At 71.7% G+C, this 115,343-nt stretch carries 90 protein-coding genes and 2 pseudogenes (1 of these 92 running past the window's edge); 39 read left to right on the forward strand and 53 right to left on the reverse strand.

The features are described 5' to 3' along the window. Positions 1–164: 164 nt before the first annotated feature. The 4 genes from ABZZ20_RS20945 to ABZZ20_RS20960 all read right to left on the reverse strand — a co-directional run bounded on the left by ABZZ20_RS20945 (position 165) and on the right by ABZZ20_RS20960 (position 6,431). The gene (locus tag ABZZ20_RS20945; RefSeq protein ID WP_356871618.1) at positions 165–1,046 is read right to left on the reverse strand and encodes a pirin family protein; all 882 of its coding nucleotides are present in this window, start codon (positions 1,044–1,046) and stop codon (positions 165–167) included. 103 nt (positions 1,047–1,149) lie between these two features. Then, positions 1,150–1,806, reverse strand: coding sequence for a hypothetical protein (locus ABZZ20_RS20950; protein WP_356871620.1), 657 nt, complete (start codon positions 1,804–1,806; stop codon positions 1,150–1,152). 152 nt (positions 1,807–1,958) lie between these two features. Further along, a complete protein-coding gene (locus ABZZ20_RS20955; protein WP_356871622.1) occupies positions 1,959–4,019 on the reverse strand; it encodes an RICIN domain-containing protein in 2,061 nt (686 codons plus the stop codon). A 540-nt stretch (positions 4,020–4,559) separates the two neighbouring features. Then, positions 4,560–6,431, reverse strand: coding sequence for a galactose oxidase-like domain-containing protein (locus ABZZ20_RS20960; protein WP_356871623.1), 1,872 nt, complete (start codon positions 6,429–6,431; stop codon positions 4,560–4,562). Positions 6,432–6,652: 221 nt separating this feature from the next. Here ABZZ20_RS20960 and ABZZ20_RS20965 point away from each other — a divergent pair, with 221 nt between their 5' ends. Then, positions 6,653–7,306, forward strand: coding sequence for a DUF4360 domain-containing protein (locus tag ABZZ20_RS20965; RefSeq protein ID WP_356871868.1), 654 nt, complete (start codon positions 6,653–6,655; stop codon positions 7,304–7,306). Between the two features lie 48 nt (positions 7,307–7,354). Here the strand turns inward: ABZZ20_RS20965 and ABZZ20_RS20970 are convergent, their stop codons facing one another. Next, complete coding sequence (locus ABZZ20_RS20970) at positions 7,355–8,305, reverse strand: AraC family transcriptional regulator (RefSeq protein ID WP_356871625.1); 951 nt, start codon at positions 8,303–8,305, stop codon at positions 7,355–7,357. Positions 8,306–8,406: 101 nt separating this feature from the next. On the opposite strand from ABZZ20_RS20970, the gene ABZZ20_RS20975 reads away from it, so the two are divergent. Next, the gene (locus ABZZ20_RS20975; RefSeq protein WP_356871627.1) at positions 8,407–9,363 is read left to right on the forward strand and encodes an MBL fold metallo-hydrolase; all 957 of its coding nucleotides are present in this window, start codon (positions 8,407–8,409) and stop codon (positions 9,361–9,363) included. Between the two features lie 435 nt (positions 9,364–9,798). On the opposite strand, the gene ABZZ20_RS20980 is transcribed toward ABZZ20_RS20975, so the two are convergent. Together ABZZ20_RS20980 and ABZZ20_RS20985 are read right to left on the reverse strand one after the other, a co-directional pair. Further along, on the reverse strand, positions 9,799–10,674 hold the full coding sequence (locus ABZZ20_RS20980) for a potassium channel family protein (RefSeq protein WP_356871629.1): 876 nt from the start codon (positions 10,672–10,674) through the stop codon (positions 9,799–9,801). Positions 10,675–10,955: 281 nt separating this feature from the next. Continuing rightward, positions 10,956–12,044 carry a helix-turn-helix domain-containing protein gene (locus ABZZ20_RS20985; protein ID WP_356871631.1) on the reverse strand — a complete coding sequence of 363 codons (1,089 nt, stop codon included), beginning with the start codon at positions 12,042–12,044 and terminating at the stop codon, positions 10,956–10,958. A 442-nt stretch (positions 12,045–12,486) separates the two neighbouring features. On the opposite strand from ABZZ20_RS20985, the gene ABZZ20_RS20990 reads away from it, so the two are divergent. The 4 genes from ABZZ20_RS20990 (at position 12,487) to ABZZ20_RS21005 (ending at position 19,676) form a co-directional block, all read left to right on the forward strand. Then, positions 12,487–14,712, forward strand: a complete 2,226-nt coding sequence (locus ABZZ20_RS20990; protein ID WP_356871633.1) for a PQQ-binding-like beta-propeller repeat protein — start codon at positions 12,487–12,489, stop codon at positions 14,710–14,712. 9 nt (positions 14,713–14,721) lie between these two features. After that, entirely contained in the window at positions 14,722–17,253 is a 2,532-nt protein-coding gene (locus tag ABZZ20_RS20995) for a serine/threonine-protein kinase (RefSeq protein ID WP_356871870.1), read from the forward strand. Positions 17,254–17,647: 394 nt separating this feature from the next. Beyond that, positions 17,648–18,310, forward strand: a complete 663-nt coding sequence (locus ABZZ20_RS21000) for a lysophospholipid acyltransferase family protein (protein WP_356871635.1) — start codon at positions 17,648–17,650, stop codon at positions 18,308–18,310. Positions 18,311–18,497: 187 nt separating this feature from the next. Then, positions 18,498–19,676 (forward strand): PP2C family protein-serine/threonine phosphatase, encoded by a 1,179-nt coding sequence (locus ABZZ20_RS21005; protein ID WP_356871637.1) that lies wholly within the window; start codon positions 18,498–18,500, stop codon positions 19,674–19,676. 60 nt (positions 19,677–19,736) lie between these two features. On the opposite strand, the pseudogene ABZZ20_RS21010 reads toward ABZZ20_RS21005, so the two are convergent. The 3 genes and pseudogenes from ABZZ20_RS21010 to ABZZ20_RS21020 form a co-directional block, all read right to left on the reverse strand. Continuing rightward, positions 19,737–19,916: pseudogene (locus ABZZ20_RS21010) on the reverse strand (metal-sensing transcriptional repressor); the annotation flags it as partial. Next, positions 19,915–20,499, reverse strand: a complete 585-nt coding sequence (locus ABZZ20_RS21015) for a rhodanese-like domain-containing protein (protein WP_356871639.1) — start codon at positions 20,497–20,499, stop codon at positions 19,915–19,917. The gene ABZZ20_RS21015 and the pseudogene ABZZ20_RS21010, both read right to left, overlap by 2 nt. Before the next feature lie 111 nt (positions 20,500–20,610). Then, positions 20,611–21,999 carry a rhodanese-like domain-containing protein gene (locus ABZZ20_RS21020; protein WP_356871641.1) on the reverse strand — a complete coding sequence of 463 codons (1,389 nt, stop codon included), beginning with the start codon at positions 21,997–21,999 and terminating at the stop codon, positions 20,611–20,613. A gap of 486 nt (positions 22,000–22,485) precedes the next feature. Here ABZZ20_RS21020 and ABZZ20_RS21025 point away from each other — a divergent pair, with 486 nt between their 5' ends. Beyond that, positions 22,486–24,957, forward strand: a complete 2,472-nt coding sequence (locus ABZZ20_RS21025) for a SpoIIE family protein phosphatase (RefSeq protein WP_356871643.1) — start codon at positions 22,486–22,488, stop codon at positions 24,955–24,957. Between the two features lie 60 nt (positions 24,958–25,017). Here ABZZ20_RS21025 and ABZZ20_RS21030 read toward each other — a convergent pair whose 3' ends face one another. The 3 genes from ABZZ20_RS21030 to ABZZ20_RS21040 all read right to left on the reverse strand — a co-directional run bounded on the left by ABZZ20_RS21030 (position 25,018) and on the right by ABZZ20_RS21040 (position 26,408). Further along, on the reverse strand, positions 25,018–25,482 hold the full coding sequence (locus ABZZ20_RS21030) for an ATP-binding protein (protein WP_356871645.1): 465 nt from the start codon (positions 25,480–25,482) through the stop codon (positions 25,018–25,020). A gap of 12 nt (positions 25,483–25,494) precedes the next feature. Beyond that, entirely contained in the window at positions 25,495–25,902 is a 408-nt protein-coding gene (locus ABZZ20_RS21035; RefSeq protein ID WP_356871647.1) for an STAS domain-containing protein, read from the reverse strand. Between the two features lie 152 nt (positions 25,903–26,054). Continuing rightward, positions 26,055–26,408, reverse strand: a complete 354-nt coding sequence (locus tag ABZZ20_RS21040; protein ID WP_356871649.1) for a PRC-barrel domain-containing protein — start codon at positions 26,406–26,408, stop codon at positions 26,055–26,057. A gap of 179 nt (positions 26,409–26,587) precedes the next feature. On the opposite strand from ABZZ20_RS21040, the gene ABZZ20_RS21045 reads away from it, so the two are divergent. The 4 genes from ABZZ20_RS21045 (at position 26,588) to ABZZ20_RS21060 (ending at position 30,165) form a co-directional block, all read left to right on the forward strand. Further along, a complete protein-coding gene (locus tag ABZZ20_RS21045; protein ID WP_356871651.1) occupies positions 26,588–26,836 on the forward strand; it encodes a hypothetical protein in 249 nt (82 codons plus the stop codon). Between the two features lie 149 nt (positions 26,837–26,985). Then, positions 26,986–27,171: a hypothetical protein gene (locus tag ABZZ20_RS21050; RefSeq protein WP_356871653.1), complete on the forward strand. Its 186-nt coding sequence runs from the start codon at positions 26,986–26,988 to the stop codon at positions 27,169–27,171. An 816-nt stretch (positions 27,172–27,987) separates the two neighbouring features. Continuing rightward, entirely contained in the window at positions 27,988–29,082 is a 1,095-nt protein-coding gene (locus tag ABZZ20_RS21055) for a hypothetical protein (protein WP_356871655.1), read from the forward strand. A 351-nt stretch (positions 29,083–29,433) separates the two neighbouring features. Next, positions 29,434–30,165: a CBS domain-containing protein gene (locus ABZZ20_RS21060; RefSeq protein ID WP_356871657.1), complete on the forward strand. Its 732-nt coding sequence runs from the start codon at positions 29,434–29,436 to the stop codon at positions 30,163–30,165. A 281-nt stretch (positions 30,166–30,446) separates the two neighbouring features. On the opposite strand, the gene ABZZ20_RS21065 is transcribed toward ABZZ20_RS21060, so the two are convergent. Both ABZZ20_RS21065 and ABZZ20_RS21070 read right to left on the reverse strand, forming a co-directional pair. Next, the gene (locus ABZZ20_RS21065) at positions 30,447–31,394 is read right to left on the reverse strand and encodes a universal stress protein (RefSeq protein WP_356871659.1); all 948 of its coding nucleotides are present in this window, start codon (positions 31,392–31,394) and stop codon (positions 30,447–30,449) included. 143 nt (positions 31,395–31,537) lie between these two features. Then, positions 31,538–32,344 carry an HPF/RaiA family ribosome-associated protein gene (locus ABZZ20_RS21070; RefSeq protein WP_356871661.1) on the reverse strand — a complete coding sequence of 269 codons (807 nt, stop codon included), beginning with the start codon at positions 32,342–32,344 and terminating at the stop codon, positions 31,538–31,540. A gap of 450 nt (positions 32,345–32,794) precedes the next feature. Between ABZZ20_RS21070 and gap (ABZZ20_RS21075) the strand changes: the two genes are divergently transcribed. From gap (ABZZ20_RS21075) to ABZZ20_RS21085, 3 genes and pseudogenes are all read left to right on the forward strand, one after another. Continuing rightward, positions 32,795–33,823, forward strand: coding sequence for a type I glyceraldehyde-3-phosphate dehydrogenase (gap, locus tag ABZZ20_RS21075; protein ID WP_356871663.1), 1,029 nt, complete (start codon positions 32,795–32,797; stop codon positions 33,821–33,823). A 205-nt stretch (positions 33,824–34,028) separates the two neighbouring features. Next, a pseudogene (locus ABZZ20_RS21080) lies at positions 34,029–34,499 on the forward strand (hypothetical protein); the annotation flags it as partial. A gap of 94 nt (positions 34,500–34,593) precedes the next feature. Next, on the forward strand, positions 34,594–35,295 hold the full coding sequence (locus tag ABZZ20_RS21085) for a vitamin K epoxide reductase family protein (RefSeq protein WP_356871665.1): 702 nt from the start codon (positions 34,594–34,596) through the stop codon (positions 35,293–35,295). Between the two features lie 31 nt (positions 35,296–35,326). On the opposite strand, the gene ABZZ20_RS21090 is transcribed toward ABZZ20_RS21085, so the two are convergent. Then, a complete protein-coding gene (locus tag ABZZ20_RS21090; RefSeq protein ID WP_356871872.1) occupies positions 35,327–36,286 on the reverse strand; it encodes an acyl-ACP desaturase in 960 nt (319 codons plus the stop codon). Between the two features lie 299 nt (positions 36,287–36,585). On the opposite strand from ABZZ20_RS21090, the gene ABZZ20_RS21095 reads away from it, so the two are divergent. The 4 genes from ABZZ20_RS21095 (at position 36,586) to ABZZ20_RS21110 (ending at position 40,495) form a co-directional block, all read left to right on the forward strand. Then, entirely contained in the window at positions 36,586–36,864 is a 279-nt protein-coding gene (locus tag ABZZ20_RS21095; protein WP_356871667.1) for a hypothetical protein, read from the forward strand. A gap of 54 nt (positions 36,865–36,918) precedes the next feature. Further along, positions 36,919–38,229, forward strand: coding sequence for a globin domain-containing protein (locus ABZZ20_RS21100; RefSeq protein ID WP_356871669.1), 1,311 nt, complete (start codon positions 36,919–36,921; stop codon positions 38,227–38,229). A gap of 23 nt (positions 38,230–38,252) precedes the next feature. Continuing rightward, the gene (gene hemG / locus ABZZ20_RS21105; RefSeq protein WP_356871671.1) at positions 38,253–39,671 is read left to right on the forward strand and encodes a protoporphyrinogen oxidase; all 1,419 of its coding nucleotides are present in this window, start codon (positions 38,253–38,255) and stop codon (positions 39,669–39,671) included. Positions 39,672–39,778: 107 nt separating this feature from the next. Continuing rightward, positions 39,779–40,495: a response regulator transcription factor gene (locus ABZZ20_RS21110; protein WP_356871673.1), complete on the forward strand. Its 717-nt coding sequence runs from the start codon at positions 39,779–39,781 to the stop codon at positions 40,493–40,495. Between the two features lie 25 nt (positions 40,496–40,520). Here ABZZ20_RS21110 and ABZZ20_RS21115 read toward each other — a convergent pair whose 3' ends face one another. Then, a complete protein-coding gene (locus ABZZ20_RS21115) occupies positions 40,521–42,143 on the reverse strand; it encodes a GAF domain-containing sensor histidine kinase (RefSeq protein ID WP_356871874.1) in 1,623 nt (540 codons plus the stop codon). 454 nt (positions 42,144–42,597) lie between these two features. On the opposite strand from ABZZ20_RS21115, the gene ctaD reads away from it, so the two are divergent. Continuing rightward, the gene (gene ctaD, locus ABZZ20_RS21120; protein WP_356871675.1) at positions 42,598–44,190 is read left to right on the forward strand and encodes a cytochrome c oxidase subunit I; all 1,593 of its coding nucleotides are present in this window, start codon (positions 42,598–42,600) and stop codon (positions 44,188–44,190) included. 13 nt (positions 44,191–44,203) lie between these two features. After that, positions 44,204–44,728: a hypothetical protein gene (locus ABZZ20_RS21125; RefSeq protein WP_356871677.1), complete on the forward strand. Its 525-nt coding sequence runs from the start codon at positions 44,204–44,206 to the stop codon at positions 44,726–44,728. Positions 44,729–44,875: 147 nt separating this feature from the next. Here ABZZ20_RS21125 and ABZZ20_RS21130 read toward each other — a convergent pair whose 3' ends face one another. Beyond that, positions 44,876–45,235 carry a metalloregulator ArsR/SmtB family transcription factor gene (locus ABZZ20_RS21130; protein WP_356871679.1) on the reverse strand — a complete coding sequence of 120 codons (360 nt, stop codon included), beginning with the start codon at positions 45,233–45,235 and terminating at the stop codon, positions 44,876–44,878. Between the two features lie 129 nt (positions 45,236–45,364). On the opposite strand from ABZZ20_RS21130, the gene ABZZ20_RS21135 reads away from it, so the two are divergent. Further along, the gene (locus tag ABZZ20_RS21135; protein ID WP_356871681.1) at positions 45,365–46,717 is read left to right on the forward strand and encodes an MFS transporter; all 1,353 of its coding nucleotides are present in this window, start codon (positions 45,365–45,367) and stop codon (positions 46,715–46,717) included. Between the two features lie 85 nt (positions 46,718–46,802). Here ABZZ20_RS21135 and rox read toward each other — a convergent pair whose 3' ends face one another. Next, entirely contained in the window at positions 46,803–48,230 is a 1,428-nt protein-coding gene (gene rox / locus ABZZ20_RS21140; RefSeq protein WP_356871683.1) for a rifampin monooxygenase, read from the reverse strand. Positions 48,231–48,490: 260 nt separating this feature from the next. On the opposite strand from rox, the gene ABZZ20_RS21145 reads away from it, so the two are divergent. Continuing rightward, on the forward strand, positions 48,491–49,447 hold the full coding sequence (locus ABZZ20_RS21145) for a helix-turn-helix domain-containing protein (RefSeq protein ID WP_356871685.1): 957 nt from the start codon (positions 48,491–48,493) through the stop codon (positions 49,445–49,447). A 118-nt stretch (positions 49,448–49,565) separates the two neighbouring features. Beyond that, a complete protein-coding gene (gene gap, locus ABZZ20_RS21150; protein WP_356871687.1) occupies positions 49,566–50,564 on the forward strand; it encodes a type I glyceraldehyde-3-phosphate dehydrogenase in 999 nt (332 codons plus the stop codon). 106 nt (positions 50,565–50,670) lie between these two features. Here the strand turns inward: gap (ABZZ20_RS21150) and ABZZ20_RS21155 are convergent, their stop codons facing one another. Next, positions 50,671–51,255, reverse strand: a complete 585-nt coding sequence (locus tag ABZZ20_RS21155; protein WP_356871689.1) for a TetR/AcrR family transcriptional regulator — start codon at positions 51,253–51,255, stop codon at positions 50,671–50,673. 120 nt (positions 51,256–51,375) lie between these two features. Here ABZZ20_RS21155 and ABZZ20_RS21160 point away from each other — a divergent pair, with 120 nt between their 5' ends. Further along, entirely contained in the window at positions 51,376–52,221 is an 846-nt protein-coding gene (locus ABZZ20_RS21160) for a class I SAM-dependent methyltransferase (protein ID WP_356871691.1), read from the forward strand. A 116-nt stretch (positions 52,222–52,337) separates the two neighbouring features. Here ABZZ20_RS21160 and ABZZ20_RS21165 read toward each other — a convergent pair whose 3' ends face one another. From ABZZ20_RS21165 to galT, 6 genes are all read right to left on the reverse strand, one after another. Next, positions 52,338–53,375: an ABC transporter permease gene (locus tag ABZZ20_RS21165; protein ID WP_356871693.1), complete on the reverse strand. Its 1,038-nt coding sequence runs from the start codon at positions 53,373–53,375 to the stop codon at positions 52,338–52,340. Beyond that, positions 53,372–54,976 carry a sugar ABC transporter ATP-binding protein gene (locus ABZZ20_RS21170; protein WP_356871695.1) on the reverse strand — a complete coding sequence of 535 codons (1,605 nt, stop codon included), beginning with the start codon at positions 54,974–54,976 and terminating at the stop codon, positions 53,372–53,374. The genes ABZZ20_RS21165 and ABZZ20_RS21170 overlap by 4 nt, the downstream gene beginning before the upstream one ends. A gap of 143 nt (positions 54,977–55,119) precedes the next feature. Next, positions 55,120–56,160 (reverse strand): substrate-binding domain-containing protein, encoded by a 1,041-nt coding sequence (locus tag ABZZ20_RS21175; protein WP_356871697.1) that lies wholly within the window; start codon positions 56,158–56,160, stop codon positions 55,120–55,122. A gap of 284 nt (positions 56,161–56,444) precedes the next feature. Beyond that, positions 56,445–57,254 carry a DeoR/GlpR family DNA-binding transcription regulator gene (locus tag ABZZ20_RS21180; protein WP_356871699.1) on the reverse strand — a complete coding sequence of 270 codons (810 nt, stop codon included), beginning with the start codon at positions 57,252–57,254 and terminating at the stop codon, positions 56,445–56,447. Between the two features lie 133 nt (positions 57,255–57,387). Beyond that, positions 57,388–58,521: a galactokinase gene (gene galK, locus ABZZ20_RS21185; RefSeq protein WP_356871701.1), complete on the reverse strand. Its 1,134-nt coding sequence runs from the start codon at positions 58,519–58,521 to the stop codon at positions 57,388–57,390. Between the two features lie 52 nt (positions 58,522–58,573). Further along, complete coding sequence (galT, locus tag ABZZ20_RS21190; protein WP_356871703.1) at positions 58,574–59,629, reverse strand: galactose-1-phosphate uridylyltransferase; 1,056 nt, start codon at positions 59,627–59,629, stop codon at positions 58,574–58,576. A 954-nt stretch (positions 59,630–60,583) separates the two neighbouring features. Between galT and ABZZ20_RS21195 the strand changes: the two genes are divergently transcribed. Further along, on the forward strand, positions 60,584–61,351 hold the full coding sequence (locus tag ABZZ20_RS21195; protein ID WP_356871705.1) for an NPP1 family protein: 768 nt from the start codon (positions 60,584–60,586) through the stop codon (positions 61,349–61,351). 39 nt (positions 61,352–61,390) lie between these two features. Here the strand turns inward: ABZZ20_RS21195 and ABZZ20_RS21200 are convergent, their stop codons facing one another. Then, positions 61,391–62,161, reverse strand: a complete 771-nt coding sequence (locus ABZZ20_RS21200) for a DeoR/GlpR family DNA-binding transcription regulator (RefSeq protein ID WP_356871707.1) — start codon at positions 62,159–62,161, stop codon at positions 61,391–61,393. Between the two features lie 169 nt (positions 62,162–62,330). Between ABZZ20_RS21200 and ABZZ20_RS21205 the strand changes: the two genes are divergently transcribed. Continuing rightward, complete coding sequence (locus tag ABZZ20_RS21205; RefSeq protein WP_356871709.1) at positions 62,331–63,563, forward strand: MFS transporter; 1,233 nt, start codon at positions 62,331–62,333, stop codon at positions 63,561–63,563. A gap of 12 nt (positions 63,564–63,575) precedes the next feature. Next, complete coding sequence (locus tag ABZZ20_RS21210) at positions 63,576–64,178, forward strand: HAD family phosphatase (RefSeq protein ID WP_356871711.1); 603 nt, start codon at positions 63,576–63,578, stop codon at positions 64,176–64,178. Positions 64,179–64,255: 77 nt separating this feature from the next. Here the strand turns inward: ABZZ20_RS21210 and ABZZ20_RS21215 are convergent, their stop codons facing one another. The 3 genes from ABZZ20_RS21215 to ABZZ20_RS21225 are packed head-to-tail and all read right to left on the reverse strand — an operon-like array spanning position 64,256 to position 67,844. After that, positions 64,256–66,559: an FtsX-like permease family protein gene (locus ABZZ20_RS21215; RefSeq protein WP_356871713.1), complete on the reverse strand. Its 2,304-nt coding sequence runs from the start codon at positions 66,557–66,559 to the stop codon at positions 64,256–64,258. A gap of 5 nt (positions 66,560–66,564) precedes the next feature. Beyond that, on the reverse strand, positions 66,565–67,323 hold the full coding sequence (locus ABZZ20_RS21220; RefSeq protein WP_356871715.1) for an ABC transporter ATP-binding protein: 759 nt from the start codon (positions 67,321–67,323) through the stop codon (positions 66,565–66,567). Next, positions 67,320–67,844, reverse strand: a complete 525-nt coding sequence (locus ABZZ20_RS21225) for a PadR family transcriptional regulator (protein ID WP_356871717.1) — start codon at positions 67,842–67,844, stop codon at positions 67,320–67,322. Before ABZZ20_RS21225 ends, ABZZ20_RS21220 begins: the two co-directional genes overlap by 4 nt. A 130-nt stretch (positions 67,845–67,974) precedes the next feature. Between ABZZ20_RS21225 and ABZZ20_RS21230 the strand changes: the two genes are divergently transcribed. The 7 genes from ABZZ20_RS21230 (at position 67,975) to ABZZ20_RS21260 (ending at position 77,521) form a co-directional block, all read left to right on the forward strand. Further along, complete coding sequence (locus ABZZ20_RS21230; RefSeq protein WP_356871719.1) at positions 67,975–69,246, forward strand: ABC transporter substrate-binding protein; 1,272 nt, start codon at positions 67,975–67,977, stop codon at positions 69,244–69,246. A gap of 248 nt (positions 69,247–69,494) precedes the next feature. Further along, the gene (locus ABZZ20_RS21235) at positions 69,495–71,168 is read left to right on the forward strand and encodes a glycoside hydrolase family 13 protein (protein ID WP_356871721.1); all 1,674 of its coding nucleotides are present in this window, start codon (positions 69,495–69,497) and stop codon (positions 71,166–71,168) included. 40 nt (positions 71,169–71,208) lie between these two features. Continuing rightward, positions 71,209–72,549, forward strand: coding sequence for an ABC transporter substrate-binding protein (locus ABZZ20_RS21240; RefSeq protein ID WP_356871723.1), 1,341 nt, complete (start codon positions 71,209–71,211; stop codon positions 72,547–72,549). 14 nt (positions 72,550–72,563) lie between these two features. After that, positions 72,564–73,916: an ABC transporter permease subunit gene (locus tag ABZZ20_RS21245; protein ID WP_356871725.1), complete on the forward strand. Its 1,353-nt coding sequence runs from the start codon at positions 72,564–72,566 to the stop codon at positions 73,914–73,916. After that, positions 73,913–74,824, forward strand: coding sequence for a carbohydrate ABC transporter permease (locus ABZZ20_RS21250; RefSeq protein ID WP_356871727.1), 912 nt, complete (start codon positions 73,913–73,915; stop codon positions 74,822–74,824). The genes ABZZ20_RS21245 and ABZZ20_RS21250 overlap by 4 nt, the downstream gene beginning before the upstream one ends. Before the next feature lie 116 nt (positions 74,825–74,940). After that, positions 74,941–75,882 carry an NAD-dependent epimerase/dehydratase family protein gene (locus ABZZ20_RS21255; protein ID WP_356871729.1) on the forward strand — a complete coding sequence of 314 codons (942 nt, stop codon included), beginning with the start codon at positions 74,941–74,943 and terminating at the stop codon, positions 75,880–75,882. 310 nt (positions 75,883–76,192) lie between these two features. Further along, positions 76,193–77,521, forward strand: coding sequence for a hypothetical protein (locus ABZZ20_RS21260; protein WP_356871731.1), 1,329 nt, complete (start codon positions 76,193–76,195; stop codon positions 77,519–77,521). A 91-nt stretch (positions 77,522–77,612) separates the two neighbouring features. Here the strand turns inward: ABZZ20_RS21260 and ABZZ20_RS21265 are convergent, their stop codons facing one another. Further along, positions 77,613–79,481, reverse strand: a complete 1,869-nt coding sequence (locus ABZZ20_RS21265; protein WP_356871733.1) for a transglycosylase domain-containing protein — start codon at positions 79,479–79,481, stop codon at positions 77,613–77,615. Positions 79,482–80,431: 950 nt separating this feature from the next. Here ABZZ20_RS21265 and ABZZ20_RS21270 point away from each other — a divergent pair. Next, complete coding sequence (locus tag ABZZ20_RS21270) at positions 80,432–81,568, forward strand: amidase domain-containing protein (RefSeq protein WP_356871735.1); 1,137 nt, start codon at positions 80,432–80,434, stop codon at positions 81,566–81,568. Between the two features lie 196 nt (positions 81,569–81,764). Here ABZZ20_RS21270 and ABZZ20_RS21275 read toward each other — a convergent pair whose 3' ends face one another. Beyond that, entirely contained in the window at positions 81,765–83,123 is a 1,359-nt protein-coding gene (locus ABZZ20_RS21275) for a phosphoribosyltransferase (protein ID WP_356871737.1), read from the reverse strand. Positions 83,124–83,315: 192 nt separating this feature from the next. Here ABZZ20_RS21275 and ABZZ20_RS21280 point away from each other — a divergent pair, with 192 nt between their 5' ends. Next, positions 83,316–83,867, forward strand: coding sequence for a CBS domain-containing protein (locus tag ABZZ20_RS21280; RefSeq protein WP_356871739.1), 552 nt, complete (start codon positions 83,316–83,318; stop codon positions 83,865–83,867). A gap of 252 nt (positions 83,868–84,119) precedes the next feature. Here the strand turns inward: ABZZ20_RS21280 and ABZZ20_RS21285 are convergent, their stop codons facing one another. The 20 genes from ABZZ20_RS21285 to ABZZ20_RS21380 all read right to left on the reverse strand — a co-directional run bounded on the left by ABZZ20_RS21285 (position 84,120) and on the right by ABZZ20_RS21380 (position 108,688). After that, positions 84,120–84,371 carry an acyl carrier protein gene (locus tag ABZZ20_RS21285; protein ID WP_356871741.1) on the reverse strand — a complete coding sequence of 84 codons (252 nt, stop codon included), beginning with the start codon at positions 84,369–84,371 and terminating at the stop codon, positions 84,120–84,122. Continuing rightward, complete coding sequence (locus ABZZ20_RS21290) at positions 84,368–85,738, reverse strand: dihydrolipoamide acetyltransferase family protein (protein WP_356871743.1); 1,371 nt, start codon at positions 85,736–85,738, stop codon at positions 84,368–84,370. The genes ABZZ20_RS21285 and ABZZ20_RS21290 overlap by 4 nt, the downstream gene beginning before the upstream one ends. A gap of 1 nt (position 85,739) precedes the next feature. Further along, positions 85,740–86,744, reverse strand: coding sequence for an alpha-ketoacid dehydrogenase subunit beta (locus tag ABZZ20_RS21295; protein WP_356871745.1), 1,005 nt, complete (start codon positions 86,742–86,744; stop codon positions 85,740–85,742). Continuing rightward, positions 86,741–87,820 carry a pyruvate dehydrogenase (acetyl-transferring) E1 component subunit alpha gene (pdhA, locus tag ABZZ20_RS21300; RefSeq protein ID WP_356871747.1) on the reverse strand — a complete coding sequence of 360 codons (1,080 nt, stop codon included), beginning with the start codon at positions 87,818–87,820 and terminating at the stop codon, positions 86,741–86,743. Before pdhA ends, ABZZ20_RS21295 begins: the two co-directional genes overlap by 4 nt. Positions 87,821–87,845: 25 nt before the next feature. Next, positions 87,846–89,636 carry an acetate--CoA ligase gene (acsA, locus tag ABZZ20_RS21305; protein WP_356871749.1) on the reverse strand — a complete coding sequence of 597 codons (1,791 nt, stop codon included), beginning with the start codon at positions 89,634–89,636 and terminating at the stop codon, positions 87,846–87,848. A gap of 304 nt (positions 89,637–89,940) precedes the next feature. After that, positions 89,941–90,615 carry a hypothetical protein gene (locus tag ABZZ20_RS21310; RefSeq protein ID WP_356871751.1) on the reverse strand — a complete coding sequence of 225 codons (675 nt, stop codon included), beginning with the start codon at positions 90,613–90,615 and terminating at the stop codon, positions 89,941–89,943. Between the two features lie 160 nt (positions 90,616–90,775). Next, positions 90,776–93,325 (reverse strand): hypothetical protein, encoded by a 2,550-nt coding sequence (locus ABZZ20_RS21315; RefSeq protein ID WP_356871753.1) that lies wholly within the window; start codon positions 93,323–93,325, stop codon positions 90,776–90,778. Between the two features lie 145 nt (positions 93,326–93,470). Next, positions 93,471–94,607, reverse strand: a complete 1,137-nt coding sequence (locus ABZZ20_RS21320) for a substrate-binding domain-containing protein (RefSeq protein ID WP_356871755.1) — start codon at positions 94,605–94,607, stop codon at positions 93,471–93,473. Positions 94,608–94,641: 34 nt separating this feature from the next. Next, positions 94,642–95,703, reverse strand: a complete 1,062-nt coding sequence (locus ABZZ20_RS21325) for an ABC transporter permease (protein ID WP_356871757.1) — start codon at positions 95,701–95,703, stop codon at positions 94,642–94,644. Next, positions 95,700–97,250 carry a sugar ABC transporter ATP-binding protein gene (locus ABZZ20_RS21330; protein WP_356871759.1) on the reverse strand — a complete coding sequence of 517 codons (1,551 nt, stop codon included), beginning with the start codon at positions 97,248–97,250 and terminating at the stop codon, positions 95,700–95,702. The genes ABZZ20_RS21325 and ABZZ20_RS21330 overlap by 4 nt, the downstream gene beginning before the upstream one ends. 127 nt (positions 97,251–97,377) lie before the next feature. After that, positions 97,378–100,224 carry a SpoIIE family protein phosphatase gene (locus ABZZ20_RS21335; RefSeq protein WP_356871761.1) on the reverse strand — a complete coding sequence of 949 codons (2,847 nt, stop codon included), beginning with the start codon at positions 100,222–100,224 and terminating at the stop codon, positions 97,378–97,380. 136 nt (positions 100,225–100,360) lie between these two features. Beyond that, positions 100,361–101,332 carry a cyclase family protein gene (locus ABZZ20_RS21340; RefSeq protein WP_356871876.1) on the reverse strand — a complete coding sequence of 324 codons (972 nt, stop codon included), beginning with the start codon at positions 101,330–101,332 and terminating at the stop codon, positions 100,361–100,363. A 49-nt stretch (positions 101,333–101,381) separates the two neighbouring features. Then, positions 101,382–102,620, reverse strand: coding sequence for a SpoIIE family protein phosphatase (locus tag ABZZ20_RS21345; RefSeq protein ID WP_356871763.1), 1,239 nt, complete (start codon positions 102,618–102,620; stop codon positions 101,382–101,384). A gap of 130 nt (positions 102,621–102,750) precedes the next feature. Next, complete coding sequence (locus tag ABZZ20_RS21350) at positions 102,751–103,047, reverse strand: hypothetical protein (protein WP_356871765.1); 297 nt, start codon at positions 103,045–103,047, stop codon at positions 102,751–102,753. Positions 103,048–103,222: 175 nt separating this feature from the next. After that, on the reverse strand, positions 103,223–103,669 hold the full coding sequence (locus ABZZ20_RS21355; RefSeq protein ID WP_356871767.1) for a CBS domain-containing protein: 447 nt from the start codon (positions 103,667–103,669) through the stop codon (positions 103,223–103,225). Between the two features lie 314 nt (positions 103,670–103,983). Next, entirely contained in the window at positions 103,984–104,637 is a 654-nt protein-coding gene (locus tag ABZZ20_RS21360) for a CBS domain-containing protein (protein ID WP_356871769.1), read from the reverse strand. Positions 104,638–104,687: 50 nt separating this feature from the next. Continuing rightward, positions 104,688–106,115: an MBL fold metallo-hydrolase gene (locus tag ABZZ20_RS21365; RefSeq protein WP_356871770.1), complete on the reverse strand. Its 1,428-nt coding sequence runs from the start codon at positions 106,113–106,115 to the stop codon at positions 104,688–104,690. 203 nt (positions 106,116–106,318) lie between these two features. After that, a complete protein-coding gene (locus ABZZ20_RS21370) occupies positions 106,319–106,978 on the reverse strand; it encodes a CBS domain-containing protein (protein ID WP_356871772.1) in 660 nt (219 codons plus the stop codon). An 86-nt stretch (positions 106,979–107,064) separates the two neighbouring features. After that, on the reverse strand, positions 107,065–107,667 hold the full coding sequence (locus tag ABZZ20_RS21375) for a CBS domain-containing protein (protein WP_356871774.1): 603 nt from the start codon (positions 107,665–107,667) through the stop codon (positions 107,065–107,067). 154 nt (positions 107,668–107,821) lie between these two features. Continuing rightward, positions 107,822–108,688 (reverse strand): universal stress protein, encoded by an 867-nt coding sequence (locus ABZZ20_RS21380; RefSeq protein WP_356871776.1) that lies wholly within the window; start codon positions 108,686–108,688, stop codon positions 107,822–107,824. A gap of 393 nt (positions 108,689–109,081) precedes the next feature. Here ABZZ20_RS21380 and ABZZ20_RS21385 point away from each other — a divergent pair, with 393 nt between their 5' ends. Genes ABZZ20_RS21385 through ABZZ20_RS21395 form a run of 3 tightly spaced genes read left to right on the forward strand, consistent with a single transcriptional unit; the run spans position 109,082 to position 113,438 of the window. Beyond that, complete coding sequence (locus tag ABZZ20_RS21385; protein ID WP_356871778.1) at positions 109,082–109,984, forward strand: universal stress protein; 903 nt, start codon at positions 109,082–109,084, stop codon at positions 109,982–109,984. After that, positions 109,981–110,844 carry a universal stress protein gene (locus ABZZ20_RS21390; protein ID WP_356871780.1) on the forward strand — a complete coding sequence of 288 codons (864 nt, stop codon included), beginning with the start codon at positions 109,981–109,983 and terminating at the stop codon, positions 110,842–110,844. Before ABZZ20_RS21385 ends, ABZZ20_RS21390 begins: the two co-directional genes overlap by 4 nt. Beyond that, complete coding sequence (locus tag ABZZ20_RS21395; protein ID WP_356871782.1) at positions 110,841–113,438, forward strand: cation-translocating P-type ATPase; 2,598 nt, start codon at positions 110,841–110,843, stop codon at positions 113,436–113,438. Before ABZZ20_RS21390 ends, ABZZ20_RS21395 begins: the two co-directional genes overlap by 4 nt. A gap of 190 nt (positions 113,439–113,628) precedes the next feature. Here the strand turns inward: ABZZ20_RS21395 and ABZZ20_RS21400 are convergent, their stop codons facing one another. Beyond that, positions 113,629–115,343: the 3' portion of a serine/threonine-protein kinase gene (locus ABZZ20_RS21400; RefSeq protein ID WP_356871784.1), read on the reverse strand. It continues 79 nt past the right edge of the window; the window shows 1,715 of its 1,794 coding nt (coding positions 80–1,794); its start codon lies off the right edge, out of view — the gene reads right to left on this strand; the stop codon is at positions 113,629–113,631.

Consider the following 115,343-nt stretch of genomic DNA (forward strand, 5'->3'; position numbering starts at 1 on the left):
CCGGGGCCGGTCCAGGTACCGCCCCGGAAATCCCGGTGCGCCGGCCGACCCCGAAGCAGCCGGCCCGGGGCCGGGCCGGGCACGGCCAGCAGGGACCGGTCACGGCCCGCTCCGGGGAGCTCCGGCCGCGACGGGAGCCGAGATCGACGGTCCCGGCTCAGGCCTCAGATGCTGATGTGCCCCATCAGCCCGCGCTGGTAGTCCAGCTGCGCCTGACGGATCTCGGCGGCCGTGTTCATGACGAACGGGCCGCTGCGGGCTACGGGCTCGCCGATCGGCTCGCCGGCCAGGACCAGGACCTCGGCGGCTCCCTCGGGAGCCTGCACCGTGAACCGCTCCGCGTCCCGCCCCAGGATCGCGAGGTGGCCGTCGGGGAGCTGGGCGTCCGGGGTGGCGGCGGTGCCGGACAGGACGTACAGCATGGCGTTGTGCCCGGTGGGGACGGTGAACTCCGCGCGACCGCCGGCCACGAGGCGGGCGTGCACGACGAGCACCGGGGTGTGGGTGTCGAACGGGCCGCTCACACCGTGGGTGGTGCCCGCGATCACGGTGAGTTCGGCGCCGCCGTCCTCGGTCGCCACCGTGGGGATGTCGCCCGGGGCGGAGCCGTACTGGACGCGCGGCGGCGTCGCCTTCAGCCGGGCCGGAAGGTTCACCCAGATCTGGAGCAGGTGCTGCGGGCCGCCGTCGGCGAGCAGTCCGGGGGTGGGGCGGGCGAGGTGGACGAGCCCCGACCCGGCGGTGAGCCACTGGACCTCGCCGGGGTTCATGACGCGCTCGTGCCCCTCGGAGTCGATGTCCTCCATCGCACCCTCGATGACGTACTGGATGGTCTCGAAGCCGCGGTGGGGGTGCGGCGGTGCACCCTTGGCCTCGCCCGGGCCGAGCTCGTGCGGGCCGACCTGGTCGACCATCAGGAAGGGGTCGACCAGGGGCAGTTCCGGCTGCGGGAAGGGGCGGCGGACCGGGAAGCCCTCGCCCTCGAAGGTGTGGAAGGGGCGGACGACGCGGATGGTGGAGCGCACGGCGGTGGTGGTGATGTCCATGCACCGAATGAACGGCACGGCGAATTCCACTGTCAACGCGGACCCGTTTGGTTGTCAGGTCGTACCGAAGGGTTCGGCCACCCGTGTGCCGCCCCGGATTCCGTCAGCGCCTGCGGGCCCGGGCGCGGCGCAGCAGTACGCCGGCGGCGGCGCCGGCCAGGGCGATCACGGCCACTCCCGCAGTGGTCCACCAGACGGTGCTGTCCTCGCCCTCGCCGGCCGGGGACGCGGACGGGCTACCCGCGGGCGACGGGACCTGGGACGCGGCCTGCGACGGGGTCTGCGAGGGTGCGGGGGCCGATGCGACGGGCGACACCGGCGGGACGGTCGGGGCAGGTGCGCCGGACGCTGCGGCGGACGGCACCGGGTCGACCACCGGTACGGCGATCTCCTTCTCCCCGTGCCCGAGGGAGGGGAATCCCACGTCGACGGTGACCTTCCAGGAGCCCGGCGGAAGGACCTCGGCCGTGCTCCAGCCGGTGCGCGTGCGGGCGTCGCGGACCAGCCGCCAGGGACCCATGGAGCGGGAACCGTCGGGGCTGGTCGCGTTCACCGTCGCGGCGACCGCCTCTTCGATGGCGTCCCCGTCGTTCTCCCAGGTGATGTCGGTGGTGACATGGCCTTCCCGCTGTCCGGTGACCACGACCTTGACGGTGTCGCCGTGGGCGTGGGCGGCAGTGGGCGCGGCCAGTGCCTGAGCGAGGAACAGGAACAGGAAGCCGAGTCCGGTGAGGGCCGGGAAAGCGTGTCGTGTACGCATCGTTGGGGTGCTCCTGGTGCGGTGGGATGCGATGAGCTGCGGCTGGCTGCGGGAGCTGCCGTGTGGGGAATGAGGGACGTCGGTGGACGGCCGCGCGGGGCGGCCGTCCACCGACGGGGGGTCAGCCGGCAGGAGGCCTGCCGGGGGGAGGGTCAGCCGACCTTCTGGACCGTCCACACCTGGGACGCGCGGCCGTCCGCGCGCTGGAGGTCGAGCAGCCAGTCCCCGTAGTACGGGCGGTTGCTCACGGACAGGGCGAAGCCGCCGCTCGGGTCCGTGACCGTCACGCTGCCACCGCGGGAGGACAGCTTCCACTTCTGCGTGGCGCCGTTCCCGCACGGCTGCTGCGCGATCCACATGCCCGCGGCCGGGGCGCCGCCCGTCTGCAGGCACTTGCCGGAGACCGCGGACTTGATGCGGACGAGACCGCCACCCGCGTCGTCGAAGAGCCACTGCTGCTGGGCGTAGCCGTTGGCCCGCGCTCCGACGAGCACCGTGCCGTCTGCGCTGCGGCCGCCCCACAGCTCGGCGGCCATGCCCGTGCTGCCGTTGCCGAGCGTGTAGCGGGTGCCGGGGGTGGTGGTGCCGCCGCCCGCACCGGTCGTACGGAAGGAGGTGGCCTTGCCGGGTCCGGTGTCACGGCCGGAGCCGTCGCGGACCGAGACGGCGACCTTGTACTCCGTACCGGGCTGGAGGTTGTAGATCCGCAGGGCCTGGGACTGGACCCAGGTCAGGTGCTTGCCGTTCAGCAGGACCTGGTACCAGGCGGCACCGTCGACCTTCGGCCAGCTCACCACGACGGAGTTCGACTGGATCTGGGCCGCCGTCACCTTCGGGCCGCCGGTGGGGGACTTGGTCGGCGTCGGGGTGGGCTTCTGGGTGGGCGTCGGCGTGGGCTTGGGGTTCGGGTCGGGGTTCGTACCGCCGCCGCCGTTGGCCTTCATCAGGAACTGGTTGTCGGCGATGTTCCAGTGCGTGGCGAGGTAGCTACCCGGCTTCGGACTGGTGTGGAAGTAGTCGTCGTGGTTGCAGTCCAGGATGTTCTCGGCGGCCTGGTTGGTGCACACGTTGCGCATCTGCGGGTAGTACGGGGTGTCCGAGTAGCACATGACGTCCCACTCGTCCGTGCAGTGGGCGCCGCGGCTGGTGTTGGGGGCGCTGTTGTTGACCGCGCCGAGGTTGTGGCCGAGTTCGTGCGCCGCGGTGTGGCCGCCCCAGCAGCCGGAGTCCGTACGGCCGTAGGAGGGGCCGAAGTTGCTCTGGTTGTTCTGGCCGGGCCGCTCGTCGCCCGCGAAGGTGCCGATGCCGCAGTAGACCTGGGTGTCCGAGAAGATCATGTACTTGCGGTCGCGGCGGTCGAGGCCCTTGCCGGCGAGCGCGTTGTTGGTCGCGCTGAACTCGGAGAGCGCGGACGCCGGAAGCTCGATGTTGAGCACGGTCGGCGTGCAGTCCGCGGCCGTCACGTAGCGGATGTGGCGGATGCCGCCGGTCTCCTGGGCGCTCGTCGAGTAGATGAGGTCGGCGTCGGCCGCCCACTTGCGGAACGAGGCGAGGTACTCGGAGTAGCGGTCGCGGTCGGGGCCGTGGACGTACACGACCTGGACGCGGTTGCCGGTGCTGCCGTCACCGTCGCACTGCACGGTCTGGCCGGCCGGACCGGCCGCGACGGCCTGGCTGCCGCCGGAGGCGGCGGGCGCCGGCGCCGCGGAGGGGGCGGCCTTGGCGGACTGGGCGTCGGCGGCGGGCGCGTCCTGGGCACGGCCGCCCGCTTCTGCGGCCTCGGGCTTCGCCGGATCGGCTGCCGGAGCCTTGGTCTTGACGACGGGTGCGACATCGGCCTTGATGTCGACGTCCTTGGGCGGGGCGTCGGGGCCGTGGGTGCAGAGTCCGGCCTCCGTACGGTAGACGCCTACGCAACGGTCGCCCTTCGGCGCGGCCTTGAGTCCGTCGAAGACCATGCCCTTGGCGGTCTCGTTGGCGGGCTCGCCCACGATGGGCGCCGGCTCCGCGTCGCGGGCCGGTGCGGCAGCCGGTACGAGGGTGTCCGCGGCCGCGTCGGCCTGTGCGGTCGTCCCCGCTTGCGCGTCGTCGCCGAGCCCGGAGTAGGCGAGGCCAGCCGCGAGCACGGCCCCCGTGGCCATGGCGGCGGTGAGGAGTATCAACCGGCGGGGCTTGCGCCGGTGTTCACGCTGCTTCCTGCGATGTCTAGTCATGCGCACCTCAAATCCTTGGTCGGAGGAGTGGGTTCGCGGAAGCCTGCCAGACCGGCGCGGTGGAGAATTCGGACAAACGGGAATGGGCCCCGAGATATCAGGCTGTTACCTTCTGCTTTGATTTGATGAACAGTCAACTCGCTTTGCATGAAGGCCAGTTACGCGCGTAGGGCGCTAATGGTCCAGGCCTTGCCGTCGATGTCGTTATCAAATCGAGATATAGAGTGGAGGCCTATTGACGGCAATTCAGTCAGGGATTCACCTAATTACTACCTGCCGAATTGCTCTCGTCACGAGCGGTGAGGAATCCTCTCCTCCGCCTGAGGATGACGCCCTGCGGGATCAGGGAGAGGCCGCGGGACCGCTGCAGGGGGGTGTGTTTTCCAGAAGAACGTCGTACCCGACGGGAGGCCCCGTCACCGGCAACAGCGCACTGCCGTCGGCGGTCAGACGGTCGAAGGGGGCGCCCCGGCCGCTCCGTTCCGTCCACCGCTGTAGCGGGCTCGAATGGCGCGAGTGGCGAAGTGGGGGACCGGCGCGTCAGCGGGGGGCGCCGAGCTTGACCCATGCGGCCGTGCTCGGTACCCCTCTCCCGTCGAGCAGGAACAGCATGTAGTACCCGGGTGGGGCGTCAGCGGCACTCGGCGGCGTCCGGAGCCCGATCGCGGTGCCGCGCACACCCGTGATCGACAGGTCGAGATGACGCTGGCTGGTGTTCACGGCATGGGTGACGGTGGTCGGCGCCAGGAGGACGGCCCGGGTGATCTCGCCCGCCGTGGAACTGTGCACCTCGAAGGCCGCTCCGTAGCGCAGTTCGCCGCGCGGGGCCCGGTCGAGGGTCGGCCGGTGGCCGCCCCGGTGCAGGTACGCGGGCTCGTAGAGCTCGATGCTGCCGTCCGTCGCGTCCCGGATGTCGGGGTCGTTGGCGATCTGCTGGAGCTCATCGCCGGTGACCATCATCCGGCCGTCCGGCAGCACCAGTGCGTTGGAGTGGTAGCCGCGGGGCAGCCGCTGGGCCGGGCCGAGCTTCCAATGGCCGTGGGCGTCGCGCAGCTCGATCTGCCGGTACGTCAGGTCGGCCTGCGGATTGAACGGCCCGTGCCCGTAGTCCCGGGTGTCCAGGGCGCCGTTGACCGTCAGCAGACTGCCGTCCGGCAGGATCAGCGTGTCGTCCTGGGTGCGGCCGAACGCCCGTGGCTCTTCGGTGGTCCACCGGCCGCCGGACAGTCGGTAGGTGTTCGGGTCGTGCGGGTCGCCGCCGAGCACCAGCACGGAGTCGGGGCCGCGGAGGCCGGCCGGCAGCGGGACGGCCGAGCCGTAGCCCCGGAAGTCGGCCGGGCGCCTGGGCAGGTCGGTACGGGTCTCCTTGACCGGGTCGAACACCCACTGCTGGTCGGCGTCCCGGCCCAGGCCGTAGACCATCCCGTCCCGCAGTGAGAACAGGTGCGGATAGTCGTTGCGGAACGGCGCGTTCACCCGCAGCCGCTCCGAGGGCAGGCCGACCGGGATGTCGTACGGCCGCCAGGGCACGGGATGCCGCAGCGCGGGGAAACGCTCCACGACCGGGGTGGGCGTACCCGTACCCCGCTCGGACTGACCGGACATGATGATCTGCCGACCGTCCGCCCCGGTCACCACCGTGGGGTACCAGCGGCCGACGGACATGTCCTGGTTGCGGAACCAGGTCTCGGTCCAGGGGTCGAAGACGAAGGACAGCTTGGCGCCGCTGCCGCCCTTGCCGCCGGTGTTGCCGCCGAACACCCCGACCATTCCGTTGGGCAGGAAGGCGTGCCCCGCACAGAAGAAGGGGGCCGGGCGCGGGGCGTAGGTGCCGTCCGGCATCAGTACGGTCGGGGGCTCCACCTTCTTGAAGGCCCGCGGTCCGGTGCCCTTGGCCGGATCCCACAGGAACGCGCGACCCGCGTTCGTCCGCCCGATCCTGTCGGTGGGCCCGGTCTCCTTGGTGGGATTGACCTCCACGCGCTCGAAGGAGAAGAGCAGCACCCTGCCGGTGGGCAGCAGGGCGGTGTGGACGCCGAAGTCGGGGGACGGGAAGAACTCCGTGAACCGGCCGAACTGCGCTGCGGCGAATCCGGCGTTGACCTGTCGCTGGGATGCGGTGAGGGAGGCCAGGCCGGCAGTGCGCTTCGACTGCGGGTAGTCCTTGGGGCCGGTGAGGGCGAGCCGCCGCTGTGCGTGCGCGCGGGCGTGCTCCTCGCCGAGTACGGCGACCTCGTCGGGGTTCGCCTCGACCGGGTGGGCGCCGCCGTCCGCGCGGTGGTGTCCGGCCGGGACCTCGTGCCCCGGGGCGGCCGAGGCGGGCGGGGCCGGGGTGGTCAGGGAACCCAGTGCGGTGGCCACGGCCACGCATGCGGACAGCACGGCGGACCGTCGTACGAGCGGACCGGCCATGAGCCCTCCTCCTTGAACCTGCGCCCCATGGTAGAAGAAATGCCGCAAATGCCGCGGAATAACGCGGCTGGAGAGGGAGGATGCGGGGTCGCTTGGGCCGTTCGGCGGTCCGGTCGCCAATGGTGAATCGATTCTTCGGTGAATCGAACCGCCCGGTCGAGTGAGGCGGCGCACCCCGTGACGACCGGCCGCCACCCCCGGCGGCTATCCATGACGACGTGATCAAGTCACTTCGCACCACACTGACCGCCGTCGCCGTGACCGGAAGCCTCGTCACGCTCTCCCCTTCGGCCGGGGCCGCGGCCACGGCCGCCGCGCCGCTCGAGAGGGTGACCGTCGACGTCGCCACGGTCAACGGCTCGGGCTGCCGCCCCGGCAGCGCCACCGTCGCCGTCGCTCCCGACAACTCGGCCTTCACCGTCACCTACAGCGAGTACCTCGCCGCGGCCGGCGGGGACAGCACCGCCACCGAAGGCCGCAAGAACTGCCTCCTCTCCCTCCTCGTGCACGTCCCACAGGGCTTCACCTACGCGGTGTCGCACGTCGACTACCGGGGCTACGGAAAACTGGAGGAAGGAGCGATCGGCACCCAGAAGGCCAGCTACTACTTCCAGGGCATGAGCCAGACGGCCAACCGCACCCACCTGTTCCACGGTGCGCTCGACGACAACTGGCAGGTCACCGACACCACCGGCATCGAGGCCCTGGTCTACGCACCCTGCGGGGAACAGCGCAACTTCAACATCAACACAGAACTGCGCGCAGACGTCGGAACCTCCGACAAGACGAAGACCAGCTACATGACCGTCGACTCCACGGACGGCAGCATCAACACCGTGTACCACTTCGCCTGGAAGAAGTGCCCGACCCGCTGAGCCGGCCCCGTCGATCCGTGAGCGGCGGTGGCGATGCGCCTTCGCCGTTCACGGGCGCCGGGCCGCCTCGGGGGCGGCGGCCACCCCGGCTCGATAGCGGCCCGGGGTGGTCCCGAACTCCCTGCTGAAGGCGTGCGACAGGGCGTAGGGCGTGCCGTACCCGACCCGGCGCGCGATAGTGGCCAGGGAGTCCGGGGTGTCGCGGAGCAAGGTGGCGGCGTAGGTCAGCCGCCACCAGGTGAGGTAGGCCATCGGGGGGCGGCCGACGAGGGCGGTGAACCGGCGCGCCAAAGTGGGGCGGGAGACGCCCGCTTCGGCCGCCAGCCGGTCATTGGTCCACGGCGCGGCCGGGTCCGAGTGCAGCGCACGCAGCGCGGCGGCCGCCACCGGGTCGCCGAGCACGGCCGACCAGGCTCCGCCCGCGCCCTCGGCCATCCAGGAGCGGATCATGTAGAGGAGCAGGAGGTCGAGCAGGCTGGGCACCGCCATGCAGGAGCCCGGCCGCTGTTCGCTCAGCTCGCCCCCCAACAGAGCGATGGCCGAACGGAGTTCGAGGTGCGAGCCGACGCGGTTCGGCAGGTGGACCACCTTCGGCAGCTCCAGCATGAGCGGGTGGGCGCGACTGCGGTCGAGCCGGTACTTGCCGCACAGCATCTCCACGCTGCCGGAGGCGGCCGTGGACCCGCCCGCCGCCCTCTCCGACCGGACGCCGTCGGGCAACAACTCGAAGGGCACCGCCCGCGCCAGGGCCGCCGCGTCGGCGGGGGAGTCGGCGATCACGTGCCCCGTGCCGTGCGGCAGGAGCACCGCATCGCCGGCGGCGAGCGAGACCGGATCGCCGCCGTCGGGCAGCAGCCAGCAGGTGCCCTCCAACACCACGTGGAAACCCGCTCCGTCGTACGGGGCGAAGCGCGCACACCACCTTCCGCTCGCCCTGACCCGGTTGGAGGAAGGCTGCCCGATCCGTACCGCCGCTACGGCGTCGCTCACCACATCCATCGGGTCAGGGTATCCCTCGGCTTCAGAGGTGAGACGGCTGCGTATTCAGCTGAGCCGAGCAGACATTGAGAGGCTCACCAGGCCTCCCTAGAGTCGAGGGCATGAAGACCGAGAAAAGGCAGGGCATCGTGCTGGGTGAGGTCGAAGTCACCCGGGTCATCGAGTGGCGGGGGCCGTTCGTGCCCGCGCGAGACCTCGTGCCGGGGGTCGCGGCCGAGGTGTGGAAGGACAATGAGGACTGGCTGTCACCGGACCACTGGGAGCCCGATGCCGACTTGGCGGTCGTCGCACTGCAGACCTGGGTGCTGCGCAGTGCGGGCAAGACGATCCTGGTCGACACCGGCGTGGGCAACGGGCGGGAGCGTCCCGGATCACCGCAGTTCCACCACCGGCAGGGCGATTTCCTCGGCGTGCTGGCACGGGCCGGCATCCGGCCGGAGGACGTCGACATCGTCGTCAACACCCACCTCCACGGCGACCACGTCGGGTGGAACACCGTTGCGTCGGACGAGGGTTGGAGGCCCGCCTTCCCCCGTGCCCAATACCTCGTCCCGGCCGCGGACGAACACCACTTCGGGCCGGGCAACGCCTACGGCAACGGCCTTCGGGAGGACGACCGGCTGATCTACGAGGACAGCATCGCGCCCGTCCTCCGCGCCGGGCAGATGGTGCTCTGGGACGGCGCCCACCGCATCGACGAGCACCTCACCCTTGAATCCGCGCCCGGCCACACACCCGGGTCCTGCGTGCTGCGGCTCGCCTCCGGCAGCGACCGGGCGGTCTTCGTCGGCGATCTGCTGCACAGCCCGGTACAGATCCTGGCCCCCTCCTGCAACAGCTGCTTCTGCCTGGATCCGGAGCAAGCCGTCCGCAGCCGCCGCCGGATCCTCGAACGGGCCGCAGACGAGAAGGAGCTGGTCGTACCCGCCCACTTCGGCGGTGCCGGCGCGATGGAAGTCCAGCGCAAGGGACAGGGGTTCGCCCTCGGACGATGGGCGGCCCACGGCGACACGCCTACGGCGACACCGCCTGAGGCGACACCGCCTGAGGGGGCGTGACGCCGGGCCGGGACCCCGCCACGCGCCCCGAGGAACCCGAGGTCGGGCAGAGGCCCGCCCCGTGGCCGGTGTGGCCGAGGGCGTGCAGGGCCTCGACGCAGCGCAATGCCTCGGCGTACGCGCCGGGGAGATCCTCCGGCCCGGCGGCGGGCCCGGCGGAACCCGCGGTGACGGGGGTGCCGAGGACCTGGCCGAGCTCGGCGGCGAGGGACCGGGCGAGCGGGCCCGGAGGGTGTGGCTGCCGGTGTCGCGGACCCGGCCGGGCACCTCCGGAGCCAGCAGGTCCGCGACCGGCTCGCCGCGGACCCGGTCCTCCGCACAGGTGATGGACCGGCGCAGCAGCAGGAGCGCCGTCACCAGGCCAGCCCGCTCGAACAACCGCCGTTCGCTCGGCGTTCCGCAGGGGGTGCCGGTCCCCGCCGGGGGCGATTCCCGTCAGGGGCCCGCGTGGCGTCCGTGGTCGTGTGCGAAGGCCTCGAACACCCGCCGTGGCGTGCCCCGGGTGTGGAGGAAGCGTTGGTCGAGGATGACGGCGAGGTCCTCCAGCGCGGCGCGGAGCACGGCGGCCGAGAGCCGGACGTCCGGATGGCGGGCTCCTGCCGCCTGGTCGGCCAGGTTGTCGGCGTACGTGAGGTGGCGGGCCAGGGACGTGCGGTCGTCTCCGTCGTAGAAGTAGTACGACTCGGCGTACTGCATGAAGTCGACCGAGATCACGGAGATGCCGTCCGCGAGGCCGTCGAGGACGGCCGCTCCGGCGTCCGTGTCGATCTGTTCCGTCGTGGGGTGCGTGCGAGACAGGTGCGAGAGTCGCAGTGCCATGGCGCGGCGCCGGGCCAGTGCCGGGTAGATGCCGAGCGTCCACGACACCGTCGCGGTCAGGAGGACGAAGCCGACGAGGGCCTCCATCGGGGCGAGCACCCGCAGCCAGCCTTCGGTGGGCGCGATGTCGCCGAGGCCGAGTGTGGAGACGTGGACCAGGGAGACGTAGAGCGCGTCGATGAATCCCGCATGATCGGCAGGCCGTAGTTCGGCGGTGTACGTGAACGCTTCGGGCATGTGCGGCCAGTAGATCAGCGCCCAGCCCACCACCACGGTCAGCGCCCAGACGCCGACCACGGCCACCATGGCGAGGGGACCTGCCAGCCCGGAGGCTCGGCGTCGAGCCGTCAGCGAGCCTGACAGCTGCCAGAAGCACGACATGATCATCCGGCTCAGCCCCCCGTGACGCGTGGGGTGCCACAGCGTGTGGAAGACGTCCCTCAGAACGAAGAGCACCAGGACGGAGCCCACGGCGTTGATCAACCAGCTCACTCGGTCTTTCCCTTCCCTGGCACACGCTGCCTTCGGCGTTTCCCGCGGGGGCGGCTCCTCCGGGACCCCGTTCGGTGATCGAAAACGACGGGCGGAAGCTCCGGGCGTTCCTGCCCACGAGGTCGAGGACGGGCGTGGCTGTTCGCTCAGCGCCCGCACACTAGCCCAGGGACGGGCGCCGATCACCGATGTCGGCAGGAGCGGAAGGCCTGTGGCGGTGTTCGCGGACCGCGCGGCCGATGGCGAAAAGCGGGCTCCATGGCCGTGTGGTGGGGCGCGCTTCACGCCTCGGTTCCGGGCCAGCCCAGCAGGCGGGCCCCGATCACTGCCGTTTGCAGCGTGTAGCGGTTGACCGGGTCGGCCGGGTCGGAGCCGGTAAGGCCGTGGATCCGCTCCAGCCGGTAGGTCAGCGCCCGCACGCTCAGCGACAGCCGACGCGCGGCCTCGGTCGCCACGCAGCCGCTGTCGAAGTACGCCGTGAGGGTGTCGATGAAGGACTGGGCACCTCCACGCCCTTTGCGGAGCGGGCCCAGCACACTTTCCACCAGATCGGCCATCGCCTGTCGGTCCCGCGTCAGGACGGGATAGACCAACAGGTCCGCGGCGTGCAACACCGGCCCGTCCAGGCCCATCCGCTGCGCCAGATCAAGTGCGTTGAGCGCCTCCTCGTACGAGTGCACCACTCCGCCGGCGCCGGGGTGTGAGCGGCCTATGGCCACCCTGCCCCCGTCGGTGGCCGCGTACGCCTGCTTCGCGAAGAACGCCAGGACGTCCGGCTGGTCCCCGGGGGCCACACAGATCAGGCGCCCGTCCTTCGTGGTCAGCAGGATCTGCCGACCCGCGAACCGGGCCAGAACCGCCGCCTCGATCCCGCGCGCCACCGGGTAGCCGTCCCCGTACGGCTCCGGGCCACTGGCCACGGCCACCGCATGGGCCTGGGACAACCGCAGCCCGAACCGCTCTGCCCGCTCCGCCAGCCGGCCCAGATCACTGCGCCCGTAGAGCAGGTCGTCGATGAACTCTCGCCGCGCGGCCTCCTCCTGACGGACTGCCTGGTGCTGAGCACGCTCGTACCCCTCCACGAAGGCATCCACCGCCTGCTCGACCGCCGCCAGGAGGGAACCCGCGGCCTTCGCCGGCGCTGTCGCGAGGACGCTCTGCGACGCGGCCAGATGCTCCCGGATCATCCCGCGCAGGCCGAGTCCGGCCTCGGCCGCCTGTTCTCCCCCGGCACGGCGGGCATCGAGTTCGGCGCGGGTCAGCCGGCGTCCCGTGGCGCAGGCCTCGCCCAAACTTTCGGCGTACCCCGCCAGATGGTTCTCCGGCGCTTCCCGGTCCGTCACGCACTTCCCCCGATCTTGACGCGCCATGGATGTGTTCTTGACGCGGAGATCAGGGTGACACGAGCGGTGAAGGGCGCCGCCACCGGCAACGTGAACGCGGCCGCGATCCCCGTTGGCTGCCTCAGGGAGCGGCCGTGGCCGGGTACTCCCGGATCGAGGAACCCGGCCGTGTCAGCATCGCCGTATCCCTCGATGGGCCGCCGGCGATCGAGGTGGAGGGCGGGCAAGAACATGGTCATCGGCCCCCTCAACGTAGTGGATCGGCAGGCCCGGGACCTGTGGACGGTGGGGTGGTCGCCCGTCCGGGTCGGTCGATGTCCCGCGCCCGGCCCGGACCCGTGGCCCCCGGAGTAGCATCATGCCGCCTCGGTCAGGTGCCATGACCGGATGAGCCAAGTCCCGCCCCTTCATGGGACGTTGTTCTTGGCTATTGCCCTGGCCCGTGGGGTCCGGGGGGAGGGGGAGACGGATGCAGGAGCTCCGTGACGGGGACGCCCGGCAGGTCGGGCCCTTCGTACTCGTTGGACGACTCGGATCCGGAGGCATGGGAGCGGTGTACCTCGGACGGTCCGCGGGTGGTCGTACGGTCGCCGTGAAGGTCGTACGACCGGACCTGGCCGAAGATCCGGCGTTCCGGGAGCGGTTTCGGCACGAGGTCACGGCGGCCCGCAGGGTGTCGGGGGCCTTCACCGCTCCGGTCGTGGACGCCGACCCGGACGCCGACGTGCCCTGGATGGCAACGGCGTTCGTGGTCGGAGTGTCGCTCCACCAGGCGGTCACCCGCCGCGGCCCGTTACCCGAGGACTCCCTGTGGACGCTGACCGCCGGGCTGGCCGAGGCCCTGACCGAGGTGCACGGTGCCGGCCTGATCCACCGTGACCTGAAACCGGCCAACGTGATGCTCGCCCTGGACGGGCCGCACGTCATCGACTTCGGGATCTCCCGTGCAGCCGACGGAACGGCCCTCACCGCCACCGGCGCGGCCATCGGATCGGCCCCGTACATGTCCCCCGAGCAGGCGTTGGGCCGCCCCCTCACCCCCGCGAGCGACCTGTTCTCACTGGCCTCGACGGTCGTGTTCGCCGCCAGCGGCCAGAACCTGTTCGGCGAGGGCGCACCCGCCGCCGTGATGTTCCGCATCGTGCACACCCCGCCCGATCTCGGTGCCGTCCCGGCCGGCCTGCGCCCGCTGCTCCAGGCCTGCCTGGAGCAGGATCCCGCCGCCAGGCCGACCCCGCACCAGGTGGTCGAGTACGTCGAACGGGCCGACCGCCCCGCCCCGTCGGGCGGCTGGCTCCCGGACCCGGTCGCGGCCGATGTGGTCGCCGTAAGGGCGGTACTGACGGCACTGCCCGCACCGTCGCCGACCCGGCGGCTCCTTCCCCGGGCCCCGGACCACCAGCCCCGCTCCGGCCCGAGCCGCCGCAAGCTGATCCTCGGCCTGACCGCCGGGGCGCTCGGCGCGGCCGGCGCGGTGGGCGCCGCACTCACCCTCGGCGACGGCACGGCCGGCGACACCAGCGGCCAGGGCAAGTCCGGGGGCGGGGCCGCCAAGGGGGCGGTCGCCGTCGACCGGCCATCGGCGGACAGCGCCCCGGAGGCTCTGCTGGCCTGGAAGGTGAACCTGCCCGCCACCTGCCCCGACGTACTCTCGATCGGTGGCCTGGTGGTGTGCGTCAGCCTCGAACAGATCCAGGGGATCGACGACAAGGGCCAGACGAAGTGGACACTGAACGGTCCCCAGAATGGACTGACCTTCGCCATGGCGCCCATGCCGAGGACCGTCGTCATGGCCGACGGCGACACCCTGTACACCGTCGGGCAGTCGTTCGGCGGCCCCGCCGGCCCCGGCGGGACGGGGGGAGCGGCCCTCGCCGCGATCTCCCTGACCGACGGGACGTTCCGCTGGAAGACCTCCCTCGACCGGGCCGGCACCCTCGGCACGTACAAGATCTGCGGTATCTCGGGCGGCCGGGCGTCGGTCATCACCGTGGGCGATTCCCGCACCGCCGGCTTCGGCGTGTGGAACATCGACCTGGCCTCGCACCGGACCGCGTGGTTCCAGCAGGCGGACACCACGGTCGTCTTCTCGGCGGTGCCGCGCACCGGAGACCGTACGGTGATCTCCGACCTTAGCCGTATCAAGGCGTTCGACGGCCGGGGCGAGGTCGTCTGGACGCAAGACGTGGCCACCGGCGCGATGACCGCGGCCGGACGCTACCTCGTGGTCGCCGACTCCGGTTCCACCATGGCCGCGTTCGACCAGACGACAGGGGCCAAGGCGTGGACGGTGCCCGGCGCCGTTCCTTCGTCCCAGCGGGGCGAGGGCCTTGCGACCGACCGGGACGGCACCGCGCTGTACGCGCTGCTGAAGGATCGGGACGGCGGGGCCTCGCTGGCTGCAGTGGACCCCGCCACCGGCAAGCCGACCTGGCGCGCCCCGCTCCCGCCCGAACCCAAGGACACCGCTGACACCGGCGCCCGCCTCCTGCACGCCGACGGGAACGTCTACCGGATGGGCCCCGACAGCGTGATCTGGGCGTTCGACGCCTCGAACGGCAAGCCCCGCTGGAAGTTCACCGGCATGAAGGGCAGGAACCCGGCGGAGCTGGCCTGGACCGCCGGCGACGGCCGGGTCTGCATCTCCGACACCGGCGCCAGTACGGTTGCCGCCCTCCACGCGAACGGAGCCTGAGCGATGGTCATGGAGCCGCTGGATCCGTCCGATCCGGCTCGGATCGGCCCGTACACCCTGTCGGGGCGGCTGGGCACGGGCGGCATGGGCTCCGTCTACCTCGGCAGGTCGGCGGGCGGGCGGACGGTCGCGGTCAAGCTCGTACGGGCGGACCTGGCGGACGACCCCGCCTTCCGGGCGCGGTTCCGGGGCGAAGTGGAGGCGGCGCGGGCGGTGGCGGGAGCGTTCACCGCACCTGTCGTCGGCGCGGATCCAGACGCTCCGGTGCCATGGATGGCGACGGCTTTCGTACCGGGGATCTCGCTGCACCGGGCCGTGACCGAGGGAGGCCCGCTGCCGGGCGAGGCATTGCGTGCGCTGACGGCGGGAATCGCGGAGGCGCTGGTCAACATCCACGCAGCGGGGCTGATGCACCGTGACCTGACCCCGGGAAATGTGCTGTTGGCGCTGGACGGGCCGCACGTCATCGACTTCGGCATCGCCCGGGCGGCGGAGGGTACGGCGCTCACGGCTGCCGGGACGATCGTCGGCACGCCGGCGTACATGTCACCGGAGCAGGCGCAGGGGCTGCCGCTGACCCCGGCGAGCGACGTCTTTTCGCTGGGCGCGACGCTGGCCTTCGCGGCGAGCGGCGAGGCGGTGTTCGGCGTCGGTTCTCCCGGACGGGGGAGGGGCGAGGACCAGGAGCGGGACCGGGACCGTGGACAGGAGATCCTGCACAGGGTCGTCCACGCCGAGCCGGACCTGTCCGCCGTACCGGAGGACCTGCGCCTGCTGGTCGCGGCCTGCCTGTCCAAGTCCCCGGCGGACCGTCCAACACCCCGCCAGGTCGTCACCTTCGTCGAACGGGGAGCCGCGCCGCACAGGGCGGGGGCCTGGCTCCCGCCCCGCCTGATCACGGCGATCGAAGAGGCCGCCGCAGTCATGGGCGGCCCGACCACCCCGGCGGCCGAGGCGGATCCGGCGGCCGGCGCGGTTCTGGACGCCGGCGCCGTCGTCGGGGCGCGGGACGGCCGTACGTCCGTCGAACCCGACCTCCCGACGGCCTACGCCCGGTCCGGCCCGCGTCCGGGGCCGAAGCAGACGGACGCGGCAGCCATGGCGTACGCCGACGCCCGGGGCCCGGGGTCCACCCCGGGCAGCACGGCTGAGACGGAGGCATACGCCGCCCGGCCGGCCACCCCGCCCCTCGGCCCCCACGGGGCACCCCACGACACCCCGCCCGCCCCCGACCGGAGCCGCCGCACGGTGTTGCTCTGGGCCGCCGGCGGGGCCGTGGCATTGGGTGCAGGAGGGGCGGTCACCGCATGGCTGGTACGGGACCGGGGCGCGCCCGGGACACCCGGCCCGGACCTCACCGACCGCTCGCGCCTGCTCGACACCGCCACGGTCGCGACTTCCCGCTGGACGGCCCCGGTCACCGCCCCGCTGCTCCAGGTGGTCGGCGGAGCCGCCGGCGAGACCGTCGTGGCCGTCGGCACCAACAACCTCTGGGCCTTCGACCGGACCGGCCGTCCCCGATGGGGCCCGCTGGCCAGCAACTCGAACCGTTCCACGTTCGGCATCGGCGGGGCCTGCGTCGTCGTCGGAGACGGCACCCTGTTCGCCATCGACCAGGCCGGCATCGCCAGCCGAGGCGTGAAGGCCGTCGACTTGGCGACCGGAACGGTCGCCTGGACCACCACCAAGCCGCAGACCCAGATCGCGATGGCCTGGGCGCCCGGCACGTTGGGCGGCCTGGTCTACGTCACCGGTCTGTTCTACGCCCGCGGCGGCACGAACCCGCTCGACCCCACCTCGTTCTCCGCGAAGTCCTTCGTCTGGGCCGTCGAACCGGCGTCCGGCCGCATCCGCTGGGAGCAGACCTTCGACGACCCCTCCGTGGGCCAGGCACAGCTGATGGTCCCGTCCACCGGCAACCGGGTGATCCGCGCGACGGTCAACCCGGACCGCAGCGCCCCCAAACTCTCGGGTCTGGACGTCGAGAACGGCGGCAAGGCCGTGTGGGAGCAGCCCGCTCCCGGCGGCGGCAACGCGGTTACCTCCACCGCCAGCGTGCGCGTCACCTGGGCGGACGGCCCGCACTGCTCGGCCGGTGGTCTCCTGCTCTACCTCAACGACCGGCTCTATGCGATCGATCCCGCCAACGGCCAGGTCGTCTGGCGCACCCCCGACCCCCGGCCCGTCCAGGCCGTCGTAGCGAGCGCGGACGGCGCGACGGTCTACGCCGCCCAGTTGGGCGGCCAGAACCTGCTCTACGTCTACGCCCTCGAAGCCAGGACCGGTACGACGCGCTGGGCCGGCTCGCTGACGCTGCCCGCGTTCGGCACGACCGCGCTCCAGTGCGCCGACGGGCAGGTCTACGTCTGGTCGAAGGGCCAGGTGTGGGCCCTGTCGGAGAAGGACGGAGCGGCCCGCTGGACGTACCACTTCGGTGACAGCGGAGACCTCCTGGCACCGGCAGCCTTCTGGGCGGGCGGCGGCCAGGTCTACGGCCCGGGCGAGGGCGGCCTGGTGGCCGTCCCGGCTGCCGGCACGTAGCCACCGGCCGGGTTCCCACAGCGGGTTCGGGATCTGGCAGGCGCCCTGCGGGGCCGCGTAACCAGGGTAGGAGCCGTCGTCGTCCCACCGGCGCGACCCGGCGGTCGGACGCAACACGGGCGAGCTCGTCCGCACTGCCCGGCCGTGAGGATACGACGGCCAGGACGATCCGGGTGTTCAATGCGGAAAGGGGGTGTCAGGGGCGGGTCCTGCACTGCCGGAGTGCCCGCACCCCACGACGGTGCGCTGATACCGAGCGCTGCCACCGCGGAGCGTTCGGTTCACCGAACAGGTGCCGGAACGGGTGGCACCTGAGCACGGCTACTCAGGCGCCCGGGCGACCGCCGGACCAGAATCAAAGATCCGAACTCGGCCGGATCCGAAGGACCTGCACATGCTCAGTCGTACCGCCACCACCCTCGTGCCGGCCTTCGGCAGGCTGACGGTCACGGCCGACCCCGGCGCGCACTTCGCTCCGGGCAGCGTCATCGTCGCGAACCACACCTCCCTGGCCGATCCGGCGGTGGTGCTGGCCGCCCTCCACCGCCTGGGAGTGCGACCGGCGGTGATGGCAACCGCCGGTCTGTGGCGGATACCGGTCCTGGGTCGTGCGCTGGACCGCGGGGGGCACATCGCCGTGCACCGCGGTACCGAGCGTGCGTCTGCTGCTCTGGATGACGCCGCGGCGGCTCTTGAGGACGGCCGCCTCGTCCTCATCTACGGCGAAGGCCGCCTCCCGCACCGGAAGGATGCCTCGGAAGCGGCTCCCGGACCGTTCCGTAGCGGCTTGGCCCGGCTCGTGCGCGCAACCGGTGCCCCTGTCATTCCGCTCGGGCAGGCAGGGGCCCGGCACCTCGTCTCGGGGTCCCGTTCCAAGCATGTCGCGGGACTACTCACCGCACCGTTGCGCCGTCCCCGGCTGCACGTCCATGTGGGCGCCCGCAGGCATCTGGCCGACGACCTGACGGTGGCGACGGCGCAGGCCCGTCGAGCGGTCACGCGCGCCTGGGAGACGGCGGCCGGGTGTCTGGACGCACCGGTCGGCCAGCAGGCATGACGCCGTACACAGCGCTGCCCCTCGCCAGGGCTGCACTTCGGCGTGGCAGAAACCGGGCGGCGCCGCGGGCCGGCCGGCATCTGCGCAGGTGGGCGTAGCCGTAGCCGTTGTCCGTGGGGAGCTCGCGCGGAGCGGTTGCGGTGAACCGGAGTGGCGGCCATGGGTGCGGGGGAGGCAGGCTGTATTCATGAGAGCGCCCTTGCGCTCGCCCCCGGGACCGGGAGCCGGCGGCCACCACCAGGTCCTTTTCGCCCTCGCGGAGTGCGTGCCCTTCGCGATCGCCCTCTTGGTGCTCCTCATCGAGCTCACACCCGCGCACTTCATCTACACCGGCCCCCTGCTGGTTGCGACACCCGCTCTGGCAGCGGTGACGATGGGGCCCAAGGGCACGCTCGCAGCGGCGGGGGTGGCCGTCGGGGTCAGCGTGACCACCGCCACCTACAACAGCGCCTGGGGCACCCAGCAGGTGTACACGAACTTCCTCGCCCTGTTCCTGGTGGCGATGGCGAGCTTCATGACCAGCCGCGCCGCGCGCACGCGCCAGGAGAACGAGCTCAACCAGATTCGCCGGATCGCCGCAGCCGCCCAGGAGGTCCTGCTGCGGCCGGTGCCGGACCGGCTGGGGCCCGTACGAGCGGCCAGCATGTACCTGGCGGCCGAGACGGGCGCGCAGATCGGGGGCGATCTGTACGACGCGGTCCAGACCCGGTACGGGGTCCGGATGATCGTCGGGGACGTCCGGGGCAAGGGACTGCCCGCCGTACGGGCCGCCGCAGTCGTGCTGGGCGCGTTCCGGGAGGCCGTGCACTACGAGGACGATCTGGTGGAGGTGATCAACCACTGCGGAGCGGCGCTGCGGCGGGACGCCGTCGTCGCGAACGCAGGAACGGGTGCGGGCGTGACCGGCGGTGACGACGACCTTCTGGAGGGATTCGTCACCGCGCTCGTGGTCCAGGTCCCCGACAGCCCTCACGTCGAGGTGGTCAATCGGGGCCATCCGCCGCCGCTGCTGCTGCGCAACGGCACCGTCCGGTTCTTGACGCCCACCGTCCCCCTGCCGCCGCTCGGCCTGGAGGAATTCGTCAGCGGTCCTCCCGGGCAGGCGGACCGCTATCCGTTCGCACCGGGGGACCGGCTGTTGTTGTGCACCGACGGCGTCATCGAGGCCCGCGACCGGGACAACGTCTTCTTCGATCTGCCCGAGGCCATGGTGACCATGCGCGACCACAGCCGGCAGGCGTTCCTGGAGGGCATGCGCCAGGCATTGCTCCGCCACACGCAGAGCCGCCTGGCGGACGACGTGGCGATCATCCTCGTCGACCGGTGCGAAGACGGGGGGCACCGCTCGGCCGACGGGCCGACGTAAGGTTCGTGGCGCGGCAGGAATCCGGCGTCGGACCGGTGCCGGCACGAGGCCGCTCGCGCGTCAGGCGAGGGTGAGGAAGAGCCTCTCCAGTTCCTGTTCGCTCATGGGCGGGGCGCCTACCTCGCTTTCGGCGAGGCACTGGCGCATTCCGCTGGCGACGATCTTGAAGCCGGCCCGGTCCAGAGCCCGGGAGACGGCGGCGAGCTGGGTGACGACGTCCGTACGACGGCGATCGTGATCACGTGTGGTCCCGCAGGGAGGCGATGACGGTGCGGATGTCGCTGCGGGGGCCGCGGTTGTAGGGGAGCTTGGACAGCAGCACGCCCATGGTGCAGGTGTTGCTGAGCGCCGAGTACGTCAGGCCCGCGCCGACGGCGGTTCCGATCAGGTGGAGGCCCGGAACCAGGAGCGCCGCCAGTCCAGTGACCAGGACGATCGCGCCGGCTACGAGGCGGACCTGGCGTTCCATGTCCCAGCGGGCCTCGCCGTGGTTGACGGGCGCCCCGGCCGCTTCCCACGCCATCATGCCGCCGTCCAGGACGCGCAGGTTCGGCAGGCCGGCCTCGGCGAGTGCCTGCTCGGCCTGGGTGGCGCGGGCGCCGGAGCGGCATACGAGGACGACGTCCTCGTCCAGGTGGTTGAGCAGTTCGACGCGGTGTTCGCGGAGGGTGGCCAGGGGGACGTTGTAGGCGCCGGGGATGTGGAGGGTGCGGAACTCGCCCGGGGTGCGCACGTCCAGCAGACGCGGGCCGTTTCCGTGCTTGATCAGTTCCTGGAGGGCGGAAGGAGTGAGGCCGGCGGTGCGGGAGGAGTTGGTGGTCATGGAATCTCCGTAGGGTTCAAGATACGGGGTGGGGTATGAGTGGCCTGGTCGAGCCCCGGCGGCCGCGCGGGTGCGGGCTCTGACGGCCGCCGGTTTCGGATCTCTGGTGGGTCAGGCGGCAACCGGCGCGTGCAGCAGCGCCCAGGCAGCGTATCCGCCGAGGACGTCGGAGACGTCGGCGAAGCCGTGTTGGCGCAGGAGGCTGGCGGCGATGGAGGACCGGTGGCCGCCCGCGCAGTGCAGGACCAGGGGCCGGTCGGTGGGGATCTCGTCGAGGCGGCGGGGCAGCTCACCGAGGGAGATGTGCAGTGCGCCCTCGATGAACCCGTTCGTGCCGCGTTCGCCACAGTTGCGCACGTCGATGACGACCGGCGGCTGTTCGCCGTCCAGAGCGGTGCGCAGCTGCGCGGCGGTCAGGCGGCTGGCCGGGGTGACCTCGTCGGCCATGGCGGTCAGGGCGTCCTCGGGGCTGCGGAGGTAGCCGGCCACCCGGTCGAAGCCGATCCGGGCGAGCCGCGTGACGACCTCCTCCTCGCGGTTTTCCGGCGCGATCACGAGCAGCTCCTTCTGGGGGCTGAGCACCGTGCCCGCCTGTTCGGCGAACCGGCCGTCGGCCGGGACATTGACGGCTCCGCGCAGGTGCCCGGTGCCGAACTCCTGGGGGCCGCGGGCGTCGACCACCACTGCACCGTCCGCGCGCAGCGCCGTGAACTCCTCTGCGGACAGCGGGCGCGGGGCGGCTGCCGGGTCGTACAGGTCGTGGTCTTTGCGGTTGAGGTCGGCGTCGTAGGCGAAGTAGCCCGGTGCTGCCGCCTGGCCGGCGGTGACCAGGGCGACGAACTCGGCCTCGCTCATGGGTGCGCAGGCGTAGTTGGTGGCGCGCTGCTCCCCGATGGTGGACTGCTTCTCGGTGGACAGGTTCTTGCCGCAGGCCGAGCCGGCGCCGTGGGCGGGGAAGACCCGGACCTCGTTGGGAAGGCCCATCAGCTTGTTCTGCACGCTGTCGTACAGCAGGGAGCCCAGCTCCTCGGCGGTCACGCCGATCGAGGCCAGGAGGTCAGGACGGCCGACATCGCCGATGAACAGGGCGTCACCGGTCAGCACGCCGTGCGGGACGGTGTCGTCGGCATGTGCGTGGACGAGGACGCTGATCGACTCCGGGGTGTGGCCCGGCGTCTCCATGATCTGGAGGGTGACGTCACCGAGACTGATGCGTTCGCCCTCGGCGAGCTTGCGGATGGGGTATTCCGTCTCCGCGCGTCGGCCGTAGCCGATCCAGGCTCCGGTGCGTGCTGCCATCTCCAGATGTCCGGCGAGGAAATCGGCGTGGAAGTGGGTGTTGATGACACCGACGACGGTGAACCCGTGGGCCTCGGCGTCCGCGAGGTATTCGGATACGTCTCGGCGGGGGTCGACGACGACGGCCTGTCCGGTGGTCTCGTCGGCGATCATGTACGACGCCTGGGAGAGGCAGTCGAGGTAGTACTGGGCGAAGAACACGAAGAGCCTCCGTCATGAGTCACGGTTCTATACCCATGGGGGTATAGAAGTGGGTAAGGGGAGCTCGCTCCGGGTGTGGCCGGGGCGGGTGGTGCGGGTGGGGCGGATGGGTTGGTGCGGGTGGGGCGTCGGGCGGGTCCGGGGGGTCGGTCCCGTGGTCGTCGGGACGACGCGTGCGGGACCGTCCCGGGGGTACCTCGGGCGACAGATTGCGCGTGCGCCCTGATGGCGGTGAGCCGGTCGGCGGCCTCCTGGGGGTGGTCGAACATCTCCGTGCCCACCTTGTGGGCCGTGCGCCCCTCACCTTTGATACCCCCAGGGGTATTACTCCATCGAAGGTAAGAGACCGTTGCTCCGCTGTCAAATACCCCTATGGGTATCCATGCGTACCGGATGCCCGCGGGGGGTCATCGCCCCGAGCGTCCGAGCCGCGAGGCGGGGCCGCGCGTGGGCGCACGTGGCGGGCGGGCGTGCCATGCTCAAGGGATGAAGGGCGATGCCGCGCCTGCGGGTGACGGCGCCGCACCCGAGGTGCTGGCGCTCGCCAAGGTGGTGGCCAGACTGCGATCGGAAGTCGCGGACCTGGAAGGCGTTGCCGCGACCACGGCCGTCGTCGAGCGGGCCAAGGGCGTACTGATGGCCCAGGCGGGCGTCTCCGCCGACGCGGCGTACGAGATGCTCCTCGACCGAGCCGGCGAGTGGGGCCACACCCTCCTGGAGGAGTGCTGGGTCACTCTGGGGCGAGTAAGCTCGCGCCCGCCGCCCGGGACCGCCCAGCTCTCGCCACCCGGCCCTGCGTCCACCGGTGGGCCTGCCGAGCCGGCCGACGCGGCTTTCCGCCCTCGCCACACCGGTCGCCACGCCGGTCGCCGCGACGGCGACGCCGCACGGCGTGGTCTCCTCGCCCGTCTCGCCGCCGGCCTGGCGACGGCCCACGGCGGCGACGACATCGCGGAGCTGCTCCGGGCCGTGCTCGGCGGGGCGGCCGGTGTGGATGCGGTGATGATCTACACCCTGACCTCCGCCGGAAGCCTGGAGCTGACGGGCCGCGCCGGCATCGACGAGACCCTGGCCGAGCAATGGCGCCACATCCCCCCGCTCAGCGGCGTCGCCGCCCACGAGGCGATCGCCGGACGCCGCACCCTGTGGCTGGAGGACCCGGAGGAGGACGCCCGGCGCTACCTGCTGATCGGGGCGCCGCTGAACCGATGGCCCTCGCGCGCCTGGCTTCCCGTACCCGGCGACGGGCCCCCCAGGACCGCCATCGGGTTCCTGCGCGCACAGCCGGGCCCCTTCGCGGCCGAGACCCGGGCGCTGCTGCGCCGGGCGGCCCGGCTGTGCGCAGGCCCGCTGGGAACGCCGGAACGGTCCCGCGACGCCGAGGAGGCCCGCGGCGGCGCCGACGTGACGTCCGTCCAGCGGATCCTGGACGCGCTAGCCGGACCTGCGATCCTGCTCACCCCGCTGCGCTCGGAGGCGGGCGAGGTGGAGGACTACCGCATCGACGCCGCGGCGCCCGAGTCCGTGGATGTGGCCGGGCGGCGCGGCAAGGAGCTCGTGGGCCGCCGGATCCTGGAGACCTACCCGACCGTCGTGGGCAGCCCGCTGTGGGACGGCTACCTGGAGGCGCTGGCCACGGGAACGACGTACGAGGGTGAGCCCTTCACCTACGAGGAAGTGGTCGCCGGCGTCCCCCGTCGGTCCGTCTACTCGGTCAGAGCGTCCAGGTTGGGGGACCGCCTGGTCGTGGCCTGGGTCCGCGACGACAGGAGCGAGCGCGAGGTGCGGCGGCTGGCCGACATGCAGCGGCTGGGCAACCTCGGCTGGGTGGCCTGGAACCTGGCGACGGACACCATCACCTGGTCCGAGCAGGTCTACGCCATGTTCCACCGCGACCCCCGGGAGGGGCCGATGACACTGGAGGAACTGCCACGGCACCTCCACCCCGACGACCTTCCGAAACTGGCTGCGGCCGTCCAGCGGCTCGTGAGCGAGGGGGAGAACATCGACCAGCCCTTCCGGATCACCACCGCGCACGGCGTACGGCACCTGCGGTTCGTCGCCGAGGCACAGACGGACGCCGACGGCACTCCGGTCGAGGTGCACGGCTTCTTCCAGGACATCACCGCGCAACGCGGCACCGAGCTCGCGTTGCGCGAGAGCGAGCGCGCCGTCCTCCTCCAACGGGGCATGCTCCAGGCCGAACGGGCGCTCGCTGCCCGTCTCCAGGACACCCTGCTGCCGATCCCCGAGCAGTCCCTGGAGCTGGCCGGCCTGTGCATCGACGTCGCCTACGTCCCCGCCGACAGCGGGGTCAACGTCGGGGGTGACTGGTACAGCGCCATCGAACTCCCCGACGGAAGCGCCCTGTTCGTCGTCGGAGACGTGGCCGGCCACGGCCTGGCCGCCGTTGGCGCCATGGCCCAGCTGCGGTTCACCGCGAAGGGCATGACGGTCACCGGCTCTCCCCTACCCGAAGTCCTGAACCGGCTCAACACCCTTCTGCTCCACACCGCTTCGGGTCCGTCCGCCACCGCCACCATGGTCATGGCCCGCTACCAGCCCCTGGAGCGGCGCCTGACCTGGGTGCGGGCCGGCCACCTGCCCCCTCTGCTGATCCGGGGCGAGCAGGCGGACTTCCTCGCACAGCCGCAGGGCAGCCTGCTCGGCGCCACCTTCGACTCCTCCTACGGACAGGAGGCCATCGACCTGGTGCCCGGCGACCACCTGCTGCTCTACACCGACGGACTCGTGGAGGAACCGGGCGAGGACATCGAGGTCGGACTCGACCGGCTTGCCGCAACCACCCTGCGACTCCTCCGACAGGGCCGCGGCGAAACCCTCGCCCGGACGCTTGCTGCGCTGCGTACGGGCAACCGCGACGACATCTGCGTCCTGGACATCCACGTTCCGGACGCCGAGGCCGACCATCGGGCCGCAGCAGCAGGCGAACCGTAGAATCCGTTGACGCCCTCAACACCCTCAACGCCCACGGAGATCGGCGCCATACCTGTCCGGCTACTGGGAAAGCGTCCCACCACCCTGCCGGAGGGCCGGCGCTGCGTCGACCTCCACCCACACACACTTCCCGCCGTCCGACGGCTCCGAGCCCCACTCCCGGGCCAGTTGCTCCACGATGAGAAGCCCGCGGCCCCCGGGCCTGGCCGGGGTGGACGGGAACCTGACGACCGGCGCTACCGGACTCCCGTCCGTGACCTCGATGCGCAGTCGTTCGGCGGTGCAGCGCAGCAGCAGCGACGTCGGCCCGCCCGCGTGCAGGCAGGCGTTCGCCACTACTTCGGACACCATGAGCAGGGCGTCAGCAGCACTGTCGTCCGCGCGGCCCCTTTCGCCCCCGGCCCCCGGCGGCCACTGCCACTCGGTGAGGGCCCGGCGGGTGAAGTCACGGCAGCGGCGGACGGCATCCGTGGTGCCGTGCAGCACCAGTTGCCGTGTCTGCTGCGGTGACCGACGTTCATTCATCGGTACCCTTCCCTACGCGCGCCGGTGACCTGCCAGCGCCGCCTCCACATCGGCGTGGAGCGGAAACAGCCCGTCCGCGCCAGTGATGTGGAACATGTGTTTTACCGGTTGGCGGAGGCCGATCAGTTCGAGACTGCCACCGGATTCGTGGACGGCCAGCCGGTTGTGCAACAGCACGTTCAATCCCGTGGAATCGCAGAACTCCAGCCTGCTGAAATCGACGAGCAACCGCTGCCCGCCGTCTGCCCGGGCAGATGCGAGGGCCGCCCGCAACGGCTCGGCGGTGTCGTGGTCGAGCTCCCCGGCCAACGCCAGGACTATCGCCCCCTCGACGGGTCGTACTTCGACCGTGAAGCGGTCGTCATCCTCCGCCGTCGGCATCACGCAACCCCTTTCCCGCAGGTTCGTATCCAGCCGCATCGCGCGCCTACCCCTTCGCCCGCCGGCAAACCAGGCCGGGGGAAGTGCTCGGTGCCGGTCGGCCGGGACGCCGCACCGTCCGGGACGTCCAGGCGGGCACCCGCGCGGGCGACTGCGGGTCGCGGCGGCCCGCGTCCCGGGCGTACCGGCTCTCACATGTGGGGCTGGCCGTAGTACCGGGCGAACTGCTCCAGATAGTTGGGCTCGCCGCCGTACTTGGCCTCGTCGAACTCGGGGGCGCTCTTGATCTGCTCCTTGCTCCGGTTGACGTAGACCCTCTGCTCGGTCGTGTCGATGCGCGTGATGGTGCCGGCCGGTAGCAGAACGTGCTTGCCGAAGATCCAGACACCGGTGTCGACGACGAGGTGGGACGCGCCGACCTCGTCGGAGTGCTTGTCGATCTTTCCGATGCTGCCGTCGGTGGCCTCGACCTTGTAGCCGACGAGGTCGAGGCCACCGCGGTACCCCGTGTCCTGCCGGTGGCCCCAGATTTCTTCCTCACTCATGGCTCGTGCCTCTCTGCGCGTGGCCTGTCACCGTTCCTTGGGCGCCTCCCCGAAAAGGACGCGGGTACGCACGCGCCGGGGCACGGGCGCGGTGCGACGGGGCGGCCCCGGCCGTGTCTGGGTCCGGTCGGGCGGGGTAGGCGAAGGCGAGGGGGCCAGGACGATCGAGGGAGTGAACCATGAGCGAGCACGGGAAGCCGGGCCGTCATCCGCGGACCACGCCGTCGCAGGCCGTGGGCGAGAGTGGTGACGAGGAGGCCCGGCGGGAAGCGGACCGGGCGGTGAAGAGCGACCGGCGAGACGCTGACGGACGTGGCCTCGAAGGGCACTCCGCCAAGCGGCAGCGCCCCGGCATCGGACGTGAAGAGCAGACACGCCCCCACCCTCCCCAGAGCCGCCGCCCTGACTCCGAGAGCGACGACCGCTGAACGGTCGGCACCGCAGTCGGAGGTACCGCAGCCGGCCGGCCGGCTCGGCCCGGCCAACTCTCGCGGTGACGCAAATGGTGCGTACCGTAACAATGCGTGGCAGGGTGAGGCGGGAGTCCCACCCACGCGTTATGTGAGGAGTCGCCGTCATGGGCGGTAAGAAGAACCAGGGGCAGGAGTCGGGTAAGGGCCGCGAGGAGCAGGAGCATATGCGCCGTCCGGGCCAGGACCCCGTTCACCCCGAGACCGGCCGGGGCAAGACCCCGGAAGAGCTCAGGCGGCGCCAGGCCGAGATGCGGCGCGAGCAGGACGAGAAGCGCGACGAGGAGCCCTGACCCCGCTCTGATCGTTGACGCCCACGCACGCAGGACCCGGCCGGGCCCGTAGTCACCACCACCCCGGCCGGGTCCTGTCATGTGCGGGTCCGCACGCGGGGCTCGACCCTCCGGGCACCCGCCCTCACCGACATCGTGTCCGAGGATGACGGGCCAAGACCCCCCGCACCTCGTTGCGGAGGCCGCGCTGTGCGCTGCTTGGTGGCACCACCGGACGCCGGTCGAGATCAAGCGGACCAGGGTCGCGACTCCACCCGTGTCCTGCGGGGACCGGCTGGTGTGATCCCGGGAGCCCTCCCACTGGTGCTCGGGGGTCGGCCGGGCCGACCCCAGGCGCGGGGGTCAGCGGAGATTCGGCCGCATGAGAGCGGGCAGGGGAAGGGAGAGAGGTGTAGCCGTTGCGATCACGGGACGCGCCATGACGAACGCATACATGCACACGGAGAACGCGGGCGGGCACGCCAAGACCGGGCCGCCGACCCATCCGCTCCCGTCGGAGTCGGGCCCCGTACCTCCCACGCGCCCCTCCCCGGCCGACCCTCACACACCGAGGCCGGTCCCCAGGCCCGTCCCCGGACCGGAGCCGACGCCTGAACCGCCACCGCGTCCACCCCGGTAGCCGCGGCCCGCCCCGACGACAGGGGGAATCCATGGGTATCCCTCCGAACGATCCCGTACCTCCCAGTCCTACCCCGGCACCGGGCCCCGGACCCGATCCGCATCCGCAACCCGGCCCACTGCCCGGGCCCGTACCGGCTCCGGAACCGGTCAGCTGAGGGCGGCCGGTGGGTTGCCCTGCCGCTGCGGGAGGAAACCGTGAAGCTGCATTTCTCCCTTCCCCTCTACGCGCATCCCGGCCCGGTCGCCTCCGTATGCCTCGACACTTCCCGCGACGTCGACGACCCGGACCGGGCCATCGACATGCGTTGGCGCAACCTGCGCAAGAGCCTGCTCGCGCACGACGCCGACGAGCCCACCGTCGCAGCGATCGCGGACGCGGTAGGCGCCGACCGCGAGGTGGCCGGGCGGCACGGCCAGGCGATCTACGCCGCCCACGGGAGCCTCCTCCTGGCCGAGTGCCTGCCCGAGCCTCCCGCTCACGACAGCGCCCTGTACGGGATGCTGCCCGATACCCTGGCACTTGCCCTCCAGCACGCACCGGACATCCCGTACGCGGCGGTCGTGATCCACCGCACGCACGTCCCGGGGGCCGGCGGCGAGCAGGAGCTGGAGATCGACCACGAGACGGGCAGATGGCCGATGAGCCGGGTCGCCCCCACCGAGGGCTCGCACCGCCGGATACCGGTGGAGGGCTGGCCCGAGGAGGCCGAACGGCTCCTGGCGGAGCTGGTGGACGGCATGGACGTCGACGGTAACGAGTTGGTCGTGCTGGCCGGTGATCCGTGGGCCGTCAACAGCCTTGTGCGCCCGGCCCCGAGCAGGCTGCACGGCAGCTTCGTCAAACTCAAGGACGCCCACCATCGGCGATCGGAGCCGGGCCGGGCCCTTCTGGAGGAGGAACTCGGCATCCTGCTCGACGGCCGGCTGTCCGAACACGACAAGCACCAGCTCGACGCCTACCTCGGCCAGCGTGCCCGGCACCGGGAGTACGTCGAAGGACTTCCCGCAGCGGTGGCAGCGCTCCAGCGCAGCCAGGCCCAGGCCCTGATCCTCAATCAGCCGGTGCAGCTCACCCGACACCTGTGGGTCGGCACAGCACCCACCCATCTCGCGCTGTCCGGCGAGGACTTGAGCGCTTTCGGCCTGCACTACTACTGGGAGGAGCCTACGGCCGGCGCAGCCCTGATCCGGGCGGCCGTCGGCACCCACGCCGAGCTGATCGCCGTACCCCACGACGAGCTGCCTCTGGAAGACGGCGTCGCCGTGCTCCTGCGCTACACCGGCGCCTGAGCCCCCTGAGCCCCCTGAGCCCCCTGAGCCCCCTGAGCCCCCTGAGCCCCCTCGCCACCGTCGCCCGGTCCACGGCCCTGCGAGCGGGGAGGAGGCGACGCCACCCCCTCGGCCACCCCCACCCCTTCGCCCTTGACGGAGGGGCGACAGCCATGAGGGCGGGGCCGGGCCGGTCCGCCGTCGGCACGGTCGGACCGCGACCGAGGCCGGACGGCCCTCTTCACTGCCCAGTTGGCCTCTGGGAGCCGCGGTGCCCGAGCGGGACGCTGGTCACAGCATCAGCCATGACCGCCCTGTGCCGGCTGCACCGAGTGCGTCGTCCGCCCCACTTGACGGAGAAGGAGAACGAGAATGAAGCACACGAAGGTCGGTGCCCTGATGGAGAAGGACGTCGTTACGGCCGGCTACGGCACCGGGTTCAAGGAGATCGCGAGGCTGCTCGCCGAACACGACGTCAGCGGGCTGCCAGTCGTCGACGAGGACGAGAAGGTCATCGGAGTCATCTCGGAGACCGACCTCGTGTTTCGGCAGGCGGACGCCCCGGAGCCGGGCGCTCGGCAACACCACCCTGCGCTGTCACGGCTGACCAGAACCGGACGCCGCACCGCTGCCAAGGCGCGCGCCCGCACCGCCGGTCTGCTGATGTCCGCGCCGGCCGTCACCGTGCACGCCGACGAGTCGATCGCAGCCGCAGCCCGCACCATGGCGAAGAACCGCATCGAGCGGCTGCCCGTCGTCGATGACCAGGACCGCCTCGTCGGCATCGTCACGCGCCGCGACCTGCTTCAGGTCTTCCTGCGCCGGGACGAGGACATACGCCGCGAGGTGACGGACGAGGTGGTCGTGGGCGCCCTGTGGCTCGTGCCCCAGACCATCGCGGTCAGCGTGCACGACGGCGTGGTCACCTTGAGGGGCGAGCTGGAACGCGCCAGTGAGAAGCCTGTCGCGCTGAACCTGACGAGCCGGATCGACGGTGTGGTCGCGGTCGTCGACGAACTGACCTACCGCCTGGACGACTCGCATCTGGAGCCGGTCGCGCAGACCGTGCACGGCGTGACCGAAGACTGGCTGCGCAAGCTGTGACACGCGGTCCGGGCAGCCCCCTCCGCGGGGGCTGCCCTCGCCGGCCGGGGCTGCTCGTCTGAGGCCGGCCGGGTGAACCCGATCGCCCCGACCCCAGCGGTCACCGACGTGTGGCGCGTGGGACGGCTGTACCCGTGGCCGGCGACCGAACCCCTTCGGCCGCCGGCCACTGACGCGTACCCCGGCACGGCGGGCCGGAAGCGGAACGGAGCTGGCCCGGAAACACCGTGACGGTGTTTCCGGGCCGAGGACCCTGCGTAGGCGATGCGCCGGTGGCGCGGTCAGTCGTGGGGGAGGACCGCTACGGGAGCGCTGGCGCGACGCAGCACCGCGCGGGTAACGGGCCCGAGGTAAGGGCCGATCGCGGAGCGGCGCACGCGGCGTCCGAGGACCAGCAAGGAGGCGTCCTCCGAGGCATCGACGAGGTGGTCCTCAGCATGGCCCACGACGCACTCCAGCTTCACCTCGATTCCGGGGAATTCGCGTCGCCACGGCTGCAGTACGTCGTGGAGCACGTGCGACGCGGACTCGGGCGGCGGGGCGCTGTGGCTCGGGTCGACCTCTGCGGCGCCGGACCCGATGACGGGCTGCTGACTCCGCCCGTGGACGATCCGCAGGGCGGCTCCCCGTGCGGCGGCGGCTGCGAAGGCGTACTCGATCAGCATGTCGCAGGGTCGCGACAGGTCGAGCCCCAGCACCACGTCGCGGTACTCCTCGAACAGGCGGGGTCCGTCGCCGGGTACGGGCAGCCACGCGTCCTCGGCCTTCTGGTCGGGCCGCACGACGACCACCGGCCGTTCCGCGTGCGCGAGGACGGCCGTGGTGACCGATGCCGAGAGGAAACCGGTCTCCGCGTCCGCCGTCTGCGAGGCGCCCGGCGTCGGGGAAGCGAGGACCAGGACCTCGGCCGTCCGCGCTGCCGACAGCAGTTCGCCCATGCGCCGACTGCCGACCGGCTCCGTGCTGATGGCCAGGTCGGCCTGCTGCTCCCGCAGCCGGTCGATCGACTCGCGCAGCGGGCTCTCGACCCGCTGCTCCGTGAGCGTGGTTCCGCGCGCAGTGGCGCCTGCGGCCTCCGGCGGGGCGGCGGGACGGGGCGGGGGCGCGGTCTGCGAGACGTCCAGAACGTGGAGCGGCAGGCCGCGCATGCGAGCTTCGCGCGCGGCCCATTCGGCGGCGGCGAACGAGGCGGCCGAGCCGTCCACCGCGGTGATGACGGGACGTGTCATGGTGGTCCTCCTAGGAGTTGTGGGGCCGGGTAGGGGGCCGGGACCGGGCCGGGGGCCGCTGCCGGGGGAGCCGAGCGCGGTCACTCGGCTCCCCCTGTGGCCGGGACGGCCGTGTGCGGGGCGGCTGCGCACCGCAGGGTGCTCTACCGGGCGGGAGTGATCAGCCCGTAGTGGCCGTCGTACCTGTGGTAGAGCACGCATCCCCGACCGGTGGCAGAGTCGACGAAGAAGACGAACGCGAGCCCGGTGATACGCATGCGCCCGACGGCCTCGTCGATGCTGCACTCGGGTGCACGAGCCGGGCTCACGCTCAACAGGGGGCCGGCTTCGTACGTCGGGTTGTCGCCGTCGGCCGAGGCCACGCGGTGCCCGCCGGTGCGGGCGTCGCGGTAGACGATGCTGTCCGCTCCCGACGTCATGTCGGTGAACAGCCAGAAGTCGTAGTTCATGGACTCCAGGTCGATGACGGCGTCCTCGGGCGTCTGCCGCCCCAGACTGAACGACTTGTGGCGCACGATGCGACGTTCCTCGATCGGCGGCTGGTACCGGTCGGGGCGGGGCGCGTCACTGCGGCTCGCCCTGGACGCCTCCGCGCCGCCGGCACCGCCCCCACCGATGCGGTGGTCCTGCCCGCCGTGCTGCCGGGTACGGGCCAGGCGTGCGGCCAGCCGGTCCTGTAGGAGATCGACCGCCTCGAACATCGTGTCCGCGGCAGCGTGAGCGCGTACGGGGCGCCCGTTCACGTCCACCATGGCCTGAGCAGTGGCGGGGCGGCTCGCCGACGGGTTGGCCGCCTGGGTGAGCTGGGCCCGAACGGCCAGGACCGGCGCCCCCAGGTGTGCGATCGCCGCGAGCACCTTCTCCTGGGCGTACTCGGATGCGCCCTCCGGCACCGGCCCCCGGTTGCTCACCAGGACTTCGATGATCGGACGGGTCTTGAGTCGGCTCATGTGCTCCTCCTTGGTCGCTTCCAGCCTCGCTGTGGCCCGCCTCCCCGGGGCAGTGCCATCCGGCCCCGGCTCCGGGGCCACCCGTACCCGGACACCGGGGCTTCAGGGGCTGTTCGATCGGCTCCCGAGGGCCCTTCGGTCCTGAGAACGTGATCCCTCTCCCCCGCGAGCGGCCACGAACTACCGTGCAGCGAGGGACTGTTGGCGGCGCGGTACGGCCGTTCGTCCCCGTGGCTCCGCGCTCTCGCGGCAGGGACATTGGCCGTGGGCACCTGTGACGAGAACCGGAGGAACCGGGGCCGCCGCGGCCCGGACGGCCCCGGATCGACGGCGGTGATCAGGGTCGAACGGCCCGCGGCTGCGTCCCTGTCGGACCCTGTCCGCGAGTGAGCGCCGGTCCGAGGCTGTTCGGGACACGCACCACTGGACCCATCGGGGAGGGCGACGGACATGACCGTACGCATCGCAATCAACGGCTTCGGCCGCATCGGGCGCAACTACCTGCGCTGCGTGATGGAGCGCGGGGAAGACGGCAGCGGCGCGCCGATGGAGGTGGTGGCGATCAACGACCTCACCTCCCCGGGGACGCTGGCGCACCTCCTGGAATACGACTCCACGTACGGACGGCTGCGCCGCACCGTCGAGCACGACGCCCACTCGATCACGGTCGACGGACACCGCATCGCGGTCACCTCCGAACGTGACCCCGCCGCTCTGCGGTGGGACGCACTGGGCATCGACGTGGTCATCGAGTCCACCGGGCGCTTTCGCACTAGGGAGGCCGCCGGCGCGCACCTGAACGCCGGGGCGCGCAAGGTGCTGCTGTCCGTGCCCGGCAAGGGAGTCGACGCCACCATCGTCATGGGGGTCAACGAGGACACGTACGATCCGGAGGCCGACCACATCATCTCCAACGCCTCCTGCACCACCAACTGCGTGGCGCCGATGGTGAAGGTGCTCAGCGAGCGGTTCGGGATCGTCAAGGGCCTCATGACCACGATCCACGGCTACACCAATGACCAGGTCGTTCTGGACGGCCCGCACGCGGACCTCCGCCGGGCCCGCACCGCCGCCGCGAACATCATCCCGACCAGCACGGGCGCCGCCCGCGCCGTCGGGCTCGTGCTCCCCGAACTCGCCGGCGCACTGGACGGCATCGCGGTGCGCGTACCGGTCGAGGACGGTTCCCTGACCGATCTGAGCCTCGTGCTGGACCGCCCGGTCACGGCGGAGCAGGTCAACGCCGCCTTCCGGGAAGCCGCCCAGGGGCCGCTCAAGGGCATCCTGCGCGTCAATGACGCACCGATCGTCTCGCGCGACATCGTCGGCGATCCGGCTTCCTGCATCATCGACGGCCCGCTGACCCAGGCGCACGGCGACCTCGTCAAGATCTTCGGGTGGTACGACAACGAATGGGGCTACACCAACCGTCTCGCTGACCTGACGGACTTCGTCGCCGCCCGTCTCGATGACCGGTGACGCGGGACGTACCGAGAGGAAAGGCGCGAAAGGAGAAGGGCGGCGATGGACCGATCACGCACTGCGAGGGGCCGTTCGGCCCCTGTCACGAAGTGAACGGGATGTGTTCACTCGTCTTCTGGGTCCGCCCGTCGGCGACGGCGGGCGGTCCCACCAGTGCACGATCAAGCGGAGGGCGCCGCATGGGCGGGAAGAGGGAAGACGGATGATCGCGGCAGTGGGCCATGCCGATCTGACCCGGGAGGCTCTGGAGCTGGTGGAATCGGAGGTCCGGTCCCGGCTGGGCCACCTGGCGGCGAGCGCGACGGGGCTGGTGCGCGCGGGTGCCGGACTGCCGGTGGCGTTCGGGCGCGCGGTACGTGCTGCCGGCCGGCAGCTGGTCGTCCTGCTCCCGGCGGAGGGGGCGGTGCCCGCCGTGCTGCCGGTGCGTGACCGGGCTGCGGCGGGGGAGCTGCTGATACTCGCCGGCCAGGCCCGCCTGCTGGCGTTCGACCCCGCCGACCGCGATGCGTGTGTCGGTGCGGACGAACGGATGATCGCAGGCAGCAGCCGGCTGCTGGCCGTGTGGGACGGTTCGCCGTCCAACGGCCGGGACGCCACGGCGCACCTGGTGGCCTACGCCCGCGCCCGCGGCGTCCCCGTGGACGTGGTGTGGCCGGCCGGTGCCACCCGGAGCCCCGCTGCACGCGTGCGCAGGCTGAGCAGCACTTCCCGCTCCCACCCGTCGGGCGCCCAGCCCGCCATCACAGCACCGAGGCGGAACCACCACGATGACCAGCACCAGCACCAGCACCAGCACCAGCACTAGCCCCGGCCCCGTGCACGACCTGACCGCCAGCACGCACGGTCGCACACGGGACGTCGGGAATCCTGGGGACACCAGGGCCGGCGGGACCGGCACCGGGCGCGCCCTTGCCTGGCTCCTGGTCGTGTCCGGTGCGGCAGGGGTCCTCGCGTCGTTCGTGATCACCCTGGACAAGTTCAAGCTGCTCGCCGATCCAGGGTTCGTGCCCTCGTGCAATCTGAGCCCGGTGTTGTCCTGCAGCAACGTGATGCGCAGCGAGCAGGCGTCCGTATGGGGGTTCCCCAACCCGCTGCTGGGCCTTGCCGCCTATGCGGCGGTCGTCGCGATCGGCTTCGGACTGCTGGCCGGCGCCCGCTACCGCCGGTGGTTCTGGCTCGGGCTCAACCTCGGCACCCTCTTCGGCGCCGGGTTCTGTATGTGGCTGATGAGCCAGGCGCTGTACGAGATCGGGACGCTGTGCCTGTGGTGCTGCCTCGCGTGGGCGGCCACCATCGCCATGTTCTGGTACACCACGGTGCACAACCTCAGGCACGGCGTCATCCGTGCTCCCCGCGCCCTGGTCAGCGCAGTGTTGGAGTTCCACTGGGCCGTGCCGGTCACCTGGTACCTGGGCATCGTGATGCTGATCGCCACCCGGTTCTGGTCCTACTGGCAGACCGTGCTGTAACCCCGCCGACCGTTCCGGTCCCCGGTCTCCCTCAGCTCCTGGCCGCGCGGCGCGCCAGGATGGCGGCCCTGCGCTCGTCGAAGCGGGCCGCCTGGGTGTCCAGACCGGCCAGGAAGTCGCCCAGCTCCTGCTGGGCTTCGAGCCCCTCGGGGCCGAGACCGGAGGCCTCCAGGACCTGGAGGTGGCGCAGTACCGGCTGGAGGACGTCTTCCAGGTGGATGCGCAGGTTGTAGACGCCACCGAGGGCGATCTGTACGGCGGCGCGCTCGAAGCCCGGCATGCCGTGGCCGGGCATCCGGAAGCCGGTGACCACGTCGGCGACGGCGCGCAAGGCCTGGTCGGGGGCGATTTCCAGGGCGGCCTTCAGCAGGTTGCGGTAGAAGACCATGTGCAGGTTCTCGTCCGTGGCGATCCGCGCGAGGATGCGGTCGCAGACCGGGTCGCCGGAGCTTCGTCCGGTGTTGCGGTGCGAGATGCGGGTGGCCAGCTCCTGGAAGGCGACGTAGGCGACCGTGTGTAGCGGTGAGTGCCGGTTGTCCGATTCGAAGCCGGCGGACATGTGGGTCATGCGGGCCCGCTCCAGGGCGTCCGGGTCCACCGCCCGGGAGGCGACCAGGTAGTCCCGCATCACCATGGAGTGCCGGGCCTCCTCCGCGGTCCACTGGTGCACCCATGTGCCCCAGGCGCCGTCGCGCCCGAACAGGGTGGCGATCTCGTGGTGGTAGCTCGGCAGGTTGTCCTCGGTGAGCAGGTTCACCACCATCGAGACGCGGCCCACCTCGGTCAGCGGAGACTGCTCCGGAGCCCAGGGCTCGCCGCCCAGCACCCCGTCGAAGTCCCGCCCCCGGCTCCACGGGACGTACTCATGGGGCATCCACGCCTTGGACACGGAAAGGTGGCGGTTGAGCTCGCACTCGACCGTCTCCTCCAGTGCGTGGAGCAACTGCGTGTCCGTCCACGTGGGGTGCAGGCTGGAACGGGAAGGGGGGATGGTCACGGGGAATCGGCCTCTCGCCGCGGTGTACAGAACTTACGGTTCCGTAAGTTATGGGACCGTGCCGCGGTCTGTCTGGGGGCCGTTCGGCCCTATCGCAGGGCCGGCAAACCGGCCTCCTGCGGGCAGAGCGGGACAGATAGGGCCGAACGGCCCTGTGGTCCGAAGGCGTTCTGTCTCAGAGTGACGGGGTAATACCGACGCGCCTTCCGGCTGCCCGCCCGGTGACCTCGCTACGGCGTGCGCCCAGCCGGTACGGGGAGGCGCTACGGATCTAGTTCGACAGGAGCCGTTCCATGTCCCGCCCGCCCCGCCTCGCCGTGTACGGCGCCGTCGTCTGCGCTCTGGCCACGGCCGCCGCGGTGATGTCCTTCGTCCGGGGCGAGTGGGCGGGCATCGTCTGGCTCCTGCTCGCCGGGCTCGCCTCCAATATCGCCTGGTACTACGCACGCCGGGCCGGAGCCCGGACGGGGAGCGGCAGCCGGAAGGTCGTCGCCGGGCAGGGGTCCGGACCTTCGCCCACCGGCTGCGCGAGCAGCGGTGCGTGCGGCGGATGCGAGCAGAAGACCTGCTGACCGCGGTCCGGCAGCACGAGGGCGAGACGGTAAGGCAACGAGGAGACCCCCCGCTTGAACACCACCCGAGTCGATGACTACCACGCGCTCCTGGCACGGCAGGACGCGATGAGGTTGCGCCGGCAACTGCTCACCCCCGGCCAGCGGTCGCCCGCGGCGACGCCCGAGCGGCAGGAGACCCGGGAGTGGGCCTCCGTCGGCGCGGACTTCTCCGGGGGCGCCGACGACCAGCAGGTGATCCGTCGCCATCTGCCGCTGGTGACCCCCTTCGGCCGGCTCATCGACTACCTCTACGAAGCCCTGTTCGAGCGGCGTCCGTACCTGCGCGGGTTGTTCCCCGAATCGATGGAGTTCCAGCGCGCCCACCTGGAGCTGGCCTTCTGCTACCTGATCGAGAACCTGCACCGGCCGGACGAGGTGGCCGCCTTCTGCACCCGGCTGGGCCGCGATCACCGCAAGCTCGGAGTGCGGCCGGTGCACTACGAGGCGTTCGAGGCGGCGCTCGCCGAAGCGCTGCGACGGAGCGCGGGCCCGGGATGGAGCAGCGAACTGGAGCTGGCCTGGCTGCGGATGCTGCGTTCCGCGGTCACGGCCATGGTGGCAGGGGCGGCCCAAGCGCTGACCGAACCGCCGTACTGGAATGCAACGGTGACGGAGCATCAAGTACTCCGTCCGGACCTCGCCGTCCTCCGCGTCCGCACCAGTGCACCGTACCCCTATCGTGCCGGGCAGTACGCGAGCCTCCAGTCGCCGCTCCTGCCCCACACCTGGCGGCCCTACTCCATCGCCTGCGCACCCCGCCCCGACGCAGAGCTGGAGTTCCACGTCCGCCGCACCGGCTCCGGTGGGGTGAGCGATGCCCTGGTGGCGCACACGTCGCCCGGTGACGTCCTCCGCCTGGGTCCTGCCCAGGGGGCCATGACGCTGGACGACGGACTGGCGCGGGACGTGCTCATCGCGGCGGGCGGCACCGGATGGGCCACCGCGAAGGCGCTGCTGGAGGAGTTGGCCGTACGGCGCCCGCCGGGCCGCAGGGCGCACCTGTTCCTCGGCGCCCGCACGCTCGACGACCTGTACGACACCCGGGCCCTGGCCGCACTGGAGGACCGGTCCCCGTGGCTCCGCGTGGTCCCGGTGATCGGGGCCGGCCCGGCAGCCGCCGAGTACGGCTCGGTGGGCGAGTACGGCTCGGTGGACGAGGCCGTGGCCGGGGGCGGTGACTGGTCGCGACACCTCGCCTACGTCAGCGGCCCGCCCGCCATGGTCCGCGCCACGGTACGGCGACTGGCCGCGATGAAGGTGCCCGCCGACCAGGTCCGCCACGACCCCGTCACGGGCACCGCCGCCCTCCCCCTCGACCAGTGATCCACACCCTTGAAGGAGCCCTCATGAGCGACACGACCACCCATCGGCCCGGAACCGGACAGGGCGTCGGTCACGCCGTCGTCATCGGGGGCGGGATCTCCGGACTCGCCGCCGCACACCGGCTCGCCGAGGCCGGGGCCCGTGTGACCCTGCTGGAGGCATCGCAGCGGCTCGGCGGCAAACTGCGCGCCGGCGAGATCGCGGGCGTGCCGGTCGACCTGGGCGCGGAGGCCCTGTTCGCGCTGCGGCCGGAAGCGGTGGACCTGGCCCGAGCCGTCGGACTGGGGAGCCGGTTGCAGCCCGCCGCCACCACAGCCGCCGCCCTGTGGACCCGGGGAGCCCTGCACCCGATGCCCAAGGGCCATCTGATGGGCGTGCCGGGCGACGCGACCGCGCTCGCTGACGTGCTCTCGCCGGAGGGGCTGGCCCGCGTCGAACGGGATCGCGTGCTGCCGCGCACCGAGATCGGTGAGGACGTCGCGATCGGCGCGTACGTGGCCGAGCGGCTCGGGCGGGAGGTCGTCGACCGGCTGCTGGAGCCGCTACTCGACGGGGTCTACGCGGGCGACGCCTACCGGATCTCGATGCGCGCCACCCTGGGCCACCTCTTCGAGGCGGCCAAGTCCCACGACTCGCTCCTGGACGCCGTCCGGTCCGTCCAGCGGCAATCCGCCGCAACGCCCCCGGCTGGCCCGGTCTTCATGGGCATCGACGGGGGCATCGGGCTCCTTCCCGATGCCGTGGCCGACGCCGTACGGGCCCGGGGCGGCGAGATCTTCCTGGGCACGCCCGCAGTGGAACTGGCCCGCACCGGCACGGGCTGGCAGGTCCGCACCGCCGCCCGCACCCTCACGGCCGACCACGTGGTGCTCGCGACTGTCGCGGGGGCGGCGGCCACCCTGCTCGCCGCGGAGGTCCCGGCCGCAGCGGCCGAGCTGTCCCAGGTGGAGTACGCCTCCCCGGCTCTGGTCACGCTCGCGTACCGCCGCTCAGAGCTGCCCGAGCTGCCCACGGGGAGCGGTTTCCTCGTGCCGCCCGTCGACGGCCGCACCATCAAAGCCGCGACCCTGCTGTCCCACAAGTGGCAGTGGATCTCGGACGCGGCCCCCGACCTGTTCATCCTGCGCGCCTCCATCGGCCGGCACGGCGACGAGCAGGCCCTGTACCTCGACGACGGCGATCTCGTCGCGGCGGCCCGGCGCGACCTCGGTGAGGCGACGGGCCTGACGGCGAAGCCCGTGGCCGCCAAGGTCAGCCGCTGGCACGACGGGCTGCCGCAGTACGCGGTCGGTCACGCGGCGCGCGTCTCCCGGATCAGGGAAGAGATCGAGAAGCTGCCCGGCATACGGGTCTGCGGCGCCGCGTACGACGGCGTGGGCATCGCCAACTGCGTCGCTGGCGGCCAACGCGCCGCTGACCAGATCACCGGTGCCGACCTCTGACGGTGCAAGGCGTCACCACGGACCGGGCCACCGTCCGGTTCGAAGGCCCCGGCCGGTCACCGCAGGATCCCCCGCTTCCTTCCCTCGACGTCGACGGAGCAGCACTCATGCACGCACACGCCACGCCCGCCTCACCCCTGCGGGTCTTCATCCTCGACGACCACGAGGTCGTACGCCGGGGGGTGCGCGACCTGCTCGAAGCCGAGCCGGACATCGTGGTGGCCGGTGAGGCGGCCAACGCGCGGGAGGCCCTCGCCCGGGTACCCGCGGCCCGCCCGCACGTGGCCGTGCTGGACGTGCGGCTCGGCGAGGGCGCCGGCGGGGGAAGTGATCACGGCGGGGTGGAGGTGTGCAGGGAGCTGAGGGCCCGCATGCCCGAGCTGGCCTGTCTGATGCTGACGTCCTTCGACGACGACGAGGCGCTCTTCGACGCCATCATGGCGGGGGCTGCCGGTTATGTGCTCAAGCAGATCGGTGGCTCCGCCCTGGTGGACGCCGTACGCACGGTGGCGACCGGCCGATCGATGCTCGATCCCCGCACGACCGCTCACGTGATGGCCAGACTGCGGGGTCCCAAGCCGGTCCCCGAGCAGCCGGACACCTCGCAGTTGGAACGGCTCTCACCGCGAGAGCTGGAGATCTTGGACCTGATCGGGGAAGGGTTGACGAACCGGCAGATCGCCACGCGCCTGTTCCTGGCGGAGAAGACGGTCAAGAACCGGGTCTCGTCCATCCTGGCCAAGCTGGGCGTGGGCCGCCGCGTCCAGGCCGCGATGATCGCCGAGAGACTGCGAGAACAGTCGCCCGGACCGCGCCCCCACTGACCGCGGACACCGTTGGCCCGCGGTTTCAGTCCGCGGGCAGCGGCACGCGCCACACGATCCGGGTGCCGCCGCGTTGCGGGGACTCGATGCTCAGGGTGCCTGCGTGCTCTTCGGCTCGTGAGCGCATGTTGGCCAGCCCGCCGGTGTGTCGGGCAGCGCCGACGCCCACGCCGTCGTCCGTGATGGTGAGCGTCAGGCCGTCCTCGGCGTCCGGCGCGATGAGCACGACGTCGGCCCGTCGGGCCCCGGCATGGCGGGCGGTGTTGCTGAGGGCCTCTGCGGTCACTGCCAGGACGTGGTCGGCCAACTCGGCGGGAACCACGGAGTCCACGGGGCCCTCGATGCGCAGGGTGGGCGGGAACCCGAGCGACTGGGCAGCCAGCCGGGCGGTTTCGGGCAGCCGGTGACGCAGGCCGGCACCGCCCCGGTGCCCGTCTGCCGACCGCAACTCGAAGATCGTGGACCGGATGATCTGAATGGTGGTGTCCAGATCGTTCACCGCGCGGCCCACGCGCTCGGCCGCGTCGGGGTGCTCGATCAGGCGATGGGCGCTCTCCAGCGTCATGCCGGTGGCGAAGAGCCGCTGGATCGCCAGGTCGTGGAGATCGCGGGCGATGCGGTCCCGGTCGTGCAGGACGGCCAGTTCCTCGCCGTCGGCCCGCCGCTGGGCGAGCTCAAGGGCGATCGCGGCCTGGTCGGCGAAGCCGGAGATGAGCTGCACCTCGATGTCGTCGAAGGCGGGCCGGCCCGCCCGGCGGCTCAGCCTCACGGCGCCACAGGCGTCCGCGTCGACCGGGAGCGGCACCGCGACCGTGGGACCGTACGCCTCGTCGTCGTCCCCCAGCCGATTCGCCCGGGGGTCGGTGGCGATGTCCGCGGTGGCCACGGGCCTGCCCGTGCGCGCGGCCAGCCCCGGGAGCGAACCGTGCAGGGGCAGGTTCAGCCCCCGGACCCGCTCCGCGCCGTATCCGTGCGCCACCTCGGCGGTGAGTCCCTCCTCGCCGCTGTTGCCGCTCGCCGGAAGCAGCACGACGGCGAGGTCGGCGCCGGCCACCTCCATCGCCCGCCGGGCGATCAGACGCAGTACATCTCCCGCCGCCGTGCCGACGAGCAGACTGCGGGTGATCTCGCCCAGTGCTTCGAGCCAGTGCTCGCGCCGGCGGCTCTCGTGGTACATGCGGGCGTTGTCGATGGCGATTCCGGCCGCGAGCGACAGGGTGGTCAGTACGGCTTCGTCATCCGCGTCGAACCCGCCCCCGCCGCGCTTCTCCGTGAGGTACAGGTTTCCGAACACCTCGTCCCGGACGCTGACGGGTACCCCGAGGAACGTGCGCATCGGAGGGTGGTGGTCGGGGAAGCCGAAACTGTTGGGGTGTTGGGTCAGGTCGGTCAGCCGCAGGGGTACGGGGTGCTGGATGAGTTCCCCGAGGATGCCGCGCCCGCAGGGGCTCTGACCGATGCGGGCCACCAGTCCATCGGCCATTCCGACGGGCAGGAACTGGGACAGCCGCTGTCCCTCCCCGACCACTCCCAGCGCCCCGTACTCGGCGTTGGTGAGCGTGACGGCTGCCTCCACGATGCCGTGCAGCACCTGCGGAAGCTCCAGCCCGCGCCCCAGGTTCATGACGGCGGCCAGCAGGCCGTGCATCCGCTCGGGTGCGTCCAGAGGTGGCCACGGCGGGACCGTGGGGGGTGTTCCCGATGGCATACCTGCTCCTCAACCGCTGTTGCCGAGACAGCCTACGACAGCCCTACAACAGCTCTACGACGGGCCCACGACAGTCCCACGACAGCCCCGTGCGGTGCGGCGGCGCCGTGTGCAGCTGCGATCCTCGCAGGGGCCGTTCGGCCCCATCCCCGGATGTGGGGAGGGGCTGTTCGGCCCTATCCGCCCCCCGGGCCCCTCCGCCGATCATGGGGCGGCGGCCGGGATGCGCCGTGCTCCCCGCACCGAGGGCGCCTCCCGGTCCGCCTTCGGCACCACAAGACCGGGAGGGCGTCGTCCAGTGGACGCGGCAAGCACCAAGCAATTGAACACAGCGGGACAGCCACCGGTGGTGGCACACGGCGAGACGTCCGGTCGGACGAGCCGGCCTTCGTGGGTGGAGTGGCTGACGACCACCGATCACAAGAAGATCGGCACGATGTACCTGGTCAGTGCGTTCGTGTTCTTCATCGTCGGCGGCGTCATAGCCCTGCTGATGCGCGCCGAGCTGGCCCGCCCGGGTACCCAGATCATGTCGAACGAGCAGTTCAACCAGGCGTTCACGATGCACGGTTCGATCATGCTGCTCATGTTCGCGATGCCGCTGTTCACCGGCTTCGCGAACTGGATCATGCCGCTTCAGATAGGCGCCCCGGACGTGGCGTTCCCGCGGCTGAACATGCTCGCCTTCTGGCTCTTCCTGTTCGGCTCGCTGATCGCGGCGTTCGGATTCCTCACCCCCGGCGGTGCGGCCGACTTCGGCTGGTTCCTGTACGCGCCGCTGTCGGACTCGGTGCACTCGCCCGGGCTCGGCGCCGACATGTGGATCATGGGAGTGGCGCTGTCCGGCTTCGGCTCCATAGCGGGCGCGGTCAACTTCATCACCACGATCATCTGCATGCGTGCGCCCGGCATGACGATGTTCCGCATGCCGATCTTCACCTGGAACGTGCTGCTGACGGCGCTGTTGGTCCTCATCGTCTTCCCGGTGCTCGCCGCGGCGCTCTTCGCGCTCGAATGTGACCGCAAGTTCGGCTCCCACGTCTTCGACGCGTCCAACGGCGGCGCCCTGCTGTGGCAGCACCTGTTCTGGTTCTTCGGCCACCCCGAGGTGTACATCCTCGCGCTGCCGTTCTTCGGCATCGTTTCCGAAGTGATTCCGGTCTTCTCCCGCAAGCCGATGTTCGGCTACATCGGGCTGATCGCCGCGACGATGGCCATCGCCGGCCTCTCGGTGACCGTGTGGGCCCACCACATGTACGTCACGGGCGGTGTGCTGCTGCCGTTCTTCTCGTTCATGACCTTCCTGATCGCGGTGCCGACCGGTGTGAAGTTCTTCAACTGGATCGGCACCATGTGGAAGGGCTCGCTGTCCTTCGAGACCCCCATGCTGTGGACGGTCGGCTTCCTGGTCACCTTCGTCTTCGGCGGTCTGACCGGCGTCATCCTGGCCGCGCCCCCGATGGACTTCCACATCTCCGACTCGTACTTCGTCGTCGCGCACTTCCACTACACGGTCTTCGGTACGGTCGTGTACGCGATGTTCGCCGGATTCCACTTCTGGTGGCCGAAGTTCACGGGCAAGATGCTGGACGAGCGCCTCGGTAAGATCACCTTCTGGAGCCTCACGGCCGGGTTCCACCTCACCTTCCTCGTGCAGCACTGGCTCGGCGCCGAGGGCATGCCCCGCCGGTACGCCGACTACCTGGCCGCCGACGGCTTCACCGCCCTCAACACCCTGTCCACCATCGGCTCCTTCCTGCTGGGCCTGTCGATCCTGCCGTTCTTCTACAACGTCTGGAAGACGGCGAAGTACGGCAAGAAGGTCGAGGTCGACGACCCGTGGGGTTACGGCCGCTCGCTGGAGTGGGCGACCTCCTGCCCGCCCCCGCGGCACAACTTCAGCTCCCTGCCTCGGATCCGTTCCGAGTCCCCGGCGTTCGACCTGCACCACCCCGAGATCGCCGCGCTCGACGCGGCGCACCACTGAGGCGGCGGCCCTCATGTCTCACGCTGTCCCGGCGCTGGGCATCGCCGTACTGTGCGCCTCCGGTTGGGTCTGGTACCTGCCCGCCGCGGCGGACGTACGGGCCGGCGCCGACCGGCCGCTGTCGAGCAGGCTGTCCGCCGCGGCCACGCTGACCGGTTGGGGCACGGCCGCCCTCGTCGCCGCGTTGCTGCTCACCCCCGTGCCCTGGAGCGCGATCGCCGCTTGGGCGGCCGTGGGCGCGGCTGCCGCGGTATGCCTGGCGACCCGCGCGCGCGTCCAACACGTACACGAGGAGAAGGAAGAGGCCGAGCGCTGGAAGGCTCTGCGGTACGACGTCCGTCCGGGCCTTCCCGGTCCCCAGCGAGCCTTCGTGTGCTGGCTCCTGGTCGGCGTCACCCTCGCCACCGGGACGGCGCTCGCCGTGCTCTACGCCGGTGGTGCGGTACCCGCCGTCGTGGCGGCCGTGGCGGTCGCCGGCCTTTCCCTGGCCTTCGCGAGCACCCGCGCGCACCGGGTCCGCCGTCGCGCGCTCCGCTGAACACGGGCCCCGCCGCCCCCCCAGGGTTCGCACCCGATGCGTAGGTCCGGTCGGGGGGTGCGGGGCGCCACGGAAGGCTCCGCGCCCGCGTCCAGCGTGCTCCCCGCCTCCTCGTACACACCATCGGCGGACGCCGCGCGTGCGGCGTCAGTCGTGCGGGGCCTCGCCGCTGATCCGGTGATCGGCGTGGCTGAGCGCCTCCACCACGAGGCGGCGCAGGTGTCCGTCCCGCAGTCGGTAGTGCACGTGGCGGCCGTCCTTGCGCGTCTCCACCAGACCGGCGAGGCGCAGTTTGGCCAGGTGCTGGCTGACCGCGGTCCGGGACGCCGTACACCGTTGCGCGAGGGAGCCCACGTCAGACTCCTCCTGGGCCAGGAGCCACAGCAGGTGTAGCCGCGTCGCGTCGGAGAGCAGTGCGAACACGGCGGCGGCCTCGGCCAGCCGGGCGTCGTCGGGTGCACGCAGATGCGTCGTCGTCGCAGGTGGAACCGATTCGCTCACAGGCATGGGAACAGAGTAGGTCGACAGGGCCCGCATCCGGCCGGCCGCCGCCTCGCACCCGCCATCATGTGCACATCTGCGCACATGATGCATAGTCTGGGATGGTCGGCCCGATCGCCCGCGAAGGACGCCCGCATGCTGTCCGTACTGAGCAACCGCACCTACCGGCACCTCTTCACGGCCCAGCTCATCGCCCTCGTCGGCACCGGCCTGGCAACCGTGGCGCTCGGCCTCCTGGCGTACGACCTCGCGGGCCCGCGAGCGGGCTCGGTGCTCGGCACAGCCCTGGCGATCAAGATGACTGCGTACGTCGCCGTCGCCCCGGCGATCGGCGCGGTCGCCGACCGGATACCGCGCCGGGCCCTGATGGTCGGCGCCGACCTGATCCGCGCGGCGGTGGCACTGACGCTGCCCTTCGTCGACCGGGTCTGGCAGGTCTACGCCCTGATCTTCATGCTCCAGGCCGCCTCCGCCGCCTTCACGCCGACCTTCCAAGCGGTCATCCCCGAGGTGTTGCCCGAGGAACGCGACTACACCCGGGCCCTCTCGGCGTCCCGGCTCGCCTACGACCTGGAGAGCCTCTTCAGCCCCGCCCTGGCCGCCGCCCTCCTCACGTTCACGAGCTACAACTGGCTCTTCCTCGGCACCGTCGGAGGCTTCACGGCCTCCGCCGCGCTCGTCGTATCGGCCCTCCTGCCCCGACCCGTCCCCGCTCCGCGGCGGAACGGCGGGGTGTACGCGAAGGCCACCGCCGGCAGCCGGCGCTTCTTCACCACCCCGCACCTGCGGGCCCTGCTCTTCCTCAACCTCGCGGTCGCCGCCGCCAGCGCGACCGTCATCGTCAACACGGTCGTCTACGTACGCAGCCACCTCGGCCGTGCCAGCGGCGACGTCGCGCTGGCCCTCGGCGCCTACGGCGCGGGCTCCATGGTGGTCGCCCTGCTCCTGCCCCGCATCCTGGACCGGGTCGCGGACCGTACGGTGATGCTGCGCGGGGCCCTGCTGCTCACCCCGGCCTTCGGCGCGCTCGGGGGGATCACCGCGGCCGGGGCGGGCGGCTGGCGTTGGCCGGCACTGCTCGCGGCCTGGGCGGTGTTCGGCGCGGCGTGCTCCATGGTCCTCACCCCGACCGGCCGCCTCATCCGCCGCTCGGCGCCGCCCGAGGAGCGGACCGCCGCCTTCGCCGCGCAGTTCTCGCTCTCACACGCCTGTTGGCTGCTGACCTACCCGCTGGCCGGATGGCTGGGAGCCGCGGCCGGGCTCCAGGCGGCCGTCGTCGCCCTGGGCGTGATCGCCAGCGCGGCAGCCGTGGTGGCCGCACGGCTGTGGCCGTCCGGCGTCACGGACGAACAGCCGCACGTCCACACGGATCTGGCCCCCGACCATCCGCACCTGGCGGGTGCGGCAGAGGTGTCCGGCGGGTGGAGCCACCGCCACGGCCCGGCGCAGGGCGCCCTCCACCCGGCCGTGGCCGAGCCCGCCCGTTGAACGCCCGCCCGGACCGGGGGCACCGTACGCACGAGGTGCTCCCCGAACGCCTCCCCGTACCGGCGCCAGGAGATTCCCGGACGTCTCAGACGGCGGCAGCGCCGAACCACCGGGGGAGCCGGCCGAGCAGATCCCGCTGGTCCTCACCGACCCACGCCACGTGGCCGTCCGGCCGCAGTAGCACCGCGGGCACGTCCAGTTCCTCACTGACGTCGACGACGTGGTCGACCCGATCCGCCCAACCCGCCACCGAGAGCCGGCCGGTCTGGTCGAGCAGCAGCCCGCGGCCGGCGTGCATCAGCTCGTAGAGGCGCCCCCGCTTCAGCCCGATGTCCCGCAGCCGCCGGCCGAGCAGTTCGTGCCCCCCGCCGAAGTCGTAGCGGATCCCGATCGCAGTGATCTTCTCGATCAGGTGCCGGTTCACGTCCTCGATGTCCATCAGCTCCGCCAGCAGCCGGCGCACTGACCGGGGACCCGGCTCGGGGGACAGCAGCTCCATCTGTGCGCGAGTGTTGTCCAACACGTCCGCGGCCACCGGGTGCCGTTCGGTGTGGTAGCTGTCCAACAGCCCCTCCGGTGCCCAGCCCCCCACCTCGGCGGCCAGCTTCCAACCGAGGTTGAAGGCGTCCTGGACACCGAGGTTGAGCCCCTGCCCGCCGGTCGGCGGGTGGATGTGCGCCGCGTCGCCGGCCAACAGCACCCGGCCGACCCGGTAGCGTTCGGCCTGCCGGGTGGCATCGCCGAAACGGGAGATCCAGCGCGGTGAGTGCACGCCGAAGTCGGTGCCGGCGAAGTCCCGCAGCCGCTGCTTGAACTCCTCCAGTGTCGGCGCCACCGTGCGGTCCTCGGCCACCCCCTCGGCGGGCACGATGACGCGGTACACCCCGTCCCCGAGGGGCATGGTGCCGAACCGCAGGTGGGTCTTGCGGACTTCGGCCACCACGGAGGCCATCGTCTCCAGCGGTACACCCACCTCCACCTCGCCCAGCAGCGTCTCGACCCTGGTGGGCTCGCCGGGGAAGCCGACGCCGAGCAGCTTGCGCACCGTGCTGCGCCCCCCGTCGCACCCGACGAGGTAGCGCGAGCGCAGCCGCGTGCCGTCGGCCAGTTCAGCGGTCACCCCGTGTTCGTCCTGGCTCAGCCCGACCAGTTCGCAGCCGCGCCGGATCTCGGCGCCGAGCTCGGTGGCGTGCTCGGTCAGCAGGCGCTCGGTGACCACCTGCGGAATGGCGAGGACGTACGAATGCGAGGTGTCGAGCCGTTCGGGCCACGACGTGCCGATGCCGGCGAAGAAACCACCGACCGCGAACTGCTCGCCGAGCGCGAGGAACCGCTCCAGCAGGCCGCGCTGGTCCATCACCTCGACGCTGCGCGCGTGCAGGCCGCGCGCTCGGGACTGACCGGTCGGCTCCGCCTCCTTGTCCAGCACGAGCACGTGCACGCCGTGCAGCCGCAACTCACTGGCCAGCATCAGGCCGGTCGGTCCAGCACCGGCAATGATCACGTCGATCACGAGGACCCCCCATATGTTCCACAAGGCTGTGTTCCGGCCAGCTCCACGCGGTCCGGCGGCGCGCACATCAGCACCGGCGGATGCACGCGTACTGCGAGGACCGTGATTTCCGCAGATTCTGGCTTCGGTCGGAGATTTTGCAGCACGACCCGGGTCTTGCCGCAAGGCCCCCGGTGCGCTATACCTTGAGAGTGGCAAGGAGTGGTTTCACCTCCTTGCCTTTTGTCTTTTGTGCTTGCGTCTTGCGTACCCTCGTTCCCGTGCCAGCCCCCCGCCTGCATCACGTCGCCGTCCTCGTACTCGAGGGCGCCAAGCCCCTTGACGTCGGCATTCCCGCGCAGGTGTTCACGACCCGCGCGAGCATGCCGTACGAGGTACGGGTGTGCGGCGCGGCGCCCGGTCTCGTGACCGGCGGCGACGGTCTGTCGTACTACGTCGCACACGGCCTCGAAGCACTGGCGTGGGCCGACATCGTCTTCGTCCCCGGCTACCGGTTCCCGGACCGCGACGATCCGTCGCGGGCTGTCGTCGACGCGCTGATCGCCGCCCACGACCGGGGCGCGCGGCTCGCCGCCATCTCGACGGGCGCCTTCGCGCTCGCCGCCACCGGCCTGCTCGACGGCAAGCGCGCCACGACGCACTGGCACTACGCGCGGGCCCTCGCGGCGAAGCACCCGCTGGTACAGGTCGACGAGAACGTGCTGTTCGTCGACGAGGGCAGCGTGCTGACCTCGGCCGGCGCCGCCTCGGGCATCGACCTGTGCCTGCACATCCTGCGGGGCGACCTCGGGGTCGCCGCGTCGAACCACACGGCTCGGCGCCTGGTCGCCGCCCCCTACCGCAGCGGTGGTCAGGCGCAGTACGTACCGCGCAGCGTGCCCGAACCGCTCGGCGAGCGGTTCGCCGCCACCCGGGAGTGGGCACTGCACCGGCTGGCGGAGCCCCTCACCCTGGAGGCGCTCGCCCGGCATGCGGCGGTGTCGCCGCGCACGTTCTCGCGGCGCTTCGCCGATGACACGGGGTACACGCCGATGCAGTGGGTCATGCGCGCCCGCGTCGACATGGCGCGCGAACTGCTCGAACGTTCGGGACGCAGCGTCGAACAGATCGCCGCCGACGTCGGTCTGGGGACGGGAGCGAATCTGCGGCTCCACTTCCAGCACATCCTGGGCACCACGCCGAGCGAGTACCGGCGCACCTTCGCCCGGGGGGAGTAGGGACCCGGCACGTGGACTCCGGCACATGGCGAGATCCTTGCGAACCGTGGCGATCGCGCCGCTGTCACCGGCGGTCGGCGCGCGCGAACCTGATGGCGAACTCGAAGGGACACAGCTCATGACTCGCATCGCCATCAACGGATTCGGCCGCATCGGACGCAACGTGCTGCGCGCACTGCTCGAACGCGACAGCGATCTGCAGGTCGTCGCCGTCAACGACCTCACGGAGCCCGCCACCCTCGCGCGGCTGCTCGCCTACGACACGACGGCGGGCCGGCTCGGCCGCCCGGTGACCGTGGACGGGAACGCCCTCGTCGTCGACGGCCGTCGCATCACCGTGCTCGCCGAGCGCGAACCGGCACAGCTGCCGTGGGCCGAGCTCGGCGTCGACATCGTGCTGGAGGCGACCGGCCGTTTCACGTCGGCGAAGGCGGCCCGGGCCCACCTCGATGCGGGCGCGAAGAGGGTGCTCGTCAGCGCGCCGGCGGATGGCGCCGATGTCACCCTCGCGTACGGGGTCAACAACGACGCGTACGACCCGGCTGTCCACACGATCGTCTCGAACGCCTCGTGCACGACCAACGCGCTCGCCCCCCTGGCCGCGGTCCTCGACGAGCTCGCCGGCATCGAGCACGGCTTCATGACGACGGTGCACGCCTACACGCAGGAGCAGAACCTGCAGGACGGCCCCCACCGCGACGCCCGTCGGGCCCGCGCGGCCGCCGTCAACATCGTGCCGACCACGACGGGCGCCGCCAAGGCGATCGGCCTCGTGCTGCCGAACCTCGACGGCAAGCTGTCGGGCGACTCGATCCGGGTGCCGGTTCCGGTGGGATCGATCGTCGAACTCAACACGACCGTCGCCCGCGATGTCACGCGCGAAGACGTGCTGGCGGCGTACCGGGCCGCGGCGGAGGGGCCGCTCGCCGGGGTGCTCGAATACTCGGACGACCCGCTCGTGTCGTCGGACATCACCGGCAACCCGGCCTCGTCGATCTTCGACTCGGCCCTCACCCGCGTGGACGGCCGCCACATCAAGGTGGTCGCCTGGTACGACAACGAGTGGGGCTTCTCGAACCGCGTGATCGATACGCTCGAACTCCTCGCCGCTGGCTGATCGGAAGTCGGGGCGGCCCCGCGCGTCGACGGGCTCCGCACGCAGAGCCTCGCGGGCAGCCCGCTCGGGGCGCTCCGGTCGGGGCGCTCCGCTCGGGGCGCCCCGGTCAGGACGAGCCGGTCAGGGCGTGGACCAGCCGTTCCACCTGGTCCTGCGGGTGGGGTACGCCGGGACGGCCCGTCATCAGCAGGTGGTGCAGCGTCCCGACGAGAGCCAGCGCGACGGACCCGGTGTCCGTGCCGGGCCCGAGCCGCCCCCGCTGTTGCTCGGCGTCGAGGTAGGCGTGGACCGACGCCTGGATGGCGTCGAAGCCCGGAGCGCCCGCGGCCCAGGCTTCGCGGATCCGCAGGGCCGCCACCGGCCGGGTCACCGCCAGCCCGACGATCCCGGGGTCCAGGGAGAGCACCGCTGAGGCCAGTTCCACCAGGTTGCCGGCCACCGCGCCGTGGCCCGCCTTCCCCGGCAGCTCCGCCGCCAGTGCGGCGGTTTGCGTGAAGCGGTCCAGCACCAGCTCCGCCACGAACTCGTCCAGCCCGGCGAAATGGGTGTGCAACACCCCCTTGGCGCAGTCCGCCTCGGCCGTGATCGCCCTGCTGGTCAGGGCGGCGGCTCCGTCCCGGGCCAGGACGCGTTCCGCCGCGTCGAAGAGCCGCTCGCGCAGATCGGGGATGGCCACTCCGCGTGGTGACACCAAGTCCTCCCGGAGGAAAGGGGATTGCAGATATGGGCGGGCGCCCATACTGTTTGGGCATCCGCCCATTGTAGGGGTCGGTCCATGGCACCGCACGCCCGTCCGTAGGAGGTCCCATCCATGCACGGCATCGCGAACACCGCCCAGGCACAGGCCTGGAACGGTTATGAGGGCGCCCACTGGGCCTCACACCAGGACCGCTGGGACGCCGTCAACGCCGGCTTCGACCAGCCCCTGTTCGACGCCGCGGCCATCGCCCCCGGCGAACACGTCCTCGACATCGGCTGCGGCGCCGGAGCCACGACCCGGCTGGCCGCCCGCGCCGCCGCGCCCGGAGGCCGCGTCACGGGTCTCGACCTCTCCGCCCCCATGCTGGAACGCGCCCGGGCGAGCGCCGAGCGCGAAGGCCTCGGCAACGTCCGCTTCGAGCAGGGCGACGCCCAGGTCCACCCCCTCGCCCGCGGCGCCTTCGACCTCGCGATCAGTCGCTTCGGCGTCATGTTCTTCGCCGACCCCGCCGCCGCGTGGGCCAACATCGCCGCCGCGCTGCGCCCCGGCGGTCGCGTCGCCCTGCTCTGTGCGGCCGAGCCCGAGGGCAACGAGTGGCTGACCGCCCTGGCCACCCTCGGTGACCTGTTGCCGATGGAGGGCTTCGGCAAGCCGAACGGGCCCGGCATGTTCTCGCTCGCGGCCCCCGGGGTGGCCGCCGACCTGCTGAGCGGGGCGGGCCTTCGCGACGTACGGGCCACGCACGTGACGGCGTACGGGACCTGGGGACGTGACGCGGCAGGGGCTGCGGAGTTCCTGCTGGACTCCGGGCCCGGCCGCCACCTCGTCGCCCAAGCGGGCCCCGGCGCCGGCGACCGTGCGCGGGCCCGCCTCACCGAGGTACTGCGGCCCCACGAGGCCGACGGCGCCGTGCGGCTGCGCGGCACGGGCTGGCTGCTCACCGCCACCGCCCCGTAGGCCTGACCAGGCGCCCCCACTGGCTCGGACAGGAGCCCCGTGGGACGCCGACGGTCGGGCTGCCCTCGACCGGTCGGGTAGGACCGCCGCCCCTGAGGTCGACGCCGGCCCGCCCGTCAGTGGGGCAGTCCGACGGCACGCTCCCCGCTGCGCCGTTGCTGGATGACCACGGCTATGACGAGGAGGGCGCCTTGGGCGACGTTCTGCCAGAAGGTGTTGATGCCTTGGACGGTGAGGCCGTTTTCGAGGGCGCCGAGCAGGGCTACGGCGAGGAGGGTGCCGCCGATGCCCCCCTTGCCGCCCTTCAACGCGCAGCCGCCGAGTGCTGCCGCCGTGATGGCCTTGAGTTCGAGGCCCTCGCTGCCGGAGGTGGGTTGGCCCGAGCCGGTGCGGGCGGTGAGCAGGATGCCGGCGACGGCCGCGACGATGCCGATGAGGGCGTAGACGCAGACGAGGTACTTGTTGATGTTGATGCCGGCGAGGCGGGCTGCGGTGTCGTTGCCGCCGATGGCATAGAGGTTGCGGCCGATGTCGGTGTGCTTGAGGAGCAGGTGGACGGTGAGGGCGACGAGGACCAGGATCCAGACCATGACGGGGATCCCGGCGATCTTGCCGCGGCCGAGGAAGATGAAGGTGTCGTCGCCCAGGACGTAGCCCTGGGCGCGGCCGTCGGACAGGAGCTGCGCGAGGCCCTTGTACGCGGCGAGCCCGGCCAGGGTGGCGATGGTGGGGTTGACCCGGCCGTAGACGATGACCAGGCCGTTGACGACCCCGACGAGGACTCCGACGCCGACGGCGGCGGCCACGCCGGTCAGGGTGCTGTGGCCCGTGGAGGTGAACACCATGGCGCTGACGACGGAGGCGACACCGACCTGGGAGCCGACCGAGATGTCCAGGCCGCCGCAGATGATGACCACGGTCTGCACGACGGCGAGCAGCCCGGTGATGGTGGCGGCCTCGGCGATGACCTGCATGTTCGACAGGCTCAGGTAGTTGTCGTTGAGGAACCCGAACAGGCCCAGGACGACGATGAGGGCGCCGGCGAGGCTGATGTTCTGCCCACCGATTCCGGCGAGGAACCTCGGTGCGCCGGCCGTGCGGTCGCCGTCCCGCGGACCCTTCACGGCCGGAGTGGAGGTGCTGGTGACGGTCATGATGCGGCTCCAGGGGCGGCGTCGACGATGTCGTCGGCCATGGCAAGTGCGAGTATTGCTTCTTCGCCGGCTTCGGCGCGGTTCAGTTCGCCGGTGATCCGGCCGCCCTGCATGACCACGATGCGGTCGGCGAGGCCGAGGAGTTCCGGGAGTTCGGAGGAGATCACCAGCAGGGCGACTCCTTCCTTGGCGAGGTCGGCGACGATCTGGTAGATCTCGGCCTTGGCGCCGACGTCGATGCCACGCGTCGGCTCGTCCAGGATCAGGACCTTGGGCTTGCGGGCCAGCCATCGTGCGAGCACGACCTTCTGCTGGTTCCCGCCCGAGAGTTTGCGTACCTCGTGGTTGATCGACGGTGTGCGCACCCGGAGCCGATCGGTGTGGTGCTCGGCGAGTGCGCGCTCGGCGGAGCGTCGGACGAAGCGCAGGCGGCGCAAGCGGTCCATGACGACGAGCGAGATGTTCTCCCGGACGGACTGCTGGAGGAACAGCGCCTGGGCTTTGCGTTCCTCGGGGGCGAGCCCGAGGCCGGCCCGTATCACCCTGCCGGGGTTGCCGCTGGGCAGGGGTGTGCCGTCGAGCGTGACGCTGCCGCTGTGGACGGGGAGGTCGCCGGCGAGGGCGAGGGCGAGTTCGGAGCGTCCGGCGCCGATGAGCCCGGCGAGGCCGACGACTTCGCCCGCGTTGACCTGCAAGGTGATGTCCTTGACCTTGTCCGTGGTGAGGTTCCTGACGTCCAACACCAGCCGGTCGGTGGCCACGTGTTGGCGAACGAACATGCTGGAGAGGTCACGGCCGACCATGAGGCGGACGAGTTCGCCCTCGTTCGTGTCCCTCGCCTGCTGGACGCCGACGAGCTTGCCGTCGCGCAGGACGGCGATGCGGTCGGCGAGTTGGAAGATCTCCTGCATGCGGTGGGACACGTAGACGATTGCGATGCCCTGGTCGCGCAGGGTGCGGATCAGGCCGAAGAGCGCTTCCACCTCGTGCTCGGAGAGGGAGGAGGTGGGCTCGTCGAAGGCGATCAGTTTCGGGGCCGTGGTGCCGGTGAGCGCCCGCATGATCTCGACCAACTGTCTTTGCGCAGGGGTGAGTTGCGATCCGAGGAGGGCGGGGTCGAGGACACCGGAGAAACCGAGGCGCTCCAGATCGGCGGTGATGCGGCGGCGGAGTTCCGCCCGGTCCAGTGCCCGGCCCCACCGCCGGGGCAGGGCGCCGGCGTACACGTTCTCGGCGACCGAGACGTGCGGGATGATCTCGGGTTCCTGCGGAATGATCCGGATGCCGGCGTCCCGCGCTCGGGCGGGCGAGGGGAGAGCGGTGGGTTCGCCGTCCAGGACGACATGGCCCTCCGTCGGCTGGTGATCACCGGTGAGGATCTTCAACAGGGTGGACTTCCCGGCTCCGTTCTCGCCCATCAGGGCGGTCACCTGACCGGCGGGGAAGGCGAGCGTGACGCCGCCGAGCGCCTGCACGGCGCCGAAGCGCTTGGTGACGCCCGCGACGCCGAGGAGATCGGACGGCGGCGCCGTGCTGGAGCGGGTGCCGGAGCGGGTGCCGGAGCCATCCGGGTCGGCGGGCGGACGGGACGGTGTGGACATGTGCGGGTCTCACCTCGAAGGCGTCGGACAGGTGTGGTCCCCGCGGCTCCGGTCCGCTGGGAGCGGGGCCGGTGCCGGGCGGCTGCTACGGGACGAACGGCCGCTACCGGGTGACGGCCGTTGCGGGGCGACGGCCGTCCGGATCAGCCGCAGGTGAGGCCGGAGCCCTTCCAGGAGCCGTGGTCGACCATGGTGGTGGGAGCGAAGGCCTCCTGCGGGAAGTCCTTGCCGTTCTTGAGCTTGTCGTACATGGTCTGAACGGCCAGGGCGCCGACGTCCTTGCCGTTGATGAACAGCGCCGCCTTCATGCCGGAGACCTTGTCCGACTGCCATTCCTTGCAGGCGAGGTACGCGCCGAGACCGACGCCGATGATGTGGTCCGGCGCGATGCCGGCGTTCGACAGGGCGGTGACGCCGCCCATGACGTTCTCGTCGTTGCAGCCCCACACCACCCAGTTCTTGACGCCGGAGTTGGCCGTGAGCGTGGCTGCGATCTTGTCCTGGGCCCCGGTGGGGGTGTTGTCGGTGGGCACGTCGATGGCCTTGACGCCGGGGACGGCGGCCTCGAACGCCTGCTTCGCGGCGTTGACGCGGTCGCCGCAGACGGTGACGTCCTGCTTCCAGGCCGAGACGACCCGGGTGTCGGCCGCGGCCCAGCCCGCCTTCGTGAACTCGGCGGCGGCGCGCGCGCCCACTTCCTTGCCCATCTGGGCGCCGCTGAAGCCGATCCGCGGCACGAGGTCGGTCTTGGCGCAGGCGGCCGGGTCGGGCCCGGTGGTGCAGATCTGGTCGTCGGACGTCAGCAGGGCGACCTTGGCGTCCCTCGCGGTCTGGACGACCTGGGGGCCGACGGCCGGGTCCGGGACGACGACGATGACGCCGTTCGCCTTCTGGGCAACGGCCGACTGCACTTCGCTGACCGTCTTGTTGGCGTCGTTGCCCAGGTTCACGATCTTGAGATCGATCCCGAGCTCGGCGGCCTTCGCCTTGGCGCCGGCCGCCTCACCCACGAAGTACTCCTGATCCCCCTGCTTCTGCAGGTAGGTGAGGGAGATCTTGCCGTCCACCTTGGCGACCGTGCCGTCTCCGGTGGCTTCCTTGCCCGAAGAGCACGCGGTACTCAGCCCCCAGACGAGGACGAGACCGGTGGCGGCTGCTATGCGACGGCGGGTCGTTCGGTACATCCAAGGCTCCTTTGTGCGGAGGCATAGCCCCGAAATCAATCAGAAACCAACACGTTCCAACGGATGGGCTATATGAGACCCTCGGCGCGGGGAGGCGTCAACCCTTCGAGGGGGGATGAGATGAGCCTGTGATGTTGCAGCCCACCATCGAGGCTGCAGAGAAAGGCAGTTGGCCCGATCGAGGGGGCCGGGCCGCCCCGCCTCCCGACCGCGAGGCGGTGCGCACGGTCGGCAACAGAAGGCAACGTGTTCGACCGGAGCGCGCAGTGCGCCCCGCGGTTTCGCTACGCCGGCCGGGTCTCGGCCAGGATCAACTGACCCACGGCATCGCCGAGGACGGAGCGCGCCTGCGCGTCCAGTCCGTCGTCCGAAACGAAGTAGTCGATCTCGGAGAGGGCAATGAACTGACTGAGGCCCACGACGCCCCACTTGGTGTGGTCGGCGACCACGGCCACCTGAGTGGCGGAAGCGATCAGCGCACGGTTGGTCTGCGCCTCCGCGAGGTTCGGGGTCGTTGCGCCCGCGCGTTCGGAGACGCCGTGGGCCCCGATGATGAGCAGGTCCACCTGCAAGGACCGGATCGCCTGGTCCGCCAAAGGGCCGACCAGGGAAGCCGACTTCGTCGGCGTGCCGCCCGTCAGCAGCAGCGTTTGGCCCGCGGCGCCGTGGTCCGGTCCCGGCGTCCTCAGCAACTCGGCGACCGGCAGGGAGTTGGTCACCACGGTCAGACCCGGGACGTCCCGGAGGCGGGTCGCGACCGCGTAGGAGGTCGTCCCTCCGGAAATGGCGACGACACTGCCCGGCTTCACGAGCGCGGCAGCAGCCCCGGCCACCGCCGCCTTCGCACCCGACTCAAGAGCCGCTTTCGTTTCGAAGGGTGGTTCGTCCCCCGTCGTGACCGAGGAGCGGATGGCACCGCCGTGCACCTTCGACAGGGAACCGCCACGCGCCAGCACGTCCAGGTCGCGGCGGATGGTCATGTCGGAAACGCCCAGCTGCTCCACGAGTTCGGCCACGCGCACGGCTCCGTCGCGGCGCACCATGTCGAGGATCAGCGCCCTGCGCTGGGGGGCAAAGCGTGCTGCTTCCGTCACGATCTCGTCCCCTGTTCCGCTGGCCGCCGGCGGGGGCACACCTCAAAGGCACACGGCGTCCCTCACGAACGAACAGTCTACCGCTCACGTGTCATCGGTCAGTGGTGCTGGGTCGCCGCCCTCCTCGGCAGGATCACTCGATGCGACGGGCGCCGGCCGCCGGGGAGATCGGGAACAGCTGCGGAGCCCGGTACCCGGCGGCCCGGAACCCGGCGGTGACCGCGGCGCCCACCGCCTCCGCCCGGTCCTCGTCCACCAGCGCGATGACGGTTCCGCCGAACCCGCCACCGGTGATCCGCGCACCCAGCGCCCCTGCTCCCACGGCGGTGTCCACCGCGAGATCGGTCTCGGCGCAGGAGACCCGGTAGTCGTCCCGCAGCGAGGCGTGACCGGCCGTGAGGATCGGGCCCAACGCTGCGATGCGGTCCGCGCGCAGGTGGGAGACCGCCTCGGCGACCCGGGCGTTCTCGGTCACCACGTGCCGGACCAGGGGCAACAGGTGCGACGGCAGCGCCCGCGCGGCACGGGGGAGGTCCCCTGGCGACAGGTCGCGCAGGGCGGTCACGCCGAGCACGGCGGACGCCTGCTCGCACCCGGCGCGCAGCGCGGCGTACGCGCCGTCCCCGAGGTCGTGCTTGACGCGGGTGTCGATCGCCAGCAGGCGGAGCCCTTGCGCTTCCGGGGCGAACGGAACCTGCTCGTGCACCGTGCCGCGGCAGTCCAAGTACAGCGCCGCACCGGTGGTGCAGCAGGCGGAGGCCATCTGGTCCATGACCCCGCACGGGACGCCCGCGAAGACGTTCTCCGCACGCTGGGCGAGAAGGGCGAGCGCGGGTGCGCCCAGATCCAGCCCGTAGAGATCGTCGTACGCGAGGGCGACCGCGCACTCCAGGGCCGCGGAGGACGACAGCCCGGCCCCCGTGGGCACCGTACTGTCGAAGTGGAGGTCCGCGCCGCCGATCCGGTGGCCGGCCTCGCCCAGCGCCCAGACGACGCCGGCCGGGTACGCGGCCCACGTGGTGAAGGCGCCGGGCACCAGATCGGCGACGGCGAGGTCGACGACCGGGCCGCCGACCTGGGCGCTGTGCAGTCTCAGCCGTCCGTCCTCGCGCCGCCGCGCCGCGAGCAGCGTGGTCTGCGGGATGGCGAAGGGCAGCGCGAAGCCGTCGTTGTAGTCGGTGTGTTCGCCGATCAGGTTCACCCGGCCGGGCGCCGCCCACACTCCGTCCGGGTACGTGCCGAAGACGCGTCGGAAGGCCTCGTTCACGCGGCCTCCTCCCCACCGTCGTAGCCGGCGCTGCCGGTGACCAGGTACCCGCTCATGACGCGACCTCCCGCAGGCGCTGCGCGGCGGCTTCCGGCGCCACGTCGTTGACGAAGGACTCCATGCCGGATTCGACCCCGGCGAGGTACTTGAGCTTGTCGGCCGTCCGCCGCACCGTGAACAGCTCCAGGTGCAGGGCGAGTTCGTGCCCGCCCGTGGCGGGGGCCTGGTGCCAGGCGGAGATGTACGGGGTGGGGGCCGTCGGCGTCGACCTCCCTTCCGGCAGGAACAGCCGGTCGAACCTGCGCAGCAGTTCCAGGTAGATGCCGGGGAACTCGACGCGTTCCGCTTCCGTGAGACGGGTGAGGTCGGGGACGCGGCGGTGCGGGTGGAGGTGCACCTCGTACGGCCAGCGGGCGGCGTAGGGGACGAAGGCCGTCCAGTGTTCGCCTGCGAGCACCACCCGCGAGGTCGCGGCGCGCGCCTCGGCCAGCAGGTCCTCGAAGAGGTTGCGGCCGGTGGCGGTGCGGTGCGAGGCGGCGACGGCGACCATCTTGGCGGTGCGGGGAGGGACGAAGGGGAAGGCGTAGATCTGGCCGTGCGGATGCGCCAGGGTGACGCCGATCTCCGCGCCCCGGTTCTCGAAGCAGTACACCTGCTCGATGCCGGGGAGGGCCGTCAGCCGTTCGGTACGGTCCGTCCAGGCGTCGAGGACGAGGCGGGCCCGGTCCTCGGTGAGATCGGCGAAACTGGCCCCGTGCTCAGAGGTGAAGCACACGACTTCGCAGCGTCCGACCCGGCCCGCCAGCGAAGGGAACCGGTTCTCGAACACGGCCACCTCGTAGTCCGCGGCAGGGATCTCGCTGCGGTGCCCCTCCCGGGAGGGGCAGAGGGGACACGCGTCGGTCGGCGGAAGGTGGACGCGTCCCTGACGGTGGGAGGCGATCGCGATCCACTCTCCGGTCGCCCGGTCCAGCCGCAGTTCGGGCCGGCTGTCGACCGGCTCCAACAGGCGCCGGTCGAGGGTGTCGCGGTCGGCGGCGTCGTCGCGGTCGAGGTCGTAGTAGATCAGCTCGCGGCCGTCCGCGAGCTTCGTCGTGGTTCTTTTCACGGAACTCGCCCGTCTCTCGATGTACGGCAGCTCTCCATGGCGCCACACAGCGACAAGAATAAACATGAATCAACTAGGGTCAACATTGCTTGCCAGAGTGAGCGTCGCCATCCGAGGCCGTACCGCGAGGCGGGCGGGCCCGGTCGGCTCCACCCTGCCCTGGGCCGCGAGGCGGGCCGCCGGACCTGCTCCCGGCCCCCGTCGCGGCGGCGTGACGGCGATCCCGGGCGGCCGACCTGTGCTCCGCGCACAACCGGGGCATCATGGCTAGAGGCCGGCGGGGCCTTCGTGCGACCGCCGGACCTATGCGGGACAGTACGCCCGAGCCGGGAGGTGACGCGGACGCATGGACGAATCACGCAGGGCCTGGGTCATGATCGGTGGGGTCGTCGCCGTCATCCTCTTGGACCTCCTGGCCATCGTCCTGATGAACACCGTCGGACGATGACCGTACGACGGTCGCCGGCGGCGACGCCTCGGAGCCCACGGCGCGGCGGAGCCTGTCTGTAGCATGCCTCGCCCCCCGCTCGACCTCCTGCACCGTGCGAGGGGGAACCGGGCCTGTGTCCGCACCGCCCCTCGGTACCCGAGGCCGCACCCGTCGGCCGTACGGGGGCATGGCGCGTTCCGCGCCGTTCCGCGTACCGCAGCAGCTTCAGCTTGAAGGTCAGCCCGATGGCGGGCGTGCACCGTGGCGGTCCCACGCCGTCGGCCGACGGGCCGGCGGCGCCGTGCCGTGGTGTTGTCCCGTGGTGGCGACCATCCGCTCATCTCTGACATTTGGTCAATTCCCATTGTATGGAGAGCTGTCCGTGGTCTTCGCCGGGCAAGAAGAGAGGCTGCCCGAACCCTTGCTGTGTCGCCGCGGTTCGCGAATGATGCTCCGGGCGTGTCGGTCGACGGTGGTCGGGATCCGCCCGCCAGCCCCGAACCCGACCGGCCAGGAGGCCCGTTGTGCGGACGCACCGTCACATCCGGAGATCATTGGTGGTCGTCGGCGCCGCCCTCGCGCTGGTCGTCGGCGTTCCCCAGGTGGCCTTCGCAGCTCCACCGCCGGCCCTGCCCAGCCGGGCAGAGGCGATCGAGCTGACCTTCCAGCCCGCCTACGACTACGACACCGACGGCTGCTATCCCACACCCGCGATAGGCCAGAGCGGGGTTCTCAACAGTGGTCTCAAACCGACCGGCGCCCTCAACGGCAACTGTCGGGACGCCTCGGACCTCGACAACACCAATGGCTACTCCCGCTGGACCTGCAACAACGGCTGGTGCGCCGTGATCTACGCGCTGTACTTCGAGAAGGACCAGGCCGTCCCCGGCATCAGCCTCGGCGGCCACCGTCACGACTGGGAACACGTGGTGGTGTGGATCCAGGGCAACGAGGCCAAGTACGTCGCGACCTCCGCCCACGGCGACTTCAGCCTCCACGCGCGTGACCAGATCCGCTGGGACGGCACCCATCCCAAGATCGTCTACCACAAGGACGGCATCGGCACGCACTGCTTCCGCGCGGCGAACACCAACGACGAACCGCCCGAGAACCACCGCGGGGCCTGGCAGTTCCCCGCACTCGTCGGATGGTCGGGCTACCCCGCGACGCTGCGGGACAAGCTCACCCAGGCCGATTTCGGCAGCGCGCACTTCGGTCTGACGGACGGCGCCTTCGCGTCCCACCTGGCGAAAGCCAAGCCGGCGGGCATCCCCTTCGACCCGTACCTGTAGACGGGCGGCCGTCGCCCGTGGCGGGCCGCAGCGGCGACGTCAGTCGTCCGCCGGGGGGTGCACTACCTCCACCCCCCGGTCCCGCACTTCCTTGACCAGCGGCGAGTCGGCCGGCGCGTCCGTGACGACGAGGGCGATCTCCTCCATCGTGCAGATGCGCCCCAGCGCCGCGCGGCCGAGCTTGTCGGCGGTCGCAACGAGGATCACCCGCTGCGCGGCGGCGACGGCGGCCCGCTTCACCTGGACGTCGTCCAGGTCGTAGGCGGTGGCACCCCGGACCGGGTCCACGCCGCAGCAGGACAGGACGAACGTGTCGAAGCACAGGTCCTTGAACGTCTGCACGGGGGTGTTGCCGTGGAACGAGAGCTCCTCGGCGCGCACCTGCCCCCCGGGCAGCACCAGTTGGATGCCGGGGTGCCCGGAAAGGACGAAGGCGGCGTGCAGAGAGAGCGGGGTGACGGTGAGTTGACGCCCGGCCATGGCCCTGGCGACGGCCACGGCGGTCGTGCCGGTGTCCAGGGCCACGGTCTCGCCTTCGGTGAGCAGTTCCACGACGGTGCGCGCCAGCCGCTCCTTGGTGCGGCTGGCGGACATGGCGCGGATCGCGTAGGGAGGCTCGACCCCGCCGGGCAGGCTGCTCACGGCGCCGCCGCGCACCCGGCGTAGGGCGCCCCGGGACTCCAGCACCTCCAGGTCCCGGCGGATGGTCATCTCGGACGCCCCGGTGGCCTGGGCCAGCTCGGCCACGGTCGCCCGGTTCTGCTGCACGAGCAGACCCACGACGAACTTGTGCCTCTCCATCGCGTTCATGTGTCTGCTTTTAGCACAGATGGGGCCCGCGGTTCCCCCGGAGGGTGTTTTGAACATCGTATCTGTTGAAACGAACATGGGATGTGGTTACTGTGTGCGAAGTCATGTGAACTTCCTGCGGTTGTGAACGTGGAAAACGTTCACAACGCCATGAACGACGAGGAGAGCGATGTCCGCCATCAGCCGGGCCCACCTGCCGGAAGCAGGAAGGCCGCTCCTCGGCACCGTCGCGGTCATAGCCTCGTGCGTGGCGTTCATGGTGATCGGCGCCCTCCAGGCGCTCTACGGCCCCGCGATCCCGGCCCTGCGGGAGGAGTACGGCATCAGCCCCGCCGCCGCAGGGCTCAGCCTCAGCGCCCATTTCGTCGGTGCACTCCTGGGAGTGCTCGTCTACCACCTGTTGCGGGGCCGCCTGAACGAGCGGCTGTTGCTCGGTGGCTCCTACGTGCTCATGGCCGCGGGCGCCGCGGCGTTCGCGTTCGCGCCGAGCTGGCTACCGGCGCTGGCGGGCACCTTCGTCATCGGCCTTGGCTTCGGCGGCATCGACTACGGCCTCAACCAGCTCTTCGCCGTCGGCTTCGGAAACCGCAGCACCGCCATGCTCAACCTGCTCAACGGTCACTTCGGAATCGGCGCGATCGCCGGCCCGGCCCTGATCGGCTGGCTCGGAGCGGACCACTACCCGGAGATCTTCGTCGGCCTGGGCGTGGTCAGCCTGCTCATCCTGGTCACCCTGGGCGGGGTGGCGTCGCGGGAGTCCGAGCCGGCCACGGCGGACGGTGCCGCGACGGGCGGGGCCCGCGCGCTGCCGGTCATCGCGGGGTTCATCGGCATCTACGTGCTGCACGTGGCCATTGAGACGGGCGTCGGCGGCTGGGAACCCACCCACCTCGAAGCCGTCGGATACGGAGCGGCCACCGCCGCGACGGCGACCTCCGCGTACTGGGCGGCCATGACCATCGGCCGGTTCGTCGTCGCGCCCCTCAGCCTGCGCTGGTCCGCGCCGTCGATCCTGACCGTGTGCTGTGCGGGCATGGCGGGTTTCCTGCTCCTGGCCACCGTTCCGACGCTCGCCCCCTACGCGTACTTCGGCGTCGGTCTCACGATCGCGCCCATCTTCCCGACCTGCCTGCCCTGGCTGAACCGGGCGGTGCCCGGCGTGGCCGCGGCCGGCGCCTACGTGATCGCCGCCTCGATGATCGGCGGTGTGGCCTTCCCGCCGCTGCTGGGAGCGGTGGTCGACACGATGGACGTCACGACGTTGCCCCTCGTCCTGTTCGGCCTCGCCGTCGCCTGCGCCCTCCTGAGCCGGTGGCTGCGCAGGAACGTGCCCGATCCCGGAGGCGTTGCCGAAAGCCGGGCAGCACAGGGGCCAGAGCCCGTCACCACCCGAGAGAGTTGAGGAACCAGAAGGATGGAAGCAGTTCTCTTCGACATGTTCGGTGTCATCGCACGTGTCCAGTCGCCGCAGGCCCGGGGCGTACTGGAACGCACGGCCGGCGCCGACCCCGACCGGTTCTGGGAGGCGTACTGGTCCCGGCGCGCCCCTTACGACCGTGGCGACGTGACCGGCCCCGCCTACTGGCGGGGGGTCTGTGCGCAGCTCGGCATCGTGTCCGACGACCGCCTGACCGCGCAGTTGCTCGCCGCCGACCTCGCGAGCTGGAGCGAGATCGACCAGCGCAGCGTGGACCTGCTCGGCCGGCTCGCCGACAGGGGAGTCGTCCTCGGCCTCCTCTCCAACATCCCCGAAGAGCTCGCCGCCCGGTACGAGGCCACCCAGCCGTGGCTGCGCAGGTTCGCCGTCCTGGGCCTCTCCTGTCGGATCGGTAGTGCCAAGCCCGAACCGGCCGCTTACGAGTGGTGCGTCCGCGAGCTCGGACTGCCCGCCGAGGAGATCCTGTTCGTCGACGACCGGGTCGAGAACGTCCGGGCGGCACGCGAACTGGGCCTGCAGGGGCATGTGTTCACGTCCCACGACGCGCTCATGGCGGTCTTGGAGGAAGCATTGCCGTGATGGCGACGCCGCCCCCCCCGTGTCGCTCAGCTGCCGCTGCCGCTGCCGCTGCCGGCACCTGTTGCTGTCGGTGAGCTTCAGGCGCCGCAGACGAGGGTGTCGGCGAGGCGTCGGTGCGCCGCCCTGGCCGCCGGGAGGACGGCGAGGGCCATCGCGCCCAGCACGGCGCCGGCGGTGAGCAGCAGCAGGTGGACCCCGGACGGTGCGTGGGCGATGCCCGCGCCCACCCCGCTGGTCCGGCCCTCGTGGTCGATCAGCCACCGGGCGAGGGGGACGCCCACGGCGGTGGCGACCGCCGCGGCGGCCAGGGCAGTGCAGCCGACGGCCGTCACGGCCAGGGCAGTGACCTGGCGAGGGGACAGTCCCATGGCCTTCAGGGACAGGACGTCCCGTTCGCCTTCCCGGACCGTTGCGCCGATGGCGGTCGACACTTCCGCCAGCCCGATCAGGGCCAGCACCACGATCAATCCGACCACCACAGCCCGCAACGGGGCGAGCCGGTCGCCCGGGTCGGCGACCTCGTGGATGTCGAGGCGACCCGCGGAGGCCGCGAGCAGCTCGGAACGGACCGTGTGCGGGTCGGCCGAGGGGCGCAACCGCAGGTGGTAGAGGGTGGGCTGGAGAGCCGGATCGTTCTCCAGCAGGGTGTCCAGAGAGGTGGAGATCGTCCTACCGCCGTTCTCCGGGTCCAGGTTGCGGCCGACGACGTGCAGCACCTGGGGGTGACCGCCGACCGTCACCCGGACCCAGTCACCCATCCCCACTCCGAGGAGGTCGAGCAGCCCTTGACCGGCCACCGCCTCGTCCGGCCCGAGGGCCGGCCGGCCCTCCACCACGGAGTACGGATAGGGGTCCTGGAGACCGCCGAGACCGCGCAGGGTGACGGTCCCGGTCTGGCCGGGCACCAGTGCGGCGACCTCCAGGCCGCGGTGCGCGGCGATCACGTCGGGGCTGCGCTGGAGGAGGGCGCGGGCCTCCCGGTCCCCGACGCCCTCGGCGGGCCGGGCGGTGAGCGCAGCGGGCATGCCCATCTGGTCGGGGCGGGAGTCGAAGCGTGCGATGGTGCTCCAGGCACCCAGGGCCACGCAGATCAGCAACAGCGGGAGGGCGAGCCGGGCGATGCCGGCCGCTGCGTGTCGTCCGCGGCTGAAGGCGCTGTGCCAGCCGAGCACCAGGGCGGGCGGCATCCCCGGCAGGGCGAGGGCGCGGCGCGCCGGTGCGGACAGACCGCGGCCGGCCGGCGGGGCGACCGCCGAGCCGGCGGGCACGGGCGGTACCCGGCCGGCACGCCAGGCGGCGAGTGCGGTGGCCGCACCGATGAGGAGGACGACGGCCGTCGGGACGCCGAGCAGTACGGCGGTGTGACCGGGCAGGCCCTGCCAGACGTCGACGGCGTCGCCGAGCCGCCCGGGTAGCAGGTCGCCGGCTGCTTCGGCGAGCACGATGGCGAGGGCCGCACCGAGGGCCGCGTAGGCCAGGTGCTGGGCGAGGAAGATCCGGACGACCTGGCCGGGGGTGAAGCCGATCGCCTTCAGTACGGAGATGTCGCGCAGGTGACCCCGTACGCGGGTGCTGATGGCGCCGAACACGGCCAGCGCGGCGGCACCCAGCGCAGCGAGTCCGAACAGGCCCAGCACCTGGCCGAGGAGCCGGTTGTCGCCCTGGGCTTCGGCACGGGCGCGCTGCCAGGGGCTGACGTCGGTGACGGCTCCGGCGCCGAGCACGGTCACCGCGCGCTGTACGGCGTACTCGGTGTCCTGCGGGTCGGTGAGACGCAGGCCGGTGATCCGGCCGGCCGGTCCCGGGGTGCCGTGGACCGTGTTGGCCGGGGCCCAGATGGTGCCGGGGCGTTCACCGGGCCGGTAGCGGGGTTCCGCCGTCTCGGCGATGCCGAGGACGGTGAGCGTGGCGTCGCCACCGCCGGGCAGGCTGAGGGTGTCACCGGGGGCGGCGACCAGAGCGGCGGCCAGGACGGCATCGAGGACCACGCCGCGGGGCACGTCCGGGTCGAGCCAGCGGCCCGCGACGATCAACGGGCGGCCGGTGGTGGGCGGTCGGGCGGCGCCAGCGCGCAGTTCCACGGCGGCGCGGGCGCCGCGGGAGGCGACGGTGGTGGCGACCGTGTCGTAGGGGCCGGCGACGGCGGCGACGCCGTCGATCTCGGCGAGCCGGGCCGGTTCGGCGGCGCGGTTGGTGTGCAGCCAGACGTGGGCGCCGTGCGACCGGTTGAAGACCCGCTGCCACGGGTTGGTCGCGTAGCCGAAGAGTGCGGTGGCGAGGAGCAGGGACGCGACGACGCCGGCGGTGGCCGCGATCAGGAACAGGGCCTCACCGCGGTGGGTCTTCAGGTCGGCGTGCGCCCAGCGCAGCATGGCCCGCACGGCGTTCAGTCCTGCAGCTCGACGACGCTGGCGGGTCCGACGGACCTCGACGAGGAGGCGCCCTCGTCGAGGTCGGCGTCGTCGGTGACGCGACCGTCGAAGAAGCTGATCACCCGGTCTGCGGCGCTGGCCAGCCGGGCGTCGTGGGTGACCAGGACGATGGTCTGGCCGCGCTGGTGGAAGCGGGTGAGCAGCCGCATGACCTCACGGGTGCCCTTGCTGTCGAGACTGCCGGCCGGCTCGTCGGCGAGCAGCAGCCGGGGCTGGTTCACCAGGGCGCGGGCCAGGGCGACCCGCTGTTGCTCGCCACCGGACAGTTCGCCGGGCATGCTGCGGGCCTTGGCGGTCAGGCCCAGTTCGGCGAGGAGTCTCTCCCGCTCGGCCCGGGCCTGTTTGGTGGGGGTGCCGGCGAGCAGGGCGGGCAGTTCCACGTTGTCCGCGACGCTCAGGCTGGAGACCAGGTTGAAGAACTGGAAGACGATGCCGATGCTGCGCCGCCGCTCGACCGCCCAGCGTGCTTCCGAGTAGCCCTCGGTGGCTTCGCCGTCGAGCCGGACGGAGCCGCTGTCGGGGCGCTGGAGCCCTCCCAGGAGGTGGAGCAGGGTGGACTTGCCCGCCCCGGAGGGGCCGGTGACGGCGACGAACTCACCCGGCCGCACGGTCAGGTCGACGCCGCGTACGGCGTGTACGGGCCCGCCCTCGCCGTGATGCGTCTTGATCAGGCCCCGGGTCTGGAGCAGGGGTGGTATGGAGGTCTGGCTCATCGCGGTTCCTCCACGCCTTCGAGCTCTTCCTGGCAGCGTTCCAGCCAGTCGAGGTCCGCCTGGAGATGGAGCATGGCGCCCTCGATGAGCAGGAGGGCCGTCCGGTTGTTCCGGTCCTCGGCGGAGGCCAGCTTGGAGAGGGTGCGCATGGTCTTGAGGTACTCGCGTCGCTGTTTGTTGATGAGGCTGATCTGGTCGGCGAGACCGGTGCGGGGGGCGAGGGAGAGCTTCATGAAGAAGTCGTCCCGGACCCGCGGCTCGTCCGCGGTCTCCTCGAACCAGGCGCTCAGGGCCTCGCGCCCGGCGGCGGTGAGGTGGTAGATCTTCTTGTTGGGCCGACTCGACTGGGCGACTTCCTCGCCCTCGATGAGTCCGGACTTCTCGAGTCGACCCAGGGTGACGTAGATCTGGCCGACGTTGGGTTGAGGGTACGCGGACCCCAGGAGTTGCTCAAGGTCCTGTTTGAGTTCGTAACCGTGCGCAGGCCCGTCCGCGAGGAGAGCGAGCAGTTGCATGCGCACTCGGGGCTCTCCTTCAGGTCGCGATACGGGATCGATGTGCTCTGCGCCCTAGTATCGCCCAATACCTAACAGGTATACATGCGACTGATCTGACGAAGGCGTCGGGCGCAGGTGTGACAAGGAGGAACCTATGCGGTGGACGAGTGCCGCGGGTAGGGGACTCCTGGCGCTCGTCCTGCTGTTGGTGGCCTCGGTGACGTCGAGCGCGTCGGCGCAGCCGCGGCGGGACGCCGGGCGCGGGCCGATCACCCTCGCCACCGCCGGTGATCTCACCGGCTACCTCGGCCCGCTGTTGGAGGGGTGGAACCGGGCGCGGCCCGCCGAGCGGGTCAGGCTGGTGGAACTGCCCGATTCCGCGGACGAGACCCGGGCCCAGATGATCACGGACCTGCGGTCCGGTCAGGGACGGTTCGACGTCCTGAACATCGATGTGGCCTGGACCTCGGAGTTCGCGGCGGCCGGGTGGATCTCCCCGCTCGACCGGCAGCGCTTCGACCTGGGCGCCTTCCTTCCTCCGGTGGTGGACACCGCCACCTACCACGGGCGGCTGTACGCCGTGCCGTACGTCACCAACGCCGGCATGCTCTTCTACCGGGAGGACGTCCTGACGGCGGCCGGCGAGCGTCCACCGCGCACCTGGGCGGAGCTGGAGCGGCAGGCCAGGACCCTAGCGCCGCGGTTCGGCCTGGACGGCTACGCGGGACAGTTCCTGCCGTACGAGGGGCTCACGGTCAACGCCACGGAGGCGATCTACTCCGCGGGCGGGTCGATCCTCGGCGACGAGCAGGGGCGGGTGGCCGTGGACTCGGCCGCCGCACGATCCGGGGTGGCCTTCCTCGCCGGGGGCGTGCGGGACGGATGGATCCCGCCGCAGGCACTGTCGTACACGGAGGAGGAGTCCCGGCAGGCCTTCCAGGACGGGCGTCTGCTCTTCCTGCGGAACTGGCCGTACGCATGGGCCGGCGCGGCCGGCAGCGCATCCCGGGTGGCCGGCCGGTTCGGGGCGGTCCCCCTGCCGGGGCCTGCGGGGCCGGGGACGAGCGTGCTCGGCGGGTCCAACCTCGCGGTGAGCAGTCGAGCACAGCACCCGCGGACGGCAGCCGACCTGATCGGGTACCTCACGAGTGAGGCCGTGCAGCGCAGGGTGCTGACCGAGGGGGCGCTGCCGCCGGTGCGGGCGGCCCTGTACGGCGAGCCCGAGCTGGTGCGGAGGTTTCCCTACCTGCCGGCGCTGCGGGAGAGCGTACTGGCGGCCCGACCACGCCCCAAGAGCCCCCGATACGAGCAGGTCAGCCTGGTCGTCCAGGCCGTGATGCACGACGCGCTGACGCAGCGCGAGACGCCCGCCGCGGCGGTGCGACGTCTGGCGACCGAGTTGGGTGCCGTCGCGCGCGAGGAGTGAAGGGCCGCCTGAGAGCGTTGCCGACCCGAGAGCCCGCCACGGCGGGCTTTTCTATTTAACCGTTAGGTATCCGGGGCGCCGCCTCGTGGAAACATTTTGCGGGACAAAACGGCACAGGCTGGGGTAACTCCCCAGTTACTTGTGGCGCATTCGTTGACATGGCCTGAAGGGTCCTACCTAACATGCATGCATAACCGCTGCCCCTTCCGAGCAGCGCGCACCCTTCACGCAGAACAGGTCCACGGGTGATGCTCACAGCCCCGGCCACCAACGGCCCCTCGCACCGCCTCACGCTCCCTTGGTGGCGCGACGCAGTGATCTACCAGGTGTACGTCCGCAGCTTCCTGGACAGCACCGGCGACGGAATCGGAGACCTCGCCGGAGTCCGTTCCGGACTGTCGTACCTCAAGAAGCTCGGCGTCGACGGCATCTGGCTGAGCCCCTTCTACCCTTCCCCGCAGCACGACCACGGCTACGACGTCGCCGACTACTGCGAGGTGGACCCGGTCTACGGAGACCTCGGCGAGTTCGCGCTACTGGTCACCGACGCCCACCGGCTCGGGATCAAGGTGCTCCTCGACATCGTCCCCAACCACTGCTCAAGCGAGCACCCCTGGTTCCGCGAGGCGCTCGCCGCAGGGCCCGGAAGCGATGCCCGGGCCCGCTTCCACTTCGCTCCCGGCCGCGGACCGGGCGGCGACCTCCCGCCGAACAACTGGCACGCGATGTTCGGCGGGCCGGCCTGGAGCCGGGTGACCGAGCCGGACGGCACGCCCGGCGAGTGGTACCTGCACATGTTCACGCCCGAACAGCCCGACCTGAACTGGCGCAACCCCGAGGTCGGGGCGTACTTCGACCAGGTGCTGCGGTGCTGGCTGGACCGCGGCGTGGACGGCTTCCGCATCGACGTGGCCGCCGGACTGTTCAAGCACCCGCAACTGCCGGACTCCAGCGACCCCGAGGCCGACGCCCGGACCCGGGACGCGGTCAACCCGCTCGCCTGGAACCAGCCCGAGGTCCACGACGTCTGGCGGCACTGGCGCTCGGTGTGTGAGGAGTACACCGCCCGGGACGGTCTGGAGCGCCTCCTGGTCGGCGAGGTGTCCGTACCCACGGCCCGCGAGCACGCCCTGTACGTCCGCCCCGACGAGCTCCACCAGGCGTTCTTCTTCGACCTGCTGGGCGCCTCCTGGGACGCCCCGGGCTTCCGGGCGGTGATCACGGACGCCCTGCGGGACATCGCCGGAACCGGATCCAGCGTCACCTGGGTCCTCAACAACCACGACCAGGTCCGGACGGTCACCCGCTACGGCGACTGCGACCCGAAGGGCAGCGGGCTCGGCGCCGCTCGCGCCCGGGCCGCCGCCCTGCTCATGCTGGCGCTGCCCGGCGCCGCGTACATCTACCAGGGCGAGGAACTGGGCCTCCCGGAGGTCGTCGACCTCCCGGACGAGGTCCTCACCGACCCGATCTTCCGGCGCACCGGCAGCCGGGCCCGGATCCGCGACGGCTGCCGGGTTCCGCTGCCCTGGTCCGGCCACGCCTCGCCGTTCGGGTTCAGTGCCGGCATGGAAGTCAAGACCTGGCTCCCGCAGCCCGGCTGGTTCGCCGAGCACGCCACCGACCGGGCCCTGGCGGACACCCGTTCCTTCTGGCACCTCTACCGCGAGGGCCTCCAACTGCGCCGCGGCCTGCCCCAGTTGGGCGAGGGCACGCTGCGCTGGCTGGACGCGCCCCTCCAGGTGCTGGCCTTCGAGCGGGGCGACGGGCTGGTGTGCGCGGTCAACTTCGGCACCGAACCGGTACCGGCCCCCGTCGCCGGCGCCCCCCTGCTGTCCAGCGGAGCCTGCCCGGCGGGCACGTTGCCCGGGTCCACCGCCGCCTGGTGGATCACAGAGTCCCCCTCCATCCCGTCCTTCTGACCCTCCCCGTAGTTCCGACCCCGCCCCGAAAGGTACGGACATGATCAGACGACGTTTCACGACGGCCTGCTGCTCGGCCCTCACGCTCACCCTCGCCCTCGGAGCCACCGCCTGCGGTGGTGATCCGGTGAGCGCCGCCGGTGGGGGGAAGTCCCTGGCGGGACAGACCGTCACCGTCGCCGGCGTCTGGTCGGGTACCGAGCAGAAGAACTTCCAGAAGGTGCTGGACGCCTTCACCGAGAAGACCGGTGCACAGACTCGTTTCGTGTCCACCGGCGACAACGTCTCCACGGTCGTCGGCAGCAAGATCGAGGGCGGCAACGCCCCCGACGTGGTGATGGTCCCGCAGGTCGGCGTCCTCCAGCAGTTCGCCCGCCAGAAGTGGCTCGCCCCGCTGTCCACGGCCGCCCAGAAGTCCGTGGAGTCCCACTACGCCCCGGTGTGGAAGAGCTACGGGTCCGTCGACGGCACGCTCTACGGCCTGTACTTCAAGGCGTCCAACAAGTCCACCGTCTGGTACGCCCCCGACGCCCTCGACCAGGCCGGCGTACAACCCGCCAAGTCCTTCCAGGAGATGCTCACCACCGGACGTGCCGTCGCCGATTCGGGAGTCAGCGCCTTCGCGGTGGCCGGCGAGGACGGCTGGACCCTCACGGACTGGTTCGAGAACGTCTACCTCTCCCAGGCCGGGCCCCAGAAGTACGACGAACTCGCCCAGCACCGGATCAAGTGGACCGACCCGAGCGTGGTGGACGCCCTGAAGACCCTCGGCACCCTGTTCTCCGAGGACAAGCTCCTCGCCGGAGGTCGCAACGGCGCCCTGGCCACCGACTTCCCCGGCTCGGTCGAGAAGGTCTTCGGTCCCAAGCCCGAGGCCGGCATGGTGTACGAGGGCGACTTCGTCGCCGGTGTGGCCGAGGGGGAGTTCAACCGGAAGGTCGGCGAGCAGGCGAAGTTCTTCCCCTTCCCGGCCGTCGGTGGGGGCGCGGCCCCCGTAGTCAGCGGGGGTGACGCGGCCGTCGTCCTCAAGGACGGCAAGAACCAGCAGGGCGCGATGGCGCTCCTGGAGTTCCTCGCCACGCCCGAGGCGGCGGCCGTATGGGCGGCCCAGGGCGGATTCCTCTCCCCGAACAAGGCGCTCGACCCCGCCGCGTACCGCAACGACACCCTGCGGGCCACCGCCAAGTCCCTGATCGAAGCCGGGGATTCGGTCCGGTTCGACATGTCGGACCAGGCCCCGGCCGCGTTCGGCGGCACCAAGGGCGCGGGCGAATGGAAGATCCTCCAGGACTTCCTGCGCGACCCCTCGAACCCCACCGCCACCGCAGAGGCGCTGGAGACGGCCGCGGCCAAGGCGTACGGCGCCGCGAACCAAGGCTGAGGCGACGGACCGACATGACCACAGTCACCCGAACCGTCCGCCACGGCGCCGCAGATGAGCGGCGCCGTGCCGGACGGCGGCGGCGGACCATCGCCGTCGTCTTCGTCCTGCCCGCCCTGCTGCTGCTCGGCGCGCTGGTGGTGTACCCCGTCCTGTTCTCGATCGGCCGCAGCTTCTTCGACGCCTCGGGCAGCCGTTTCGTCGGCGGCCACAACTACGCCGAGATGTTCCGCGACCCGGCCACCCTGCGGGCCGTCCGCAACAGCACCATCTGGGTGGTCGTCGCTCCCACCCTCCTGACCGGCCTGGGCCTGATCCTCGCCGTACTGGTGGAGAAGATCCGCTGGGCGGCGGCGTTCAAACTGCTGCTCTTCCTGCCGATGGCGGTCTCCTTCCTCGCGGCGGGCATCATCTTCCGCCTCGCCTACGACGAGGACCCGGACAAGGGGGTGCTGAACGCGGCGGTGGTCGGCGTGCACGACGTGTTCCGCAGCGGCTCGTCCTACCCGGGCGCACGGGTCCGGGGAGCCGAGGGCGTACGCCCGGCACCCGGCGGCGGGTACGAGACCAGTGCCCACCTCTCCGCGGGCAGCACGGTGGTTCCGCTCGGCCTGGTGGGCATCAAGCCCGGCGACGTCGCGGCCGAGGCCCGTCCGGCCGCCGGCGCCGCCGCTGCCGAGGCGGCCCCCGACCAACTGCGCGGCGTGGTCTACCTGGACTTCGCCCCGGGAGGCGCCGGGCGCCCCGGAATCGTGGACACGGACGAGCGCGGCCTGCCGGGCCTGACCGTCGAGGTGCTGCGGGACGGTCGGGCGGTGGCCACGACCACCACCGGCGCCGACGGCGCCTACCATGTCAGCGGCCTCGACGCGGACGGTAGTTACACCGTGCGGCTGCCGGCGTCCAACTTCGCGGAACCCTTCACCGGGGTGTCCTGGCTCGGTCCCGCCCTGGTGACCCCCGCCATCATCGGCGCCTACCTGTGGATCTGGGCGGGCTTCGCCATGGTGCTGATCGGCGCTGGGCTGTCCGCGTTGCCCAGAGACGCGCTGGAGGCGGCGCGCATCGACGGCGCGAGCGAATGGCAGGTGTTCCGGCGGATCACCGTGCCCCTGCTCGCCCCGGTCCTGACGGTCGTCTTCGTCACGCTGGTGATCAACGTGATGAAGGTCTTCGACCTGATCTACATCATCGCGCCCGGGCCGGTGCAACAGGACGCGACCGTACTCGCCACCCAGATGTGGCTGGTCTCCTTCGGTGGTGGCAACGACCAGGGGCTCGGAAGCGCGCTGGGCGTGCTCCTGCTGCTGCTCGTGCTGCCCGCGATGGTCTTCAATGTCCGTAGATTCCGCAGGAGCCAGTCATGACCGCGACCACGACCGCCCCCGTCGCCGAGAAGACCCGTCCCGTGCCCGCGGCCCGCCCCGCACGCCGGAGCAGTCGCCTCCGCCGCTGGCTGGGCAACGGCCTGGTGCAGGCGTTCCTGCTGGTGGTCGGGCTGATCTGGATCACCCCGGTGGCCGGTCTGCTGCTCTCCTCGCTCCGCACCGCGCAGGACAACGCGTCGAGCGGCTGGTGGACCGCGCTGGCCGACCCCGGACGGTTGTCCTTCGACAACTACACCGCTCTGCTGGGCAACGCGGGGATGACCCGGGCCTTCTGGAACACGGTGCTCATCTCGGTCCCGGCGACAGCCCTGGTGGTGGTCCTCGCGGCGCTCGCCGGATACGCCTTCGCCTGGCTGGAGTTCCCCGGCCGGGACTGGCTCTTCCTCCTGGTGGTGGCCCTCCTGGTGGTCCCGGTGCAGGTTGGACTGCTCCCGGTCGCCAAACTCTTCGGTCAGTTGGGCCTGTTCGGCACCATCCCGGGCGTGGTGCTCTTCCACGTCGCGTACGGGCTGCCGTTCGCCGTCTTCCTACTGCGCAACTACTTCGCCGAGATGCCGGCCGAAATGCTGGAGGCGGCCCGGATGGACGGCGGCGGCGAGTGGCGGATCTTCACACAGGTGATCCTGCCGGTGGGCCGCCCGGCGATCGCGAGCCTGGCCATCTTCCAGTTCCTGTGGGTGTGGAACGACATGCTGGTGGCGCTGCTCTTCGCCGACTCGTCCGCGCAGCCCCTGACGGTGGAACTGCAGTCGCAAGTCCGCCAGTTCGGCAGCAACATCGACGTACTGGCGCCGGGCGCCTTCCTCTCCCTGGTCGTGCCGGTGGTGGTGTTCCTGGTGTTCCAGCGGCACTTCGTGCAGGGAGTCATGGCCGGCTCGGTGAAATGACGCGCCCCCGCAGAGCCTTTGCCGGCGGAGGCTCTGCGGGCCGGCACCCGACGGCCCGCAGGACCGTCGTAAGAACGGAAGGTCGGATTATCGGCGGCCCCGCTTAGGGTGCGGACATGAGCTTTCATGTCGTCGTGGGTTTCGGGCCCGCCGGGGCCGCAACGGCCCGGTTGTTGGCCGAACAGGGCCGTTCCGTACGTGTCGTCACCACATCGGGCCGCAGCCCGGAACCCGGAATCGAGCACGTCGCGTTGGATGCGACGGACACCGCGCGGCTGATCGAAACCGCGCGGGGAGCAACCGCGATCTACAGCTGCGCCGCGCCGCCCTACCACCGTTGGGCCGACGCATGGCCTCCGCTGGCCTCGTCCCTCTGTGCCGCGGCCGAGGCGACCGGCGCCGTACTGGTCATGCTGGGCAACCTCTACGGGTACGGACCGGTCGACGGTCCTATGACCGAGGGGCTGCCGCTCGCGGCGACCGGGCCCAAGGGGCAACTGCGCGCCGCGCTCTGGGAGCGGGCGCGCGAGCTGCACGCGCAGGGCCGCATCAAGGCGGTCGAGGTGCGGGCCTCGGACTTCTTCGGGCCCGGCGTGACCGATGGCGGCCACCTGGCCGCACGGGTCGTGCCACGGCTGCTGCGCGGCAAGCCGGTCTCCACGCTCGCAGACCCGGACGCCCCGCACAGCTGGACGTACGTCCCCGACGTGGCCGGGGCCCTGGTCGAGGTCGCGGGGCAGGAGCGGGCTTGGGGGCGGCCCTGGCACGTCCCGACGGAGCCCGCGCTGTCCGTTCGGGACATGGTCGGCCGCCTGGCCGCCCGGTCGGGAACGGATCCGGTCGCGGTGCGCAGGATCCCGTCGGCCGTACTGGGCGTGGCCGCCCCGTTCTCCCCGTTGATCCGCGAACTGAAAGAGGTCCGGTATCAGTTCGACCGTCCGTTCGTCGTCGATTCGAGCGCTTACCGGACGGAGTTCGCGGTACGGGCCACGCCCTTGGACGAGCAGGTCGGGGCGACGGTCGACTGGTGGCGCGCGCGGCGGACGACCAGCGGGTGACCGCGCGCCGGCGCGCCGCCGCCGCAACGCTCCGGTCGGTGTTCCCGCCCGCTGGACACCGGGAGCACCTGGAACACCAGGAGCCCGATCGGGCTGCTCCCGAGGATGATTTCTCCGCTTAACCGATCATATGGGGCGTCCTGCCGCGTGGCGGCCCGCCGGGCTCGCCTCTTCGGTGCGGGGGCTGTGAGTTGGCTGTGAAGCGACGGAGGGAGGGGTCCGGGGTGCGGTAGGTGTGCCGACAAGTTCTATATTCGTATGAACCATCCATGCGCGGCCCTGCTGCGGTGATCAGGGGGGAACGACTGCGATGGTCGAGATCGACGCCGCTCCACAGGCCCAGGCCCGGACGGAGTCCCGCAGTGCCCGCAAGGCGCGCAAGAAGGCCCAGAACCGCAAGCGCCTGGGCATCGGCATCGCCGTGATCGCCGTGGGCGGGTCCGCCGCCACCGCGTACGCCTTCACGCTGGGTGGCTCTTCGGGCGCCGAACGTGATGCGAAGCTGGCGGGCTCGATATCCTCGGGGGCCGGCAAGGGCGGTTCCGGAAAGGGCACGGACGAAGCCTGGGACGGCAAGGTCAAGGTGCTCGGAGACGGCTCCACCTCCTACACCGGGCCGCAGCCGGGGCAGCTCAAGCCCGAGCGGTTGAAGCCCGGCGAGAAGCCGCCGCAGTTCGTGGTGTTCTCCTGGGACGGCGCGCTGGAAGGCGACGACCACCTCTTCTCGCACTTCCGCCAGGTGGCCCGGGAGAGCAAGGCCCACATGACCTTCTTCCTCACGGGCATCTACCTGCTGCCGGAGAGCAAGAAGATGCTCTACCGCCCGCCGCAGCACAGCGCGGGCTCGGCCGCCATCTCGTACCCGACCGTCCCGCACGTGAAGACCACGCTGGAGCAGTTGCGCGGCGCCTGGAGCGACGGCAACGAGATAGGTTCGCACTTCAACGGGCACTTCTGCGGGCCCAAGGGCGGCGGGGACTGGAGCCCCGCCGAATGGAAGAGCGAGATAGACCAGACCTACTCGTTCATGAAGACTTGGAAGACCAATACCGGGTTCACCAAGGAAGCACCCCTGCCCTTCGACCCGGACCGGGAAGTGGTCGGCGGCCGTGCACCCTGCCTGGAAGGTCAGAAGAACCTCCTGACCGCGATCAAGCCGTACGGCTGGCGCTACGACGCGAGCTCCTCGGGAGACTTCCAGATGTGGCCCTCCAAGCAGGACGGCATATGGAACTTCCCCCTCCAGCTCGTCCCCTTGCAGGGCAAAGAGGTGCAGGTCCTCTCCATGGACTTCAACTTCCTCTACAACCAGTCCGGCGACAGCACCCAGGGTGACCCGGCGAAGTTCGCGGCGTGGCAGGCGCAGACCCGGGGCTCGTACATGAACGGCTTCAACCGCGTCTACAACGGCAGCCGGGCGCCCATGTTCATCGGCAACCACTTCGAGGACTGGAACGGCGGCATCTACATGAAGGCCGTCGAGGACGTGATGAAGGACGTCTGCCCGCGCAAGGAGGTCCGCTGCGTGTCGTTCCGGGAGCTGACGGACTGGCTCGACGCCCAGGACCCGAAGGTCCTGGCCCAGCTGCGCATGCTCGACCCCGCGCAGGCGCCGGACTGGAACGCGCTGATCAAGTAGCCGCCGCCCGGGCGCCGTGAACCGGGCGACGTACGCGCCGGGCGGGTCGGTGTCCGGGCGGGTCGACCGCCCGGATGCCGACCCGCCCGGCCTACTTCACCGCCTTGATGTAGTCGGCCCACAGGCGTACCGCCCGCTCGCTGCTGGGGGTGCCCGGGGCGTCCCCGCCGAGCCCCGTCAACGGCAGCGGAATCAGGTCGGTCAGTGACATCCGGTAGACCACCACGGCCGTGGACTCCTGCTCCGTGCTGGCCACGAACCAGCCCGCCGTGTTCGTGGCGGTCGTTCCGGTCTTGCCGGCCGCGCCGGGGTGCGCCTTGCTCGCTGTTTTCGCCGATCCCTCGGTCACCGCGTCCCGCAGGGCCTCCGTCACCGCACGTGCGGTCTTGGCCTGCATCGCCCGGGTCGGCTTCGGCGCGGCGACCGGCACCGCGGCGCCGTTGCGGGTGATCGAGCGCACCGAGTAGGGGTCGGTGTGCATGCCGTTGGCGGCGAAGGTCTCGTATGCGCCGGCCATGCGGATCGCACTGGGCGTCGAGTTCTCGCCGAGCGCGAACACGGGGATCCGCGGCCCGAGGCTCGACGCGAGCAGGCCCGAGCGCAGGGCGAACGACTCCACCCGGTCGAGGCCGACGTCGAGGCCGAGCTGGAGCATGGGCGTGTTGACGGAATGGGCGACGGCCTGGTTCAAGGTCACCTGGCCCCAGTTGCGTCCGCCGTCATTGCGCCCCTTCACCACCTTGCCGCTGCGGTCCCAGTACGGGCCCTCGGGCGTCTGCACCGTGACCTGGTCATTGCCGTCGTAGGGGCTGGAGGGGGAGACGGGCGTACGGGCCTTGCCGCGGGTGCGCAGCACCCCTTCGTCGAGCGCGGCGGCATAGACGATCGGCGTGAACGCCGTGCCGGCCGGGATCGTCGTCGCGTTCGACTCGTTGAAGCCCTGCTTCAGGTAGTCGGGGCCGCCGTACACGGCGAGCAGCCGCCCGTCGGGGGCGACGCTCGCCGCACCGATCTTCGCGTGCTTGTCGGTGGTGGGACGCCGTTCGGCGTCGAAGTCCTTCTGCGCTCCCTGGACGGCAGCGGTCAGGGCGGTCATACGGGCCTGGTCGAAGGTCGTGTAGATCTGGTAGCCGCCGAGGTCGAAGTCGGAGTCCTTGATGTGACCGGACTTGATCGCGTAGGCCTTGGCCAGCTCCACCAGGTAGCCGGTCTGGGCACCGGGGGTGCCGGCGGTGCCCGGCCCCGTGGGCTCCGGGAACTTCGTGTAGGTGGCGCGCTCGGCACGCGAGAGGTGGCCGGTCTCGACCATGCGGTCCAGGATCCAGTTCCACCGTTCGACGGCCCGCGCGTGGTTGTCCTCGCTGAGGGCGGGGTCGAAGAGCCCGGCGCCCTTGAGGAGGGAGGCCAAGAAGGCGCCCTCGCTGGCGTTGAGCTGCGAGACGTCCTTGCCGTAGTACGCCTGGGAGGCACGCTGGATGCCGTAGGTGCCGCGCCCGAACCAGCTGGTGTTGAGGTAGTCCTGGAGGATCTGCTTCTTGCCCGACTTGCTGTCCAGCTTCAGGGCGAGCATGAGCTCGGTGAACTTCCTCGACAGGGTTCGGTCCTGGTTGAGGTAGGCGTTCTTCACGTACTGCTGCGTGATGGTCGACCCGCCCTGGGTCTCGCCCCCCGTCACCGCGGCGCGCACGGCGCGCAGGACGCCCTTGGGCGAGACTCCGGGATCCGAGTAGAAGCTCGCGTTCTCGGCCGCCAGGACGGCTCCCTGGACCTCCGCGGGCACCTTGTCGAGCGGCATCTCCTGCCGGCTGACCCAGCCCGTCCGGGCCATCGTGGAGCCGTCGGCCCAGTAGTAGACGTTGTCCTGCTGTGTGGCGAACGAGTTGAGGTCGTCGGGTATGTCCGTAGTTGCGTAGGCGAACGTGACGAAGCCCACCATGCCGATGAACACGTACAGGCACATGCCCAGCCACTGGCGCCACGAGGGTATCCAGCGCCGCCAGTCACTGCGGCCCGGCCTCGGGTAGGCGGGCCTCAGGCGCCGCAGCTGCGTGCGCGCCGCAGCGACGGCCGGTGCGACGGCCGGTGCGACGGCCGCTGCGAGGGTTTCCAGGCGAACGGCCCTCGCCCGGGTGCGGCGGCGCGCGCCGGAGTTCCCCCGGCGCCCCGAAGAGGCTTCGTTGTCGCCCTCCGAAGCCGCCTGCCTGCCGCGTGAGCGTCCTCTTCCGGCCGTATCCTGCCTGCCCACTCCCAATGCCCCCTCTGCTGTACTTTCCCGCACACCCTAGATGCACCGCCTGTGGGGCCGACGCGGTGGTCGGCGACCTGCCGCGACCGGCCGGTCGGTGCCGGTGGGTGCCGGCCCGGTTCGCTGCCGGACCCTTCCGGGCCCGAGCCGGGCCTGGACGTGGCTGCGCGCCGCGGTCCCGCGGAAGCGTCGCCTCCGCCGCCTGTGATGTCCAGCCGGAGCCTCGCAGCCCTGGCCGTGCCGTTGCGGCGGAACGGTCCGGGCAGACCAGGACGCGGGACCTGCCGCCGACCCGTGGCCGGGAGCCGGTCGAGGCGCCGGGTTGGCGCCGGGGGACGTCGTGACGATCGGTACCCCACCGCCGTGGTGGCCACCGTGGACCGCAAGCGCGCGGCGCAGGCATCGACGGTCACGAGTTCACGGTGCGTCAGCTGCTGCGAGGGGGCACGGAGGGTGAGGGGGCGTCCGGGAAGCCGAGCCGCCGGGCCCGCTCAACGGCACCATCTGCGTCCGCTCCGCGACCGAACGTGCTCTTTTCCTCGCCGATGTGCGCAGTACTCCGACCCCCTTCGGTCCGCTCAAGCGGAACGGAACGAAAGGTTCGCCAACTTGTGCGAGGATTCCGTCCCCCGGTCCGTGTGGACCGGGTGACAAGGGGAAATAGAGTGATACCAAAGACGTTCAGGCCCGCCGTCGGCGTGGCACTGACCGTAGCCCTGGCGTCCGTAATTCTGCCCGCCTCTGCGAGTGCAGTCTCTGGTCCTCACGAGGCCGACCGGACGACCGTCAACGCCTTTGCCCGTATAGCCGACGACGTGCTCTCCCAGCGCACCCAGGCCCTGGTCGAAGACCAGCCGGGGCACCGCCGTTCCGGCCCGACCTCCGCGAAGGCTCGCATGTCGAGCCAGCTGAAGCGGGACGAGGACGCCGCGCTTTCGTCGCTGCGGTCGCGCAAGACGCGGCTGGCGGAGCTCGGTGAGGCGTACACGGGAGCCGACACCCGGGTCAACGTGGACCGTGCGACGGTCACCGGCGGGAAGGCGACCGTCCAGGTCACCGAGGAGACCACGCTCACCTACAAGAAACTGCGGGGGGACGAGCCGGCGACGACCGACTTCCGGACGCGGTACGAGCTGAACCTCACGAGCAAGAAGGGCGGTTCCTGGGAGTTGACCTCGATCAAGTCCCAGGAGAACGGTCCCGTCGCGGTCAACGAGCCCGTGGCTGCCAAGGCGAACGTCGTCAAGGACGACGGCCAGACCTACCCTAACGGCACGCCCGCATCCACGAAGTACCCCGCGACGGCGAAGCCCAAGTCGAAGACCGGCGCCGCCTACGACTACACCGCGATGGCGAAGTACGCGGAGAAGTACTGGAGCAACTACAACCCGGCGTACCGGAAGTTCAACGGGGCCGGCGGTGACTGCACCAACTTCATCAGCCAGGCGCTGAAGGCGGGCGGCTGGAAGAACGTTTCGGGCACCACGTCGGACTACCGGAACTGGTGGTACGACGGCACCCGCCAGACCGACTCCTGGGTCGGCGCGAACGAGTGGGCCTGGTTCACCCTCTCCAACCAGCGGGCCACCAACCTGGCGAACGTCTACCAGACGGATGTCGGCGACATCGTGCAGATGGACTTCAACAGGGACGGGTCCAAGGACCACTCCATGATGGTGACGTACCGCAGCGGCGGTGGAATGCCGTACCTCACGTACCACTCCACCAACACCTACCGCAAGTCGCTCGCGAGCATCATCGCGTCCTACCCGAACGCGGTCTACTTCGCGTACCGCACCTGACGGGTGCCCTTCGGCTTCTCCTGCCGCGGAACCTCCGCGGCGGGAGGGGCCGGTTGGATCGTCTCCGCTCCGGAGGCCCACGGCCGGCCGGTGCGTACCCGGCCGCCCCCCCCGATCTCGTCGGCACCACGCGCCGGTCAGGACTCCGTGTCCATCGGAGCGTCCGGCCCGCAGGGGCATCGGCACCGTCCAGCGGTCACGTTCCCCGGTCTTCGTCCGCCCCGCGGGCAGCGGCCCCCAGAGGAGCGAGATGACGGACGAACCAGTCCAGTGCCGCGTCGGCCACCGCGTCCAGCGCACCGGGTTCCTCGAAGAGGTGGGTCGCGCCGGGAACCACCCCGACCCGGTGCTCGCAGCGCAGCAGCGCGGCGGCCCGGCGGTTGAGGTCCAGCACCTGATCGTCGGCTCCGCCGACGATCAGTAGGGTCGGTGCACGGACCGCGTCGAGCCGGGAAACGGCCAAGTCAGGGCGTCCGCCCCGGGAGACGATCGCGGTGATGTCCGACCGGGGTTCGGCGGCGGCCACGAGCGCAGCCGCGGCGCCCGTGCTGGCGCCGAAGTAGCACACGTGCAAGGACAGCCGCCCCCGGAGCCATCCAGTGGCCTGCGTCAGGCGCAGGGCGAGGAGCGGTACGTCGAAGACCTTCGCCCGGTCGCTCGCCTCGTCCGGGGTGAGGAGATCGAACAGCAGCGTCGCCAGCCCCGCCCGGTTCAGCACCTCGGCCACGTGGCGGTTGCGGGGGCTGAGACGGCTGCTGCCGCTGCCGTGCGCGAAGACGACGACGCCCGCGGCCTCCTCGGGTACGGTCAACAGCCCGGGCAGCGCCGTGCCTCCCGCGCTCACCACCACTTCCTGCGTCCGTGGCGGGGCGTGCTCCGACTGGGGCCTTCCCCGAGCCCGTTGCGGCGCTGCCGGGCGGGCCCTGGCCGCCGCGGCCAACAGTGCGGCGACCTCCTCGTCCCCGACCTGCGAGAAGTCCTCGTACCACTGGCCGACCGCGGTGAAACGGTGGGGCGCCGACAGGCACACCACGTCGTCGGCCTCGTGCCGGAGCAGCTCCAGCGCCTGCGGGGCCGCCACGGGAACGGCCAGCACCACCCGCGCCGCCCCGTGCTCGCGGGCCACCGTGCACGCCACGGACGCGGTCGATCCGGTGGCGGCGCCGTCGTCCACGATGACCACGGTGCGTTCGGTGAGCGCAATGCGCTGCAGACCGTGCCGGTAGTGCGTCAGCCGACGTTGCAGCTCCGCGCGTTCGGTCTCCTCGACCCGGGCACACTCGCGTTCCCCGAGCCGGGCGGCGCGGACCGTCTCCCTGTTGATCAGTCGTACGCCGTCCTCGCCGATGGCACCGAACGCCACCTCGGGCTGGAAGGGCACCCCGAGTTTGCGGACCACGATCACGTCCAACGGCGCGCCCAGAACCTTCGCGACCTCCACGGCCACGGGCACCCCGCCGCGGGGAAGGCCGAGCACCACCGGCTCGGCCAGGTCGAGCCGGGCGACCTCACCGGCCAGCCGTACACCGGCGGCCTTTCGATCGGCGAAGAGCATTCCGTACCTCCTGAACGTCCGGTTCGGCACAGCCGCCCTGATCCCATCGTCGTACCGGCCCGAGGGGCCCGCATCCGGCCGGGGGCCGCGCGACGCGGACGAGCCCCGACCGGCCCCTGCGCGAGTCGCAGTACGGGGCCATGCTGGAGGCCGGGGGACAAACCCTCACGACGCGGCGACAGGGAGTCCGCTATGGGATCGGCGCCACACCCGCAGGCACAGTCCCGAACGGCCGGGACGGACACGACGGTGATGTCCCTGTCCGTCGGGGAGATCATGCGGACGGACGTGGTGGCCGTCGCCGCCGACGAGACGGTGCTCATGGCCTGGGAGCTGCTGGAGAGGACCGGCGCCGCCCACCTTCCCGTCCTGCTGCCGGACGGCCGCTGCTCCGGACTCCTCGACCGCTGCGACATTGCGGTCGCGTGCTCCCAGCCCGCCGTCGGGCTCTCGGCGCAGGACGTGAGCACCCTGGTGGCCGGCCGCCGGTGGGCGGCCGTCCGGGCGGAGGAGAGCGTGCGGAAGGCAGCGGTCGCCATGACGGACAACGACTGCGACGCCCTCCCGGTGCTCGGAAGCGGCGGCAGGCTGGTCGGTGTGCTGACGGCCTCCGACGTCGTGGCCGCCCTGGTGCGGCACCCGGCCCCCGTGCGCCGGGCCGGCGAGGGGAGCCCGATCGGACCGGCCACGCTGACCCCGGGACTCCGGCCCCGGCGGGACGAACGGGTGAACCCCGTCCCATGACAGGCAACAGGATGAGGACGAGATGACCAGGAGGAACAACCACCGGGCCGCACGCGAGGCAGGTCGCAAGAGGCGGCCGCGACGGAGCGAGGGGGGCCGGCCGAGCGGCGCGCTGCCCGCACGCGGGGAGTCCCTCACGCCCCTCGCGCCGCCGCCGACGCGACACGGCGCCTCACCACGAGGGCGGTCCGTGCACACCATCCGGGTGCCGGAACTGTTCGGGTGACCGCCCCTGCGGTTCCCAGCACCAGGTCATGCGGGGGCGGAGCGCGAGGCGACGTAGTCGGCGCAGCCGTTCAGGGTGATCAGAGCGGGATAGTCCGTCTCCGGGAGTGGGAGGCCGGTGCGACTGCTCAGCCCCTCGACGAAGTTGAGGAAGTCCAGCGAATCCATCTCCAGACCGTCCCGGAAGTTCTCGTCGGGTGAGAGAACGCTCGGGTCGGCGCCCGGAACCACCTCCGTCAGCACGTCCTTGATCGCTTCGAGTGCCGCATCACGGTTCACAGGTCCTCCGGTCGCTGGAGCAGTCGGTCGATCGCGGTCAGGAAGCGGGCCCCGGTCGCACCGTCGCTCGCCCGGTGGTCGGCGGAGAGCGTGGCCGTCACGGTCGGGTGGACCGTGAGCATTCCGCCCACGGCCACCGGTCGTTCGATGACGCGCCCCAGTCCGACGAGCGCGACCTGGGGCGGGTAGATCACCCCGAAGACGGCCTCCACGCCCTGGTCACCGAGGTTGGTCACCGTGAGGGTCGGGTCGGCGGTCTCCGAAGCACGCAGGCGCCCGCCACGTGCCCGCGCGACGAGGTCCCGAAGCGCCCCCATCAGTTCCGGCAGCGGCATGGTGTCGGCATCCGCCAGCGCGGGCGCCGCGAGACCACCGCCGCGCAGGGACACGGCCACGCCGAGCCGTACCCCGCTCGCCGGGACGAACGCGTCCTCCTGCCAGTGCCCGTTCAGCTCCGGGACCTGGCGAGCCGCCAGGGCCACGGCCTTCAGCAGCAGGGCGACCGGCACGAGCCGCTCCGCCACCGGCCTGCCGGCGTTCCGGTCGCGCATCCACGTCATGGCGGCGGCGAGGTCCACCGTCGTGGACAGGTAGTAGTGGGGGATGTCGCGTTTCGCCCGCGCCATCAGCGCGGCGGTGGCCGCACGCGCCCCCGGCGCGGACTCCGCCGGCGCTGCGGGCACCGGCTTCCGCGCCGGCTCCTCCACCGGTTGCGGGGGTTCCGCTTCGCCGGGCGGACGACGGCCTGCCGCAGCACGTACGTCGTCCGCCCTGATGGCGCCGTCGCGCCCGGTACCCCGTAGGCCCTTCAGATCGACGCCCGACGACTGGGCGAGGCGGCGGGCGAGCGGCGATGCCCGGACCCGCTGCGACGGCTCGACCGGTGCGTGTTCGACGTCGGAGCGGGTGATCCGACCTCCCTTGCCGGAGCCGTGGACGGTGGACAGGTCGAGGCCCTTTCCCTCGGCGAGGTGTCGCACCAGAGGGGTGGACACGGCGACCTCAGTGCGCGGGGCGGTTCGACGGGGGCCGGGCTCCACAGCGGGAGCCGGTGTGGGCGCGCGCGCGGGAGCGGGCTCGGGCGCGGGCGTGACGGGACGCTCGGCGGCGGGCCGTGCGGCACGGGCACCACCGGCCGGGTCGATGGCCGCCAACGGCGTACCGACGGGCACGGTGGTGCCCGGCTCGACAAGGAGGGCGCTGATCGTCCCCGAGTCGAAGCACTCGACTTCGATCGTCGATTTGGCCGTCTCCACCACGGCGACGACATCCCCCTTGGCCACGGTGTCCCCCGGCCCGACCAGCCACTCGACCAGAGTGCCCTCCTCCATGTCCGCGCCGAGGGAGGGCATGGTGAACTCGGCCATGTCAGCCCACCGTCCGACGGACCGCGTCCACCACGGTCGCGACTTGGGGCAGTGCGGCCTCTTCGAGCTGCCGCGCGTAGGGGATGGGCACCTCCGCGCTGCAGACGCGCTGCACCGGGGCGTCGAGCTCGTAGAAGACCTGCTCGGTGATGCGTGCCGAGACCTCCGCGGCCAGACTGCCGCTGCGCCAGGCCTCGTCGATGACCACCGCCCGGTGCGTACGGCCGACGGAGGCCATGATGGTGGCGTCGTCGAGGGGCCGCAGGGTACGGAGGTCCACGACCTCCGCGCTGATGCCCTCCTCGGCAAGGACGTCCGCCGCCGCCAGCGCCTTGGGCAGCGAGCCCCCGTACGTGATGACGGAGACGTCCGTGCCCGCCCGGCGCACGGCAGCGGTATCGAGATCGACGGCTTCGACGGTCTCGTCCAGCACGCCCTCCGCGTTGTACAGACTGCCGTGTTCGAAGATCAGTACCGGATCCGGGTCGGCGAGGGCAGCCGCGAGCATGTGCCGCGCGTCGTCCACCGTCGCGGGGGCGAGCACCCGGATGCCGGGGATGTGGGCGTACCAGCCTTCGAGACTGTGGGAGTGCTGGGCGCCGAGCTGCCGCCCGGCCCCCGTGGTCATGCGGATCACCACGGGGACGCCCAGTTGCCCGCCGGACATGTGCAGCAGGGTGGCCGCGTTGTTGAGGATCTGGTCCATTGCGAGAAGACTGAAGTTGACGGTCATGATCTCGACCACGGGCCGCATCCCGCCGAGCGCGGCCCCGATGCCCGCACCCACGAATCCCGACTCGGACAGCGGAGTGTCACGGATCCGTTCGGGTCCGAACTCTTCGAGGAGTCCGAGACTGACGCCGAAGCATCCGCCGTACTTCCCGACGTCCTCGCCCATGAGGAAGACCCGCTCGTCCTCGGTCAGGGCGTCGCGGAGCCCCGCGCGCAGTGCCTCTCGGTACGTGGTCGGCCGGGGAGCGTCGGTGGACGGCTTGCGCGTGCTCATGCGGTGCTCCCGGGTGGGCTCGTGACGAAGCGGAGCAGGTCCGTGACGGGCTCCACGGGAGCGTCCTCCGCCGACCGGACGGCCCGGTCGATCTCGTCGAGTACGCCCGCGTCGAGCTCCTCCATCGTCTTGTCGTCGAGCCGGCCGTCCGTACGCATCCGGTCGGCCAGTGCCCGGACGGGGTCGCGGCCCTTCCACGCCTCGATCTCGGACTTGGCCCGGTACCGGTCGGGGTCGTACATGGAGTGGGCACGGAACCGGTACGTCTGGGCTTCGAGGAAGTGCGGTCCGTTGCCCGCCCGTACCGACTCCACCGCCCGGTGCGCGGCGGCTTCGACGGCGAGCACGTCCATGCCGTCGACGGTCCAGGCGGGCATGCCGTACGAGGCGGCCCGCATCGCGAGGTTGGTCTGCGCGTGCTCTCGGGCCAGGCTCGTTCCCATGGCGTACAGGTTGTTCTCGCAGACCAGCAACAGGGGCAGCTGCCACAGGGCCGCGAGATTGGCCGTCTCGTGGAACTCGCCCTCGGCGAAGGCGCCGTCCCCGAAGAAGCAGCAGGTGACCCGGGTGTTAGCGCGCATCCGGTCGGAGAGGGCGAGTCCCGCCGCCAAGGGCAGTCCGCCGGCGACGATCGCGTTGCCCCCGTAGAAGCGGCGGCCCGCGTCGAACAGGTGCATGGAGCCGCCGCGCCCGCGGCTGCAACCGGTGGCCTTGCCGTACATCTCCGCCATCACGGCCTCTGCTGGCACGCCCCTGGCCAGCGCGTGCCCGTGCTCGCGATAGGTGGAGACCACCGCGTCCTGCTCGCCCAGCGCCTGGTTGACGCCCACGGCGACGGCTTCCTCGCCGATGTAGAGGTGGACGAACCCGCGGATCTTCGTGCTGCTGTACAGCTCGACGCACCGCTCCTCGAAGCGGCGGATGACGAGCATCTGCCGCAGCAGGGAGTGGTGGTGTTCCGGCGCCGGGCGGCCGTCGGGAGCGCCACGAGCGGCGGTGCCGGCCGCCTCGGTGCGCCGGCTCTTGCGTGCTGCCGGACGGGCTTGTCCTTCCGTCCGCGCGCGGGTGCTGCTCATCGTGCCGCCTTCTCTCGGGAGCGGGTCATCCGGGATTTTCGAGGGTGGACAGGTCCCCTTCGGGCAACCCCAGTTCCCGGGCCCGCAGCAGTCGGCGCATCACCTTGCCGCTGCGGGTCTTGGGAAGGTTCTGATCGAACTCGATCTCTCGGGGAGCCACCGCGGGACCCAGCCGGCGGCGGGCGAACGCCAGGAGGTCCCGTTCGAGGGCCGCATCGGGGGCGAGCCCCGGGCGCAGCGAGACGAAAGCCTTGACCACGGACCCCACGACGGGGTCCGGGCGGCCGATGACACCGGCTTCCGCCACGGCGGGATGTTCCATCAGCGCGCTCTCCACCTCGAACGGACCGATGAGGTGTCCTGCCGACTTGATGACGTCGTCGGCACGGCCGACGAACCAGAACCATCCGTCCTCGTCACGCTTCGCCAGGTCACCGGTGAGGTACCAGCCGCCGGCGAAGCACGCCACGTAGCGGGATGCGTCGTGCAGGTAGCCCCGGAACATCGACGGCCAGCCCGGACGCAGCGCCAGTTCTCCCTCGACGTCCGCTTCGCCGATCACCCGCACGCGCCCGTCGGTGATCTCCACACGGCCGTCCTCGCCGCGTTCCAGGAGCGCGGCCTCGATGCCGGGCAGCGGGCGCCCCATGGAGCCAGGGCGGATGTCGCTGGACGCGAAGTTGGCGATCATGATGGCACCCGTCTCCGTCTGCCACCAGTTGTCGTGGATGGGCAGACCGAGGACGTCCTGCCCCCACAGCACCGCTTCGGGGTTCAGCGGCTCGCCCACGCTGGCGATGAAACGGAGGGCCGACAGGTCGTACGGTCCCGGCAGCTCTCGGTCGCCCTCCCGGGGCGTGGCGCGCATCAGCATGCGGACGGCCGTCGGGGCCGTGTACCAGACGTTCACCCGCTGGCTGTCCAGGATGCGGTACCAGCGGTGCACGTCGAAGTCGCCCTCGTCCACCACGACGGTCGCGCCGTGGGTGAGCGGCGCGATGATCCCGTACGAGGTGCCCGTCACCCACCCGGGGTCCGCCGTGCACCAGTAGACGTCCTCCTGGCGAAGGTCGAGCGCGAAGGCGGCCGTCGCGTGGTGCGCGACGACCGCCTCGTGCACGTGGACCGCTCCCTTCGGGGCCCCCGTCGTGCCGCTGGTGAAATGGAGCAGCGCCATGTCTTCCGGATCGGTGGGCGCGACCGTGTACTCCGGCGGGGACTGCTCCATGAGCGCGGCGAAGGAGACGGTCCCCGGGGGCGGGTCCGTGACCGGACCCACGAGCAGGACGTGCTCCAGCCGTGACAGGCGGTGCCGGTTGTCCGCCACCTTGCGCCGGTACAGCGCTTCCGTGGTGACGAGGACCCGGGCATCGCCCAGCTCCAGTCGCTGGCGCACGGGGTCGGGGCCGAAGGCGGAGAACAGGGGACACAGCACGCGCGCGCTGCGCAAGGTGCCCAATACCGTCGTATACAGCTCGGGGCAGCGTCCCAGGAGGGTGAAGACCCGTTCCTGCCGTCCCACGCCGAGGGACGTGAGGACGTTGGCGAACCGGCCCGTGAGGGCGGCGAGCTCGCCGTAGGTGAGGCGGGTGACGCTGTCGTCGGCCGCGATGCAGCGCAGGGCCTCCCGCCCGCCCCTTCCTGCGAGCAGGTGGCGGTCTACCGCCTCGTACCCGATGTTGAGCCCGCCTCCGGGCAGTCCCGACAGCGCGGACCGGGCCTCGGCCCAGGTGAAGTCCGCACGGGCCCGCTCGTAGTCCTGGAGCACGAAGGCCGTGCCGGGCCGGGGCTGTTTGTGGATGATCGGGTGGTCCATCGTGGGTCCTTGTCCTCACCTGGCAAAACCCAAGGAGACAGCGTGACGCTTGGTGACGGCCGCTGACGCGGCAGGGTGTCCCCGGGCGCCACCCGAACGGTCCAGGCGCGAGGGGCGCCGCCACCGGCGCTCAGGACCCACGATCCGCTGGGCACCGCAGGAGGAGGAGGGCCGAACGGTACGGAGCCGGGACCGATCGGACCCATCCGGGGGACACGTCCTTCCGGGAAGATCCAGAACGGCGCCGGCCCCCCGCCCCGCGCTGCGGCGGAACGGGGGGCCGGTGTCATGCGAGAGCCGTGGCTCAGCGTGCCTGGACGAACGCGCGGCCGGTACGGGACCCGTCGGAGCAGGAACGCTTCTCCGCAGCGGTCATCTTGCGGCTCTTGACCACCACCGCATTGGTCTTGCCGTCGGTGCCGTTCTTGGCCGGACCCGTGATGGTGTCCTGGAAGAACCAGTAGTAGTGCCCCCACCTGGGGCTGTCGTAGTGGGTCTGCCAGGTGCCGGAGACCCTCTGCATCACCTGGGCGCGCGAGATCCAACCCACCTCGCCCGGCTTCACCGTCATGTTGAGCGAGCTGCTTTCCGAATGGGTGCTCGACCAACTGTGGCTGTAACTCGCCGTTACGCTCAGGTCAACGATGCCCGCGATCTTGCCGCCCGCAGTGACGGAGACGCCCAACGAGTCGGTGGAACCCACCGTGTCGTCCCAGGTCATCGTCTGGGTGGAGTCGGACGAACTGCAGTTGTACAGCGAATCCGACACCTGCCGGAGCTCACCCAGGTAAGCCTCTTCGAGCTTGGGCGAGTTGAACGTGCACTTGCCTTCGCCCGAACCGCAGTCCGCCATGAGCTGCTGTCGTGTCGGCTGGTCGGCGGCGGACGCCGGAAGGGCGGTCGCCGCGGCGACGGCGCAGGCCGCCACCGTCATGGTCAGCGCGCGGGCTACGGAGCGCCTGACGCGGGTTGTTGTCATCCTGGTACCTCTCACCGTGCTGGGGGGTCGGTGAACGGGCGTACGGCGGAGGCGATTTCGAGCGCCACCAGCAGCACGGACGATCACCGCCTGTTGCTCCTGAGATTCTCCCGACCGGTCCCAGGGGTACGGCGCGAATGAGTCAACCCGCGGTACGAGTTCAATGCTGCTCGACGCGGCGCGGAGTCGGGCGGAGCACCGCGACCTCCGGGCCGAAGGCCACCACGAGCCGCCCACCGGGCGCAGCTGCGAGCGCCCCCACCGGAAGCGGGAACAGGTACGCGTCCTCAACGGCACGTCCAGTGACCAGGTCCACGAACTGCACGCTCCGCCCTTGGGCGGTTGCCACCACCGGCCGACCGTCCCTGACGGTGACGGCCATGGTCCCGTTCGGGTCCGTGTCACAGGTCGCGCCACCGACCTGCCTCATGGTGGTGAGGTCCCACAAGCGCACCGTCCTGTCCCGGCTCCTGCTGATCGCGACGGGCTTCCCCTCCAGCACCGCGGTGGCCACCGAGGTCACCCAATCGGTGTGGCCGGTCAGGGGTTCGCCGGTCTGCCGACCGGTGGTGAGGTCCCACAGTCGTACGGTCTTGTCCCAACTCCCCGTGACCGCGACGGGCCGTCCCTCCAGCACTGCCGTGGCGACGGAGGTCACCCTGCTGGAGTGACCGGTCAGCGGTTCGCCGACCTGCTGATGGGTGGCGAGGTTCCACAGGGCCACGGTGCGGTCGGTGCCCGCCGTGACGGCGAGCGGTTGACCGCCCACCGTTGCGGCGGCGACGCCCAGCACCTTGCCTTGGTGGCCGAGGACCGGTTCGGCGGGGTGCCGTTCGCCGGCCAGGTCCAGCACGTGCAAGGTGGCGCCCGGACCGGCGGCCACGGCGACGACCCGCCCGTCCACCACCGACGTGGCCAAGGCGGTCACCTCACCGTCCGGGCCGGTCACGGGGGCCGAGACCAGCTGCCCGGTGGCCAGGTCCCAGAGGCGCAGGACGTGGTCGGCGCATGCCGTGACGGCCACCGCTCGCCCGTCGAGGACCGCCGTGTCCATCGCCACGGCGGATCCGGTGTGCCCCGTGCGCGGGCCGCCGCTCGTAAGGGCGTCGGTGAGGTCCCAGGTCCGGAGCGTGTGGTCGGCGCCTGCGGTGACGGCCACCGGCCGGCCGTCCACGACCGTGGTGGCCACGTCCCACACCCTGCCCGTGTGGCCGGTCAGCGGCGGGTCCCACGGCAGTCCGGTGGCCGGGTCCCGTACCACCACCGTGCCGTCCTCCTCCAGGGTGAGGACGGCCGGGGCGTCGTCCGTCCCGTCCCGGACCGTGCTGCCGCTGCCGCTGCCGCTGCGTTCGTTCCTGCGGCCGGAGATCCGGTGCCACAGGTCTGCGTCCTTCGCCGCGCCGGGGGAAGGGGCGGGCTCCTGTCCGTTCGGGCCGATGCTCCGGATCACGCGCATGCCGTCCACGCGCGGATGATCGGCCGTCAGGTCCCAGATGCGCAGGGTTGCGTCCTCGTCGACGGTGAGGGCGACGGTACGTCCATCCAGCACTGCGGTGTCCCGCCCTCCCTCCAGAGCGCTGATACGGCGGGCGTGGGCCAGGGCCCCGACGAACCGGGGCTCTTCGTCGTCGAGCCCGATGGCGACGACGCGCCCGTCCACCACGGTCACGGTGGAGACGCCGGGTACGTCCTCGGCGTCGTACGGGATCGGGTCGGCCGAGGAGGTCCCGACCGGCTCGCCGGTGGCCAGGTCCCACCACGGCCCTGGTACGTCCTGGCCCACCTGAAGCGTCACGGCGAATAGGCGCCCGTCGAGGACGACGGTCCGCACCACCTCCAGTGACACCGCCAGTTGACGGCCGGTGCTCAGGTCCCACACGCGCACCGTCCGGTCGACGTCGGTGCTGTCGACGGTGACGACGACGCGGCGACCGTCCAGCACGGCGATGTCGGTGGCCGACCGGAACGCGCTGACCTGGCGGCCCGTGAGCAGGTCCCCCACGCGTAGGGTCCCGTCAGCCCCATGGGTGAGCACCACACGGCGCCCGTCCAAGGCGGTGCTCTCCACGAGCCCGACGAACTCCCCGGCCGCGCGGCCGGTGGCCAGGTCCCACACGAGCACCGACCCGTCGGCGTGCAACGTGAACGCCACGGTCCTGCGATCGGCCACCGCCGTGGCGACGGAAAGGACCTCGGCCGTCATCGAGGACACCGGGTCCGTGCGCCCGGTCACCGGATCGTGGAGTTGTACGCCCGTAGCGACGTCCCACACGCGCACCGTGTTGTCGCGGCTGCCCGAGACGGCGACCGGTCTGCCGTCGACGACAGCCGTCGCCACCGCCCGCACCGGGCCGCCGTGACCCGTGAGGGAGCGCAGCAGCCGGTGGTCGGGCAGGGAACCGCCGGCCCACTCCGCGGTCCACTGGGCCAGGGGCTCTCCGGGCAGCTCCACCGCCCCGAAAGACGCGGCCAGTTCCGGTGCACCGAGCCGGGCGGCGTCCAGCGCCAACACCTGTCGGCGCTGGGCCGCCCCGAGCGTCCGGTGCACGTCGGAGGAGGCCCGGTACACCGCCGCGATGGCCCGAACCCGCGGATCGTTCGACCGTTCAAACAGGGCGAGCGCGTGTTCCGGTGCGGCGGTCACCACGTACCCCGGATCCAACAGCGAGTCGGTCACGTCGGCGGGCACACCCGTGGAAGTCTCAGACATGTTGCAGAGGCTAGAGGCAGGTTCTGACATCGACCGCCGACGGCCGCGCACCGGGACGCCGGTCATCCCGTGCGGTCCGGGGTCGGTGAGGCTCCCGCTGGCTGCGGGCGGTTCCCGTACGGGGTGTGCCCGCAGCGTCCCGCCGTCACCTGCGCCAGATCTTCTCGTACGCCTCGCGGTAACCGGACGGATCCCAGGTGGTGGCGCCCTTGCTGTTGTCGGTCGTGGAGATGTGCACGGGGGCGACGTAACCGCTGGCGGGCCGGCCGGAGAAGGCGCGGTTGAACTCGTCGACGATCTGCCAGCCCTGCTGGGACAGCGGCTCGGGAACGGTGGCGGCCTGGTACTGCTGGCTGTTGATGCGCTGGAACGCGGAGGGGTCGCCATCGCCCGCACCGATGTTGAAGGGCGGTCCGGCGCCCGGTTTGCCGGCCGCCCGGAAGGCAGGGGCGGCGTCGGCGAAGTACAGGTCGTTGATGGCGACGGAGTAGGTCCACTCGTTCCGGAAGCGGGACAGAAGGGAGGAGACCGCCTGGGGCGTGCGGTTGCTCGCGTCGGGGATGGGGATGTTCTGGGACGTCAGTAGCCTCGTGCCGGAACAGGTGGCGAGCTCCCGCTTGATCAGTTCGGACTTGTTCTTGGCGAACGGGATGGAATCGTCCGTGAAGAGGACGACTCCGGCGTCCCCCTTGGACCGGGCGATGATCCAATCCGCGCTGATCTTCGCCACGTCCTCCACCTGGGTGGTGACGTTGGTGAACAGCGGGGGGTCCTCGCTCGGGCCCGGGGAGCCCACGGCGTGCCAGCCGATGACCGGGATGTGTGCCGCTCGGGCCCGCGCCACCTGCTGCGAGGTCAGGAAGGGATCGAAGCCGCCGATGACGATGCCCGAGGGTTTGAGGGTGATCGCCTGGCTGAGCGCGGCCTGGATGCCTGCGGGGGTGCCGTCCCCGTCGATCACGCGGACCGTCCAGCCGATGGTCTTCGCGGCTTCAGCGAGCCCCTTCGCGACGCCGGCGACGCCGGGATTGGTCATGGTCTGCGCGACGTAGACGATGGTCTTGCCGGGAACCGCCGGGGGGCCGCTGGTGGGGCCGGTCCAGGAGGCGTCGGGTTTCTCGGCCCCCTGTACGGACGCCTCGGCCCCGGCGAGGGCCTCGGGGCAACCTGGCTCGGCCGGCCCGGCGCCGGCCGACGGGCCCCGCCCGCAGCCGGCGACGAGGGCGGCGGTCGCCGTCAGCAGGGCTGCGGCCGTGAGGGTGGTCCTGTGGTTCGAGTACACGGTGCTCCTGACGCGGGTGCGCGTACGAAATGTCCTAGGGGTGGTCGTCCTGAGCCGCGGCGGCTGACGGCTGCGCGGCTGACCGGCGGGACGCGGCGGCGCCGGTGCGCAGCCGGCGACGGGCGGAGTAGCCGGCCAGCCCGACGGCGATGAGCAGGGTGCAGCCGTTGAACAACGGCGTGGCCCAGAACTGGGCGCCGAGCTGGCCGATGCCGGCGAGGCCGACGGAGAGTACGGCAACCGCCACGACGGTGCCGAGGGCGTTGGCGCGGCCGGGCTTGATCGTGGTGGACCCGAGCAGGGCGCCGACGAAGGCGGGGAGCAGGTAGTCCAGCCCGACGCTCGGGTTGCCGGTCTGCTGCTGGGCGGCGAGGAGGACCCCGGCGAAGCCGACGACCAGGCCCGATCCGGCGAAGGCGTAGACGGAGTACCGGCGGACGGGGATGCCGACGATGGCGGCGGCACGCGGGTTGGAGCCGATCACGTACATGTACCGGCCGAGGGGCAGCCGCTCCAGGACCAGCCAGAGGGCGGTCGTGGCGGCGAGGACGTAGAAGGCGGGTACCGGCAGGCCGAGGAACCGGGAGTCGTAGAGGGCGGTGAAGGAGGCCGGCAGGCCCTGTGGTCCGGGGACGATCCGGGCGCCTTCGGTGATCCAGCCGGTGAAGGCGTACATCACGCTGCCGGTGCCGAGCGTGGCGATGAAGGAGTCGATCTGCCCGAACTCGACGATGACGCCGTTCAGGGCGCCGACCGCCGTCCCGCCGAGGACCACGGTGAGGCAGGCGAGGGGCCAGGGCCAGCCTTCGTTGACGATGAGCTGCATCGCCATGACGTGCGCCAGGCCGAGGCCGTAACCGATGGACAGGTCGAACTTGCCGGTGACGATGGGGATGGTCGCGCCGAGCGCCAGGATGGCGGGGATCGATTGGTTGGAGAGGATCGAGGAGACGGTGTCCCGGGTGGGAAAGGTCTCCGGTAGGGCGAGGGAGAAGACCAGGAAGAGCAGGGCGCCGAGGGCGAGGAGGCCGTAGGAGCCGATGAGGTGCCCGTGGAGGCTGCCCCGTACGGGTCGGGGCGGCGGGGAGGTGGTCATCGGCTCGTCGTGGTTCCGGTGATGGGGGGCATGGCCGAGGCGGTTCGGGTGAGTTCGGCGACGGTGAGGGCTTCGCCGCTCAGCTCGGCGCCCACGGACCCGCGGACGAACACCAGGGCGCGGTGGCACACGTGGGCGACCTCTTCGAAATCGGTGGAGATGAGCAGTACGGCCAGGCCGGAGGCCAGCGCTTCGTCGAGCAGCCGGTAGATCGTGGCCTTGGCACCGACGTCCACGCTGGCCGTCGGCTCTTCGAGGACGAGCAGGCGCAGGCCTCCCCGGAGCCATCGGCCGACCACGACCTTCTGTTGGTTGCCGCCGGACAGGGTGGCCATCGGCACCTCGCTGTTGCGGGGGTGCACCGAGAACCGGTCGATCAGGGCGGTGGCCTCGGCGCGCTCGCGCCGGGGGCCGATCCAGTGCCATGCCGGCACGCCGGCGGCCCGGGGGTTCGCCAGGAAGTTCTCCCGTACGGTCAGCTCGGCGGCGCAGCCCTCTTCCTGTCGGTTGCCCGTCACGAGGCCGACGCCGCGTTCGACGGCGGCGGCGACCGTCCGCGGGTGGTAGGGGCGGCCGTCGAGCAGCACCCGTCCGGCGAGGACGGGCCGGGCACCGGCGAGGGCGCGGCCCAGGTCCGTGTGACCGGCGCCGGTCAGGCCCACCATGCCGAGGACTTCGCCCGCGCGCAGTTCCAGGCTGACGTGATCGGCGCGTGCGGTCCGCACCCCGTCGAGACTCAGGACGGGCGGGCCGGCGGCGGGGGTGGTGCCGGGCCGCGAGTCCGCCGGTTCGCGGCCCACGATGGCGTGCACCAGACGGGAGGGGCTGTGGCCGGCGAGCGGACCTCGGCTGACGAGGTGGCCGTCGCGCAGAACGGCGAACGCGTCGGCGACCTTGTACACCTCGTCGAGTCGGTGACTGACGTAGAGGATGCCGTGTCCCCGGTCGCGCAGGGTGTGCAGGACGTCGAAGAGTCGGGCGCAGTCCGCGGCGGGCAGGGTGGCGGTGGGCTCGTCGAGGACGATGAGCTCGGTCCGTGCCGCCAGGGCGCGGACGATGGCGACCAACGAGCGCTCGGCGGGGGAGAGGTCGGCGATCCGGGCGTCGGGGTCCAGGTGACCGGCGACGATCCGCAGGGCCTCGACGCAGCGTTGCCGGGTCCGTCGCCAGGAGATCAGCCCGCGGCGCCGTGGGTATCCGGTGCCCAGGGCGATGTTCTCGGCCACCGTCATCCACTCGACGAGGCCGAGGTCCTGGTGGATGAAGGACATGCTCCGGGTGGCGGCGTGCGAGCCGAGGGGGTGCCCGGCCACCGTCACCTCGCCCTGTTCGGCGTGGTGGACTCCGGCGAGCACTTTGATGAGGGTGGACTTCCCGGCACCGTTGGGACCGAGCAGGGCGAGGATGCTGCCCCGGTACAAGTCGAGGTCGACCGCCGCCAGGGCGAGGGTGCCGCCGAACCGCTTGCTCAGACCGCGCACGCGGACGAGGGGTTGCCCACCGGTGCCCGGGGGCGGGCCCGTCGAGGTGTCGGGAGCGTCATGCACAGACTTCTCCGGGGGTCGGCCTCCGAGTTCTTCCCGACTGCATGCGGGATTCTACGGGGATCTGTCCCTGTATTTCCGGTATGTCGACGTATTCCTTGACCCCGATGGGTGAATCCTCGGGTCCGGGTCAGGCCGCTTCCTGGATGCACTCGGCCCAGATCACCTTGCCTTCGGTGGTGTAACGGGTGCCCCAGGCCTGGGCGAGCTGCGCGACGAGGAAGAGGCCGCGGCCGCCCTCGTCGGTGGTGGCCGCGTGGCGCATGCGCGGGGCGGTGCTACTGGTGTCGTGCACCTCGCAGATCAGGCTGCGGCCGTGGATGAGGCGTACCCGGATGGGCCCGGCGCCGTACCGCACGGCGTTGGTGACCAGCTCGCTGAGCAGCAGTTCCAGGGCGAAGGCGGACTCGTCCAGTCCCCACTGGCTCAGCCGGCCAACCGCCGCGGCCCGGACCTCGCCGACCAGGGCCGGGTCGGCGGGCAGGTGCCAGGTGGCGATCCGCTCGGGGGGCAGCACGTGGGTACGGGCGACGAGCAGCGCGATGTCGTCGCCGGGATGGGCGGGCGCCACGGCGTCGAGGACCGCCCGGCAGGTGTCCTCGGGGGAACGGTCGGGGTGGGCCAGCACGCGGCTCAGCTCGTCGAGGGACGCGTCGATGTCGCGATGGCGGTCTTCGACGAGCCCGTCGGTGTACAGGACCAGTTGGCTGTGTTCGGGGAGGTGGAACTCGACCGACTCGAAGGGCAGGCCACCGAGGCCGAGAGGGGGGCCGGCGGGTAGGTCGAGGAACGTCACCGTGCCGTCGGGGCGGACCAGCGCGGGCGGAGGGTGGCCGGCTCGGGCCATCGCGCACTGTTGCGAGGTGGGGTCGTAGACGGCGTACAGGAAGGTCGCGCCGACTATGCCGGCGCTGCCGGCGGCGGGATGGTCCCCGCCCTCCTCGCGGTCGAGGCGCACCATGAGGTTGTCGAGGTGGGTGAGGAGTTCGTCGGGGGCGAGTTCCAGTTCGGCGAAGTTGCGCGCGGCGGTGCGCAGACGGCCCATGGTGGCGGCGGCGTGCAGTCCGTGGCCGACGACGTCGCCGACCAGGAGGGCGACGCGGGCACAGGAGAGGGGGATGACGTCGAACCAGTCGCCGCCCACCCCGGACTCGGCGGGCATGTAGCGGTGGGCGACCTCGACGGCGTCCTGCTCGGGAACGCCGTGCGGGAGCAGGCTGCGTTGCAGGGCCAGGGCCAGGTTGTGTTCGCGGGTGTAGCGGCGGGCGTTGTCGATGCAGAGTGCGGCGCGGGCGGCGAGTTCCTGGGCGAGCGAGCGGTCGTCGTCCCCGAAGGGGTCGGGATCCTGCGACCGGTAGAAGCTGGCGATGCCCAGGAGGACCCCGCGGGCGAGCAGGGGGACGGTGATGAGGGAGTGGACGTCGTGGGCGAGGATCCGCTCGGCGTGTTCGGGGTCCTGCGCGATCCATCCGACGGCGGTCTTCAGATCGGGTACCAACACCGCCTTCCCGGTGACCAGGGACCGCATGTGGGGGGTGGCCGGGCGGTGGCTGACGCGCTCGCCCACCGGGTAGAAGGGGCAGTCCTCCAGGATGCCGTGGACCACCGTACGGTGCAGTTCGGCGGCGGGGTCGGCGGCCTCTTCGCCGCGCAGTACGGCCTCGGGCAGGTCGATGGTGACGAAGTCGGCCAGGCGCGGGACCGCCATTTCGGCGAGTTCCCAGGCGGTACGGCTCACGTCCAAAGTGGCGCCGATGCGGGTGCTGGCCTCGGCCAGCAACTCCAGGCGCCGCCGCGCCGCGACGGCGTACTTTCCCACTTCCGGCTCGCCCACCAGCACGAGCCCGCTGACCACGCCACCGGGGGAGCCGGCGGAGTCTGGGGCGTACGGGGCGCCGGGCGGCCGGACCGTCGGGGTGGTCGCAGCGGGTGCGGTGCGGGGGAGGTGTCCGGGCGGCGGTCCTGCGGGTGTGGCCTGCTGCTGTGCGGGGACCTCGTCCGACCGTTCCAGGTACGGGGGGACGGTGAGCCGGTCTCGCGCCGGTCCGTCCGCGAAGGCGGCCTCGATGAGGGCCTCGATGACGACGCCCTCCACTCCGGAGGGGCTCGTCACCGGGCGGCTCACGAGGGTGACGCGCTGGCCGTGGGACAGGGTCACCTCGACGGCGGCCCGCTGGGCGCAAGAGATCAGCTCGGTGGCCTTCTCCTTGAGGATCGCCTGATCGCGCTGGTCCAAGGTGCCCCGGACCAGGTCTTCGATCCCGTTCGGCTGGCCGCTCCCGGCGGCCCCGTGGTCGGCCCGCGCGCGGCGCCCGGCGTCGAGGTAGGCCCGGAGCAGCCCGCGCTCGCGCGCCGAACTCTGTTCCATCAGCCGTCGTTCGATCGCCGCGCCCGCCCGGCGCACGACGGGGACCAGCGCCGGGTCCGCATCGGTGTGGGGATAGCCGAGGCACAGGACGCCCTCGATGTGCCCGCTGAGCTGGTCGCGCACGGGGATCGCCGTACAGGCACTCGACTGGGCACGTTCGGCGAAGTGCTCGGCGCCGTAGACCTGGCAGAGTCGCCGTTCGGCGAGGGCGAGGCCGATGCCGTTCGTACCGGCGAACCGTTCGGCGAACACGAAGCCGGGGACGCTCTGGATCGGGGCGAGACGCCGGACCAAGGAATCCTCCCCGAAGCGGCGTTCGAGCACCGTGCCGTCTCCGTCGGTGAGGCAGATGTTCATCTGGCTGCCCGCGAACAGGGACCGCAGCCGGTCGAGCACGGGACGGGCCGCGCGCACGAGGCGGGCCTCCGGGTCGAAGTCCTGCCGGAAGGGCAGCTCCGACTCGTCCGGCGAGAGGCCGAGGAGTCGGCTGCGTTGCCACGAGCCCAGGATCGGACTTCTCACGCTCCCCTGGACCGATTCGACCGACTCGCCGTGCAGGAATCGGTCACGGGACCGCGCGGGGCCGATGCGGTCTGCCACGACCCCCATGTACACCACTTCCTCACCGAACATAACCGGATCGCACTATTTGATTATATTCCTCACCCTTGGGAGGGGTTTCGTCACCACAAAGGGTGATCGTTCGATTGCGGAACGTCGAGAGGTGTGGTTGCCGGGCCGGCCGTCACAGGACCGCGACCGGGTTCACGGGGGAGCCGGTCCCGCCGGGGACGTTCAGCGGCGCCACGACGAGCATGAACGCGTAACGGCCCGCCTCGGCGCAGGCGGCGGAGAGCGGTTCGAGGTCGAGGTTGTCCAGCAGCGGCACTCCCATCGCGGTGATGGCGAGCGCGTGGACGGGGGAGTGCACGCCCTCCACCGGCGACGGCCGCACGTCACTGTCCCCGTCGGCGCCGAGCAGGGCGACGGCACGCTCGGCCAGCAGGGGCACGGCGTCCACGTGCCAGCCCGCGCTCGCCTCGTCGGCGTTCCAGGGGCCGAGGTCCCGACGACGGCGGAAGCGGCCGGTGCGCAGCAACACCGCATCGCCGTCTCCGATCGTCACCCCGAGTGCCTTCTCCGCAGCGGCGACGTCCCCCGGGTGCACCGCACGTCCGGGCTCCAGCCACGCGACGCCGAGCGCCGCGGGCAGATCGAGGAGCACGCCCCTCGTGACGAGGGGGCCGAGCGCCGCCACCGCGCCGAAACGGGCGCCCCCGGAATCGACGGCCGCGTGCGCTGCGCGGCCGTCGTAGAGCTGCCCCCGGTAAGCGATGTGCGAGAGTGCGTCGAGGTGGCTCACGCCCTTGCCGTGGTAGTCGGCTGCGATGAAGTCCTTGTAGGCGGAGGGCTCCTCGGCCGCCACGTCGCCGAGGTCGGACATGTAGTGCAACGCCGGCTTCGCATTGTCCGGTCCGGTCCGGGTGTTCCAGGGCAGCCCCATCGGTACGACCGTCCCGGACCGGACGAACGCGCTGGCCCGCTGCACGTGGCCCGGCGTCACCCTGTTCCAGGCACCGCGGTCGGCCGCGGCCCAGCGTCCCCACGTACGGACCGACTCGAAGAGCACGTCGAATTCCCGGCGGGAGACGGCGGGCCCGTTGTCGCCGGGAGCGTCCGGTGGGAGAGCGGGGACGCCGGACGGGCCGCTGTTCATCTGCACTCGGCGCTCCAAGGTGCGTACGGCTGCCGGCCTCCCGGTGGCGTCACAACCGGACGACCACGAGGGCGGTGTCGTCGGTGACGCCGCCGGGCGGGAGCAGTTCGAGGAGGAGGGCGTCGGCGAGGGTCTCGGGATCGGCCGCCTGATGACGGACGAGGGAGTCGGCCAGTCGGGCCAGTCCCGTGTCGATGTCCTCGCGGCGGCGTTCGATCAGCCCGTCGGTGTACAGGACCAGGGTGGAGCCCGGACGGAAGGCGGTCGTGGCCTGTGGTCGGGGTGCGGGCTCGGGACGGGCGCCCAGCGGGGTGTCGGTGGCCTGGTCGAGGAACTCGACGGTGCCGTCCGTCCGCAGGAGGGCCGGCGGAGGATGCCCGGCACTGCTGTAGGTGATGGTGTGGGCACGGGAGTCGACGACGGCCTGCACCGCGGTGGTGGATTCGGCGCCGTCGACGGAGCGGGCGTACAGCCCGAGGACTTCGAGCGTCTGGGCGGGTCCGTCGAGGACCCGGGCCGCTGCGCTCAATGCGCTGCGCAGCTGGCCCATGACACACGCGGCGGCCAGGCCGTGGCCGACGACGTCGCCGACGGCCACGCTGATGCGGTCATCGGGCAGTTCGACCAGGTCGTACCAGTCGCCGCAGACGTTCAGCGCGCCCGTGGCGGGACGGTAGCGCACGGCCGCCCGGTACCGGGTGAGCGGCGTCGGGGCGGGCAGCATCGCCTCCTGGAGGGTCAGGGCCACTTCGCGCTCGCGGGAGTGGGCCCGGCGCAGACGTTCGTTGAGTTCCTGTAGCTCGCGGGCCCGGGCGTAGAGCTCGGCCTCCAGTACCCGGCCCTGTCCACTGGCGCCGGTGCCGGAGGCGCCTCCACGGGCCCGGATGAGTTCGGTGACCTCCTCCACCCGGTGGACCACGAGGACGACGCTGCCGTCCGCCCCGATGACCGGGGCGTTCACCGGACTCCAGAAACGCTCCTCCCATTCGCCGGGCCGGTCCGGCGACTCGACGTCGTAGCGCTGCACCGCCATGGTGTCGCGCTCCCCACTGTCCAGGACGCGGCGGAGCGAGGCCGCGAGGTTGCGCACACCGGTCGCACCCGGGTCGTTGGGGTTGTCGGGGAAGACCTCGAACAGGTGGTGGCCCACCACCTGTTCACGGGTACGGTTCGCCGTGCGGAGGTACTCGTTGTTCGCGTCGGCGAAGACCAGCGTCGGGGTCAGCAGTGCCACCATGCCGGGCAGGGCCTGGTAGACCGCCTCGTAGTCGACTGCCGGTTCCGTCATGCTGTCCCCGCCTCAACGCCGTGGTGTGGCTGCCCACGATAGGAGCGCGAGCAGGACGGGGCCCGGCCCGGCGACCCGAACGAGGGCCGATGTCACTCCGGCGGTCGCGCAGCACCCGCGTACGAGGGCGTCAAAGGACCCCGGGAGGGGCCGTGTGCCGCGGGACCGTGGCCGCCCCGCCGTTGCGCACGGCGTCCACCACGGCCTGGTGCAGGTAGCGGCTGGCCTCCTCCGAGGCACACTCCGTGGGACTGCCGGTGACCGTGAACCAGTCCGAGCCCCCGCTGTACTGCACCGCGACATGGGCCTCCTGGCCCGACCAGGTGGTGTGGACCGTCAGATCCCCGTTGAGGATCCCGGCCTCGTCCGTACGCACTCCGCCGCGGCCGGCGAACACGCCGGTCGTGGTCCACGAAGCCCAGGCCATGACGCATCGCCCCTCACTGTGGAGTCCTTCCACCCTCCGGGATCGCCCGGAGGACCGACCGCTTCGACCGCTTCGGTCACTGCGGCCACTTCCACCGCGCCGGCCGGTCGGGCCGACGGTTGGTGGATCTTGCCCGGCGCGTGCGGCCACCGCGGCCGTCCGTCCCGGCATCACGTCACGTCTCACGATCATGCGGGGGCGGGGCGGTCGAAGGAGGTCCGGGCGGTTCCTCAAGGACGCTCCAGGCCACCGGGCCCAGGAGATCGGCCACGCGCTGGAACACGTCCATCAGCATGTCGTCCACGGTCAACATGCCCACCACACGATGCCCCTCCAGAACGGGCAGGCGACGGACACCGGAGGTCCTGAAGATCCGGTAGGCCTCACGGATATCGGTGGTCGCGTCGACCGTGATCACGGGTGACGTCATCACCGTGTCCACCGACTGGTCGGCGTCCAACCCCCGGGTCAGCACCCGGACGGCGAGGTCGCGATCCGTGACGATGCCCCGCAGTGCCCCTCCTGCCGTGACGAGCACGGAGCCCACCCCGTAGTCGTCCATCTGCCGGGCCACCTCACCGATCGAGGTGCGGTCGGGGACGGCCACGGCCGGTGAACTCATCGACTCCGAGACGCTCATCGTCGTGTCACGGCGGGTTGGGAACGGACCGCGGCCGGGACGAGGGCTGGCTCCATGGCGGCTGCCTCCGCGTCGTAGGGCTGGTATCAGGGTCGAACACGCGTGAGCGGAATGCCTGACGCTCCTCTCGCGCCCTCGGCCACCGGCAGCGAACGGGCCGGATGCGACCGACGCGGACGATTCTCCCTTCGAGCATGCCTCCAGCCGCAGAGCGGCGCATGCGGAGACACCTCCTCGGACCGGATCGGGCCGGCGGCGCCCCGGTCGCCGCAACGCCCGAGGGGGGAGCCGTCCCATCACGAGGGGGGCTCGCCCACCAGGAGACAGTGCACGCTGACGACGCCTTCCACGGCCCGGGCCAGGCGTGCGGCCACCGGAATCAGGTCGCCGTCGCGGACCCGCCCGGTCAGCGTGGCCACACCGTGGCTGACCTCGACCTCGACCTCGCTGTGGGAGAGGGGGAAGAGGCGACGGACCACCTCGCGCCGGATCTCCTCCGCGAGTTCGTCATCGGGCCGGAGGAAGACCTTGAGGAGGTCCGCGCGGCTGACGATGCCCTTGAGCGCTCCGTCGGCGTCGACGACCGGGAGGCGTTTGATGCGGCGGTCGGCCATCAGCCGGGCCGCCTGGGGGAGCGTGGCGTCCGCGTGGACGGTGACGGCCGGAGCCGTCATCAGCTCGTCGGCCTGCATCGAACCGGCCTTTGCGGTGGCACCGAGGCGGCGCATCTGCTCGATCATGCCGGGCCGGTGCGCGTGGAACTCCTCCTTGGGGAGGAGGTCGGCTTCGGAAACCACGCCGACGACGCGGCCCTCTCCTTCGACGACGGGAAGGGCGGTGACCTTCCACTGTGCCATGGCGGCGGCGATCTCCTTGAACTGCGCGGTGGGGGTGACGGCGACGACCTTCGTCGTCATGACGTCGCTGACGGTGTACGGGGTGGAGGTCATGGCACGTCCTCGATGTGGGCGGGGACCGCGGGGGTTGCTCTTCGGCCGGGTCAGCGGACCAGGACGCCCTCTCCGGAGCGAGGGACGACGGCGGTCCAACCCAGTTCGCGGTCGAGGCGGTCGCGGAGGGTCTCGGCTGCTGATTCCTCGCCGTGGACGAGGTAGGTGGTGTGCGGGGCAGGGGCACCGCGCAGCCAGTCGATGATCTGGTCGGCGTCGGCGTGGGCGGAGAAGTGCGGTACGTCGGCCACTTCGGCGCGTACGGGGATGTACTCGCCGAACATCTTGAGCGTGCGGGCGCCGTCGACCAGGTCGCGGGCCCGGGTACCGGCGGCGGCGAACCCGACGATGACGACCGCGTTGCGGGAGTCGGGCAGGGTCCGGTGCAGGTGGTGCAGGACGCGTCCACCAGTGGCCATGCCGGCCGAGGACACGATGACGGCCGGGCCGCTGGTGTTGTTGATCTCGATGGATTCCTCGACGCTGCGTGCGGCCAGGAAGGGTTCCGGGCTGATCGCAGCCTCCCCCTGGGCCAGGGCCTCGGGCCGCAGTTCGGGCGAGCGGCCGCGCAGGGCGTCGCGGTACACCTGGAGGGCGGCGAGGGCCATCGGGCTGTCCACGTAGACGGGGACATGGCGGGGCAGGGTGCCGTCGCGGCGCAGGGCGGCGAGCTCGTGCAGGACGACTTCGGTACGGTCGATCGCGAAGGCCGGGATGACGACGGTGCCGCCGCGTGCCAGGGTCCGGGTGACCACGGCGGCGAATTCGGCCCGCGCCGTGTCCGTGTCGTGACGCCGGTCGCCGTACGTGGACTCCATGAGGAGGACGTCGGCGCCGGAGAAGGGCTCCGGCGGTAGCAGGAGCGGGTGGCCGGGGCGGCCGAGGTCGCCGCTGACGGCGAGGGTGTGGCCGTCCTCCAACGTGAGGTGGGCCCAGGCCGAGCCGAGGATGTGGCCGCCGTGGTGGAGCTTCAGGAGGGTCCCGCCCATGATCTCGACCTCGCTGCCCACGTCCACGGGGTCGAAGAACTTCACCGTCTGGTCGACGTCCTCGTCGTCGTAGAGCGGCGCTGCGGGGTGGTGCTTGGACCAGCCGTGTTCGTTGGCGTGTTGGGCCGCCTCCATCTGGAGCTTGGCGCTGTCGCGCAGGACGATTTCGGCGAGGCGGGCGGTGGGGGTGCTGGTCAGGATGGGGCCGCGGAAGCCGTGCCGCACCAGGCGCGGCAGGTAGCCGCAGTGGTCGAGGTGGGCGTGGGTGATCACGACGGCGTGGATGTCGGAGGCGTCGCAGGGCAGCTTGGCCCAGTTGCGGCGGCGCAGGTCCGCGAAACCCTGGAAGAGCCCGCAGTCGACGAGGATCCGGGCGTGATCGCTCTCAACCAGGAACTTGCTACCGGTGACCGTCCGCACGCCGCCCAGGAAGCGCAGCAGGGCGGGGCGGGAGGACGAGGGCGTGGCTCCCGGGGGTGTCCGTGTCATGGCGGCACCCCTCCTTTCGGCAGGGATCGGCCCTTCAACGATCCCACCCGGGGCGGCGGACGGTCCTGGCCCGACAGGCCTTCGCGGGGGACCGTCCGGCCCATGTGCACCCGCGTGGCGCCGGCCCGTTCGATTGGTGACCCGGCTGACCCCAGGGCACCGCTGACCTGCCGCGGGCGCCGGGATCCCGCGGCGGTCGCAGGTCAGTGGACGGCCACGTCGTCGTCGACGGCGTAGCCGAGGTGCTGCGCCACGTGGACCACTCCGTCGACGCCGCGACACATCCGTTCGATCACCGGGATCAGGCTCTTGAACTGCACCGTGCCGCGCAGTTCGACCCGGCCGTCGGTCACTTCGACGGTGACGGCGCCGGGGTCCTGGTGCAGGGTGAGATCGAGTACGTCGCCGGTGATCTCGTGGCGGATGGTGTCGTCGTCGCGCAAGAAGATCTTCAGGAGGTCGCGCCGGCTGACGATGCCCACCAGTCGGTCCGAGTCGTCGACGACCAACAGCCGTTTGACGTCCTGTGCCTCCATCAGCCGGGCGGCCTCGGCCACGGTCCAGTCGGGCCTGGCGCACACGGGGGGAGCCGACATCAGTTCCTCGGCCCGGGTGCTCTCCGCCTTGTCCCGCTCCCGGGCCTCGGGCGCGGCCAGGGACCGCAGGAAGTCCCCCTGGTCGGCCGACTTCGGCAGGAGGTCTCCCTCCGATACGACGCCGAGGGGATGGCCGGCGGGGTCGACCACCGCCACGGCCGACACCTGATGGTCGGCGAGTGCGCGGACGACGTCCTTGAAGCCCGCATTTCCGGGGACGGTGACGACCTCGCGGGTCATCAGCTCGCCTAGTTCGCGATGTCTCACCGTTTACTCCTACCGTCCTGTGACGTCTCGTGGGTCGAACGACATGTCGTTGTGCTGTTGTGTGAGCCGATTGACCGCGCCCACCGTCATGCGGAGACTTCGGCGTCCAGCCGGGCCGTGACGTCCACGACGCCCGGCACGGTGCGCGCCACGCGCACCAACATGTCCTGGAGCGTGGGGTCGGGGACGGAGCCGTCGAGGTAAACGATGCCGTTGGACACGTAGACGCGCACGAGCGACGAGCCGGCCGGCATCAGGTGCGCCATGATCAGCTCGCGTAGTTCGGCCGCGATGTCCTCGTCGGGCCGGAGGTAGATCTTCAGGAGATCACCCCGGCTGACGACGCCGACCAGGTGGTCGTCGGCATCGACGACCGGGAGCCGCTTGAGGTGGCTGCGTGCCATGAGGCGGGCGGCGCCGGCGATGGAGGCGTCCTTGGCCACGGTCACGGCGGGTACGGTCATCAGCTGGCCCGCGGTCACCGCGCGGGACTCGTCGGCGCCCTCCGCCTTCAGCAGCAGGTCCGCTTCGGAGACCACCCCTACGACCTTCCCGTCCTCGGCCAGGACGGGAAGGGCACTGATGCGCCACTGCCGCATCGTTTCCACGATGTCCTTGAACGGCGCTCTGCGGTCGATGGAGATGACCGCGTGCGTCATCACGTCGTCGACCGTGCGCAGGTGCTTCATGACTCCTCCAGGACACTGAATCGGTATCTCCGAGCCTGGGTGCCGGTGCCCGGGAGGGGTAGGGCCGTTTGGGGCCGGGCGGGACTGTCCGGCCCGGCCGCGGGCCCCGGCGCCGGCCTCGTCATCACCGTGCAAGGGCGGAAGCTCCACGTTCTCAGTCGTGTGCGACCACCGCGACCGGAACGGCCGAGTGGTGCAGGACCGCGTGTGCCACCGCACCCAGGTGTGCGCCCAGGGGTGAGCGGCGCACGCGCCGTCCCACGACCACGAGGTCCGCACCGGTCGCCGCCTGCACCAGCTGACGGCCCGCAGAACCCATGAGGGCCTGCGTCGTGACGCTCACTTCGGGGAACTTGCGGCGCCACGGCAGGAGCATGTCGTCGAGCATCTGCGTGACGCTCGCGCCGATCTCCCGTACGTCGTCGGGGTCGAACGAGGCGTACGCGTAGGTGGCCGGGAGCTGCCACCCGTGGACGGCGCGCAGCGCACGGTCGTGGCGTGAGGCCTCCTCGAAGGCGAAGGCGAGCACGCGGTCGGCGGCTTCGTGGATGTCGACGCCGACGACGACCTCACCGGAAGCGTCCGGGCCCGGCCCGTACGGATCGGGCGCGTTGCGCACGAGGACCGCGGGCGTCTCGGTGGCTGCCAGGGTTGACATGCCGACCGAGCCGACGAGGAAGCCCGTCAGGCCGCCGAGGCCCCGAGAACCCAGGACCAGCAGTCCGGCGTCGAGGGCCTCGGCCGCCAGGGCGGCCGCGGGCCGGCCGGACAGGCACCGCGTGGTGAGGTCCAGTTTCGGATGCAGCAGCCGCAGCTCCTGGGCCGCCTCGGCGAGCACTTCGTCCGCCCAGCGGTCGGCGGCCGCACGGTCCGGCCGGGGCATCGCCGGGCTCACGGGCCAGTCGACGGCATGGACCAGGCGCAGCGGCACGCTGCGCAGGGCGGCCTCCCGCGCACCCCAGCGTGCTGCGGTCCGGCTCTCGGGGGAACCGTCGACGCCGACGGTCACGTGGTGGTTCATGGCAGGAGCCTCCTCCGCCGCGCGGCGCGGCACGTGTCCAGGGTTCTGCTCCAGGGTTCTGCCGATACCGGCGGGGCAGCAGGGGTCGTACGTCCCCGCGTGGGGCCGACCGTCCCCGACCCGGTCCGTCCTCCCGTCCCGTCCACCGTCCCGTCCATCACGCGCGGTCCGCCGATGTCGTGCTGTACGAGCAGATCCACGACATCCTGGAAGGAGGCGGCAGGAACCGCGGCGGACGCTCCCGTCCGCGCTCGTCAGGTCACCCCGGAGCAGAGGGCGCGCCCGAGGGCGAGGGGACCTTCGGCCCCCGACGGAGCCCTGGGCGGCCCTCTCACCGTCGGTGGCCCCGTGGCAGCGTGGTAGCTGTCCGTACCGGCTCGGCCAGGAGGAACCATGGAAGGGACCATCCGCAACCCGGATGTCAGTTCGGTCGTCGTCGGGGTCGACGGGTCTCCACCCGCACATCGGGCCGCGTTGTGGGCCGCCGCGGAGGCCGCCCGGCGCGAGCGACCGCTGCACATCGTCCATGCGGCCGATACGGACAGCCGCAGCCTGTACCTCTCGGTGCCCGGCGTCGAAGGCATCCGGGAAGTTGGCCGGGAAATCCTGCGGAGCACCGCCGAGGCGGTGTCGGCCGAGTACCCCGGAGTGCTCGTCACGACGGAGTTCAGCGGCAGCGACCCGGTGACCAGCCTGCGCAAGGCCGCCGGGACGCACGGCACGATCGTGGTCGGAAACCGCGGCATGGGCGGGTTCCACTCCCTCGTGCTGGGTTCGGTCGGCCTCAGGTCGGCAGCCGGTGCCAGGACCCCCGTGATCGTGGTGCGGGGTACCGAGGAGGCGACCGAGACCGGCGTGGTCCTCGTGGGCATCCGCGACGAGCGCGATTTCGACTGCGCACGGTACGCCGCGCGGGAGGCCGAGTTGCGCAAGGCGTCGCTGCGGCTGCTGCACGTGTGGAACGTGCTGGAGACGGTCGGGACGGTCACGACCACGCTCGACGACATGGAGGAGATCGCTGGCCGGCACGTCCAGCGGCTGAAGGCCGTCTCGCAGCAGATCCGCGACGAATTCCCGGACCTCACCGTGGAGGCGGACGCGGAGAAGAGCATCTCGGTGCCCGCGGTCCTGGTCGAGGCCTCGCACCACGCGGACCTGCTGGTCATGGGCGGGCGCCGCTCGCCCGGCTACATCGGGCCCACCCTGGGGCGGGCGACCCACAGCCTCATCCACCACGCGCACTGCCCCGTACTCCTGGTGCCCCGGTACGGTCACGAGTCGGGGAGCGAGTCGTGAGCGGGGCAGCGGGCGCACGCCGTGAACTCGTCATCGGCCTCGACCCGGCCAGGGACTGGCGGTTGCCCCTGGCCTGGGCGGCCGACGAGGCCCAGCGACGGCGGCTCGCCCTCCGCCTCGTCGTGGCCGTGCCGCCCCCGCACGACCGCCGGCACGGCGACGACGCGCCGCGTCAGCGCGCCCTGCGTCAGGCCGGAACGGAAGCGCTGGGAGCCGGCCTGAGCTGGGCCCGGGACCGCCATCCGGAGCTCGCCGTGTCCACCGATCTCCTCGGAGGCTACCCCTCCGCCGTGCTCGGCTCGCTGTCGCTGGAGGCCGGCATGGTCGTGCTCGGATCCCGTCACCTGAGCCGGACGGCGGAGTTCTTCAGCGCCGGATCCCAGGTGGTCCCCGTTGCCGCCCAGGCCACGTGCCCGGTGGTGGTCGTCGGCGACGCCGAACACACCACCCAGGAGCCGCCGTACGTGGTCGTCGGCATCGACGGCAGCGAACCGTCCAAGGTCGCCCTCGACTTCGCCTACGAGGAAGCCGACCTCCGCGGAGCGGAGCTGCACGCCATTTCGGTCTGGCAACCACCGGTCTTCCTGCTCCACGACGAGGAGGTCGCCCTCCAGGCCCAACGACGGATGCTGGCCGAGACGACGGCGGGCCGGCAGGAGAAGTACCCGGACGTCGTGCTCAAGCACGAGATCCCCATCGGGCACCCCGTGGAGGAGCTGGCGAAGGCCGGCGAGCACGCTCTGGCAGTGGTCGTGGGGCGCCGCGGACGGGGCGGATACAGCGGAATGCACCTCGGCTCCGTCGCCCACGGCCTGCTCCACCGGGCGCACTGCCCGGTCGTCACCGTCCCCGGCCGGTGACGGCGGCCGTGCCCGGCCCCGCCGCCGAGGACGCGCTCGCGTCCGTCCCGGCCCGGGTCGGACTGACGGAGGCCGAAGCAGAGCGCCGACTCGCCGAATGCGGGCGCAACGAGGTGGCCCCCGCCAAACCCGTACCCATATACGCGCGGGTGCTGGCCCAGCTCCGAGATCCCCTGATCATGGTGCTCCTCGGCGCGGTCGTGCTGACGCTCGTCATCGGGGACCATGCGGACGCCGTGGTCATCGGCCTGGTCATCGTCGTCAACACCACCGTGGGCGTGGCCCAGGAGATCCGCGCGGACCATGCCGTGGCCGCGCTCTCGGCGATGTCGGCACCGGCCGCCCGGGTCCTGCGGGACGGCGCGGCGCGGGAACTGACCTCCACCCTGGTGGTGCCGGGCGACGTGCTGTTGCTCGGGGAGGGCGACATCGTCGCGGCGGACGCGCAGCTCACGGAGGCCTCCGCCCTACTGGTGGACGAGTCGATGCTGACCGGCGAGTCCGTCCCGGTGGACAAGGCAGCGGACGCTTCCCTGAGCGCGGGAACCGTCGTGGCGCGGGGAAGGGGCGTCGCCACGGTCACCGCCACCGGCGATGCCAGCGCCCTCGGCAAGATCGCGGCCCTGCTCGAAGGCGGCCGTGAGCCGACACCGCTGCAACGCCGTCTCGCCTCCCTCGGTCGCATCCTCGCCGTGGTCACCGTCGGGCTGTGCGTGGCGTTCTTCGCGCTCGGCCTCGTGCGCGGGCTGCCGGCCGGAACCATGGCCGTCACCGCCATCAGCCTCGCGGTGGCCGCGGTCCCGGAGTCGCTGCCCGCCGTGGTCACCCTCGCCCTGGCCCTCGGGGCGAGCCGTATGGCCGCCCGGCACGCCCTGGTCCGGCGGCTACCGGCGGTGGAGACGCTCGGCTCCGTCAGCGTCCTCGCCACCGACAAGACCGGCACGCTCACCGAAGGCCGCATGGTCGTCCAACACGTGTGGACGCCCCGGGTCGAAGCGGATTTCTTCGGGGTCGGCTACGAGCCGCACGGGGACATCCGCAGGGACGGCCGACCGCTGACCGCTGAGGAACTCGAACCCGTACGGGAACTGCTGACCGCCGCGGCCCTGTGCAATGACGCCAGCCTGAAGCCGCCCGGCCGGCGAGCCACCGGTGCGGACCGGTGGACCGCCGTGGGCGACCCCATGGAAGCCGCCCTGTTGGCGGCGGCAGCCAAGGCGGGATGCGCCGACCAGAGCGACCTGCGCCATACCCACCCCCGGACCGCGGAGGCACCCTTCGACAGTCAGCGCAAGCGCATGACCACCGTCCACGGCACACCGTCCGGCAAGGCCCTGGTGTGCCTCAAGGGCGCTCCCGAGACGGTGCTCGACCCCGCGATCCTCCTCGACGGCGACGACCTGCTGCACGGCGCCCGGCAGCAGGCGGCCCTTCTGGCGGCCCGCGGATACCGCGTGCTCGCCGTGGCCACGAGCGAGCGTAGCCGCCAGCCGGACAGCATGACGGCAGCGGAGAAGGGCCTGCGCCTGTTGGGCCTCGTCGCCATCAGCGACCCTCCGAAGGCGTCGGCCGCGGCCACCCTCGAAGCCTGCCGCGAGGCGGGCATCACGCCCGTCCTCATCACGGGGGACCACCCGGCGACGGCCCGTGCCATCGCCGCCCGGGTGGGCCTCGTGCGCGAGGAGGACGGCGACGAGGTGTCCACCGGCCCGGACCTGCTCGCGGGCAGGATCCGCGACCTCACCGAGGTCCGGGTGTTCGCGAGGACCGACCCCCAGCAGAAGCTGGACATCGTCGCCGCCTGGCGGGCCCGCGGCGCGGTCACCGCGATGACGGGCGACGGCGTCAACGACGGACCGGCCCTGCGGCGGGCCGACATCGGTGTCGCCATGGGGGCCCGGGGCACGGAGGTCGCGCGGCAGGCCGCCGATCTCGTACTGACCGACGACGAACTCTCGACCGTGGTCGCCGCCGTCGAGGAGGGCCGTCGGGTCTACGACAACATCCGGCGGTTCCTGGTCTACGGGCTGGCCGGCGGCGCGGCGGAGATCCTCGTCATGCTGATCGGCCCCCTCGTCGGGCTGCCCCTGCCGCTGCGGGCGGGACAGATCCTCTGGATCAACCTGCTGACCCACGGCCTGACCGGCGTGGCGATGGGCGCCGAGCCCGTTGCCCCGGACGCCATGCACCGACCGCCCCGCCCCGCGCGCCAGCACATCCTGGGCGCGGGAGCCTGGCAGCGGCTGCTCGTCCTCGCGGCCGTCGTCACCGCCAGCTCCCTGTCGGTGGGCGTCATCGCCCACACGTGGGGACTGCCCTGGCAGAGCGTGCTCTTCCTCGCCCTGCTCGGGGCGCAGCTGGGCGTGGCCCTGGGGCTCCGAGCCCGCCTCCTGACCCGGGAGAACCTCTTCCTACCGCTATCGGTGGTCGTCTCGGCCCTCTTGGCGGCCGTGGCGCTGTACGCCCCGTTCCTCCAGTCGCTCCTGGACACCGAGCCGCTGGGGTGGTCCGGCATCGCCCTCGCGGCAACCTCGGTCATCACGGGTTACGCGGCGGCGCGTCTCACACGGAAGGCATTCCGAAAGGAGCGATGACACGGCGATCACCCCCACGGCGCGGCTCCGTACGGGGCATCCCGTGACTCCCGAGCCCGGGGTGGGCCGTCGAGCGGACGGCCCACCCCTGCGCCCACCGGGGTGGGGAGGGGCGGGCCGACCCGGTACGGCGCACGCCGGCCCGGATGTCGGCTACCGCCGGGGAACCGTCCGACGCCGTGGGCGTGCCTCACGGAATCCGCCATTGCTGGCTCTTGCTGCCGGAGCAGGTGACCACCGTCAGCTGGTTGCCCGGGCCGTTGTCCGTCAGGCAGCCGCCCTGGAAGGCGATGTCCTTGATGTAGTAGGCCCCCGTCGACGGCGCCCTTTCCAGGTTCCACCACACCCCTCCGCTGTAGGGGCCGGCGAGCTCGACCCGAACGGTGTCGCCGAACTGGGTCAGCGCCCGGCTCATCGCGGCACCGTCCGGGCCGCACGCCCGGAGGCTGTCGTACTGGCTCTTCTCGTGCACCCAGCCGTAGGCCGTGGTCCCGCCCATGATCACCTTGGCGCCGCCCTGGGGACCGCTGGTGCTCAGGCCGATCTTGAGCCCGTCTCCCACGTTGGTGATGGCGCCCCAGCCGGTACCGCCGCAGCCCTGCGGTGGCGCGTTCCCGCCGCTGCCCGATCCGCCGGGCGTCGCGCTCCCGCCGGGCGCGCTGCCGCCCCCGGCGCCGGCGCCGCTCGGCACCTCGCCGCTCTGGCTCCCGCCGTTGCCCGAACCGCCCGCGCCCTGCGGGGGGTTCGGTGCGGGCACGGCGCCACCGATGCCGCCCGCGGGGCTCCCCGCGCCGCCCTGCGCGCCCGACGCCTCACCCGGCGGCGGGGACGATGCGGCGGCCGAGGGGTCTTTCGTGCTGCTCGAAGGGGACGCGACAGGGCCCCCGCTCCCGTTGCCGGACGCCGGCGCGGACACCGACGGCTGGTGCCCGGGCGCGTGCGCCCCGGAATCCCGGGCCCAGGGACCGACGTAGAAGACGTTGACGGCCACCGTGGCCGTGACCGTGACCGTGACCGCGACCGGCACGAAGACGTTCGCGGGGACGCGTAGCTTCGTCCACCACTGCCGCCGCGGTTCACCGACCGCCACCGGGTCGGAACCATCCCCGGCGGCGGTCGGGCCCGCCGGCGCGTCGAGCTCGCCGAGCGGCCGGCCGGCCGCCGCGCGCCGGGCTGCCGCCGCCATCACCGAGGCGTCGGCGTACCGCTCTTCGGGCTTCTTGGCCAAGGCCCGGGCGACGAAGGCGCGCACCGGCTCCGGGAATTCGGCGGGAAGGGCCGGCACCGGCTCCCTGATGTGCTTGAGCGCGATCTCGACCACCGAGTCGCCGGTGAACGGCGGTTCCCCGGTCAGCAGTTCGTAGCAGACCACGCCCATGGAGTACAGATCGGACGCCGCGATGGCGCCGAGGCCCTCCGCCTGCTCGGGGGCCATGTAGAGGGCCGTGCCGAGCACCGCGTGGGAGTCGGTGATCGCGGTGCTGGCCGTGCTGGAACGGGCGATGCCGAAATCGGTGACCGTCACCCGGCCGTCGTCACCCAGCATCAGGTTCGACGGTTTGATGTCGCGGTGGGTCACGCCCTGCAGGTGTGCGGCGTGCAGGGCGTCGAGTGCCTGCCCGGCGATGTCGAGCGCCTGCTGGACGGTGAGCGGTCCGTCCTGGGTGCGGACCTCGTTCAGCGGCCGGCCCTCGACGAGTTCCATGACGATGTAAGCGACCTGCTCACCGGATTCGATCCGGCTCTCGCCGTAGTCGTGCACGTCGACGATGCCCGGGTGGCTGAGCGAGGCGAGGACCGTGGCCTCCCGGCGGAAGCGCGCGGCGAACGCGAGGTCGTCGAGCAGGGCGGGAAGCAGGACCTTCACGGCGACCTGTCGTCTGAGCACGCCGTCGTCGGCGCGCC

Source organism: Streptomyces sp. NPDC006430 (assembly GCF_040612395.1).
Lineage (GTDB): Bacteria > Actinomycetota > Actinomycetes > Streptomycetales > Streptomycetaceae > Streptomyces.

Excerpts from the sequence above, each read along its gene's own strand:
- ABZZ20_RS21295 (WP_356871745.1), bottom strand. The coding sequence starts at position 86,744 with ATGAGCACGCGCAAGCCGTCCACCGACGCTCCCCGGCCGACCACGTAC.
- ABZZ20_RS21255 (WP_356871729.1), top strand. The coding sequence starts at position 74,941 with ATGAGCTTTCATGTCGTCGTGGGTTTCGGGCCCGCCGGGGCCGCAACG.
- ABZZ20_RS21050 (WP_356871653.1), top strand. The coding sequence starts at position 26,986 with ATGGGCGGTAAGAAGAACCAGGGGCAGGAGTCGGGTAAGGGCCGCGAG.
- ABZZ20_RS20945 (WP_356871618.1), bottom strand. The coding sequence starts at position 1,046 with ATGGACATCACCACCACCGCCGTGCGCTCCACCATCCGCGTCGTCCGC.
- ABZZ20_RS21210 (WP_356871711.1), top strand. The coding sequence starts at position 63,576 with ATGGAAGCAGTTCTCTTCGACATGTTCGGTGTCATCGCACGTGTCCAG.
- ABZZ20_RS21125 (WP_356871677.1), top strand. The coding sequence starts at position 44,204 with ATGTCTCACGCTGTCCCGGCGCTGGGCATCGCCGTACTGTGCGCCTCC.
- ABZZ20_RS21250 (WP_356871727.1), top strand. The coding sequence starts at position 73,913 with ATGACCGCGACCACGACCGCCCCCGTCGCCGAGAAGACCCGTCCCGTG.
- ABZZ20_RS21110 (WP_356871673.1), top strand. The coding sequence starts at position 39,779 with ATGCACGCACACGCCACGCCCGCCTCACCCCTGCGGGTCTTCATCCTC.
- ABZZ20_RS21280 (WP_356871739.1), top strand. The coding sequence starts at position 83,316 with ATGGGATCGGCGCCACACCCGCAGGCACAGTCCCGAACGGCCGGGACG.
- ABZZ20_RS21235 (WP_356871721.1), top strand. The coding sequence starts at position 69,495 with ATGCTCACAGCCCCGGCCACCAACGGCCCCTCGCACCGCCTCACGCTC.
- ABZZ20_RS21375 (WP_356871774.1), bottom strand. The coding sequence starts at position 107,667 with ATGAAGCACCTGCGCACGGTCGACGACGTGATGACGCACGCGGTCATC.
- gap (WP_356871687.1), top strand. The coding sequence starts at position 49,566 with ATGACTCGCATCGCCATCAACGGATTCGGCCGCATCGGACGCAACGTG.
- ABZZ20_RS21035 (WP_356871647.1), bottom strand. The coding sequence starts at position 25,902 with ATGCGGCTGGATACGAACCTGCGGGAAAGGGGTTGCGTGATGCCGACG.
- ABZZ20_RS21335 (WP_356871761.1), bottom strand. The coding sequence starts at position 100,224 with ATGGGGGTCGTGGCAGACCGCATCGGCCCCGCGCGGTCCCGTGACCGA.
- ABZZ20_RS21205 (WP_356871709.1), top strand. The coding sequence starts at position 62,331 with ATGTCCGCCATCAGCCGGGCCCACCTGCCGGAAGCAGGAAGGCCGCTC.
- ABZZ20_RS21005 (WP_356871637.1), top strand. The coding sequence starts at position 18,498 with ATGAGAGCGCCCTTGCGCTCGCCCCCGGGACCGGGAGCCGGCGGCCAC.
- ABZZ20_RS21315 (WP_356871753.1), bottom strand. The coding sequence starts at position 93,325 with ATGTCTGAGACTTCCACGGGTGTGCCCGCCGACGTGACCGACTCGCTG.
- ABZZ20_RS21085 (WP_356871665.1), top strand. The coding sequence starts at position 34,594 with ATGACCAGCACCAGCACCAGCACCAGCACCAGCACTAGCCCCGGCCCC.
- ABZZ20_RS21385 (WP_356871778.1), top strand. The coding sequence starts at position 109,082 with ATGGAAGGGACCATCCGCAACCCGGATGTCAGTTCGGTCGTCGTCGGG.
- ABZZ20_RS21170 (WP_356871695.1), bottom strand. The coding sequence starts at position 54,976 with ATGTCCACACCGTCCCGTCCGCCCGCCGACCCGGATGGCTCCGGCACC.
- ABZZ20_RS21115 (WP_356871874.1), bottom strand. The coding sequence starts at position 42,143 with ATGCACGGCCTGCTGGCCGCCGTCATGAACCTGGGGCGCGGGCTGGAG.
- hemG (WP_356871671.1), top strand. The coding sequence starts at position 38,253 with ATGAGCGACACGACCACCCATCGGCCCGGAACCGGACAGGGCGTCGGT.
- ABZZ20_RS21220 (WP_356871715.1), bottom strand. The coding sequence starts at position 67,323 with ATGAGCCAGACCTCCATACCACCCCTGCTCCAGACCCGGGGCCTGATC.
- ABZZ20_RS20985 (WP_356871631.1), bottom strand. The coding sequence starts at position 12,044 with ATGGCGCGTCAAGATCGGGGGAAGTGCGTGACGGACCGGGAAGCGCCG.
- ABZZ20_RS21265 (WP_356871733.1), bottom strand. The coding sequence starts at position 79,481 with ATGTGCCTGTACGTGTTCATCGGCATGGTGGGCTTCGTCACGTTCGCC.
- ABZZ20_RS21175 (WP_356871697.1), bottom strand. The coding sequence starts at position 56,160 with ATGTACCGAACGACCCGCCGTCGCATAGCAGCCGCCACCGGTCTCGTC.
- ABZZ20_RS21380 (WP_356871776.1), bottom strand. The coding sequence starts at position 108,688 with ATGAACCACCACGTGACCGTCGGCGTCGACGGTTCCCCCGAGAGCCGG.
- ABZZ20_RS21000 (WP_356871635.1), top strand. The coding sequence starts at position 17,648 with ATGCTCAGTCGTACCGCCACCACCCTCGTGCCGGCCTTCGGCAGGCTG.
- ABZZ20_RS21060 (WP_356871657.1), top strand. The coding sequence starts at position 29,434 with ATGAAGCACACGAAGGTCGGTGCCCTGATGGAGAAGGACGTCGTTACG.
- ABZZ20_RS21040 (WP_356871649.1), bottom strand. The coding sequence starts at position 26,408 with ATGAGTGAGGAAGAAATCTGGGGCCACCGGCAGGACACGGGGTACCGC.
- ABZZ20_RS21275 (WP_356871737.1), bottom strand. The coding sequence starts at position 83,123 with ATGCTCTTCGCCGATCGAAAGGCCGCCGGTGTACGGCTGGCCGGTGAG.
- ABZZ20_RS21365 (WP_356871770.1), bottom strand. The coding sequence starts at position 106,115 with ATGACACGGACACCCCCGGGAGCCACGCCCTCGTCCTCCCGCCCCGCC.
- ABZZ20_RS20975 (WP_356871627.1), top strand. The coding sequence starts at position 8,407 with ATGAAGACCGAGAAAAGGCAGGGCATCGTGCTGGGTGAGGTCGAAGTC.
- ABZZ20_RS21030 (WP_356871645.1), bottom strand. The coding sequence starts at position 25,482 with ATGAATGAACGTCGGTCACCGCAGCAGACACGGCAACTGGTGCTGCAC.
- ABZZ20_RS21290 (WP_356871743.1), bottom strand. The coding sequence starts at position 85,738 with ATGGCCGAGTTCACCATGCCCTCCCTCGGCGCGGACATGGAGGAGGGC.
- ABZZ20_RS21070 (WP_356871661.1), bottom strand. The coding sequence starts at position 32,344 with ATGAGCCGACTCAAGACCCGTCCGATCATCGAAGTCCTGGTGAGCAAC.
- ABZZ20_RS20995 (WP_356871870.1), top strand. The coding sequence starts at position 14,722 with ATGGAGCCGCTGGATCCGTCCGATCCGGCTCGGATCGGCCCGTACACC.
- ABZZ20_RS20955 (WP_356871622.1), bottom strand. The coding sequence starts at position 4,019 with ATGACTAGACATCGCAGGAAGCAGCGTGAACACCGGCGCAAGCCCCGC.
- ABZZ20_RS21350 (WP_356871765.1), bottom strand. The coding sequence starts at position 103,047 with ATGGCCTGGGCTTCGTGGACCACGACCGGCGTGTTCGCCGGCCGCGGC.
- gap (WP_356871663.1), top strand. The coding sequence starts at position 32,795 with ATGACCGTACGCATCGCAATCAACGGCTTCGGCCGCATCGGGCGCAAC.
- ABZZ20_RS21045 (WP_356871651.1), top strand. The coding sequence starts at position 26,588 with ATGAGCGAGCACGGGAAGCCGGGCCGTCATCCGCGGACCACGCCGTCG.
- ABZZ20_RS21135 (WP_356871681.1), top strand. The coding sequence starts at position 45,365 with ATGCTGTCCGTACTGAGCAACCGCACCTACCGGCACCTCTTCACGGCC.
- ABZZ20_RS20950 (WP_356871620.1), bottom strand. The coding sequence starts at position 1,806 with ATGCGTACACGACACGCTTTCCCGGCCCTCACCGGACTCGGCTTCCTG.
- ABZZ20_RS21325 (WP_356871757.1), bottom strand. The coding sequence starts at position 95,703 with ATGACCACCTCCCCGCCGCCCCGACCCGTACGGGGCAGCCTCCACGGG.
- ABZZ20_RS21165 (WP_356871693.1), bottom strand. The coding sequence starts at position 53,375 with ATGACCGTCACCAGCACCTCCACTCCGGCCGTGAAGGGTCCGCGGGAC.
- ABZZ20_RS21160 (WP_356871691.1), top strand. The coding sequence starts at position 51,376 with ATGCACGGCATCGCGAACACCGCCCAGGCACAGGCCTGGAACGGTTAT.
- ABZZ20_RS21240 (WP_356871723.1), top strand. The coding sequence starts at position 71,209 with ATGATCAGACGACGTTTCACGACGGCCTGCTGCTCGGCCCTCACGCTC.
- ABZZ20_RS21245 (WP_356871725.1), top strand. The coding sequence starts at position 72,564 with ATGACCACAGTCACCCGAACCGTCCGCCACGGCGCCGCAGATGAGCGG.
- ABZZ20_RS21095 (WP_356871667.1), top strand. The coding sequence starts at position 36,586 with ATGTCCCGCCCGCCCCGCCTCGCCGTGTACGGCGCCGTCGTCTGCGCT.
- pdhA (WP_356871747.1), bottom strand. The coding sequence starts at position 87,820 with ATGAGCAGCACCCGCGCGCGGACGGAAGGACAAGCCCGTCCGGCAGCA.
- ABZZ20_RS21310 (WP_356871751.1), bottom strand. The coding sequence starts at position 90,615 with ATGACAACAACCCGCGTCAGGCGCTCCGTAGCCCGCGCGCTGACCATG.
- ABZZ20_RS21230 (WP_356871719.1), top strand. The coding sequence starts at position 67,975 with ATGCGGTGGACGAGTGCCGCGGGTAGGGGACTCCTGGCGCTCGTCCTG.
- ABZZ20_RS21015 (WP_356871639.1), bottom strand. The coding sequence starts at position 20,499 with ATGACCACCAACTCCTCCCGCACCGCCGGCCTCACTCCTTCCGCCCTC.
- ABZZ20_RS21360 (WP_356871769.1), bottom strand. The coding sequence starts at position 104,637 with ATGACCTCCACCCCGTACACCGTCAGCGACGTCATGACGACGAAGGTC.
- ABZZ20_RS21355 (WP_356871767.1), bottom strand. The coding sequence starts at position 103,669 with ATGAGTTCACCGGCCGTGGCCGTCCCCGACCGCACCTCGATCGGTGAG.
- ABZZ20_RS21200 (WP_356871707.1), bottom strand. The coding sequence starts at position 62,161 with ATGAACGCGATGGAGAGGCACAAGTTCGTCGTGGGTCTGCTCGTGCAG.
- ABZZ20_RS21025 (WP_356871643.1), top strand. The coding sequence starts at position 22,486 with ATGAAGGGCGATGCCGCGCCTGCGGGTGACGGCGCCGCACCCGAGGTG.
- ABZZ20_RS20990 (WP_356871633.1), top strand. The coding sequence starts at position 12,487 with ATGCAGGAGCTCCGTGACGGGGACGCCCGGCAGGTCGGGCCCTTCGTA.
- ABZZ20_RS20960 (WP_356871623.1), bottom strand. The coding sequence starts at position 6,431 with ATGGCCGGTCCGCTCGTACGACGGTCCGCCGTGCTGTCCGCATGCGTG.
- ABZZ20_RS21065 (WP_356871659.1), bottom strand. The coding sequence starts at position 31,394 with ATGACACGTCCCGTCATCACCGCGGTGGACGGCTCGGCCGCCTCGTTC.
- ABZZ20_RS20970 (WP_356871625.1), bottom strand. The coding sequence starts at position 8,305 with ATGGATGTGGTGAGCGACGCCGTAGCGGCGGTACGGATCGGGCAGCCT.
- ABZZ20_RS21130 (WP_356871679.1), bottom strand. The coding sequence starts at position 45,235 with ATGCCTGTGAGCGAATCGGTTCCACCTGCGACGACGACGCATCTGCGT.
- ABZZ20_RS21260 (WP_356871731.1), top strand. The coding sequence starts at position 76,193 with ATGGTCGAGATCGACGCCGCTCCACAGGCCCAGGCCCGGACGGAGTCC.
- ABZZ20_RS21340 (WP_356871876.1), bottom strand. The coding sequence starts at position 101,332 with ATGAACAGCGGCCCGTCCGGCGTCCCCGCTCTCCCACCGGACGCTCCC.
- ABZZ20_RS21345 (WP_356871763.1), bottom strand. The coding sequence starts at position 102,620 with ATGACGGAACCGGCAGTCGACTACGAGGCGGTCTACCAGGCCCTGCCC.
- acsA (WP_356871749.1), bottom strand. The coding sequence starts at position 89,636 with ATGGACCACCCGATCATCCACAAACAGCCCCGGCCCGGCACGGCCTTC.